General features: G+C 55.1%; 119 protein-coding genes and 1 riboswitch. Of the genes, 73 read left to right on the top strand and 46 right to left on the bottom strand.

Translation table 11 applies throughout. The features are described from left to right. Positions 1-92 precede the first annotated feature (92 nt). Complete coding sequence (gene soxA / locus B2U47_RS07485; protein ID WP_296675927.1) at positions 93-947, top strand: sulfur oxidation c-type cytochrome SoxA; 855 nt, start codon at positions 93-95, stop codon at positions 945-947. Positions 948-1,072: 125 nt separating this feature from the next. Here the strand turns inward: soxA and B2U47_RS07490 are convergent, their stop codons facing one another. Further along, positions 1,073-1,816 carry a c-type cytochrome gene (locus B2U47_RS07490; protein ID WP_296675930.1) on the bottom strand — a complete coding sequence of 248 codons (744 nt, stop codon included), beginning with the start codon at positions 1,814-1,816 and terminating at the stop codon, positions 1,073-1,075. Positions 1,817-2,018: 202 nt separating this feature from the next. Between B2U47_RS07490 and B2U47_RS07495 the strand changes: the two genes are divergently transcribed. The 3 genes from B2U47_RS07495 (at position 2,019) to B2U47_RS07505 (ending at position 6,073) form a co-directional block, all read left to right on the top strand. Next, positions 2,019-2,987 carry an MBL fold metallo-hydrolase gene (locus B2U47_RS07495; RefSeq protein WP_296675932.1) on the top strand — a complete coding sequence of 323 codons (969 nt, stop codon included), beginning with the start codon at positions 2,019-2,021 and terminating at the stop codon, positions 2,985-2,987. Between the two features lie 12 nt (positions 2,988-2,999). Beyond that, a complete protein-coding gene (locus tag B2U47_RS07500; protein ID WP_296675935.1) occupies positions 3,000-3,719 on the top strand; it encodes a DUF4395 domain-containing protein in 720 nt (239 codons plus the stop codon). Between the two features lie 167 nt (positions 3,720-3,886). Continuing rightward, entirely contained in the window at positions 3,887-6,073 is a 2,187-nt protein-coding gene (locus tag B2U47_RS07505; protein WP_296675937.1) for a patatin-like phospholipase family protein, read from the top strand. A gap of 7 nt (positions 6,074-6,080) precedes the next feature. Here B2U47_RS07505 and B2U47_RS07510 read toward each other — a convergent pair whose 3' ends face one another. Next, positions 6,081-7,046, bottom strand: a complete 966-nt coding sequence (locus B2U47_RS07510; protein WP_296675939.1) for a patatin-like phospholipase family protein — start codon at positions 7,044-7,046, stop codon at positions 6,081-6,083. Positions 7,047-7,143: 97 nt separating this feature from the next. Between B2U47_RS07510 and B2U47_RS07515 the strand changes: the two genes are divergently transcribed. Next, a complete protein-coding gene (locus tag B2U47_RS07515; protein WP_296675942.1) occupies positions 7,144-8,652 on the top strand; it encodes a YifB family Mg chelatase-like AAA ATPase in 1,509 nt (502 codons plus the stop codon). A 34-nt stretch (positions 8,653-8,686) separates the two neighbouring features. On the opposite strand, the gene B2U47_RS07520 is transcribed toward B2U47_RS07515, so the two are convergent. After that, positions 8,687-9,568, bottom strand: a complete 882-nt coding sequence (locus B2U47_RS07520; RefSeq protein ID WP_296675943.1) for a fumarylacetoacetate hydrolase family protein — start codon at positions 9,566-9,568, stop codon at positions 8,687-8,689. Positions 9,569-9,663: 95 nt separating this feature from the next. Between B2U47_RS07520 and B2U47_RS07525 the strand changes: the two genes are divergently transcribed. Beyond that, a complete protein-coding gene (locus B2U47_RS07525) occupies positions 9,664-10,971 on the top strand; it encodes a hemolysin family protein (RefSeq protein WP_296675946.1) in 1,308 nt (435 codons plus the stop codon). A 3-nt stretch (positions 10,972-10,974) separates the two neighbouring features. Here B2U47_RS07525 and ilvD read toward each other — a convergent pair whose 3' ends face one another. Next, positions 10,975-12,825, bottom strand: a complete 1,851-nt coding sequence (ilvD, locus tag B2U47_RS07530; RefSeq protein WP_296675948.1) for a dihydroxy-acid dehydratase — start codon at positions 12,823-12,825, stop codon at positions 10,975-10,977. A gap of 123 nt (positions 12,826-12,948) precedes the next feature. Between ilvD and B2U47_RS07535 the strand changes: the two genes are divergently transcribed. From B2U47_RS07535 to B2U47_RS07545, 3 genes are read left to right on the top strand one after another with little or no spacing between them, the layout of a single operon-like run. Further along, positions 12,949-14,739 carry a RyR domain-containing protein gene (locus B2U47_RS07535; RefSeq protein ID WP_296675949.1) on the top strand — a complete coding sequence of 597 codons (1,791 nt, stop codon included), beginning with the start codon at positions 12,949-12,951 and terminating at the stop codon, positions 14,737-14,739. Between the two features lie 9 nt (positions 14,740-14,748). Beyond that, entirely contained in the window at positions 14,749-15,636 is an 888-nt protein-coding gene (locus B2U47_RS07540) for a hypothetical protein (RefSeq protein ID WP_296675952.1), read from the top strand. A gap of 1 nt (position 15,637) precedes the next feature. Then, complete coding sequence (locus B2U47_RS07545; RefSeq protein ID WP_296675954.1) at positions 15,638-17,161, top strand: serine protease; 1,524 nt, start codon at positions 15,638-15,640, stop codon at positions 17,159-17,161. A 10-nt stretch (positions 17,162-17,171) separates the two neighbouring features. Here the strand turns inward: B2U47_RS07545 and B2U47_RS07550 are convergent, their stop codons facing one another. Together B2U47_RS07550 and B2U47_RS07555 are read right to left on the bottom strand one after the other, a co-directional pair. Next, positions 17,172-18,860, bottom strand: coding sequence for a hypothetical protein (locus B2U47_RS07550; protein ID WP_296675956.1), 1,689 nt, complete (start codon positions 18,858-18,860; stop codon positions 17,172-17,174). A 45-nt stretch (positions 18,861-18,905) separates the two neighbouring features. Then, positions 18,906-19,847, bottom strand: a complete 942-nt coding sequence (locus tag B2U47_RS07555; protein ID WP_296675959.1) for a hypothetical protein — start codon at positions 19,845-19,847, stop codon at positions 18,906-18,908. A gap of 159 nt (positions 19,848-20,006) precedes the next feature. Between B2U47_RS07555 and yidD the strand changes: the two genes are divergently transcribed. Further along, positions 20,007-20,261, top strand: a complete 255-nt coding sequence (gene yidD, locus B2U47_RS07560; protein WP_296676125.1) for a membrane protein insertion efficiency factor YidD — start codon at positions 20,007-20,009, stop codon at positions 20,259-20,261. A gap of 107 nt (positions 20,262-20,368) precedes the next feature. Here the strand turns inward: yidD and B2U47_RS07565 are convergent, their stop codons facing one another. The 4 genes from B2U47_RS07565 to B2U47_RS07580 are packed head-to-tail and all read right to left on the bottom strand — an operon-like array spanning position 20,369 to position 24,039. Continuing rightward, positions 20,369-21,040, bottom strand: a complete 672-nt coding sequence (locus tag B2U47_RS07565) for a LutC/YkgG family protein (protein ID WP_296675961.1) — start codon at positions 21,038-21,040, stop codon at positions 20,369-20,371. After that, the gene (locus B2U47_RS07570; protein ID WP_296675963.1) at positions 21,033-22,442 is read right to left on the bottom strand and encodes a LutB/LldF family L-lactate oxidation iron-sulfur protein; all 1,410 of its coding nucleotides are present in this window, start codon (positions 22,440-22,442) and stop codon (positions 21,033-21,035) included. Before B2U47_RS07570 ends, B2U47_RS07565 begins: the two co-directional genes overlap by 8 nt. Next, positions 22,439-23,287 carry a (Fe-S)-binding protein gene (locus tag B2U47_RS07575; RefSeq protein WP_296675966.1) on the bottom strand — a complete coding sequence of 283 codons (849 nt, stop codon included), beginning with the start codon at positions 23,285-23,287 and terminating at the stop codon, positions 22,439-22,441. Before B2U47_RS07575 ends, B2U47_RS07570 begins: the two co-directional genes overlap by 4 nt. After that, a complete protein-coding gene (locus B2U47_RS07580; protein WP_296675968.1) occupies positions 23,284-24,039 on the bottom strand; it encodes an FCD domain-containing protein in 756 nt (251 codons plus the stop codon). Before B2U47_RS07580 ends, B2U47_RS07575 begins: the two co-directional genes overlap by 4 nt. A 232-nt stretch (positions 24,040-24,271) precedes the next feature. On the opposite strand from B2U47_RS07580, the gene B2U47_RS07585 reads away from it, so the two are divergent. The 4 genes from B2U47_RS07585 (at position 24,272) to dld (ending at position 29,240) form a co-directional block, all read left to right on the top strand. After that, a complete protein-coding gene (locus tag B2U47_RS07585) occupies positions 24,272-25,357 on the top strand; it encodes a TRAP transporter substrate-binding protein (RefSeq protein ID WP_296675971.1) in 1,086 nt (361 codons plus the stop codon). Between the two features lie 156 nt (positions 25,358-25,513). After that, positions 25,514-26,131, top strand: a complete 618-nt coding sequence (locus B2U47_RS07590) for a TRAP transporter small permease subunit (protein WP_296675972.1) — start codon at positions 25,514-25,516, stop codon at positions 26,129-26,131. Next, the gene (locus B2U47_RS07595) at positions 26,131-27,522 is read left to right on the top strand and encodes a TRAP transporter large permease (RefSeq protein WP_296675975.1); all 1,392 of its coding nucleotides are present in this window, start codon (positions 26,131-26,133) and stop codon (positions 27,520-27,522) included. Before B2U47_RS07590 ends, B2U47_RS07595 begins: the two co-directional genes overlap by 1 nt. An 11-nt stretch (positions 27,523-27,533) precedes the next feature. Further along, positions 27,534-29,240 carry a D-lactate dehydrogenase gene (gene dld / locus B2U47_RS07600; protein WP_296675981.1) on the top strand — a complete coding sequence of 569 codons (1,707 nt, stop codon included), beginning with the start codon at positions 27,534-27,536 and terminating at the stop codon, positions 29,238-29,240. Positions 29,241-29,298: 58 nt separating this feature from the next. On the opposite strand, the gene B2U47_RS07605 is transcribed toward dld, so the two are convergent. Together B2U47_RS07605 and B2U47_RS07610 are read right to left on the bottom strand one after the other, a co-directional pair. Continuing rightward, on the bottom strand, positions 29,299-30,471 hold the full coding sequence (locus B2U47_RS07605) for a CobW family GTP-binding protein (RefSeq protein ID WP_296675984.1): 1,173 nt from the start codon (positions 30,469-30,471) through the stop codon (positions 29,299-29,301). 35 nt (positions 30,472-30,506) lie between these two features. Then, on the bottom strand, positions 30,507-30,947 hold the full coding sequence (locus tag B2U47_RS07610; RefSeq protein ID WP_296675987.1) for a Fur family transcriptional regulator: 441 nt from the start codon (positions 30,945-30,947) through the stop codon (positions 30,507-30,509). A 108-nt stretch (positions 30,948-31,055) separates the two neighbouring features. On the opposite strand from B2U47_RS07610, the gene B2U47_RS07615 reads away from it, so the two are divergent. The 7 genes from B2U47_RS07615 (at position 31,056) to B2U47_RS07645 (ending at position 38,518) form a co-directional block, all read left to right on the top strand. Further along, entirely contained in the window at positions 31,056-32,309 is a 1,254-nt protein-coding gene (locus B2U47_RS07615; RefSeq protein ID WP_296675991.1) for a hypothetical protein, read from the top strand. A 9-nt stretch (positions 32,310-32,318) separates the two neighbouring features. Continuing rightward, complete coding sequence (locus tag B2U47_RS07620; RefSeq protein ID WP_296675994.1) at positions 32,319-33,215, top strand: metal ABC transporter substrate-binding protein; 897 nt, start codon at positions 32,319-32,321, stop codon at positions 33,213-33,215. A 4-nt stretch (positions 33,216-33,219) separates the two neighbouring features. Further along, on the top strand, positions 33,220-33,978 hold the full coding sequence (locus B2U47_RS07625) for a metal ABC transporter permease (protein WP_296676024.1): 759 nt from the start codon (positions 33,220-33,222) through the stop codon (positions 33,976-33,978). Between the two features lie 327 nt (positions 33,979-34,305). Continuing rightward, entirely contained in the window at positions 34,306-35,235 is a 930-nt protein-coding gene (gene hemC / locus B2U47_RS07630; RefSeq protein ID WP_349675729.1) for a hydroxymethylbilane synthase, read from the top strand. Beyond that, positions 35,228-36,034, top strand: coding sequence for a uroporphyrinogen-III synthase (locus B2U47_RS07635; RefSeq protein WP_296676027.1), 807 nt, complete (start codon positions 35,228-35,230; stop codon positions 36,032-36,034). The genes hemC and B2U47_RS07635 overlap by 8 nt, the downstream gene beginning before the upstream one ends. After that, positions 36,003-37,235: a uroporphyrinogen-III C-methyltransferase gene (locus B2U47_RS07640; protein WP_296676031.1), complete on the top strand. Its 1,233-nt coding sequence runs from the start codon at positions 36,003-36,005 to the stop codon at positions 37,233-37,235. Before B2U47_RS07635 ends, B2U47_RS07640 begins: the two co-directional genes overlap by 32 nt. Beyond that, positions 37,232-38,518 carry a heme biosynthesis HemY N-terminal domain-containing protein gene (locus tag B2U47_RS07645; RefSeq protein WP_296676034.1) on the top strand — a complete coding sequence of 429 codons (1,287 nt, stop codon included), beginning with the start codon at positions 37,232-37,234 and terminating at the stop codon, positions 38,516-38,518. Before B2U47_RS07640 ends, B2U47_RS07645 begins: the two co-directional genes overlap by 4 nt. On the opposite strand, the gene B2U47_RS07650 is transcribed toward B2U47_RS07645, so the two are convergent. From B2U47_RS07650 to B2U47_RS07695, 10 genes are all read right to left on the bottom strand, one after another. Further along, positions 38,513-39,736, bottom strand: a complete 1,224-nt coding sequence (locus tag B2U47_RS07650; protein ID WP_296676037.1) for a malic enzyme-like NAD(P)-binding protein — start codon at positions 39,734-39,736, stop codon at positions 38,513-38,515. The two genes, B2U47_RS07645 and B2U47_RS07650, sit on opposite strands and share 6 nt — an antisense overlap. 62 nt (positions 39,737-39,798) lie before the next feature. Continuing rightward, positions 39,799-40,782, bottom strand: coding sequence for a M48 family metalloprotease (locus B2U47_RS07655; RefSeq protein ID WP_296688307.1), 984 nt, complete (start codon positions 40,780-40,782; stop codon positions 39,799-39,801). 86 nt (positions 40,783-40,868) lie between these two features. Then, positions 40,869-41,117, bottom strand: a complete 249-nt coding sequence (locus tag B2U47_RS07660) for a type B 50S ribosomal protein L31 (protein ID WP_296676042.1) — start codon at positions 41,115-41,117, stop codon at positions 40,869-40,871. A 52-nt stretch (positions 41,118-41,169) separates the two neighbouring features. Further along, a complete protein-coding gene (locus tag B2U47_RS07665; protein WP_296676045.1) occupies positions 41,170-41,862 on the bottom strand; it encodes an SIMPL domain-containing protein in 693 nt (230 codons plus the stop codon). A gap of 86 nt (positions 41,863-41,948) precedes the next feature. After that, complete coding sequence (gene fabA, locus B2U47_RS07670; RefSeq protein ID WP_296676049.1) at positions 41,949-42,464, bottom strand: 3-hydroxyacyl-[acyl-carrier-protein] dehydratase FabA; 516 nt, start codon at positions 42,462-42,464, stop codon at positions 41,949-41,951. A 48-nt stretch (positions 42,465-42,512) separates the two neighbouring features. Beyond that, positions 42,513-43,370, bottom strand: coding sequence for a 4-hydroxybenzoate octaprenyltransferase (gene ubiA, locus B2U47_RS07675; RefSeq protein ID WP_296676052.1), 858 nt, complete (start codon positions 43,368-43,370; stop codon positions 42,513-42,515). Further along, positions 43,370-43,687 carry a (2Fe-2S) ferredoxin domain-containing protein gene (locus tag B2U47_RS07680; protein ID WP_296676054.1) on the bottom strand — a complete coding sequence of 106 codons (318 nt, stop codon included), beginning with the start codon at positions 43,685-43,687 and terminating at the stop codon, positions 43,370-43,372. Before B2U47_RS07680 ends, ubiA begins: the two co-directional genes overlap by 1 nt. 122 nt (positions 43,688-43,809) lie before the next feature. Then, positions 43,810-44,049 carry a hypothetical protein gene (locus B2U47_RS07685; RefSeq protein ID WP_296676057.1) on the bottom strand — a complete coding sequence of 80 codons (240 nt, stop codon included), beginning with the start codon at positions 44,047-44,049 and terminating at the stop codon, positions 43,810-43,812. Between the two features lie 211 nt (positions 44,050-44,260). Further along, positions 44,261-44,611: a bactofilin family protein gene (locus B2U47_RS07690; RefSeq protein WP_296676059.1), complete on the bottom strand. Its 351-nt coding sequence runs from the start codon at positions 44,609-44,611 to the stop codon at positions 44,261-44,263. Positions 44,612-44,679: 68 nt separating this feature from the next. After that, positions 44,680-45,057 carry a hypothetical protein gene (locus B2U47_RS07695; RefSeq protein WP_296676061.1) on the bottom strand — a complete coding sequence of 126 codons (378 nt, stop codon included), beginning with the start codon at positions 45,055-45,057 and terminating at the stop codon, positions 44,680-44,682. A 191-nt stretch (positions 45,058-45,248) separates the two neighbouring features. Here B2U47_RS07695 and B2U47_RS07700 point away from each other — a divergent pair, with 191 nt between their 5' ends. The 10 genes from B2U47_RS07700 to B2U47_RS07745 all read left to right on the top strand — a co-directional run bounded on the left by B2U47_RS07700 (position 45,249) and on the right by B2U47_RS07745 (position 53,147). Continuing rightward, entirely contained in the window at positions 45,249-45,965 is a 717-nt protein-coding gene (locus tag B2U47_RS07700) for a hypothetical protein (protein ID WP_296676064.1), read from the top strand. Between the two features lie 23 nt (positions 45,966-45,988). Continuing rightward, positions 45,989-47,338, top strand: coding sequence for a hypothetical protein (locus B2U47_RS07705; protein ID WP_296676068.1), 1,350 nt, complete (start codon positions 45,989-45,991; stop codon positions 47,336-47,338). Positions 47,339-47,341: 3 nt separating this feature from the next. Next, entirely contained in the window at positions 47,342-47,884 is a 543-nt protein-coding gene (locus B2U47_RS07710) for a GTP-binding protein (protein WP_296676072.1), read from the top strand. After that, a complete protein-coding gene (locus tag B2U47_RS07715) occupies positions 47,884-48,531 on the top strand; it encodes a hypothetical protein (RefSeq protein WP_296676075.1) in 648 nt (215 codons plus the stop codon). The genes B2U47_RS07710 and B2U47_RS07715 overlap by 1 nt, the downstream gene beginning before the upstream one ends. A 32-nt stretch (positions 48,532-48,563) precedes the next feature. Then, complete coding sequence (locus B2U47_RS07720) at positions 48,564-48,926, top strand: roadblock/LC7 domain-containing protein (protein ID WP_296676077.1); 363 nt, start codon at positions 48,564-48,566, stop codon at positions 48,924-48,926. A gap of 98 nt (positions 48,927-49,024) precedes the next feature. Further along, entirely contained in the window at positions 49,025-49,534 is a 510-nt protein-coding gene (locus B2U47_RS07725; protein WP_296676081.1) for a PAS domain-containing protein, read from the top strand. A 3-nt stretch (positions 49,535-49,537) separates the two neighbouring features. Beyond that, complete coding sequence (locus tag B2U47_RS07730; protein ID WP_296676084.1) at positions 49,538-50,284, top strand: phosphate/phosphite/phosphonate ABC transporter substrate-binding protein; 747 nt, start codon at positions 49,538-49,540, stop codon at positions 50,282-50,284. Position 50,285: 1 nt separating this feature from the next. Further along, a complete protein-coding gene (locus tag B2U47_RS07735) occupies positions 50,286-51,512 on the top strand; it encodes a FimV/HubP family polar landmark protein (protein WP_296676087.1) in 1,227 nt (408 codons plus the stop codon). 198 nt (positions 51,513-51,710) lie between these two features. Then, the gene (locus B2U47_RS07740) at positions 51,711-52,448 is read left to right on the top strand and encodes an OmpA family protein (RefSeq protein ID WP_296676089.1); all 738 of its coding nucleotides are present in this window, start codon (positions 51,711-51,713) and stop codon (positions 52,446-52,448) included. 3 nt (positions 52,449-52,451) lie between these two features. After that, the gene (locus tag B2U47_RS07745) at positions 52,452-53,147 is read left to right on the top strand and encodes a hypothetical protein (protein ID WP_296676092.1); all 696 of its coding nucleotides are present in this window, start codon (positions 52,452-52,454) and stop codon (positions 53,145-53,147) included. Positions 53,148-53,150: 3 nt separating this feature from the next. Here B2U47_RS07745 and B2U47_RS07750 read toward each other — a convergent pair whose 3' ends face one another. Beyond that, a complete protein-coding gene (locus B2U47_RS07750; protein WP_296676094.1) occupies positions 53,151-53,645 on the bottom strand; it encodes a hypothetical protein in 495 nt (164 codons plus the stop codon). Further along, positions 53,642-54,403 carry a TatD family hydrolase gene (locus B2U47_RS07755; RefSeq protein ID WP_296676097.1) on the bottom strand — a complete coding sequence of 254 codons (762 nt, stop codon included), beginning with the start codon at positions 54,401-54,403 and terminating at the stop codon, positions 53,642-53,644. Before B2U47_RS07755 ends, B2U47_RS07750 begins: the two co-directional genes overlap by 4 nt. Positions 54,404-54,454: 51 nt before the next feature. Between B2U47_RS07755 and B2U47_RS07760 the strand changes: the two genes are divergently transcribed. The 3 genes from B2U47_RS07760 (at position 54,455) to B2U47_RS07770 (ending at position 57,987) form a co-directional block, all read left to right on the top strand. Further along, positions 54,455-55,249, top strand: coding sequence for a phosphodiesterase (locus tag B2U47_RS07760; protein ID WP_296676100.1), 795 nt, complete (start codon positions 54,455-54,457; stop codon positions 55,247-55,249). Between the two features lie 5 nt (positions 55,250-55,254). Beyond that, positions 55,255-55,393, top strand: a riboswitch (cobalamin riboswitch). Positions 55,394-55,474: 81 nt separating this feature from the next. Beyond that, positions 55,475-57,373 carry a TonB-dependent receptor domain-containing protein gene (locus tag B2U47_RS07765; RefSeq protein WP_296676103.1) on the top strand — a complete coding sequence of 633 codons (1,899 nt, stop codon included), beginning with the start codon at positions 55,475-55,477 and terminating at the stop codon, positions 57,371-57,373. Positions 57,374-57,429: 56 nt separating this feature from the next. Then, a complete protein-coding gene (locus tag B2U47_RS07770) occupies positions 57,430-57,987 on the top strand; it encodes a hypothetical protein (protein ID WP_296676106.1) in 558 nt (185 codons plus the stop codon). A 26-nt stretch (positions 57,988-58,013) separates the two neighbouring features. Here B2U47_RS07770 and B2U47_RS07775 read toward each other — a convergent pair whose 3' ends face one another. Genes B2U47_RS07775 through cobU form a run of 4 tightly spaced genes read right to left on the bottom strand, consistent with a single transcriptional unit; the run spans position 58,014 to position 60,938 of the window. Then, entirely contained in the window at positions 58,014-58,748 is a 735-nt protein-coding gene (locus B2U47_RS07775) for an adenosylcobinamide-GDP ribazoletransferase (RefSeq protein ID WP_296676109.1), read from the bottom strand. Continuing rightward, on the bottom strand, positions 58,745-59,356 hold the full coding sequence (locus tag B2U47_RS07780; protein WP_296676111.1) for a histidine phosphatase family protein: 612 nt from the start codon (positions 59,354-59,356) through the stop codon (positions 58,745-58,747). The genes B2U47_RS07775 and B2U47_RS07780 overlap by 4 nt, the downstream gene beginning before the upstream one ends. A gap of 20 nt (positions 59,357-59,376) precedes the next feature. Further along, complete coding sequence (cobT, locus tag B2U47_RS07785; RefSeq protein WP_296676113.1) at positions 59,377-60,420, bottom strand: nicotinate-nucleotide--dimethylbenzimidazole phosphoribosyltransferase; 1,044 nt, start codon at positions 60,418-60,420, stop codon at positions 59,377-59,379. Then, complete coding sequence (cobU, locus tag B2U47_RS07790; RefSeq protein WP_296676117.1) at positions 60,408-60,938, bottom strand: bifunctional adenosylcobinamide kinase/adenosylcobinamide-phosphate guanylyltransferase; 531 nt, start codon at positions 60,936-60,938, stop codon at positions 60,408-60,410. The genes cobT and cobU overlap by 13 nt, the downstream gene beginning before the upstream one ends. A 41-nt stretch (positions 60,939-60,979) precedes the next feature. On the opposite strand from cobU, the gene B2U47_RS07795 reads away from it, so the two are divergent. The 4 genes from B2U47_RS07795 (at position 60,980) to B2U47_RS07810 (ending at position 64,822) form a co-directional block, all read left to right on the top strand. Next, entirely contained in the window at positions 60,980-61,720 is a 741-nt protein-coding gene (locus tag B2U47_RS07795) for a helix-turn-helix domain-containing protein (protein ID WP_296676118.1), read from the top strand. After that, positions 61,717-62,568, top strand: a complete 852-nt coding sequence (locus B2U47_RS07800) for a class I SAM-dependent methyltransferase (protein ID WP_296676120.1) — start codon at positions 61,717-61,719, stop codon at positions 62,566-62,568. Before B2U47_RS07795 ends, B2U47_RS07800 begins: the two co-directional genes overlap by 4 nt. 373 nt (positions 62,569-62,941) lie before the next feature. Further along, a complete protein-coding gene (gene ppk2, locus B2U47_RS07805; protein ID WP_296683078.1) occupies positions 62,942-63,748 on the top strand; it encodes a polyphosphate kinase 2 in 807 nt (268 codons plus the stop codon). 63 nt (positions 63,749-63,811) lie between these two features. Beyond that, positions 63,812-64,822: a hypothetical protein gene (locus B2U47_RS07810; RefSeq protein WP_296677016.1), complete on the top strand. Its 1,011-nt coding sequence runs from the start codon at positions 63,812-63,814 to the stop codon at positions 64,820-64,822. A 12-nt stretch (positions 64,823-64,834) separates the two neighbouring features. On the opposite strand, the gene moaA is transcribed toward B2U47_RS07810, so the two are convergent. Beyond that, positions 64,835-65,845, bottom strand: a complete 1,011-nt coding sequence (moaA, locus tag B2U47_RS07815; protein ID WP_296677018.1) for a GTP 3',8-cyclase MoaA — start codon at positions 65,843-65,845, stop codon at positions 64,835-64,837. A gap of 41 nt (positions 65,846-65,886) precedes the next feature. On the opposite strand from moaA, the gene mobA reads away from it, so the two are divergent. From mobA to glp, 5 genes are all read left to right on the top strand, one after another. Then, positions 65,887-67,005: a molybdenum cofactor guanylyltransferase MobA gene (gene mobA / locus B2U47_RS07820; RefSeq protein ID WP_296677021.1), complete on the top strand. Its 1,119-nt coding sequence runs from the start codon at positions 65,887-65,889 to the stop codon at positions 67,003-67,005. 63 nt (positions 67,006-67,068) lie between these two features. Next, positions 67,069-67,944 carry a substrate-binding domain-containing protein gene (locus B2U47_RS07825; RefSeq protein WP_296677023.1) on the top strand — a complete coding sequence of 292 codons (876 nt, stop codon included), beginning with the start codon at positions 67,069-67,071 and terminating at the stop codon, positions 67,942-67,944. A 6-nt stretch (positions 67,945-67,950) separates the two neighbouring features. Then, positions 67,951-68,652 carry an ABC transporter permease gene (locus B2U47_RS07830; RefSeq protein WP_296677026.1) on the top strand — a complete coding sequence of 234 codons (702 nt, stop codon included), beginning with the start codon at positions 67,951-67,953 and terminating at the stop codon, positions 68,650-68,652. Continuing rightward, on the top strand, positions 68,649-69,347 hold the full coding sequence (locus B2U47_RS07835; RefSeq protein ID WP_296677030.1) for an ABC transporter ATP-binding protein: 699 nt from the start codon (positions 68,649-68,651) through the stop codon (positions 69,345-69,347). Before B2U47_RS07830 ends, B2U47_RS07835 begins: the two co-directional genes overlap by 4 nt. 21 nt (positions 69,348-69,368) lie before the next feature. Next, a complete protein-coding gene (glp, locus tag B2U47_RS07840) occupies positions 69,369-70,634 on the top strand; it encodes a gephyrin-like molybdotransferase Glp (protein ID WP_296677033.1) in 1,266 nt (421 codons plus the stop codon). Here glp and B2U47_RS07845 read toward each other — a convergent pair whose 3' ends face one another. Then, positions 70,635-71,813 carry a transcriptional regulator gene (locus B2U47_RS07845; RefSeq protein WP_296677037.1) on the bottom strand — a complete coding sequence of 393 codons (1,179 nt, stop codon included), beginning with the start codon at positions 71,811-71,813 and terminating at the stop codon, positions 70,635-70,637. Positions 71,814-71,933: 120 nt separating this feature from the next. Here B2U47_RS07845 and B2U47_RS07850 point away from each other — a divergent pair, with 120 nt between their 5' ends. Genes B2U47_RS07850 through B2U47_RS07870 form a run of 5 tightly spaced genes read left to right on the top strand, consistent with a single transcriptional unit; the run spans position 71,934 to position 76,075 of the window. Beyond that, the gene (locus B2U47_RS07850; RefSeq protein WP_296677039.1) at positions 71,934-72,410 is read left to right on the top strand and encodes a 4Fe-4S dicluster domain-containing protein; all 477 of its coding nucleotides are present in this window, start codon (positions 71,934-71,936) and stop codon (positions 72,408-72,410) included. Positions 72,411-72,423: 13 nt separating this feature from the next. Beyond that, complete coding sequence (locus B2U47_RS07855) at positions 72,424-74,280, top strand: aldehyde ferredoxin oxidoreductase family protein (protein ID WP_296677042.1); 1,857 nt, start codon at positions 72,424-72,426, stop codon at positions 74,278-74,280. A gap of 7 nt (positions 74,281-74,287) precedes the next feature. After that, positions 74,288-75,526 (top strand): NAD(P)/FAD-dependent oxidoreductase, encoded by a 1,239-nt coding sequence (locus tag B2U47_RS07860; RefSeq protein WP_296677046.1) that lies wholly within the window; start codon positions 74,288-74,290, stop codon positions 75,524-75,526. Between the two features lie 5 nt (positions 75,527-75,531). After that, entirely contained in the window at positions 75,532-75,786 is a 255-nt protein-coding gene (locus tag B2U47_RS07865; protein WP_296677049.1) for a MoaD/ThiS family protein, read from the top strand. Beyond that, positions 75,755-76,075, top strand: a complete 321-nt coding sequence (locus tag B2U47_RS07870; RefSeq protein WP_296677053.1) for a hypothetical protein — start codon at positions 75,755-75,757, stop codon at positions 76,073-76,075. Before B2U47_RS07865 ends, B2U47_RS07870 begins: the two co-directional genes overlap by 32 nt. Positions 76,076-76,152: 77 nt before the next feature. Here the strand turns inward: B2U47_RS07870 and darG are convergent, their stop codons facing one another. From darG to B2U47_RS07885, 3 genes are read right to left on the bottom strand one after another with little or no spacing between them, the layout of a single operon-like run. Then, positions 76,153-77,232 (bottom strand): type II toxin-antitoxin system antitoxin DNA ADP-ribosyl glycohydrolase DarG, encoded by a 1,080-nt coding sequence (darG, locus tag B2U47_RS07875; RefSeq protein WP_296677056.1) that lies wholly within the window; start codon positions 77,230-77,232, stop codon positions 76,153-76,155. Next, the gene (gene darT / locus B2U47_RS07880; RefSeq protein WP_296677059.1) at positions 77,229-77,885 is read right to left on the bottom strand and encodes a type II toxin-antitoxin system toxin DNA ADP-ribosyl transferase DarT; all 657 of its coding nucleotides are present in this window, start codon (positions 77,883-77,885) and stop codon (positions 77,229-77,231) included. Before darT ends, darG begins: the two co-directional genes overlap by 4 nt. 7 nt (positions 77,886-77,892) lie before the next feature. After that, positions 77,893-78,654 carry a HesA/MoeB/ThiF family protein gene (locus B2U47_RS07885; protein WP_296677061.1) on the bottom strand — a complete coding sequence of 254 codons (762 nt, stop codon included), beginning with the start codon at positions 78,652-78,654 and terminating at the stop codon, positions 77,893-77,895. A gap of 216 nt (positions 78,655-78,870) precedes the next feature. Here B2U47_RS07885 and B2U47_RS07890 point away from each other — a divergent pair, with 216 nt between their 5' ends. Continuing rightward, a complete protein-coding gene (locus tag B2U47_RS07890) occupies positions 78,871-80,391 on the top strand; it encodes an aldehyde dehydrogenase family protein (protein ID WP_296677064.1) in 1,521 nt (506 codons plus the stop codon). Between the two features lie 66 nt (positions 80,392-80,457). Beyond that, positions 80,458-81,477, top strand: coding sequence for a protein adenylyltransferase SelO family protein (locus tag B2U47_RS07895; RefSeq protein WP_296677065.1), 1,020 nt, complete (start codon positions 80,458-80,460; stop codon positions 81,475-81,477). On the opposite strand, the gene B2U47_RS07900 is transcribed toward B2U47_RS07895, so the two are convergent. Next, positions 81,470-82,639: a helix-turn-helix domain-containing protein gene (locus tag B2U47_RS07900; RefSeq protein ID WP_296677069.1), complete on the bottom strand. Its 1,170-nt coding sequence runs from the start codon at positions 82,637-82,639 to the stop codon at positions 81,470-81,472. The two genes, B2U47_RS07895 and B2U47_RS07900, sit on opposite strands and share 8 nt — an antisense overlap. Positions 82,640-83,104: 465 nt before the next feature. Between B2U47_RS07900 and B2U47_RS07905 the strand changes: the two genes are divergently transcribed. The 6 genes from B2U47_RS07905 to pqqE all read left to right on the top strand — a co-directional run bounded on the left by B2U47_RS07905 (position 83,105) and on the right by pqqE (position 87,737). Then, a complete protein-coding gene (locus B2U47_RS07905) occupies positions 83,105-84,325 on the top strand; it encodes a porin (protein WP_296677072.1) in 1,221 nt (406 codons plus the stop codon). Positions 84,326-84,526: 201 nt separating this feature from the next. Next, a complete protein-coding gene (pqqA, locus tag B2U47_RS17265) occupies positions 84,527-84,613 on the top strand; it encodes a pyrroloquinoline quinone precursor peptide PqqA (protein WP_366859704.1) in 87 nt (28 codons plus the stop codon). A 15-nt stretch (positions 84,614-84,628) separates the two neighbouring features. After that, entirely contained in the window at positions 84,629-85,546 is a 918-nt protein-coding gene (gene pqqB, locus B2U47_RS07910) for a pyrroloquinoline quinone biosynthesis protein PqqB (RefSeq protein WP_296677075.1), read from the top strand. Between the two features lie 83 nt (positions 85,547-85,629). Continuing rightward, positions 85,630-86,373: a pyrroloquinoline-quinone synthase PqqC gene (gene pqqC / locus B2U47_RS07915; RefSeq protein WP_296677076.1), complete on the top strand. Its 744-nt coding sequence runs from the start codon at positions 85,630-85,632 to the stop codon at positions 86,371-86,373. After that, positions 86,366-86,635: a pyrroloquinoline quinone biosynthesis peptide chaperone PqqD gene (gene pqqD / locus B2U47_RS07920; protein WP_296677079.1), complete on the top strand. Its 270-nt coding sequence runs from the start codon at positions 86,366-86,368 to the stop codon at positions 86,633-86,635. Before pqqC ends, pqqD begins: the two co-directional genes overlap by 8 nt. Further along, entirely contained in the window at positions 86,628-87,737 is a 1,110-nt protein-coding gene (gene pqqE, locus B2U47_RS07925) for a pyrroloquinoline quinone biosynthesis protein PqqE (RefSeq protein WP_296677082.1), read from the top strand. The genes pqqD and pqqE overlap by 8 nt, the downstream gene beginning before the upstream one ends. A gap of 43 nt (positions 87,738-87,780) precedes the next feature. Here pqqE and alkB read toward each other — a convergent pair whose 3' ends face one another. From alkB to B2U47_RS07960, 7 genes are all read right to left on the bottom strand, one after another. Then, positions 87,781-88,428, bottom strand: coding sequence for a DNA oxidative demethylase AlkB (alkB, locus tag B2U47_RS07930; protein WP_296677084.1), 648 nt, complete (start codon positions 88,426-88,428; stop codon positions 87,781-87,783). Between the two features lie 15 nt (positions 88,429-88,443). Further along, entirely contained in the window at positions 88,444-89,139 is a 696-nt protein-coding gene (locus B2U47_RS07935; RefSeq protein ID WP_296677087.1) for a Fic family protein, read from the bottom strand. A 14-nt stretch (positions 89,140-89,153) separates the two neighbouring features. Continuing rightward, entirely contained in the window at positions 89,154-89,441 is a 288-nt protein-coding gene (locus tag B2U47_RS07940) for a hypothetical protein (RefSeq protein WP_296677090.1), read from the bottom strand. 19 nt (positions 89,442-89,460) lie between these two features. Next, positions 89,461-89,994 (bottom strand): HNH endonuclease, encoded by a 534-nt coding sequence (locus B2U47_RS07945; protein WP_296677093.1) that lies wholly within the window; start codon positions 89,992-89,994, stop codon positions 89,461-89,463. Between the two features lie 56 nt (positions 89,995-90,050). Next, positions 90,051-90,401: a hypothetical protein gene (locus tag B2U47_RS07950; RefSeq protein WP_296677096.1), complete on the bottom strand. Its 351-nt coding sequence runs from the start codon at positions 90,399-90,401 to the stop codon at positions 90,051-90,053. After that, complete coding sequence (locus B2U47_RS07955; RefSeq protein ID WP_296677099.1) at positions 90,398-90,670, bottom strand: hypothetical protein; 273 nt, start codon at positions 90,668-90,670, stop codon at positions 90,398-90,400. The genes B2U47_RS07950 and B2U47_RS07955 overlap by 4 nt, the downstream gene beginning before the upstream one ends. A gap of 134 nt (positions 90,671-90,804) precedes the next feature. Then, a complete protein-coding gene (locus B2U47_RS07960) occupies positions 90,805-92,043 on the bottom strand; it encodes an ATP-binding protein (protein ID WP_296677102.1) in 1,239 nt (412 codons plus the stop codon). A 240-nt stretch (positions 92,044-92,283) separates the two neighbouring features. On the opposite strand from B2U47_RS07960, the gene B2U47_RS07965 reads away from it, so the two are divergent. The 6 genes from B2U47_RS07965 to B2U47_RS07990 all read left to right on the top strand — a co-directional run bounded on the left by B2U47_RS07965 (position 92,284) and on the right by B2U47_RS07990 (position 97,834). Continuing rightward, positions 92,284-94,041 carry a methanol/ethanol family PQQ-dependent dehydrogenase gene (locus B2U47_RS07965; protein WP_296677104.1) on the top strand — a complete coding sequence of 586 codons (1,758 nt, stop codon included), beginning with the start codon at positions 92,284-92,286 and terminating at the stop codon, positions 94,039-94,041. Positions 94,042-94,126: 85 nt separating this feature from the next. Beyond that, a complete protein-coding gene (gene pedF / locus B2U47_RS07970) occupies positions 94,127-94,639 on the top strand; it encodes a cytochrome c-550 PedF (RefSeq protein ID WP_296677107.1) in 513 nt (170 codons plus the stop codon). Positions 94,640-94,701: 62 nt separating this feature from the next. Next, entirely contained in the window at positions 94,702-95,589 is an 888-nt protein-coding gene (locus B2U47_RS07975) for a substrate-binding periplasmic protein (RefSeq protein ID WP_296677110.1), read from the top strand. Positions 95,590-95,595: 6 nt separating this feature from the next. Continuing rightward, complete coding sequence (locus B2U47_RS07980) at positions 95,596-96,342, top strand: quinoprotein dehydrogenase-associated SoxYZ-like carrier (protein ID WP_296677112.1); 747 nt, start codon at positions 95,596-95,598, stop codon at positions 96,340-96,342. After that, positions 96,339-97,271, top strand: a complete 933-nt coding sequence (locus tag B2U47_RS07985; protein WP_296677114.1) for a quinoprotein relay system zinc metallohydrolase 1 — start codon at positions 96,339-96,341, stop codon at positions 97,269-97,271. The genes B2U47_RS07980 and B2U47_RS07985 overlap by 4 nt, the downstream gene beginning before the upstream one ends. Then, positions 97,268-97,834, top strand: a complete 567-nt coding sequence (locus B2U47_RS07990; protein ID WP_296677117.1) for a PQQ-dependent catabolism-associated CXXCW motif protein — start codon at positions 97,268-97,270, stop codon at positions 97,832-97,834. Before B2U47_RS07985 ends, B2U47_RS07990 begins: the two co-directional genes overlap by 4 nt. Here the strand turns inward: B2U47_RS07990 and B2U47_RS07995 are convergent. The 3 genes from B2U47_RS07995 to B2U47_RS08005 are packed head-to-tail and all read right to left on the bottom strand — an operon-like array spanning position 97,831 to position 100,935. Further along, the gene (locus tag B2U47_RS07995; RefSeq protein ID WP_296677121.1) at positions 97,831-98,595 is read right to left on the bottom strand and encodes a hypothetical protein; all 765 of its coding nucleotides are present in this window, start codon (positions 98,593-98,595) and stop codon (positions 97,831-97,833) included. The two genes, B2U47_RS07990 and B2U47_RS07995, sit on opposite strands and share 4 nt — an antisense overlap. A 14-nt stretch (positions 98,596-98,609) precedes the next feature. Beyond that, positions 98,610-99,755: an ABC transporter substrate-binding protein gene (locus B2U47_RS08000; RefSeq protein WP_296677124.1), complete on the bottom strand. Its 1,146-nt coding sequence runs from the start codon at positions 99,753-99,755 to the stop codon at positions 98,610-98,612. A gap of 10 nt (positions 99,756-99,765) precedes the next feature. Further along, positions 99,766-100,935, bottom strand: a complete 1,170-nt coding sequence (locus tag B2U47_RS08005) for a beta-propeller fold lactonase family protein (protein WP_296677127.1) — start codon at positions 100,933-100,935, stop codon at positions 99,766-99,768. Between the two features lie 154 nt (positions 100,936-101,089). Between B2U47_RS08005 and B2U47_RS08010 the strand changes: the two genes are divergently transcribed. The 11 genes from B2U47_RS08010 (at position 101,090) to B2U47_RS08060 (ending at position 109,958) form a co-directional block, all read left to right on the top strand. Next, positions 101,090-101,896, top strand: a complete 807-nt coding sequence (locus tag B2U47_RS08010; RefSeq protein ID WP_296677132.1) for an ABC transporter permease — start codon at positions 101,090-101,092, stop codon at positions 101,894-101,896. 80 nt (positions 101,897-101,976) lie between these two features. Further along, the gene (locus B2U47_RS08015; RefSeq protein ID WP_296677135.1) at positions 101,977-103,206 is read left to right on the top strand and encodes an ATP-binding protein; all 1,230 of its coding nucleotides are present in this window, start codon (positions 101,977-101,979) and stop codon (positions 103,204-103,206) included. A 75-nt stretch (positions 103,207-103,281) separates the two neighbouring features. After that, positions 103,282-103,554 (top strand): hypothetical protein, encoded by a 273-nt coding sequence (locus B2U47_RS08020; RefSeq protein ID WP_296677137.1) that lies wholly within the window; start codon positions 103,282-103,284, stop codon positions 103,552-103,554. Next, complete coding sequence (locus tag B2U47_RS08025; protein WP_296677140.1) at positions 103,554-104,087, top strand: GNAT family N-acetyltransferase; 534 nt, start codon at positions 103,554-103,556, stop codon at positions 104,085-104,087. Before B2U47_RS08020 ends, B2U47_RS08025 begins: the two co-directional genes overlap by 1 nt. An 89-nt stretch (positions 104,088-104,176) precedes the next feature. Next, positions 104,177-105,178: an ABC transporter substrate-binding protein gene (locus B2U47_RS08030; RefSeq protein WP_296677144.1), complete on the top strand. Its 1,002-nt coding sequence runs from the start codon at positions 104,177-104,179 to the stop codon at positions 105,176-105,178. Continuing rightward, on the top strand, positions 105,175-105,924 hold the full coding sequence (locus B2U47_RS08035) for an ABC transporter permease (protein ID WP_296677146.1): 750 nt from the start codon (positions 105,175-105,177) through the stop codon (positions 105,922-105,924). The genes B2U47_RS08030 and B2U47_RS08035 overlap by 4 nt, the downstream gene beginning before the upstream one ends. After that, positions 105,921-106,700, top strand: a complete 780-nt coding sequence (locus tag B2U47_RS08040; protein ID WP_296677149.1) for an ABC transporter ATP-binding protein — start codon at positions 105,921-105,923, stop codon at positions 106,698-106,700. The genes B2U47_RS08035 and B2U47_RS08040 overlap by 4 nt, the downstream gene beginning before the upstream one ends. A gap of 38 nt (positions 106,701-106,738) precedes the next feature. Continuing rightward, entirely contained in the window at positions 106,739-107,407 is a 669-nt protein-coding gene (locus B2U47_RS08045; RefSeq protein ID WP_296677151.1) for a c-type cytochrome, read from the top strand. A 29-nt stretch (positions 107,408-107,436) separates the two neighbouring features. Then, on the top strand, positions 107,437-108,201 hold the full coding sequence (locus tag B2U47_RS08050; RefSeq protein WP_296677154.1) for an ATP-binding cassette domain-containing protein: 765 nt from the start codon (positions 107,437-107,439) through the stop codon (positions 108,199-108,201). Between the two features lie 115 nt (positions 108,202-108,316). Continuing rightward, positions 108,317-109,261: an alpha/beta fold hydrolase gene (locus B2U47_RS08055; RefSeq protein WP_296677157.1), complete on the top strand. Its 945-nt coding sequence runs from the start codon at positions 108,317-108,319 to the stop codon at positions 109,259-109,261. Between the two features lie 166 nt (positions 109,262-109,427). Next, positions 109,428-109,958, top strand: a complete 531-nt coding sequence (locus B2U47_RS08060) for a methylglyoxal synthase (RefSeq protein WP_296677161.1) — start codon at positions 109,428-109,430, stop codon at positions 109,956-109,958. On the opposite strand, the gene B2U47_RS08065 is transcribed toward B2U47_RS08060, so the two are convergent. Then, the gene (locus B2U47_RS08065) at positions 109,861-111,549 is read right to left on the bottom strand and encodes a response regulator (RefSeq protein ID WP_296677163.1); all 1,689 of its coding nucleotides are present in this window, start codon (positions 111,547-111,549) and stop codon (positions 109,861-109,863) included. The genes B2U47_RS08060 and B2U47_RS08065 overlap by 98 nt on opposite strands. Then, entirely contained in the window at positions 111,546-112,694 is a 1,149-nt protein-coding gene (locus tag B2U47_RS08070; protein WP_296677165.1) for an FIST signal transduction protein, read from the bottom strand. The genes B2U47_RS08065 and B2U47_RS08070 overlap by 4 nt, the downstream gene beginning before the upstream one ends. Positions 112,695-112,794 lie beyond the last annotated feature (100 nt).

Here is a 112,794-nt window from a genome sequence, read left to right on the forward strand (position 1 = left end):
GGCTGGCGACAAGGTCAAACTCGCCTGGACTGACAACAAGGGCGAGAAAGATTCCGCCGAAACTGATGCTGCCTAACGCTAAGGAGGTTTTCATGAAACAGGCATTTGTTACAGGTGCTGTTGCTGTCACCCTCGTGGCAGCATCCTTTGCAGTGCAGGCTGGCCCGGCAGAAGATCTGGCTGCGTTCCAGGCGCATTACAAAAAGCAATTCCCCGACATCAATCAGGCGGATTTCAAAGACGGTGCTTACGCACTTGATCCCACTTTGAAAGCCCAGTGGGAAGAAATGGAATCATCTTTTCCTCCTTACGAGCCAGATATTGATGCTGGCAAGAAGATTTGGGAAACCCCTTTCAAGAACGGCAAAACCTACGCTGACTGCATGGGTGATGTGAAAAGTGTTCGCGGCAAGTACCCGTACTATGACGCAGAAAAGAACACGGTCGTCACGATGGTAGGTGCACTGGATGCGTGCAAAAAAACCAATGATGGCGAAGGTTTTGTCAACAAGGAAGGCAAGCCATTCCTGAACAAGGGCGCGGTAGCACAATTGTCTGCCTATGTCGCAATGGAAGGCCGTGGCGGCAAAATCAATCTTGCCACCCCTGAAGGCAAAGGGCTGGAGTGGTATGAAAAAGGTAAAAACTTCTTCTATGCCAAGCGTGGTCAATTGAACATGTCTTGTGCGGATTGCCACGTTTACAACGCGGGCAAAATGATCCGTGCCGACCTGCTCAGCCCGGCAATGGGGCATGTTACCCATTGGCCAACCTACCGTTCTGCGGATGGTGAAATCACTACCCTGCACAACCGCTTCATGGGATGCAATACCATGGTTCGCGCCAATAACTTCAAGGCGGAAGGCGACGAATACAAGGCACTGGAATACTTCATGACCTATATGTCGAATGGTCAGGAGTGGAACGGCCCTGGTTCACGCAAGTAAACCTTTTCTCGATCTGATCTGACAAGTCAAACCCGGCTCTGCCGGGTTTTTCTTCTTCATTCTGCAAGCCAGACAAGAAAACTCCCGCCAAGGCGGGAGTTTTCAAAACACGATGGCACAAAACCTTATTTGGATTGGGATACCATATAATCCACCGCTGCTTTTACATCAGCATCAGACAAGGACGCATTGCCTCCCTTGGCGGGCATTGCTCCCTTACCATTCAGTGCATTAGCATGAAGGTTGCCCGCAGCAATACGACTCCCCCACGCTGCCTTGTCCCCCAGCTTGGGCGCACCCGCCACACCACTGTCATGGCAGGCAGAACAGGAAGCGCGGTAGACTTTCGAGCCTGAGCCTCCGCCTGCTGCCACCTTGGCTTGCGTGGCTGGTTTCTCAGCGGTTGCGGCTGGCTTTTCGGTGGTTGCGGTCGGCTTTTCCTGTTTGCTACTGGCAACAACAGACTTTTGGGCTTTTCCATCCCCTTTGGCAGCAGCTTGTGCCGCAGGTTTGGCAGCAGGCGCAAAATGTGGCCCTGCGGCTTTGGCTAACTCAGCCTGTTTCTGCCCTTCCATCCCCGACAATTCCACCATCTTTGCCAGCTTGAGAGCCTTGGCATCATCCCCATTGTTGGCAGACTTAATTGCATCCTGCAAGTTATCAGACATCGACTTGCCATTCATGTACCACTCAAATCCAGCTTTCGCTGCCGCAACATTGGCAGTCTCTGCCGAGGCAATCGCAGCCTTGACCTCCGGCTTGGCACTGCTGCTGAGGGTTGCTTTTTCATCACCCCCCCCTGTGGTTGCACAACCGCTCAAAGCCACCCCAATAGCCAGCGTCATAGCACACAAGACTCTTTCTCTCATAAACCCCTCCTCTCTATCTGGTTGATTAAAAAAGCCTTATTTATGATAAATTTAATTTAAGTTCAATGATATAGATTAATGACGAAATTGTTAAAAAATGTTGGACAGCACGCCAACCCACGATACCGAACAACAAAAATGGAATAATCAGCCCACCTGTCACATCGTCGTAAAGACCTGTTTTTTGCTGCCCGGAGGGATCATGCGTTTTATTGCAACACTCATCATGACGATGTGCTGGTTACTGGCATCCAGCGCCCGCGCCGAAGCACAACTGCCCCCCGTGGTCATGGAACTGCTCAAGGTTTCCGAACATGTTTACTATGTGCAAGGTGCTCCGGGGACTGCCACCCAGAATCATGGTTTCATTTCCAATGCTGCCGCGATTGTCACTGAGGAAGGTGTTATCCTGTTCGATACCCTTGGCTCCCCTGCACTGGCGCAACTATTGCTGCAAAAGCTCCAGAAAATCACCGACAAGCCGGTCAAAAAAGTCATCATCAGCCATTACCACGCCGACCATATTTACGGCTTGCAAGTCTTCAAAGATCAAGGTGCAGAAATCATAGCCCCAGCCGGTGCGGAGGAATACATCAATTCCGACAATGCCGAAGCCTTGCTGGCATCGCGCCGTCAGGATCTTGCCCCGTGGGTCAATGCCGAGACCCGTCTGGTCAAACCCGACCGTTACGTGGAAGCCGATGAGGAAATCAAACTCGGCGGCGTTACCCTCAAACTGATTTACAACGGTAAAGCGCATTCTGACGGCGACCAAAGCGTGCTGGTCGAGCCGGATGGGGTGTTGTTGATTGGCGATCTGATTTTTGAAGGGCGCATCCCTTACGTCGGCGATGCCAACACCAAAGTCTGGCTGGAACGCCTGCAAGCAATGGCAGCGGGCAAACTGAACGCAATGGTTCCCGGTCATGGCCCGATGTCGAAAAACCCGCAGGAAGTCATCCAGACCACTGCCAAATACATTGCCTTCCTGCGTGAAAAGATGGGCAAAGCCGTGGAAAACATGACCCCGTTTGAGGAAACGTATGACGCGACCGACTGGGGTGATTTCATTCACCTGCCTGCTTTCGATGAAGCCAACCGCCGCAATGCTTATCAGGTCTATCTGTCGATGGAACAGGAAAGCATGTCATCACCAGCCACCAGCCGTTAGGAGGCTTGTCGTATGCCCACATCCTGGTTTGCCACCTGCAAGAACTTGTGGTTTCGTGACCCCTCAGAAACTGCACCGTACCTCAATGACACGGCTGTGCGCATCCGTGCTGGTTTGCTGTTGTTCATTCCGCTGTTCATGGGCTGGACGCTGTACGATTCCATCTACAGCTCACCGTGGCTGGCAACCGGCGAGCTGATTCAGGATACGCTGGAAACCGATTTCGACGGGCGAATTATTTACCAAGTTGAAGTGGTACGCCGCACCTATGATTACACCTTGCAGACATGGCTCTTGCTCTATGCCTTATTTGAAATGCTGGCGGGCATGTTTGTGCTTACCTCACGGTTTTCACCGACCATCCTGATCTCCAGTTTTTTGGCACGCGGCAAACGCCCTTTGTGGAAACCGCTGCTACCCAAGCGTTTTGCCTGGGCAATCGGCGCGAGTCTAGTCGCAACCTGCCTGATCTTTTTCAACCCGGAAGTATTCGCCGGTTGGGTGAATGTTGTCATGGGTGAAGAATGGCTACCTACCACCGAAAACTACATGCCAAGCTGGATTCCGACTACGCTGGTATGGGTCTGTATTGGCTTTATGTGGCTGGAAACTGTCCTGGGTTTTTGCGTCGGCTGTCAGGTTCATGCCTTGCTGGCGAAAGTGGGCATCTTTGAGGAGGAATGCGAAGCCTGCAACAACCTGGATTGGGACAGCCCGCCACGCAAACCCTAATGGAACCACGGCGGTATTAGCCATGCACCGCCACACCCACCAGAAGTCCCTCTGCACGAGATCAGTTTGCAAGTACCGCTTACAAGCGGCAGGTCTGTCATGGTTTAGCGCCCCAGCCACTATGCTAAACTTGCCCTAACAAATAACGGGCAACCTGTAAAAACATCATGAAAACCTTCATCACCCTCCTGCTGACCCTGTGGTTCTGCACTCACGCCGCTTACGCCCAGGAACGTCCCAAAATCGGTCTGGTACTCGGTGGTGGCGGTGCTGCCGGGGTTGCCCACGTCGGGGTGCTCAAGGTGCTGGAAGAAAACCACATCCCAATCGACGTGATTGCAGGCAACAGCATGGGGGCGATCGTCGGCAGCCTGTATGCTTCTGGCATGAGTGCTAATGAACTCGAAAAAGTGGTCAACGGGCTGGACTGGCCTACCCTGTTCCGGGATGACCCTGCCCACCAGATCAAGTCATTCCAGCAAAAACAGCAAAGTGCGGACTTTTTCAGTGCCTTCAATGTCGGGGTTGCCAGGGAGGGGGTGAAACTGCCGACAGGGCTGATTGATGGGCAACGCCTGATGTTCGAGCTGCGCCGCCTGCTTGCCCCGGTCAGCCAGATCAACGATTTCGACCATTTGCCGATCCCGTTCCGGGCAGTGGCAACCGACATCCGTACCGGGGAAACCGTGGTGCTGAAAAAGGGCAATCTGGCAACGGCGGTACGAGCTAGCATGTCGATTCCGGGGCTGTTTGCACCTGTCACCATCGACAATCGCCTGCTGGTGGATGGGCTGGTTTCCAATAACCTGCCAGTGGACATTGCCCGCCAGATGGGAGCTGACATTGTGATCGTGTCGAGCATTCCGCCCGAAACCAACCGCAAGCTGGATTCCGCGCTCGACATTACCTTGCAGACCATGGATTTGCTGATGCGCAAAAGCAGCCAAGCGCAGCTCGACAGCCTGACCAGCCAGGACATCCTCATCCTGCCGCCGGTTGGCGAGATTGGCAGCCTGCATTTCGAGAAAGTGACAGAGACTATCCCGCTGGGGGAACAGGGGGCGCGGGCGCAATTGCCAGCCCTGCGGCAATTGCTGGCAAACCTGGGTGGGGAGACGGCAACCCGGCAGGTGACAACGGTTCCAGCAGCCGGAGAGCAGCCCATCCGGGTGGCGCAGGTGCAGATCGACAACGGTTCTTCCCTGAGTGACAAGCTGGTGCAGCAGAAACTGGGTATTCAGCCGGGTGAAGTGCTGGATACCCAACGTTTGCAGGCTGGGCTGGATCGGGTTTACAGCCTCGGCTACTTCAGTCTGGTCGATTACAACCTTGCCCAGCGCCCGGATGGTCGTTACGACCTGAAAGTGATTGCCCACAAGGCTGCGGAAGGTGAACAGCGTCTCAGCGGTGGTTTTGCCCTGGGGGACGATTTCAACGGTGATACCCGCTATCAGGCTGGGGTGAAATACGTGCGCCAGGGCTTGACCGGCAAGGGCACAGAATTGCGCTTGCAAGGGGTGATCGGTGAGCGCATCCTCGCCAAGGCCGAGTCGCATCACCCGCTGCGTGACGACAAGAGCACTTTCGTTGCCCCCAAGGTGTGGTATCAGGAACGTGACGCCAGCATCCTCAGCGACTCGCAACAGGTGGCGGAATTGCGAGCCAGAGAGGCCGGGGCGCAAGTGGATGTCGGGCGGGAGCTGGGTACAAGTGGCGAAGTGCGGGCAGGGGTGTTTTACCACCGCATCAAGCCGGAAGTGAAAACCGGCACGCTGGCGTTAACGGATGACGCGATCACCGAAGCCGGGGTCAAGCTGCAATATCAGGCCGATACGCTGGATTCCGTCAATTTCCCCAGCAAGGGCGGGCGCGTCACGGCTGCCTATACCCACGGCATCAAGGGCATGGGCAGCGACACCGGCTTTTCACGCATTGAGCTGGAAGGTGAGCGGGTGTGGAGCAAGGACAAGCACCGCCTGATTGCCAGTGGGCGACTGGAAGCCAATGCCAACAACGAGGATGGCTTACAGTACACCAGTGGCAATGCCCTGAAAACCGGGCGGATGGCGTTTGCCGACAACGACCAGTTGATCGGCAACTACAGCGTGGATGGCTCGCTGACCTACATGCGCCAGCTTGCCGAAGTGCCGCAAATTGCCAAACTGCACGTGGGGGCATCACTGGGGGCAAAGCAGGCATGGCAAGAGCGTGATGCCGTGGCACTGGATGATTTGCGTTCTACAGGTTCGGTGTTCGTCGGGGCAGAAACACCGGTTGGGCCAGCATTTGTCGGGTTGCGCAAAACCGAAGGCTTTGATCAGGAAGCCTATTTCAATTTCGGGCGGGATTTTTAGGCACAGCCTACACCTCCAGCAGGCTGGCGATTTCCACCTTCATACGCTCCACGGTCTGGTAGCCTTCCTGGATAGCTTCTTCGGCGCGGAAAAATTCCAGCAAGCCGATGTGCTCCAGACGCGGGGTCAACAGGATTTCCGGCGGGTCGCCTGCCATGCGGCTGCGGGTAATCTTGTCCTGCATGATGTTGATGGAGGCTGCCAGTGCATCCATCAGGCCGGGGGCGGTTTCCTTGTCCCTGTTATCGGGCAGCAAGGCGGATGAATATTCACGCAGGGAAGCGGTCAGGGTATCGACAATACCTTCCACCTTGCTGCTGTTTTTGTTGGTGCTTGCTGGGGGTTTTTCTGCCGGTTTGTCGGGCTTGCCTCTTTGCGTGTGATGGGCATAACGGCGGGCAACATTGCCATTCAGGTTGACCGCAATCACGATGTCCGCCCCCAGTGCGCGGCACAGTGATACGGGCACGGGGTTGCTCAGGCCGCCATCCACCAACCACTGCTCACGATGCCGGTAAGGTGGAAACAGGCCGGGCAGGGCAATCGACGCCCAGACGGCATCCAGTACCGTGCCTGACGTGAACCAGACTTCGCGCCCGTTTTCCAGATTGGTGGAAACCGTGGCGAAAGCGCGTTGCAACCCGGCGATAGGCAGGTTTTCATCGCAGACATTGGCGTGGAAAAACTGTTGCAGCTTGTCGCGTTTGACGAAACCGTTGAACGCGGCATTCAGCTCGAAAAAGCGCATCAGTTCCAGCTTGTTCAGCGACAACACCCCTTGTTCCAGCGTGTCGAGGTTTCCGGCAGCATAGGCTGCACCAACAATGGAACCGACTGAGCAGCCGCACACGATGTCCGGGTGAATATCCAGCGCCGCCAACGCCCGCAGGATGCCGATGTGCGCCCAGCCGCGTGAAGAGCCGCTGCCGAGGGCGATACCGATACGGGGATGTTTATCTGTTGAAGCATTCATGAGCGGGTTTCCTTTTGTCGCCATTTCCTTGAGCCACACCAAGTGTAAACCGCAGAATGCCTCCTGTCGTCAACCCGAACAACAGAGAACAACAATAATGAGCCTTGCCATTGTCTACAGCCGCACCAACAACGGTCTGGATGCCCCGCTTGTGAGTGTGGAAGTCCATCTTGCCAACGGTTTGCCAGGCCTTTCCCTCGTTGGTTTGCCAGAAACTGCCGTGAAAGAAAGCCGTGACCGGGTGCGGGCAGCCATGAGTAATTCCGGTTTTAACTTCCCGTTGCGGCGCATTACTGTCAATCTCGCCCCGGCTGACATCCCCAAGGATGGCGGGCGCTTTGACCTGCCGGTGGCGATCGGTTTGCTGGCGGCGAGTGAGCAAGTGCCGACTGAAACCCTGTCAGGCTATGAATTCATTGGCGAACTGTCGCTGGGTGGGCAATTGCGCCCGGTGCGTGGGGTATTGCCAACCGCCTTCGCCGCCCTGCAAGCCGGACGCGCCCTGATTGTGCCACAGGAAAATGCCGCCGAAGCCAGCCTGATTCGGGGCTTGAAAGTCTACCCCGCCAAGGATTTGGGCGAAGTGGTGGAACATCTGCACGGTTCCGAGCCGCTGGTGCGCTGGGAACAGGCGATTGAGGCCACAGAAACCACTTACCCGTTTGACCTCAGTGATGTGAAAGGCCAATTCATGGCGCGGCGTGCGCTGGAAATTGCCGCCGCCGGAGGTCATAACCTGTTGATGGTCGGCCCACCCGGTACGGGCAAGACCATGCTCGCCAACCGCCTTGCCACCATTTTGCCGCCGCTGTCGGAAGAAGAAGCGCTGGAATCCGCCGCCATCGCTTCCATCAGTCATCACGGTTTTGATGCCAGCCGCTGGGGGCAACGCCCGGTGCGTGAGCCACATCATACCTCGTCCGGGGTGGCATTAGTCGGCGGTGGTTCACAAGTCAGACCGGGGGAAATTTCCCTGGCTCACCACGGCGTATTGTTCCTGGATGAACTGACCGAATTCGACCGCAGTGTGCTGGATGTGCTGCGCGAACCGCTGGAAACCGGCAGGATCACCCTGTCACGGGCAGCACGCCAGGCCACCTACCCGGCACGTTTCCAGTTGGTGGCGGCGATGAACCCGTGCCCGCAAGGTCGCGCTTGTGACCTGCGCGACAACTGCGAATGTTCGCCGGAACAGCAACGCAAGCACCGCACCCGCATTTCTGCCCCGTTCCTTGACCGTATCGACCTGCAAATCGAAGTGCCACGGGTCAAACACGAAGACTTGCAGTCCCTGAAAGCGGGCGAAAGCAGTACCGATGTACGCCAGCGGGTGTTGGCTGCCCGTGGTCGCCAGCATTCACGTCAGGGCAAGATCAACAATGCCCTCAGCGGGCGTGAAGTCGACCAGCATTGCACCTTGGCGGAAAAAGACCAGAAGTTACTCAACCACGCGATGGAACGCTTCAAACTGTCGGCACGTGCCTATCACCGTATCCTCAAGGTGGCACGAACCGTAGCGGATTTGGCAGAAAGCGAGGAAATCCGCACGGCGCACCTGACGGAAGCCCTCAGTTACCGGGCGCTTGACCGACTGGCAGCACAATAACCTGCTTCAGGCCAGCCACGATTACAATCACGATTCAAGGTTGGGCAATCCGGTTCCTTAACAGGCCAACACCTGCCACTTCGCACTCGACCACATCGCCCGGTTGCAGGTATTCCGGCGGTTCACGCACGAAACCGACCCCGCTGGGTGTGCCAGTGGCGATGACGTCGCCAGCTTCCAGCGTCATGCCCCGTGACAGCCATTCGATAATGCTGGCAATGTCGAAAATCATGTGGCGGGTATTGGAGGCTTGCTTGCCGATTCCATTGACCCGGCAGGCAATATCAAGGGCTTGTGGGTCAGGAATTTCATCGGCAGTCACCAGCCATGGCCCCATCGGACAGCCGCCATCCAGGCTTTTGCCCAGAAAATACTGCTTGTGGTTGAGCTGGATGTCGCGGGCGCTCAGGTCATTGATGACGGTGTAGCCAAAAACATGCGCCAGCGCATTTTCGCGGCTGATTTTCTTGCCGCCTTTGCCGAGTACCACGCCAAGTTCCGCTTCCCAGTCAAGCTGTGAACAGGTATCCGGGTCGAACGGGATGTCAACATTATGCCCGGTAACACTGGTCGGGCATTTGGTAAACACGATCGGGTATTGTGGCGCCTTGCCGGTGCGCCCCACCTGACTGGCGGTTTCCTGCGCATGTTCCAGATAGTTGAGGCCGAGGCACATCACATTCTTGCGTGGGCGGGGGATCGGCGCGAGTAGGGTAATCTCCTTCAACGGTACGCGCATTACCGCACTGGCGGCTTGCAGCGGTGCTTGCAGGTCAGTACCACTGTCAAGCAGGGTCAGCATGTCACGCCACTGCGGCTGGTCGAAAGCGGCATCCAGAGCCGGAATCAGTACGTACTCACCCTCGGCGATACAGACATAGGTTTGGTGGTTATACAGGCAGGTTCCAAGTTTCATGTATTTCTCTGCTGGAATATTGGGGAAAATCATTAAAATAGTAGCAACCGATAGTACAATGCCGCCATGACTTTCAAAAACAGGATTATTGGATTGTGGACATAGCCATTTTGTTCGGCCTGATTTTGCTGAACGGTTTTTTTGCCATGTCAGAAATTGCGCTAGTGGCAGCACGGAAGGCACGCCTGCAAAACCTTGCGCAGCAGGGGGACAAGACTGCGGCAACGGCGTTGCGGTTGGGGGAAGATCCGACTTTTTTCCTGTCTGCCGTACAGATCGGCATTACCTCCATCGGTGTCCTGAACGGTATCGTCGGTGAAGCGGCTCTTAGCCCGCCTTTCAGCGCCTGGTTGCAAACCCTGGGGGTGGAAGAACACATTGCCAACCCGCTGGCAACCGGCTTGGTAGTCGTCAGCATTACCTATTTCTCGATTGTACTGGGAGAACTGGTTCCCAAGCGTCTGGGGCAAATGAGTCCGGAAGGCATTGCCCGCTTTGTGGCTCGCCCGATGCTGTGGCTAGCCATCATTGCCAAACCGTTCGTGATGTTGCTGTCCGGTTCCACCCGTCTGCTGCTGCGCATTCTGGGTGCAAAAGACGACAACAGCAGCAGCGTAACGGAAGAAGACATCCACCTGTTGCTGAGCGAAGGTTCCGATGCCGGGGTTATCGAGGAACAGGAACATCAGATGGTACGCAACGTATTCCGGCTGGATGACCGCCAGATAGCGTCCTTCATGGTTCCACGCAGCGATGTGGTCTGTCTGGATGTGGACAAGTCACTGGAAGAAAACCTCAGTCAGGTGGAAGCCCACCGTTATTCGCGTTTCCCAGTGGTGCGCGGCAACTGGGATGAAGTGCTAGGTATTGTCAGCACCAGCCAGTTGCTCAACCAGATGTTGCGCGGTGAGCAACCCAGCCTGAGCGAACACCTCAAACCGGCTGTCTTCGTCCCCGAATCCCTGACCGGCATGGAATTGCTGGAAAACTTCAAGGATTCCGGCGGGCAAATGGTGTTCATCATCGACGAATACGGCGAAGTGCAAGGCATTGTCACCCTGCATGACATGATGGAAGCGATTACCGGCGAATTCAAACCGCAGCATCAGGATGATGCCTGGGCAGTACAGCGCGAGGATGGCAGTTGGCTGCTGGATGGGTTGATTCCGGTTCCCGAACTCAAAGACCGACTGGGTTTCCGCAGCGTGCCGGAAGAAGACAAAGGCCGCTACCACACCCTCAGCGGCATGTTGATGCTGCTGCTGGGGCGCTTGCCGCAAACCGCCGACCATTGCGACTGGGAAGGCTGGCGGCTGGAAGTGGTGGACATGGACGGCACGCGCATTGACAAGGTACTCGCCAGTGCGCTGCTGCCTGACAGTGAAGGGACTAGCTCAGACTAGCTTTCACTTTTCCAGTTGCGTAACATCGCGCACTGCCCCACGGGAGGCGGATGTGGTCATCGCCGCATACGCCTTCAATGCTGCACTGACGTAACGGTCACGGTTGAGCGGTTTCCACGCTGCGCTGCCGTTGGCTTCCATCGCCGCCCGACGGCTGGCAAGTTCCTCATCGCTGATGCGCACGTTGATACTGCGGTTGGGGATGTCAATGTCGATCATGTCACCCTCTTCCACCAGACCGATGGCGCCGCCTTCCGCCGCTTCAGGGGAAACGTGCCCAATGGAAAGACCGGATGTACCGCCGGAAAAACGCCCATCAGTAATCAACGCACACGCCTTGCCCAAGCCCTTGGACTTGATATAGGAGGTGGGGTAGAGCATTTCCTGCATCCCTGGGCCGCCGCGTGGGCCTTCGTAACGGATCAGCACAATGTCACCCGCCTGAATCTGGTCGCCGAGGATACCGGCAACTGCCGCGTCCTGTGACTCGAAAATACGCGCAGGGCCGGAGAATTTGAGGATGCTTTCATCCACACCAGCGGTTTTCACCACGCAACCATCCAGCGCGATATTGCCGAACAGTACTGCCAACCCGCCTTCAGTACTGTAAGCATGAGCCTGATCGCGGATACAACCATTGGCACGGTCAAGGTCAAGTGAATCCCAGCGTTTGCTTTGGCTAAACGCCACCTGGGTGGGCACATTGCCGGGAGCAGCACGGAAGAAATTCAGGCGTTTTTCATCGGTGGTCAGGCGCACATCCCACAGTGACAGGGCTTCCGCCATGTTGGTGGCGTGGACAGTGCCAACTTCACGGTTGAGCAATCCGGCACGGTCAAGTTCACCGAGAATGCCGAATACCCCACCGGCACGATGCACATCTTCCATATGGTAAAGCTGGGTGGAAGGCGCAACTTTGCACAATTGCGGCACTTTACGGCTCAAGCGGTCAATGTCGTTCATGGTGAAATTGACCCCGGCTTCCTGTGCGGCTGCCAGCAAGTGCAGAATGGTGTTGGTGGAACCACCCATCGCAATGTCCAGACACATGGCGTTTTCAAACGCGGCAAACGTGGCAATGGAACGCGGCAATACGGAAGCATCATCCTGCTCGTAGTAACGTTTGGCAAGGCTGACAATCATGCGCCCGGCTTCGAGGAACAGGCGTTCGCGGTCGGCATGGGTTGCGAGGGTGGAACCGTTACCCGGCAAGCTCAAACCCAGGGCTTCGGTCAGACAGTTCATCGAGTTGGCAGTGAACATGCCGGAACAGGAGCCGCAAGTGGGGCAAGCGGAACGTTCCATCTTTTCCACGTTTTCGTCAGTTTCGGCACTGTTGGCAGCAGAAACCATCGCATCCACCAGATCCAGCTTCACCACTTTGCCACCGATCACGGCTTTACCGGATTCCATTGGCCCACCGGAAACGAAAATGGTGGGGATGTTCAGACGCAGCGCCGCATTCAGCATCCCCGGCGTGATCTTGTCGCAGTTGGAAATGCACACCAGCGCATCGGCGCAATGTGCATTGACCATGTATTCCACCGCATCGGCGATCAGCTCGCGTGACGGCAACGAATACAGCATCCCGCCATGCCCCATCGCAATCCCGTCATCCACCGCGATGGTATTGAATTCTTTGGCTACCCCACCGGCGGCTTCGATTTCGCGTGCCACCAGTTGCCCCAGATCCTTGAGGTGGACATGCCCCGGCACAAACTGGGTGAAGGAATTGGCAATAGCAATGATCGGTTTCTGGAAATCCGCATCGGTCATACCGGTAGCACGCCACAACGCGCGTGCGCCAGCCATGTTGCGACCACCAGTGGAGGTACGGGAACGGTAAACGGGCATGGTAAGCTCCTAAAGCAAATCTGGGCAAAACGGCATTCTAACGCCAGATGGCGGGCGCGTCATATCCTGTCACGTTTTTTGGGTTACACTCTGGGATATTTCCACGCCATTACTGGATTGCCCATGCCAACCAACCACAAAAAAAACCGTAACCGTGAAACGACGCCCTGGTTTTCCCTGCTACTGGGCGTTGCCTTGCTGGCATTCCTCGCGCTGCTGCTGGGTTTCTGGGTACAACTGGAGCAACCGCTGGGTAAATCGCTCTACAGCGCTGCCAACCTATTGTTGAACAGCGAATTCATCAAGCCGGATGAAATGGGGCTACGTACCAGCTTGATCGTGGTTGGTCAGATGCTAGGTTACATTGCGTTCTATGGCATTTTGCTGCGCTTGGCGTGGGTATTACTGGGCGACAACCTGACCGCCTCTTATGTACGCTGGTGTTATCACGACCATATCGTGGTATGCAGCCTCAACATGCAGGGGCAAGCCTTCATCAGCAATTTGCGTAAGAGCAACCCGGAGCAACGGATCGTTGCCCTGCTCGACCACATTGATGATGAGCATGAAAGTTGGTGCCAGCAGCACGCTGTCACTTTGCTGTATGGTGACGCCACACAGGAAACTGACCTGCACGCAGCCGCTGTTGTCAGTGCCAAAGCCGTGATTGCCTGTGGGGAATCGACAGATACCAACCTACAAGTTGCCAGTGCTGTGCAAGCCATCAGCCGTCAACGCCCTGCCAACAATCCGCCACTTGACCTGTATCTGGCCGTCAACGATGCCATGCTCAGCGAAGGTTTAGGCAATGAAAACTACCGGCATTTTTTGCAACCCAACGAACGTCTGAACCCCTACCCTTACAACGCTGACAACCTGCTGGCTCGTTGGTATTTCAACCAGTATCCGCCACATACATGGGCAGACCAGCACGGGCAGCAACAAGTGCATCTGGTATTCGTCGGTTTCAGCCCATTGGTGGAAGCACTGATCTGCCAGTACGCCAAGATTTCACCCTACAAGGATTTTGTCCCACCCGCATTTACCCTGCTGGGCACAGGTGCGGAACAATGGCGCGACATGCTGGTGGCACGTTACCCTGTATTCGCCAATGGCAGAAGCGGCGCGGAACAGGTCATTGCCGGTTTATATGCACAGGAATGCACCCCGACTTTCAAGCTGGATGAAACACAACTGACAGCCATTGCTCAGAATGGAGCGGTAACAGCCGTCCTGTTCTGCGCTACCGAGGATGAAAGCAACTTCCGCCATGCCATGAGCCTGTATCAGCAGGCCCTGCGGTTCAACTGCTGGCAAGTACCGTTTTACGTGCGCTTGCAACAGAGCGATGGCATCCGCACCCTGCTGGCTTCTGCCAACGACCAGAATACCGATGCCAGCCTGACTCCATTTGGCATGGCGGTGCAGGTCTTTGACCTCAAGCGTATGATGCAAGTGGAACGCAACGCCCGCGCCGTACACGAAGCCTACCGGCAAAACATGCTCCAAGCCGCCCCCGGCACTGCCATGTCAACAGACAGCCTGCAACCCTGGGAACAATTGGCGGAAACCTATCGTGCCGCCAGCCGCCGTTCCGGCGACCATTTACCGGTCAAACTGGCAAGCATCGGTATCCACATGCAAGCCGACCAGCCGTTGGTGCTGGCTGATGCCATCCGCCTAGACGAACCGGCGGAACGACGTGAATTGCTGAGTCGGCTGGAACACCGTTCGTGGCGTTACGAACGGCTGGTCAACGGCTGGCGTTACGGGGAACAGCGCAACAACCGGCAACGGCTTCATCCGTCGATTGTGCTGTGGGAAGAGTTGTCGGACAGTGAGCGAAAAAAAGACTTGAATCAAATTGAAAATGTCAGAAAAGTGCTACTATCAGACAATATAATTTCCATATAGGAGAGTGTCATGAACGATCCAGTACATGTCACATTTATTCATGGGCTTGCCAACAAACCTAGCCCGCCTGAACTAAAACGCATCTGGATTGAAGCCTTGTCAATGCCTACCGCCACGGATCAGGGTTTTGATCCGGGAGGATCAGGCGTAACAACCAGTTTTGTGTACTGGGCAGATTTGTTTTACGCAACCCCGTTGGATTCATCGTCTTATGAAAACCTAACCGATGACCCAACTGAAGAACTTGATGCAGGCAAGGCTGAATTGTCTGAAAATGACTGGACAAAGGCACTGCGCAAACGCTTTCCTGAAATCAGTGAATCACCCGATGACACTCCAGATAGCAACAGTCCTTCAGGCTTCGAGCGCATCCCTTTACCTGGATTTGTGAAAAACAAAATCATGGCTGAGTTCATGCGGGAAGCACACGACTATCTTTTCAATGTGCAGGGTATCAGAGACATGATCCGTACACGAGTGATCAATGACTTGAGAAAAATTCCTACCAATTCCAGAAAGATCATGGTTGGTCATAGCCAAGGGTCATTTATTGCTTATGATGTAATGACCGGAGTAAATGAATGCCCCTTGATTGACGGTTTCATGACGATTGGCAGCCCTCTGGGAATTGACGAAATACAAGATAAATTGGTCTGGACACGGGAGAATGGCTTTCCAACCAAATTACGGGGTGAGTGGGTGAATATTTATGATTCACTCGACATGGTAGCTCGTCTTGATCCTTGCCTAGCTAGTGACTTTCGCCAAAATGGGCGGGAAGTCGTCATTGATATTCGTGAATCGAATCATGGTGCATGGCGACACTCTGCAACCAAATATCTTCAAGGGACGCAATTAAGGCAACACCTGCGGCGTCTGTGCCAGCGGGAGATTTGATATGCTAAGCCCTGAAAACTACTTGCAGGAACTGGAACTGGCCTTAAAGGAATACCGCTTTCAGGACATCAGCACACTGGCAGAAAAAATTGACCCCGCCACCTTTTCCCCCACACAAGTCAAAACCACCTTGTCCCTGTTACGACGCAAACGCAGATTCAAGGAACTGGAGCATGTAGCGGGGCAGTTCTGTCTCGCAGGACATAATGACCTGCTGATTCGCCGCCAATGGACACAAGCCATCCTCGATCAAAACAAACTCGAACAAGGCATCCGTGAACTGGAAGGACTGGCTCAAAAACATGATGCAACAGAAAAAGAAAGTTATGAAATCCGTGGCTTGCTGGGGCGTGCCTACAAACAGCTCTATGTCAATGAAGGTGGAGCAGACAACTTGCGTCATGCCATCACCGCTTACAAGCAGGACTGGAAATCAAAATTGGGAGACACCCGCTGGAGAGGTATCAACCTTGTAGCACTGATTAGTCGCGCACGCCGTGATGGAATCCCCCTACGTGACAGGCTTGACCCAGCAAAAATGGCAGGGGATCTGCTCGAAACCATCAAACACAAAAAAGCAGCGGATGCGTGGGATTATGCTACAGCCCTAGAAGCAGCGGTCGCGCTTGATGACGAACAAACCGCGCTGGGGTATACCCAAAAATACCTTGCCCACACTGATGCAGACGCATTTGAGATCAGCAGTACATTGCGTCAGCTTAAAGAAATCTGGCAGATTGAAGGCAAATCCATCGGGAACAGCATTTTACCCGTGCTTGAATATGCGTTACTGCAACGTGATGGCAGCAAGGTTGAGCTGCGCAACATTGGCGATAGCACCCGCAGCAGTACCGGGTTTGAAGCAGTCTGGGGACAAGAAGGCGTCATTTACATGCAATGGCTTGATACCATGTATAGCCGCTGCAATGCCATCGCTCGCATTTCTGACAGCATTACAGGAGCACCTAAAGGGACAGGATTCCTTGTCACTGGCTCAAAACTCAAACCCGCCTGGGGTGACGCTCCTGTTTTCGTCACCAATTCCCATGTCATCAGTCGCCAACCACACGACCAAGCACCGTTGATACCGGAAGAAGCATTGGTTGAATTCACCCGTATCCCGAACCGTCCAAAAGTCGCTCTTGGCGAACTCCTTTACAGCTCACCCCGTTCAGAGCTTGATGTAAGCATTCTGCGTATCGAAGCTCCACAAGGTAGCAGCAGTATTGATCCATTCCCGCACTTGCCTGTCATTAACACGGAGAATTCTGACGAACAACGGATATACGTCATTGGACATCCCTCCGGCAATGAAATGGCCGTTTCTCTCTACGATAACAGCCTTACGGAATACGAGCACCAGTACGTCCGCTATCGCAGCCCTACGGAAGAAGGCAATTCAGGCTCTCCGGTTTTCACCAAGAAACTTCACGCCATAGCGGTTCACCACCGCGCCCTGAAAGACAAAAAACTTAACGAGGGTGTTCTGTTAAATGAAATAAAAGCCAGCTTGCAACAGCCATAACAACAGCCATTTACCCCACGGCTGCCGCCACCCGCAGCAACAACGGCTCCACCGAATGCAACGCCGGTGGCGCCTGAAACAGGCACAAACGCGGTTCCGCCAGCGTCCGGTTGACGCTATCGACGGGCAGTTGTTGCCACAATTCCTCCAGCAAGCGCAGCAAAGCATCACGCTGGGTAGTGGCATCCACCAACAACACCACCCGTGCCAGTGGCACTTCCGCCAGCAGCAAACCCAACTCGAAACTACACCCCTTGTTGTGTTCCCCAAAGCCACGTAAATCCATCAGCACTGCATCACTGCGCACCGCAAGGGCATGAACCGTTGCCTTCCAGGTATTGTCGTAACAGAAAAACTCGTTGATACGGTAACGCCCATCAGGATCTGGTTTGGCATCGAAACTGCCCAGCCGCCGCTGCAAATCTTCCTCACTGGCGACAAACAGGTTACGCAGACGCAAACCCCAGAACTGCAACAACTCGTCCGGTTCCAGATTGGTTGCCGCCAAATCTGGCGCACTGATCAGGCTGATCGGGCCAATAAAACTCCAGCGCTGGCTGAGCTGATCAAGCAACTGGCGGCTGCGCAAGCGATGTCCGAATACCCGCAGCAGTAACAATGATGCCGGTTTGGGTTGCTTTTCGTCAGCCTTGCGCCGCAGCAAATGGCTACTGATCAGCTTGTAAGCCACGAATGTCAATATGAGGCTCACACTCCCACCCTGCGTCGGTTCAAACTGGATAATGATTTCAGACAAGGTAATCACCAACCACCAGCTATCCAGTGTCAGGGTCTGAATACTGGTCTGTTTCAAGCGGTAACGTTGGGTAACGTAACGCAATGTTCCCCACACAGCCAGTAACAAGATGAGCAGCAGCCCCAACCATACGACATACCGGTAATCGCTCCAGAGACGGATGTCACCCAATGTCAGGGCGAGACAGCCTAACCCTTGAGTCGCCAGCAGAACCGCAACCACCAGACTGACCGCCACGAAATAGGCAAACAACCCCACCGAACGCCACGCACGGTTATTGAGTATCCACAGCAGGAGTGACGGAATGCCCATCCAGAATGCCCAGGTCAACAAGATGCGCCCCAACCCTATCCCGTCTGTAAAACCCAGCGTCAAGGACAATGCATCCAGCACCAGCAGCAAGGCGAAATAACCCGTGAGCAAATTCCACTTGCTGCGTGCATCACCCACCCGCACCACAATCAGAGCGGGAATGACCGGCCAAGCATACAACAGCAACAGGCTGCCAAAATGTACCGGCAGAAATGCCAGATCATCCAGCCCCACCGTCAGGCTTGCCCCGATCAAGGCATGAACCAGACCTGCCACAGCATAAGCAAAACTGGCACGCTCCACCCCTTCCGCAGCAACTCCAGCCAGCGCAGGCTTTGGTAATGCAACGGATGTATCAACAACATCAAATTGCAATGCCCTAGCCGGTGGCATTCCACCCGACCGATACAAAGCTCGGGAAATCGCTCCCGTATCAGCAACCTGCCCCATTGCCTGCCTGACGTAATGACGATACAACACAACAGTCAGCCATGTCAGAAACACTGCAATCGGCAGTGCCACCAGAAAAATGAAACCAAACAGCCCGTCGCTACTGATAACACACACAGCAGGTACTTCCAGCACGGGCGCAGTATCCGGGTATGGAACGGGATAAGTATAAGCGGGCATAGGTGTCTTCCCTGTAACACGTATCCCTACAGTGTAGCCAACAACCTACCCCAGCACTGCCGACAACATGCTGATGCCCAGCACCAACCCGACCAATACCAGTAACGTCATGAACCACACATATTCATACAACAGCTTGTAAGTCAGGCTGAAATCCCGGCTACTCAACCCGTTTTGCACCAGAAACGGTTCCAGTGTGGCAAGCAAGGTTGCCTGTTGTGGCAATTCATACGGGTTCCATTGCCGGTCAAAACGCATGAAATGTGCCTGCGGCAACTGCTCGGGAAAAACCTGCGGTAAAATGTCTGAGGCCACCTGCCGGAAGCCCTGATACGCTTTTTCGGTATGCGGCATGATCAACAAGATACGCTCCGGCTTGTTCCAGCCTCGCAGCATTTGCAACTCGATACTGACACCCGCCGAACTGCCGGGGCGCAATACCACCAGCCGTGCCTCCTGCAACCAGTCAGCCACCTGCTGTTGCCACACCGCATCACTCACATAGGTACGTGCTGCCCCAGTATCTGCGATTTCCTCACCGGGGCGACCGATTGCCACATACGGCCCAAGCCCCCGCCACAGACTTGCCAACTGGATCTGAAAGGTTGGCCCCCACGGGCTGATCATCGGCTGGGTTCCGGTTGCTGCCTGCGCCCTGAACGCCGTTTGCAGGGCAGCGAAAAAGCCCCTGACACTGTAATCAGCTTTTTCATCCCCAAAAGAGCGCAGAAAAATGACAGGGGCGCGTTTGTCATGCTGGCGGAGTTGTTCCACCGATACACTCGCCAGACGCAAGCCGCGAATCCAGTTGAACACACCGCCGCCGATGAGAGACAGCGCAAAGACCATCCACAACCACTCATCGGCTTGCTCACTGCCCCAGATAAACAGCAAGGAACCCATGACCAGCATCAAAATGCCGGAATATTTCACCAGCCTGCCCGCCACCGGGCAACGCTGGGGAAGTTTTACAGGTGTTGGTTTCATCGCTGACCTCCTGCCATTGCCGCCACCTTCATCATCCCACCCTTAGGCAGAAGCGGTATTGATATGGCTCATGCACTTGACCTGAACTGTGCTTGCCCGCTCGATGGCAGGTATACTGTTGCGGGTCGCCCTTCCAACTACCGGTATGAACACACCCGCATGAAACGCCTGCTCATCCTCATCATCCGTGGCTATCAACTCTTCATCAGCCCCATGCTGGGCAGCAATTGCCGTTTTTACCCCACCTGTTCGCACTACGCTAGGGAAGCCATTGAAAAGCACGGTGCATTCAAAGGAAGCTGGTTAGCAGTTCGCCGCATCGGGCGCTGCAACCCGTGGCACGAAGGTGGCGTGGATCTGGTGCCGGAACCACGCCAGCAGAAATGTTCAGGCTGCAACTGTGACCATGAGTAGTATGCAGCCTGTCAGAAGAGTGGTGGTCAGCAGGGTAAACAGCATGGGGGTAGAACGGTGCATGGTATTCTCCAGTGGTTGTTTGATGTTCGGAATACTGCTTGTGATCAGGCAGGATGACTGAACACCAGAATCACCACCAACTCCTTCGGCCCATGTACCCCATACGCCAGCGTCTGCTCAATATCCGCCGATTTTGACGGGCCGGACACCAGCAGCGCATTGGTCGGCAAGCCTTTTTCCACCCAGCCCTGTTCCTGTACCGCTGCGGCGAAAGTGGTATGGAGCTTGTCCACTTCCAGCAAGGCAATATGCACTGGCGGAACCAGCGACATCGTGCGCGGCTCTTCTGCATCTGGCCATAGGATCAGCGTACCGGTTTCGGCGATGCCACCCAGCGTGCTGGTAAAAGCAGCGTCGATACCGTAGAACATCTCTTCTTTCCAGCCGTCGATGGGCTGCTCGTAGTGGCGTAGTGTAGGGAAACGTCCGGCTTGTGCGCTGATGGCTTGCCCCCATGTGGTGTTGGGGGAGAGCAGCAGGTTGTTCAGCCCTTTGGCATGACAGATTTCGGTCAACACATCCAGCCAGTCGCGGTGGTCGGCGTGGTGGATTTCGGCGCGTACCGCTTCCATGCGTTCGGTGAAGCGGCGGATACGTTCGGCTCTGTCCCAGTCGAATGAAGAAACATCTTGCTCCTTCCCCTGACAAGGGGAGGGTTGGGGAGGGGTTTCTTTTCTCAAACGTTGCAGGATATTGGTGCGGGCAACATTATTCATCGGCAACTCCCATCTCTTTCATGCGTTCGTGCAAAGTCTTGTCAGCCAGTTGGGGGGCGGAACGTACATTCGTCCAGGCGCTCATTTGCATCGGCAGCACACCGCGCAGACGGGCGGCGGCTTTCGTGCCGAAATTATAGATGGCGGGGTGCGAGGCTGACCACGACCAGCTTTTCCAGGCGGCGGCTTCAGCGGTGGTGCGGCGGCTGCCGGTTCCGGGGGTGGTGCTGGCATCCTTGCGCACGCCTTCGTAGCGCAGGCGGTTGATCAGGGTCGGAATCGGGATGCGTACCGGGCAGACTTCCCCGCACGCCCCGCACAGGGTCGATGCTTGGGTGAGTTCGCCGTGTACGTCCAGCCCGGCTTTTTGCGGCTCCAGAATGATGCCGATCGGGCCAGGGTAGACCGTACCGTAGCTGTGCCCGCCGATGCGGGTGTAGACCGGGCAGTGGTTCATGCACGCGCCGCAGCGGATGCAGCGCAGAGTGGCGAGCAGTTCCGGGTCGCTGTAGATGTTGGAACGCCCGTTGTCGAGCAGCACCAGATGCACTTCCTCCGGGCCATCCTTTTCGCCCGGCTTGCGCGGGCTGCTGATCATGTTGAAGTAAGTGGTGATCGGCTGGCCGGTGGCGGAACGGGTAAGGATGCTGAGCAGCGGCGGGATGTCGCTGAGCTTTTCCACCACTTTTTCGATGCCAGTGACGGCGATGTGTACCCTGGGAACGGTGGTGGACATGCGCCCGTTGCCTTCGTTTTCGACCAGACAGAGCGTGCCGGTTTCAGCGACGGCGAAATTGACGCCGGAAAGGCCGACTTCGGCGCTGTAGAACTTGTCGCGCAGGATGGTGCGAGCGGCTTGCGTCAGTTCGTCGATGTTTTCGGTGTAGGGGATGTCGGGAAACTTGTCGTTGAACAGTTTGGCAACATCCTGACGGCTTTTGTGGATGGCAGGGGCAACGATGTGCGAGGGCGGCTCGTGCGCCAGTTGCAGGATGAATTCGCCGAGGTCGGATTCCAGCGCATCAATGCCGTGTGCTTCCAGAAAATGGTTTAGCCCCATTTCTTCAGAAACCATCGACTTGCCTTTGATCATGGTCTTGGCATTGTGCTTTTGCATGATGGAAAGCACGATCTGGTTGGCTTGCTCGGTGGTTTCGGCCCAGTGGACGTGGATGCCGTTGTCGGTGAGTTTTGCTTCCAGTTGCTCCAACAATTCGGGTAGTTTGCTGAGGGCGTTGGCGCGGATGGCTTGGGCCTGGGTGCGGATGCGTTCCAGTTCCGCCGGGTCGGGGAACTGGTCGAGGCGACGTTGCATCAGGCCATCCATTGCCTTGCGGAAATTGGCGCGGACGTTGGGCTTGGCGAGGTTTTCGATGACGTGTTGGCGGAATTCGGAAATCATGAAGATTCCCCCTCACCCCACCCCCTCTCCCTCAAGGGGAGAGGGGCTTCTTCGGAAGAGCTTCTTGCTCCCCCTCTCCCCTTGAGGGAGAGGGGGCTGGGGGGTGAGGGGTTCTTCACCCGCTCCCAAAGAAACTCCGCAATATGCTGATGCGGAATCGCATCCCCCTGCTTTTCCATCGTACCGCCAATATTCAGCAGGCAACCCGCATCCTGCCCGATCAGCCGTTCAGCACCCGTGGCACGGATGGTGTCGGCCTTTTCCAGCACCATTGAGGCGGAAATTTCCGGCTGCTTGACCGCAAACGTGCCGCCGAAGCCGCAGCATTCGGTCTTGCGGATTTGTTCCAGTTTGGTGACGTTGCCGAGCTGATCGAGCAGAGATTCGATCTTGCTTGCCACGCCCATTTCGCGGCGCGAGGAACAGGAGGTGTGGACGGCGACTTTCACTGGCTCACCCAAATCTTTCAGCTCGATATGCAGTACATCGACCAGGAATTCGGTGAGTTCGTACACACGACTGGCAACGTCCAGCGCTTGCGCTTCATCCGGCTGTCCGGCGAACAGTTCGGGGTAATGCAGTTTCATCATCCCGGCGCAGGAGCCGGAGGGGATGACGATGGGAATGGGTTTGGGAAACAGCGCAAGCTGGGTACGGGCAACGGCGCGGGCTTCGTCGCGGTAGCCGGAGTTCCACGCCGGTTGCCCGCAACAGGTTTGCGCCTGTGGGTAGATGACCTTGATGTCTTCGCGCTGGAGCAATTGCACAGCGGAAATGCCCGCTTGCGGGTAGATCAGGTCGATCAGGCAAGTACCGAAAAAATAGATAGTGTCGGGTTTATTCACAGTCCGGCTCCTACGGTAGTCAGGCGGCGCATCGAGCGCAGTTTGCGTGCTTCTTCCTCATCAATTTTCTTGAGGGATTCTTCTACGAAAGTCAGGTGTTCCTGCGCAGCCTTGCGGGCTTTTTCCGGCTCACTGGCGAGAATGGCGTTCATCAAGGCTTCGTGCTGTTCGCTCAGCGGGTCGAATACGCGGTGGATGGTGTACAGCTTGTCGAGGTTGTGCGAAATGCTGTTTTGCAGCAGCGCAAACAAGCCCTGCATGACGTGCAGCAGCACCAGATTGTGCGAGGCTTCCACAATGGCCAGGTGGAATGCGGCATCGGCGCGGGCTTCATCCATCGGGTCTTTGCTGCCGTGCAGGGCAATCATGGTGTCGAAGGCTTGCTTGATTCGCACTTTATCCTCGGCAGTAGCACGTAAGGCGGCGTAAAAAGCCGCGTTGCCCTCCAGCGCATGGCGGATTTCCAGCACATCAAAACGGTATTCCGGGTTTTCGCGGAACAGGGTCAGCATCGGGTTGCTGAAGTCCGCCGCCATTGTGCTTTTGATGAAAGTGCCACCGCCCGGTTTGGATTGCAGCAGTCCGCGACTGATCAGCATCTGGATGGCTTCGCGCAACGAGGGGCGCGACACGGAGAGTTGTTCCGCCAGTGTGCGTTCGGCAGGCAGGCGATCACCCGGCTGCATATTGCCGTCAACAATCATGGCTTCCAGTTGTTCGGCGATTTGTTCTGCAATTCTTGGTTTCTTCATGGCTCTTCTGGTCTTACCAATTTTCAGGCTAGTGTAGATGTTCCGCTAGGGAATTGCAATTCTTGTACAGGCATTATCTGTATTAAGATTTTCTAATGTATTGAAAACATTATTGACATTGGCAAGGTTTCTGGATAAGAATCAGCGGACTTACCAATTTCAATATTGGTTTGTTAGTTCGATAAATTGGTATTACCAATATTGACCCGATTTCAAGCCGGAGGAGAAAACCATGTTCCGTAAACTGACCCGTGTAGCGACTGCGGTCGCTGTTGCCGCTGCCCTGTTCGTATCCACCAACGCTGCTGCTGAAGATAAAAATGTATTGCTGAAAGTACCGGTCTATTTCGGTACTCACCTGCAAGGTCTGGGCAGCACCCCGGCCTGGCTGGCTGAACAACTCGATGCGATGGATAGCAGCGTCAAGCTGAAAATCTACGAGCCGGACAAGCTGATTCCACCCAAGGAAATCCTGGAAGCGGTCAACAAGGGGCAAGTAAACGCAGGCTGGACAACCCCCGGCTACAACACCGGTGTACTGGGTCAGCAAGGCGCGATTTTCTCTGCCGTACCATTCGGGCCGGATGCGCCGGAATTCCTCGCCTGGATTTACTACGGCGAAGGCCGCAAGCTGTGGCAGGAAATGTACGACAAGAAAAACCTCAACGTACACGCCATTCCTTGCAGCATCATCGCGCCGGAAACCTCCGGCTGGTTCTCCAAGCCGATCGACAAACCGGAAGACCTGAAAGGGCTACGGATGCGCTTCTTCGGTCTGGGTGCGCTGGTGATGGAAAAGCTGGGTGTTTCCACTTCCCTGCTACCTTCCAAGGAAATCTTCCCAGCGCTGGAAAAGGGCGCGATTGACGCGACCGAATTCTCCATGCCTGCCATCGACAAGGGTTTGGGTTTCAGCAAGATCCTGAAATACAACTACTTCCCCGGCTGGCATCAGCCTGCCACCATTTTCGAGTTGATCATCAACGGCGACCAATGGAAGGAAATGAGTCCGGCGCAGCAAAACACGATCGAAATGGCCTGTAAAGCCGCGATGCTGGATGGCCTGGCGATGGGTGAAGCGATCCAGTTCCCGGTTATGAAGGAAAACGCTGCAAACGGCGTCGAAAACCGTTACTGGTCGAAGGAAATGCTGGATACCTTCCGTGCCAAGTGGGAAGAAGTCGTCAAGGAAGAAGGCGACAAGGATGCTGGTTTCAAGTCCACCTGGGAAAACCTGCAAGCCTTCCGTGACAACTACAAGGTCTGGAATGAGTGGGCATTTTTGCCGCGTCCGGGCACTGAGCGGGTAGCGAAGTAACGGGATTACCCCTCACCCCACCCCCTCTCCCTCAAGGGGAGAGGGGCTAAGAGACTACCTTTCTTGTTCCCCCTCGCCCCTTGAGGGACGACGCCGAAGGCGGCTGGGTGCGGGGGTTAGGGGGTGAGGGGTTCTTCAACCAAATGGAGGTGACGCATGGGTATGCAAACAGGTTACGAGCCGGTCTATCGAATACCGGTCGTGGATAAACTCAATGGTTTTGTGCGCGGCATCGCCCATGTACTGGCATGGGTGAATGTCGTGGTGATAGCCACCATCGTGGCACAGGTGGTGCTGCGCTATGGCTTCAGCCATGGGTTGGTGGCACTGGAAGAATTGATCTGGCAACTTTACGCCGTGGGCATCATGTTTGGGCTGGCGTATGCCGTTACCAATGACACCCATATCCGGGTGGATATTGTACGTATTAATTTGTCACCAACCAAAAAACATGTAATTGAAATTCTTGGTGTTTTGTTTTTATTAATGCCTTTTATCATTATCATTTTTCACCACAGCCTCGCATGGGTGTGGCAAGCCTATGAAATCGGTGAAGCCTCCAGTAGCCCAACTGGGTTGGGACAACGCTGGATCGTCAAATCCATTATCCCCTTGAGCTTTGCGCTGCTATTCGTGGCGGCACTGGCAAGATTGCTGCACTCCATCCTGCTGCTTATGCATAAGGGAGAGGAGAATGAGCCGGAATTGTCCGGGCGGGTTTCATTGTTGCGCCATCTATTTTCTGTTCAAAAGCATGAGACGGAGGTCAAGTGATGGACATGAATGAAATTCTCGTCATCGTGATGTTCACGAGCTTTATTGCCTTATTATTCACCGGCTATCCGGTTGCGTGGGTATTGGGTGGCATCGCCATCCTGTTTACGGCAGTAGGTTATTTTTCCGACCAGTATCTGGATACCACTACCGGACTTGATTATTCCACCCTAGGGCTGGCAGTCGGGCGCATTTTCAGCATTATGGACAATTGGGTGTTAGTTGCCTTGCCCATGTTTATTTTCATGGGGCTGATGCTCGACAAGTCGGGTGTGGCGGAACGCATGATGTATTCGATGCAACGCGCCTTCGGCAATGTGCGCGGCGGTTTGGCGATTACGGTCATGTTGATTGGCATTATATTGGCTGCTTCTACCGGTATTATCGGGGCATCGGTAGTCCTGTTGGGGCTGATGTCAATTCCGGTAATGATGCGGCAGAATTACAGCAAGACGCTGGCAGTGGGTACAGTGGCAAGTGCGGGTTGTTTGGGCATCCTGATTCCGCCCAGTATTATGCTGGTGGTAATGGGCGACCAGTTGGCATTATCGGCAGGTGACTTGTTTATGGGGGCAGTATTCCCCGGTTTGCTGCTAGGTTTGCTCTATATTATCTACATTTATTTCTACGGGGTGTTCTTTCCCCAAGCAGCACCGTTGTCGCCAGATCATGAAACAAAAGCGGACTGGAAGGTAATCAAGCAGTTATTTATTGACATACTGCCGCCCATTATCATGATTTTGGTGGTGCTAGGGTCGGTATTTGCTGGGATTGCAACCGTCACGGAAGCCTCTGGTCTTGGTGCGCTGGGTGCAACGGTGATGGCTTGGGCTTACCGCAAACTGGATTGGGCGGTACTCAAAGAGGTCGTTATCAATACCTTTAACACCTCAGCGTATATTTTTGCGATTTTTGTGGGAGCAACGGTATTCGCATTGGTATTACGGGAACTCGGTGGTGATGAGTTTGTGCAAGACGTACTCACAGGGTTGCCGTTTGAAGGTTATGGCTTGATTATCTTCATCCTGTTTATTGTGTTTTTGCTGGGCTTTTTCCTCGACTGGATTGAAATTACCCTGATCATGCTACCGTTATTGGCACCGGTCGTGGGGGCGATGGAACTGGGTGTGGATGGGCATGGCGTGGTGGATAAGCCAGTACTGTTATGGTTTGCGTTGCTGGTGGCAGTCACCTTGCAAACCTCCTTCCTCACCCCTCCGGTAGGTTTCGCCCTGTTCTACCTGAAAGGGGTTTGCCCGCCGGAAATCACCTTGTGGGACATTTATAAAGGGGTTGTACCTTTCATCCTCCTGCAACTGCTGGGGCTGGCATTGGTGTTCATATTCCCGGATCTGGTCACTTGGCTGCCATCCATTGCTTACGGCAAATAAACAGGTGTGTCATGAATCATCCCTTGATCCCTGAGTTAGTCAGGGTTGTCGGTGCGGCGAATATTGCCACCGAAACCAGCCGCACTGAGTATTACCGCAGCGGCTTCCGGTCGGGCTGTGGCGCGGCGTTGGCGGTAGTGTTTCCGCAAACGCTGCTGCATTTGTGGCGCGTGCTGCAAGCCTGTGTCGATGCCAACACCATTATCATTATGCAGGCGGCGAAAACCGGCTTGACGGAAGGCTCGACCCCCAGCGGGGACGATTACGACCGTGAGGTGGTGGTGATCAATACCTTAGCGATGGATGATTTGGTGCTGTTGAACGGTGGCGAACAGGTGTTGAGTTTTCCCGGCGCGACCTTGCACAAGCTGGAAAAATTGCTCAAGCCGTTAAAACGTGCGCCGCATTCGGTAATCGGCTCGTCCTGTTTGGGTGCGTCGATTGTCGGCGGCGTGGCGAATAATTCGGGCGGAGCATTGGTCAAACGCGGCCCGGCTTACACCGAAATGGCGTTGTTTGCGCGAGTGAATGAACACGGCAAGCTGGAAATGGTTAACCATTTGGGCATTGCCTTGGGTGAGTCACCGGAGGAGATGATTACGCGGCTGGAGTCTGGCAATTTTGCGAAAGACGGGGTGGATGACGGTGGTAAGCTGGCATCGGCTCGCGACTATGTGGCGCGGTTGCGCGATGTGGATGCGGCAACACCGGCGCGTTTCAATGCCGATGAAAGCCGTTTGTTTGAAGCCAGCGGGTGCGCGGGGAAATTGGCGGTGTTTGCAGTGCGGCTGGATACGTTTCCGATCGCGCAGCAGGAACAGACGTTTTACATTGGCACGAATGACCCGCAGGTGTTGACGCGCTTGCGTCGGCACATCCTCAGCCAGTTTGACAATGTGCCGGAAGTGGGCGAATACATGCACCGCGATATTTTCAATATTGCGGAAAAGTACGGCAAAGATACGTTTCTGACGATTGAGAAGTTGGGGACGGATTGGATGCCGACGTTGTTTGCCATCAAGGGGCGTACCGATGCGACCTTGAACAAATTGCCGGTATTGCCCAAATATTTGAGTGATCGGGTGATGCAGGGGGCAAGCCGTTTGTTTCCGCAGCATTTACCGGATCGTTTGTTGGAATTCCGTGACCGTTATGAGCATCACTTGATTCTGAAAATGAGTGAGGGCGGAATTGCCGAGGCGCAGGCGTTTTTGCCGGAATTCTTTGCGGATACGGGTAATGAAGGGGCGTATTTTGAGTGTACGCCGCAGGAGGCGAGCAAGGCGTTTTTGCAGCGGTTTGCGGCGGCGGGCGCGGCGATTCGTTACCAGACCTTGCACAGCAATGAGGTCGGCGACGAAATGTTGGCCTTGGATATTGCCTTGCGACGCAATGATGCCGATTGGGTGGAAGTGTTGCCGGAACACATTCGTAGCCAGATTGAACATACCCTGTATTACGGGCATTTTATGTGCCACGTTTTCCATCAGGATTACATTTTGAAAAAGGGTGCAGATGCGAAAGCGGTGAAAAAGGCGATGTTGGCATTGCTGGATGCACGCGGGGCGAAATATCCGGCGGAGCATAATGTCGGGCATTTGTACGAGGCGGAAAGCGGGTTGCGGGCGTTTTACCAAAAGCTCGACCCGACCAATACGTTTAATCCGGGGATTGGGAAGATGGAGAAATATAAGCGGAATTGCAGTTGTTGTGGGTGAAGGGGGATAACGACTTCTAATCCTTGTTCTGAAAACATTTAAAAATCACGGCTAGGGTTCAACGTTTATCACCCGCCATCGCCAACCCCAGCCCATAATTCATGCGCGTTGCATCGGTATTCTGGTGGCGGGCGGCCTGGGTGAATTCTTCCAGCATCCGTGCCACAAATTGTTCATCCAGATCGGCGATGATGAAAACAAAACGGCTACGCTGGTCATCGTCCGGCCAGTGTGGCAATTCCACTGAGGGGTAAAACAGGTTTTGAACCGCGTGCAACACCACCGGGCGACCGGGATATTCCTGTACATTGACGATCGCTTTCATGCGCAACAGGCGATGGCTGCAAAATCCCGCCAGCATTTCCAGTGCCTCCGCAACACCTTGCCAGGGCAATGGCTCATCAAACACCAGTGAAAAACTGCGGATACGCCCATCCACACCGGGGCTGGCTGGGCGCGTGGGGTTGCGGATACCGGGTTTCAGCAACGGGGTAGGGGCAACAATGCGGAATTGTTCCGCTGCCAGCCATTGCTTGGCCTGCACAGGTTCGGTCTGGTGGTATGCCCTCAATTTGAAAACGTGTTCCGGGTCAACCTCGCCGTGCAACACACGCACAATCGGGGCGGAGGGGTTGAGAGTGTGCAAGCGGCTTTCAAGGTTGGCAATCGTGTCGGCATCGGCAAGATCGGTTTTGGTCAGCAACAAGCGGTCAGCCGTCGCCACTTGGCGCACTGCCTCGAAATGTTCATCCAGTTGCCCGGCGGCGAATACCGCATCCACCGTGATAACTACCCCATCCAGATAATGCCGCCGCGCCACCCACTCGGAACGCAGCAGGGTTTCCATCACCGAGGTCGGGTCGGCAATGCCGGTGGTTTCGATAATGATACGTTCGTAAGGTGGTAATTTGCCGTCACGCCGCCCCATCCACAGGTTTTTCAGGGTGGGAACCAGCGAACCCTGAATTTCACAGCAAATGCAGCCACCGTTGAGTAGCGCCATTGGCCCCTGAGAATCACCGACCAGTTGGTGATCCAGCCCGACACTGCCGAATTCATTCATGATGACAGCAGTCAAGGGCGGAACACGGAACAGGCGTTCCCAAAATGACGGTTTCAGCAAATTGTTAAGCACAGTGGTTTTGCCACTGCCAAGAAAACCGCTGAGGATAGTGATCGGAAAACGGGTATCCACCACGTCATCAGGGTGTTGCTGGATGGTTGGGGTCATGTGTTTATTTCCCTGAGATTCCTATTTATTTGCAACTAACCTGCATGTTTTATACTGCACGCGGGGCAATACCCATGCAGGTTCAGTTCCACCTGTTCCAACGCATAACCGGCAGGCAAACTGACCAGCAACGCCGGTTGCAACTGTTCCAGACAAAACACCTGCTCACATTGCCTGCAATGAAAATGGGCGTGTTGATGGGGTGTTTCGGTTTGTGCATTGTAACGCCACGCACGGTCTGCGCTGTTGACCTTGTGGGCAACCCCTTGTTCTACCAGCCAATCCAGAGTTCGGTATAACGTTACACGGTCAAAACTGTAACCTTGCTGCACTGCCAGTTGCTCGATTTCCTGATGGCTTAATGCGGCTTTGGCTCCAAGCAAAATGCTCAGAACCTCCACACGGGTAGGCGTTACACGCCCTTGAGCCTGTTGCAGCAAGGCACGCGCTTCTTGTGCCATCAGTTCTGTAGCCATGATTCAACACTCACCTGTGTCAATATTTTGCAACTATATTGCATTTTCCTTGCTAATGCACATACCATTGCCTGCATTATAAACCTTTCAGATACAACGGAGTGTAACATGCGACACACCCACTTACCCTTGACCATCGCAATTACCGCCATCCTGACTGCCCCGTCTATCTGGGCGGAAACCAGCACTGATGCCCAAGTCAAGAATGCCCTCAAACCCAGCGCCAACTGGCAAGGTAGCCTGATCCTTGAAGGCGCTTACTTTGACCGGAGTACTGACGCGGACTTGCATGTGGAAGGAATGCCCACAGGCGGGCACAACCACGGTTTCAAGGAAGGCTTACATACCGGACATAACGAATTGGTGGTCAGCGGCAAACTGAGCGATAAACTCAAAGCCCGTGCAACAACCGCCATTACCGAAAAACCGGAAGGTGAAGGTAATGGCCTGGAAGCGGAACTCGAAGAAGCTTTTGTCGAAACCCAAGGTCTGGGCAATGGCGTAACCATCAAGGCTGGGCGTTTTCACTCCGATCTCGGCTATCTCAGCGGCAAGCACAACCACGAATGGGATTTTGCCGATACCCCACTGGTCTACCAGGGCATGTTTGGCGAACACACCAACGATGATGGCGTGCAACTCAGCTACATTGCCCCCACCAAGCAATTGCTGCAAGTTGGGACGGAAGTGTTTGCAGGCGAAAAATTCCCATCCGGCAAAACCGACAAAACGATCAGCGCCGCTACCCTGTATGCCAAAACAGGCGGTGACATTGGCACTGACCACAGTTGGCAAGCAGGTATCGGTCACTGGCAAGCAAACGACATCCGCGACCGCAGCAGTGCTGCACACAACCACGCAGGCGCTACAGAAACACCCCGCTTTTCCGGTAACAGTAAAATCAACACCATCAATGCCACCTACAAATGGGCACCGAATGGCAATGCCAAAGAACGCAACCTGAAATTGCAAGCCGAATATTTCCGGCGCAATGAATCCGGCACGGTTGATATGGTCGAAGGAGATGGCACGATAGCTGAAACAACCGGCTACAAAGGCAAACAAAGCGGCTGGTACACCCAGGCCATTTACCAGTTCAAACCGCATTGGCGGGTCGGCGTGCGCCATGACCGTCTGAAAATCAACAACAGTGCTGATGACAAAGATGTACTGGAAGAAGCGGGTCTGCATTCCGCAGGCCATACCCCCAAACGCAACAGCCTGATGCTTGATTACACCCCGCGCGAATACAGCCGCTGGCGTTTGCAGTTCAACGAAGACAAAAGCACGCCCGAAACGGACAAGCAAGTCATCCTGCAATACACTCACAGTTTTGGTTCACATGGCGCACATGGCTTTTAAGGAGCTTGCATGAAACGTATCCTGCTGAGCTTCAGCCTGCTGTGCAGCAACGCACTGGCACACGCCGACCTGAACATTTTCGCCTGCGAACCGGAATGGGGTTCACTGGCGCAAGCCATCGGCAGCAACAAAGTCACGGCCTACAACGCCACCACCGGCCTGCAAGACCCGCACCACATCGAAGCACGCCCGAGCCTGATTGCCCAAGCACGCCAGGCAGACTTGCTGGTCTGCACGGGCGCAGAGCTGGAAATCGGCTGGTTGCCATTACTGCTGGAAAAATCTGGTAATGCCGTCATCCAGCCTGGCAAACCGGGGCATTTCATGGCAGCCGAACAGGTGCAATTGCTGGATATTCCTGCCAAAGTCGACCGTAGCATGGGCGATGTCCACGCTGACGGCAACCCACACATCCAGACCGACCCGCGCCGCATTGTGCAAGTTGCCAAGGCACTGGCAGAACGCATGGCGCAACTCGACACTGCCAACGCCGCGCATTACCAGCAAGGTTACGCCCAGTTCAACAACCGCTGGCAAACCGCCATGCAAGGCTGGCAACAGCAAGCGGCAGGCTTGCGCGGTACGCCTGTCGTGGTTCATCACAAAAGCTGGGTATACCTGCAAGACTGGCTGGGCTTGCAAGCAGTCGCCACGCTGGAACCCAAACCCGGCATTCCGCCAACGACCGCGCACCTGACCAGCGTGTTGCAGCAATTGCAAACCACGCCCGCCAAATTCGTCATCCATTCGGCTTACGAAAACCCCAAATCGGCCCAATGGTTGTCAGGCAAGGCAGAAATTCCAGTGATCATGCTGCCCTCCACCGTCGGTGGTACACCCGCAGCCAATGATTTGTTCAAGCTGTTCGATGACATCATCAACCGCCTGACCAGCAGTCGTACCTGAACACATGGATTGGTCTTTACAACTCAGCATTCTCGCCCCCGCCCTTGCTGCCGGATTATTGGTACTGGCAACCCACATCCCGCTGGGGCGAGAGGTATTGCGCCGAGGTATCATTTTCATCGACCTGGCAATTGCGCAAATTGCCGCGATGGGGGTGATTGCTGCCCATAGTCTGGATTGGGATGTCCACGGCTGGGAAACCCAGGCGGTCGCATTGAGTGCAGCACTCACGGGGGCGGTGTTGCTCGGCTGGGCAGAACGCCATTTACAGCGACAACAGGAAGCCCTGATTGGCATTGTGTTTGTGCTGTCAGCCACTGGTGGCTTGTTGCTGCTGGCGGATAACCCTCACGGCGGCGAACATTTGCGTGACCTGTTAAGCGGACAAATCCTGTGGGTGAATTGGGTAGATTTACTCCCACTGGCACTTCTGGCTACCATCTTTTGGCTAGTGTCATGGCTGTTTCCGGCAAGGCTGGCGGCATGGCTGACAGGCAAAACCTTTTACCTGTTGTTTGCAGTGGTGATTACCGTAGCCGTACAGGTGATCGGGGTGTATCTGGTGTTTGCCAGCCTGGTGATTCCGGCATTAGCGGTAGTGCATGACTCACAACCACTACGCCATGCTTTTTTGCCGGGTGTTTTGGGCTACGGGGCTGGCATCGTGGTATCTGTTTGGCTGGATTTGCCAACCGGGGCAAGTATTGTGTGGTGTCTGGCTTTGGCAGGGCTGGGGTATCGTTTAAGCATCCGACCCACTTGATGCCAAGTGAGGTCGTGCCGGACTCGGGCTTGAAGTCCGGCACAGTGCTTCAGACGGTACATGGGGGTGTCCGCCTGTTTCCCTCTCAGTCAAGGTAAATGGAAGATAGGGGGTAACTTCCGTGTTAGTTTTATCATTCCGTCGACTGAAACCTTAATGTAGCCTGAATACAGAAAAAAGCAAGTGTTTATTCCAATATTCACTGCAACGTAACATGCTTCGCTGATTATTTAAACAAGCAGCCTACAATCATGCACAAGGATGGAACTCTCGACCAGTTTCCCGTAAAGTGCTGGGGTTCTATTGAATCAGGCATCCGCAGGAATTATGGCTGACATCATCCGCATCGCAACCCGTACCAGTCCCCTTGCCATGTGGCAGGCCGAACACGTCGCCCGCCGCTTGCAGGAAACCCACCCCGGCCTCCAGATCGAAATGGTTGGCATGGTCACTCGTGGCGACAAGATTCTCGACAGCCCCCTGTCCAAAATCGGCGGCAAAGGGCTGTTCGTCAAGGAACTGGAGCTGGGGATGCTGGAAGGCAGTGCCGACATTGCGGTGCATTCCATGAAAGACGTACCGATGGAGTTCCCGGAAGGCTTGCACCTGCCCATCATCATGGAACGTGAAGACCCGCGTGATGCCTTCGTTTCCAACCAGTACAGCAGTCTGGACGAATTGCCGGAAGGTGCAGTAGTCGGCACATCCAGCCTGCGCCGCCAAACCCAAATCCGCGCCCGTTACCCGCATTTGCAGATCAAGGATTTGCGCGGCAACGTCAACACTCGCCTCGGCAAGCTGGATAACGGAGAGTACGATGCTATCATTCTGGCGGCAGCCGGGCTGATCCGGCTGGAATTCCAGTCGCGCATCACCGCCTACCTCTCCACCGAACAAAGCCTGCCCGCCATCGGTCAGGGAGCCGTCGGTATCGAGTGTCGCCGTAATGATCCTCGGGTAGAAAACCTGCTGGCTCCCTTGCGACACCCGGAAACGACCATCCGGGTACGTGCCGAGCGTGCCATGAACCACCGCCTGAATGGTGGCTGCCAGATTCCGGTCGCCGGATTTGCCGAACTGGTGGATGGTGCGCTGCGCCTGCGTGGGCTGATTGGTTTCCCGGATGGTTCCGCCATGTATACCTGTGAAAGAAGCGGTTGCCTGGTTGACCCGGAAGATTTGGGGCGCTCCGTAGCTGAAGACTTGCTGGCACAAGGTGGCGACAAGGTACTGGCGTCGCTGGGGATCCATGCCTGAAACACTGTGTGGCCTGCATATTGTTGTTACCCGCCCCGCCCATCAGGCCGCACGCTTCTGCCAGCTTGTCGAGCAGGCTGGGGGAAAGGTCATCCCGTTTCCGGTGATGGACATTGCCCCCCCGCAAAACCCCATAGCCGCCCAAACGCTCCTGACGGGTTTGCAGGATTATGATGTAGTCATCTTCATCAGCGCCAATGCCGTTCGTTTTGGCCTGAGCCTGCTGGATGCAGCCCAACGCCAAACCTTGCAACATCTGACCTTGGGCGCTATCGGCAAACAGACCGCCGAGCAGTTGCAACAACACGGTTACAACACCAGTTTGGTTCCGCTCAGTGGCTTCACCAGCGAAGATTTTCTGGCCTTACCCGCAACCCAACAACTGGCGGGCAAACGCATCCTGATTTTTCGGGGTGAAGGTGGGCGTGAATTGCTGGCAGATAGCTTGCGTCAACGCGGGGCAAGCGTAGATTACGTGGAAGTTTACCGCCGTCTACGCCCGTCAAATGCCGCCACCCCACTGAAACAACACCACGAAAACCGGCAGCTTGATATAATCGCCATCACCAGCAGCGAAGGTCTTTTGAACCTACTCGCATTGCTGGATAATCCTGCATGGATCAAGACGCTTCCCCTGCTGGTCGGTAGCCAGCGCATGGTGGAAACTGCCCGGCAGGCAGGGTTCAGCACAACCCTGGTTATTGCAGACAATCCCGGCGATGAGGCCATGTTTCAAGCCCTCACGCATTGGGCACAGGAATACAACGATGATCGACAAACCAGCCACACACCAAGCTGAGCACACGACGCTGAATACGGTTGACGCCGTTGACAGTTTTGACCGCGAAACCCACAAAGCCAGACAAAAAGCCTCTGGCTCAGCCCGTTTTGCCCTGTTCCTGTCAGCTCTAGCATTATTTTTCACCACCATTGGTATTGCTGCCGGTTACAAACACTGGCAACGCATGGATAGCAAAGCCAAGGAAAACGCGGCTGAAATCGTCAAACTGCGCGAGCAGTTGCAACAGGTTCCCAATAACGACGCAGTGGAAAACCTGCGCAAGGAAGTCACCGACAAAACCGCCCAAGCCCAAACAACCCATGAGCAAGCCATACAGGAAATGGCTCGGCTGCAAAACCAGACCCGCCAGTTTGCTGAAACGGTAGCCTCACAAGTGGAACAGGTCACATTCCTGCAAGCACGGGCGCAACAGTCTGCACAACCAGCAAGTACTAAAGACTGGCAGGTTGCTGAAGTCGAATTCTTGCTACAACTGGCTAACCGCGAATTGCACCTGAACCATAGCCCCAAAACTGCCATTGCCGCCCTGAAAGAAGCAGATGCCCTGCTGACCAAGCTGGGTTCAGTCAACTACCTTCCCGTGCGCCAGCAGATTGCCAAAGACATTTCCACACTCGAAGCGGTAGCTATCCCGGATATTGCTGGGCTGTCGCAACGCATTTCCGCCACCCTGTTGTCACTCAAGCCGCTGCCAGCCGTGGAAACCTCTGCCGAAGCCGACAAGGCAGAACCAGCAAACAAGCCGCAAGACAACATCGAGGGCAATTCCCTGTGGGCAGAATACAAACGTCAGGCACTAGAGACGTTGAATCACGCCGTCGTGGTTCGCCAGTTCGACCAGCCCTTGCAGACAGCACTGGATGCTGACGCCCGCCAGACCCTGTTCCAGTTGCTGAAACTGCGACTGGAAAGCCTGCGATTGCTGGCATTGCAGCGTGACCATACCGGCTTCCAGGCTCAAATTGAGTTGCTAAAAGAAACCGTCGGCACATACTACCCGGAAAAGCAGGCAGAACCCTTGCTGGCGACACTGGCGGAATTTGCCAAGGAAAACCTGCAACTCCAGCTCCCGGATATTTCCGCCAGCCTCAAGCAAATGGAAAGCGCCCGTCAAGCTGAGACCGCTGCCGCCCAGCCCCCCCCATCCCCGGCCACTGAAACAGAAGCCGTACCCAAAAAAGGAGGCAAACGCGAATGATCTTTTACATCATCATTCTGCTGCTACTGATTGCCGCCCTATTCTGGCTGGGGCAACTGGTTCTGTCCAACCCCGGCACAGCAGTCATTACCTGGGGGGTGTGGAGCATTGAAATGAAAACCGCCACGCTGGTCATGGCAGTAGTGGCGGCCTGCATCCTGTTTTACATCACGATTGCATTGTTACGGCATGTGTTCAACCTGCGGAAAAATCTCAGCCGCTTGCGTGAAGCCCACTTGGGCAGCAAGGCCAGCCGCGCCCTTACCCAGGGTCTGATCCAGTTGACCGAAGGCCACTGGGAAAAAGGCAAGAAACTGCTGATTGAACACGCCCCACACAGCGACACCCCCTTGCTGAACTACCTTGCGGCTGCCCGTGCTGCCCACATGCAGGAAGAGTATGCCCAGCGTGATGAACTGCTGAAACTGGCGATTGAAAGCGATGGCAAGGCCAATATCGCAGTAGGTGTTTCGCAGGCAGACATGCAGCTTGCCAGCGACCAGCTTGAACAAGCGCACGCCACCCTCACTCGTTTGCGGGAACTGGCTCCCAAACACCCTTATGTCCTCAAGTTGCTGGCAAAAGTCCTGTACAAACAGGAACAATGGGATGCCCTACTGGAACTGCTGCCGGAACTGATCAAGCAAAACCTGCTGAAAAACGATGACATGCACAAGGTACAAGGCGCGACCTTGCAAGCCATGTTCCATCAGCACGCCAAAGGCAAGCAGGTCGACAAGCTGTATGCCATGTGGAAAAAACTGCCGTCAGCAGTACGTGAAACCAATGAAGCCATTCTGCTGTATGCCAAAGCATTGCATACTGCGGGAGATGATGCGGCCTGTGCCAGCCTGCTCGGCAGCAGCCTGAACAAACATTGGCATGACGGTCTGGCTGACCTGTACGGGCGCATCCAGCATCACAGCCTCGCCAACACCATCCAGCAAGCCGAGAAATGGCAACTGGCACGCCCCGACAACAACCCTGCCCTATTGCTGCTGCTGGCACGCCTGTACAACCAGCAAAAGCTGTGGGGGATGGCAAAACACTATTTTGAGGCCAGCCTTAATCAGGCACCCAATGCGGAAGGCTATCTGGAACTGGCTGAACTGCTGGAAACCATGAATGAAGCAGACAACGCACAGCACTGTTACCGTATGGGCTTGCGTTACAGCATCCGTCAGGAAGGTGAAAAGCTGAATCTGGCCCCAACCCGACGCCCGCAGACAAATCCGCAGGCGTCCAAGGTAGAAGCGCCGGTAACGCCTTACAACGGCTTATAACGGCAGACGGGCAACACCACTGTCAACAGCCGCTTTGGCAACGGCTGTTGGCACACGCTCACGTAGACGCTGGTCGAATGGTTTGGGAATGATGTAATCCTTGCCAAACGACAGGCTTTCCAGATTATAGGCAGCCAATACATCCGCAGGCACAGGTTCGCGAGCCAGCTCCGCCAGTGCGTACACGGCTGCTTTCAGCATGTCGATATTGATGCAACGCGCACGTACATCCAGCGCCCCACGGAACAGGAACGGAAAACCCAGCACGTTGTTGATCTGGTTAGGGTAGTCGCTGCGCCCGGTCGCCATCAGCAAGTCATCACGAGCAGCCAATGCTGTTGCAGGCGCGATTTCCGGGTCAGGGTTGGAAAGGGCAAACACAATCGGGTTGGCTGCCATGCTGTTGAGCATGTCCACACTCAGCACATTCGGGCCAGACAAACCGATGAACACATCAGCACCATTGCAAGCGTCCGCCAGTGTGTGCTTGTCGGTTTCTACCGCGTAGTCACGCTTGAAACTGTTCAGATCAGTACGACCGGTGTGCAAGACACCCTTACTGTCCACCATCAACAGTTTTTGCTTGTCAGCTCCCAGCGCAGACAACAGGTTCATGGAAGCAATACCCGCCGCACCTGCACCCACGCAAACAATGTTCACGTCAGCCAGTTTCTTGCCCTGGATTTCCAGCGCATTCATCAAACCTGCGGAAATAATGACGGCAGTGCCGTGCTGGTCATCGTGGAATACCGGAATGTCGAGCATCTCCTGCAAACGCTTTTCGATCTCGAAACAACGTGGCGCAGAAATGTCTTCCAGATTGATGCCGCCGAATGTTACCGCAATGTTTTTTACGACGGTAATAAATTCTTCAACATCCTGGGTGCTGACTTCAATATCAAACACGTCGATGTCAGCAAAGCGTTTGAACAGGACGCCTTTGCCTTCCATGACGGGTTTGCCTGCCAGTGCGCCCACATTGCCAAGACCCAATACCGCAGAGCCATCAGAAATGACAGCTACCAAGTTGCCCTTGCCAGTATATTGGTAGGCAGTTTCGGCATCCTTGTGGATTTCGCGCACAGGCTCAGCAACCCCTGGTGTATAAGCCAGCGACAAATCACGCTGGGTCAGGGTTGGCTTGGTGATTTCCGTGGCAATTTTGCCTGGGCGCGGTTCTGCGTGATATTTCAACGCATCTTCTTTTAATGTTGACATGGCTCCTCCGCCAGTTTGATTCCGGTTGAAAAATGACTCTCTAACTGTTGTGCGTTGGGTTGTTATTGTATGGTCTTCACTAACTGGCCTGGACGCGGCTCTCCATCTGGGAACATGCCATTCAGGACGCGCAAGTGCATGGCTGCATTGTTGCGCAATCGGCTGGTCAGTGCCAGTGTATTGAAATTATCGCCAGGACGGGTATTCAGCAAACGCACCAGCGCGACCTGCCCATTACCCAAGGGCAAACGCAAGCCATCAAGCTGGCGTAAGTAAGACTCATGCCCCGGATCACGCCGCCCGCCACCGTATTGCCTTGCCTGACCAATCAACTGCTGCAAACGCTGGTCATTGCTCGGGTGAGTGGACAACAAATCACGGTAAGGCTCTGAACCGCCGCCAGTAAACTGATCATAGGCTTGCAGGGTCGCAATCACATTGACCATGTAGGAAGGGTCATAACCGGCACGGGCCAGGTATTCTGCCGCCAAACCATCAGCCTGCAATTCTTGGTCACGCCCGTATTTGCGCAGCCCAATCTCGCCTAGGGCATTGATCAGTTCTTCATTGCCCAGCTTTTCTGCCAGTACACTAGTCAGGACTGACCCGACCGCACCCCATGATGCCTGACTGACATTGTGCCTAGCTGCCACGTGACCAATTTCATGCGCCAGCACACCCGCAAGTTCCGCTTCCGAATTCAGGTAAGCCATCAGCCCGGTAGTGATGTAGATATAGCCACCCGGCAGGGCGAAAGCATTAACTGCGGGGTCATCCTGCACCGTGAAATGATAACGCAGGTTATTACGATGGCTTTGTGCTGCCATCGTCTGCCCGATGCGGCTGACATAAGCCTGTATGGCTGCATCACGGTAAGGAGGACTTTTCGCCAGAATTTCCTGATGAGCCTGCTGCCCGGCAATGACTTCATCCTGCTCCGACATCAAGGCAAACTGCTTTTCACCGGACACGGGGTTAGCGGAACATCCCGCCAGCAAGACTGATGCTGACAAGAGAATACTTGTAAAAATGCCTGTAACGCGCACGTCTACTCTCCATCCTGCAAACAAAAAAGGCGCCCATCGAGAGCGCCTTCCAATAATTGCATGAATCCGTTGCAATCTGCCAGCAATTACTTGCCGCGAGCGTAACGGTTCTTGAATTTTTCAACACGACCAGCCGTAGTGGAAATAGCCTGCTTGCCGGTATAGAACGGGTGGGACTGGCTGGAAATTTCCACCTTGATCAGTGGGTATTCCTTGCCATCTTCCCAGGCAATGCTGTCTTTGGTCGCTGTTGTGGAGCGGGTCAGGAACGCGAAGCCGCTAGTCATGTCTTGAAAGACGACTTCTCTGTAATTAGGGTGAATGCCGGGCTTCATGTTGAAATCCTCAAAATGTATTCGTATGTGCGAAAAGCGCAGCATCTTACAGTTAATTGATTGAAAGTTCAATCTCAGCCTGCACATTCACTTGCAGGTTTTGCTTGCCACCTTCCAGTGACGGTGGAGCAGGCGCACCAGCAGCCTCCATAGCTGCCATGCGGTACATGGGCTGCGGGAAATCATTGCCTACCGATTGCACATCCAGCCGCACGACCCGGTATTCTGCCCGCCCCATCCCCGTCTTGAGCTGTTCGGCACGATCCTTGAAGTTTTTCAATGCCTGGTCGATCAGGGCTTTTTCGGTTTCAGCCTGCATTTCCGGGGAAACACTGTAGTTGATACCTTCGATTCGCAATTTTTCCTGCAACTTGCCCAGTAAGCCACTCAATACCTTGCTGTCCTTGCTTTTGAGCTGGATGCTCTGGCGTACCTGCCAACCACTGATACGCCCATCGGCATACACCGGATTGGTGGTGTAATTAAGGGTACGGCTTTCCACGGCACTTTCCTGTTTGGCAATAGCCATCGCCCAGGTAATAGCCTGATTGACTGCATCAGCCATTGCTACCGTATCCTGCCCTTGCTGCTCGGCATACAACACTGCACTCAGCACATCATTGGGCACTTCTTTGGCTGCATTGACGGAAAAGGCTACACGGTCATACACAGGCTTGCTCTCCTCGGCATGGGCGGCATTCAGGGCAAACATGCCCAACAGCAAGGCGGCGAGTTGTTTTTTCATGATAATTCTCCTGATCAGGACAAAGTTTCTTCCTGCCCGGTTGGACAAACCACAGGCAGGAAGTTCATATCAGGAGTGTAGATGGCTTAGAAATTATCGGTGGAGGTAAACAGACCGACGCGCAGATCCTTGGCCGTATAAATTTCACGCCCGTCCACTTCAAGACTGCCATCCGCAATACCCATCACCAGTTTGCGGGTGATGACCCGACTCAGATCAATCTTGTAAGTCACTTTCTTGGCCTTCGGCAGCACCTGACCGAAGAATTTGACTTCACCAACGCCAAGTGCACGCCCATGACCGGGGCTACCCAACCAAGCCAGATAGAAACCAACCATTTGCCACATGGCATCCAGCCCCAAACAACCAGGCATCACCGGGTCGCCGGGAAAGTGGCAATCGAAAAACCACAAGTCAGGCGTCACATCCAGTTCCGCCAGAATCTGCCCTTTGCCGTATTTACCACCCTCATCGCTGATATGCAGGATACGATCCATCATCAGCATGTTGGGCGTAGGCAACTGGGCATTGCCAGGGCCGAACATTTCGCCATGACCACATTGCAGGAGTTCTTCACGGTTAAAACTGGATTGTCTGGACATAAAGCAAGCTCAAAAATTGTCGTAAAAGCCCGGATTGTAACGGAATATTCATGTTAACGCATAATCTGTTGCCAAACCGATGAAAACCGCCATTCCCAACCAGTGGTTATTCAGGAACGCCTGCAAGCTGGGCAAGGGTTCCCGGTTGCGTATCAGCCACTGTTGGTAAATGGCAAACCCGGCTGCCAACAACAATCCTGCCCAGAACCACAGCCCACGCCCCGCCAGATAGCCCACTAGCCCGAGTAGCAACAAGGTGAATACCTGCAAGACACCGATTACCCAGCGGTCATGTTGACCAAACAGGATGGCGGATGATTTCACCCCGATCTTCAGATCATCCTCCCGGTCACACATGGCATACATGGTGTCATAAGCCGTCGTCCACAACAGCGCCGCCACAAATAGCAACCATGCCAGTAAGGGCGGCATTTCCCCGCTGATTGCAGTAAACGCCATCGGAATTGCCCAAGCAAACGCAGCCCCCAAATGCACCTGGGGCAAATGGTGAAAACGTTTCATGAACGGGTAAGTTGCAGCCAGCAAAACAGCCACCAATGACAATGCGATAGTCAGACCATTCAGCAACAGAGCTAGCAGAAAAGCAACCAGTGACAGCACCAGAAACACACCCAGCGCCTCTTTGGCGGTGATCAGCCCGGCAGCCAGCGGGCGGGTTTTGGTACGGGCAACATGCGGGTCAAAATCACGGTCTGCGTAGTCATTGATGGCGCATCCAGCAGAGCGCATCAACACCACTCCGGCGACAAACACCAGTAGAATGGTAGTGTCCGGTACACCTTGCGCCGCAATCCACAGCGCCCACAAGGTCGGCCACAATAACAGATAAATGCCGATGGGCCGATCCAGTCGCACCAACAGGGCGTAATACCGCAGCTTTTCCATCACACCGGGTCAAGCATCAGGCGTTCAACCGGCTTGCCATTTTGCAAATGGCTTTCAATGATTTCGTCGATGTCTTCCTTGTCCACCCACGTATACCAGATAGCCTCCGGGTAAACGACTACTACCGGGCCTTCAGCACAACGGTTCAGGCAACCGGCGGAATTGATACGGGATTTGCCATCCTTGTGCAAGCCCAGCTCCTTGGTACGCTGCTTGGCATAATCGCGCATGGCCTGCGCATCAAAACTGGCACAACAGGCTTCCCCGTTGGCACGCTGGTTAGTACAGAAAAAGACGTGATGTTGGTAGTAACTCATTGGGTAAACGGCTTGCCATAATGAACATGGCGGAATTATGCCAGAGACAGGATACCCTTCAAACAAAACAGGGCGGAAATCTCCGCCCTGTCGTGCAATCAGTCAGCCAAACGGCTGGAAGATCACTTTGGAGCAGCAGGTGCAGCAGCAGGCGCGGCTGGAGCAGCAGGTGCGGCTGGAGCAGCAGCAGGTGCAGCTTGACCGGCCATGCCAGACATACCGCCCATACCAGACATACCGCTCATGCCTTGTTGTGCTGGAGCAGCAGCGTCTTTCTTAGGAGCTTCAGCAGCTTTTTCACCACAAGCAGTCAGAGCGAATGCAGCCAGCAGGGCAGCGATCAGCACACGATATTGAGTCATTTCAAAAATCTCCACAAAAAAATATTGTATGAATCTAAAAACCAGCGGGACGTGGTCTGAAGCCCCGTCTGTCATGACAACGGCATAACCCGCCATCACTATTTTCGGGAGTCACCTGCCTATCCCTGTCAGGGAACCCCACGTTGATAATGCTAGCACTCTTTCCTGATTTTTGTATAAGTTTTTTAGAAAACCTTAATATAGAGCAAGGTCAGACATCCCTGCTCCGCAGGCAGGTCAACACGCCGTTGACACTAGCCCCTTGCTCCATCAGGACTTCGCTATAATGGACATTACCAACAATCTCGGCCGTAGACTTCAGGGAAATCCGCCGGGACGCAAACACGTCGCCTGCAATCCTGCCTGCGACAACCACGACAGGCGCCCTGATTTCACCGGTGATCTCACTACCTTCCTGCAAATAGAGCGCAGCATCGGAATCAGTCGGCGCGACTATATTACCATTGATACGCCCTTGCACATACAAATCACCGTTAAATGAAACATCACCAACGATGTCAATGTCTTGCTCCAGCAGGGAAGATGTTTTCCTGGTACTCATGAATACTGCCTTATGTTTGATCCTGAAAGGTGGTCACAAGATAGTAGCAGCACTTCACGGACAAGACATCAGGATTTGGCACGCAAAGATTCCAGTTCACGCTCAAGTACCTGGATGGTATCGTCACGTACCTGCAAATCTTCCAGCAATGCCTGCGCCCGAATTTCTGCCGTTTCCAGACGCTCCAGTATCCCGTCATCAATATGATCGGTGCTATCGTAGCGTGACTGAAGTTTTTCGGCTCGTTCCTCCATGTCTTTCAACTCGCGGCGGAGAGTGGCATTGTCACGGTGGCACTGTTCCAGACGGAAACGGGCATCGAACGGGTTATCCGGCAGTTCATTGAAGGGGGATCGTTCCCGGTCTGGGGTTTTACCCCGAACCCACCAGCCTACAGCAACCCCAAGGGCTGCTGCCAATACAAGAAGAAATCCAATTTGTATCATCAAATATATCATCAAGCTACTCCCTGCGCTTCCTTCGCATGAATATTCTAGCAGTATCATACAGGTAGAGTGTGTCACCTTTCATCTGAAAAAGGCAGTCTGCACAACTTTATAGTCTATGATCAAAAAAACTTCTGATATATGCTCAGAAATCAACTATAAAGAGTACGTATTTTTAGCGGTCACATACTATGCTTGGAAAGTTGCTGCGAGGGGAAAGCACTCAAGTCCCACCTGAATTACCATTAGCCTTTAGCTTGGCAGGTGAGCGTCGTTTGCGTATCCAGAAAGATTATCAGCCGGTTGATGCGTGGCGGTTTTTGTCGCACCACATCCGTCGGCATCCCCAGGATTTACGAGCCCACACCCAGCGGATACTGTTGGCACAGCACGAATCACTGCTTGACAGGTTGCCCGGTAGCCTTCAGGACGCCTTTCTCGCATTGGACAATGCCGGTCAATTGTTGCGGCAGCGCCTGCTAGAATTGGTTGGAGAAGACTTGTCACCTGAAGACAAGACATTCTTTACCGAATGGATGAAGCAGGATACGACTCCGGCGGCAGGCTCACAGTGGCGCAAAGGCTCACTACTGACCACCGGTCAGGATCACGTGACAGCCAGATTGTTGCACATTGAGCGCAGCCAGGAAACATCGCAATATACCGATGTCATGGAGGAGGTATTTGCCTGTCTTGAGTATGGACAGATTGATACAGCGAGGGAATTGCTGGAAGCAGAAATGCTGGCTGGCAACACAAATGAAAACATGGAGCAGGAACTTGTGAACATTTACCAGTATACACGCGACAGGGAAAAGCTAAATGCAATGGTGAAACATCTGGAGGAGGCAGGGCATGAAGTTTCCGCTTTGTGGAGAGAAAAACAGCAGGAATCCGAACATTGGTAAAACAACGATAAGCAGGCAGGATTATGCTGAAACATACCAAAACCGGGCCACTCAAAGTAGCACTGTTGAGCATCAGCCCGCATAACAGGGCTATTCTGGAATTCTTTTTTGCAGGAGCAGGCCGCAATCTGTTCAAGGTTGTTACCGAATCTGAAGCAGATGTACTGATCGTTGACTATGACCATCCCGGTGCACGCGATGAATGGGAGAAACGTGCCCACTCCGGCAAGCCAGGCATTGTTCTGTCTGTCCACTCCGTCGATATACCCAACGGCATCTGGATTCCCAAGCCACTGACATCCAAAGCCCTGACTGAAGCCGCCAATCAGGCATCCAACATGCTGGTTGCCCAACCCTCCGTTTCCCGTCAGGTCGATGCCCTCGCCAGCACCAAAGAAACAGAACCGCTGCCATCCGCACAAAGCCTGTTCGGCAGCCTTTCACCACAGCCGTTTGGGGTTAGTTCCACGCCATCAAAAAAACTGCGCTCACTGGTTCTCAACCTGACGGAAGACGAGGAAGAAGACACCACGCCCGCAACGCCTTCCGTCCCCGTCGTGGAAACAGTATTTGACCCGGCAGAAAATGACATCAGCATGGAAGAAATTGCCCGCCCGGTCGAGCCTTCCATTCCTCCTGAAGTGGCTGAACGTCGCTGGCGTGAATTGTGTGGCGAGCATGAGGATGTCCACAACCCATCAGCATGGCATCTGGAAGTGATGCTGTTTACGCCGGAAAACTATCTGCTGACCAATATTCTGGATGCCTTGCGTCTGACCCGGCAAGCCGATGAGGCCGTGCAAATCAATCTGCCCAACGGGCATTTTGCCCTGCTCATGCCTAGCAGGTGTCAGGCATATTGCACACTGGACACCCGGTCAGATGAATTCAGCATGTTATGCAATAATCCTGTGCAAACCGGGCAGGTTACTCTACATATACCTAGCAGTGCCGAACTAAACCAGTTGCAAACCCAAGCCGAGGAAAACCAGTCGGGTTTACAGGACATGGAGGCGTTTGTTTGGGTGATTAGCCTGCTGACCTCAAGGGGACGCATGAGCCGCAGCATTGACATCAACCAGCAAGTCTCCCTGAAACACTGGCCTAACATGACACGCCTTGAACAGTTTCCACACATCATGCGTATTGCAGCACTGTGGAACCAGCGTCCGGGGAATGCGTTTGAGATTGCTCAGGCACTGGATATACCACAACGTTACGTTTTCGCATTTTATACCGCAGCCAGCACACTTAACCTGTTTGAAATGGATCAGACCAAACTCAAAAGTCGTGAAAAAGAAAAGCCCAAGGAAGAAAGCCGTGGCCTGTTCTCACGCCTGCTGAAGCGCTTGCTGGGAGGAGGCCGCAAGTAATTTATGAGCATCATCAACCGTAAAATCATTTTCACCGGACCTGTTGGCGCGGGCAAAACAACCGCGATTGCAGCCATCAGTGACATCAAGCCCATTACCACCGATGAATACGCATCGGACATGACCAAAAGCCGCAAGCCACAGACAACAGTGGCAATGGATTATGGCCTGATCCGGTTAAGTGAAAATGAGCGGGTACACCTGTACGGCACGCCAGGACAGGAGCGTTTCGATTTCATGTGGGATATTTTGACCAAAGGCGGGATCGGCCTCATCCTGCTGTTGGACAATACCCGCAAGGATCCCCAACAGGATTTGCGTTTCTACACCAACGCATTCCGCGATTTCATTGAAAAGAAACAACTGGTTGTTGGCGTTACCCGTATGGACATGCAACGCAAGCCAGGATTGGCTGAATACCGGCAGTGGCTGGAAGGGTTATCCCTGCAATCCCCGGTATTCGAGATTGATGCCCGCAGTCACAAGGATGTCACCATGTTAGTTCAGGCATTGCTGTTCTCACTGGATCCAGGAGTGACACACTAATGAGCGAGTATATACTCACTGAAAACCTCTACCTCGGTATCACGCCTGGCGGCACTTATTACGCCGTACAGGACAAAGCCGCCGAACCGGGGCGGGAATTCCTGCACAGGCTGTTACAGGAAGCGGAAACTCCGCTCTTCAACGTGGACGTAGCCTGTGAGTTAAGTGGCTACAAAAAGAAACGTGCCCTTGAATTTGTCCACTGGATGCAGGAAGCTGGCCTGATTGCCGGGCTGGAACGCAGCGAAAGAGCGCCGCAGGAAACACTGGAAAGGCTGCTGCCACAACTGTTGCGCAGCATGTCTGATGAAGGCAAAGCCATTCTGGCAGAAAGCCGTGGGCTTTATCTCGGCAGTGCTGGATATACGCACGAAGCTGCTGAAGAACTGGCTGCATTGAGTGCCAACCTCACGGCTGTTTATGCACGGCACAAGGAATTGTTGCAAGGCAACCTCGGCTACCGGCAACGTGCCTGGGGGCTAGTGGATGCCAGCGGCAACAGTGAAGTGGGTTTCTGGCCCCTGTACATCGGTCAGAATCGCTTCACCCTGATCATCGGAGGCGTTCCCCAGTTCAACCAGCCGGACTTCAAGCGTCTGGTGTGGGCACTGGAAATGCGTTACGGCAATACTGAAATACCTGTTTGATGTAAATCCATTACAACCAAGGAGAATAATACATGCGTTCTGAAATGCTTAATTCCATTTTGAGTGACCTGAATGGCTCTTCCGCAGACATAGAAGCCTCTGCCGTCCTGTCCACTGATGGCCTGATGATGGCATCCCTGCTGCCTTCCGGCATGGATGAAGACCGCGTGGGTGCGATGAGTGCGGCGATGTTGTCACTCGGCGACCGTACAGCGGAAGAATTGGCACGTGGCGCTCTGGAACAGGTTTTGATCAAGGGAGCTCGCGGTTACATCCTGATGACTCATGCCGGTCATGAAGCAGTCGTCACGGTACTGGCGAAACCCAATGCCCGCCTGGGATTGATTTTCCTTGATGTTAAACGTGCTGCTGAAAGTATCGGCAAAATTATCTGAGGACGGATCAACGCCGGACAGTCACGTGACGTAGCCCAAATAAGAACAGCCGGTTCTGCACACGCGAGTGTCTGATGCAGGATCAAGAGAGATTTGCGATGGACGACATGAAACCTGAAAATGTGCAGGAGCCGTACACCACGCACCTGCTGCATTACTACGATGGTACTTCACGGCATGTTCTTGTCAAAGACGAAGAAGTGCCCTTTCCTGAAGGAAAGCTGATTGTATCCAGAACTGACCTGCAAGGTGTCATAACCCATTGCAATCAGGCATTTGTGGATATGTCAGGCTATACGGAAGAAGAACTGATCGGTCAACCGCACTATATTCTCCGCCACCCTGACATGCCCAAAGCGGCATTCAAGGATGCATGGGACACCGCCGCAAGCGGTCAAAAATGGCATGGCTATGTCAAAAACCTACGCAAAGATGGGCGTTATTACTGGGTTTACGCCACCATCATCCTCAATGTCCGTGACGGACAACCCGTCAGTTGCACCTCGGTGCGGCGCAAGCCTTCACGCAAGCAGGTAGATGCCTGTATTGAACTGTACGCCCGTATGAAGCAGGAAGAAGCTGCACTCATGAAACAGGAGGTGAGATAGGCCATGCGTTATGTGATGACTGTTAGCCCTGATTTTCCGCCTACCAAAATTGCAGGCTGGTACATCTTCAATACCTGGTTGCAACGCCAGTTGGGTGAACACATCCATCTGGAACTGTATCAGGATTTTGCCAGCCAGCGCGATGCCATCCGTGCGGACAACATTGACCTGATCTATGCCAACCCCTTTGACGCTGCCATGCTGGTACGTGAGCGAGGCTTTGTTGCCATCGCCACCCCGATAAACATATCAGACGAAGCCATTATTGCGGTCTCCGCTGACTCCAGCATCCATGAAGTGGAACAGTTGCAACCCGGCACGCGGATTGCCACCACGGACGACCCGGATGTCAATCTGATTTCCATGATCATGCTGGAACCCGCCAACCTGTCAGCCCGGAATGTCGAAACCCAAACGGTTGACACCTATGTGCTGGTTGCCAAACAACTGCTACAAGGTAAGGCTGATGTAGGGTTTTTCCTGCGGGATGCCTTTCAGGGTCTTTCCAGAATGATTAGGGAGCAATTGCGACCACTGGTACGCAGTGAAATACACGTCATCCGCCATGTATTGCTGGCTGGCCCACGCTTGCAGGCACGACACGATGATTTGCGGCAATTACTCCCCGCCATGACCGCTGATACCAAAAGCAACTCGGTACTGGTAAGTCTGGGGCTACAGGGATGGGAATTACAGGGTCAGGAAGATACCGAATTTATGATTGACCTGATGGATACACTGGTTGACTAACATGAACAAAATGCACCCTACACCCCGTTTGCTGGCGACCTCGGTCTCCGCATTGGCATTGTGGTTCTGCCTAGCTGGTTCCGTGCTGGCAGAAGACAAGACATGGGAAGTCAAACCCGGTGACACGCTGGGTGCAATCATCAGCAAGGAATACCCCGGTTACACCACCAACCGGGCAGCCATCATGCAAGCCGTTATCAAGGCCAGCCCGGATGCGTTCATCGACAGCAACCTGAACCGGATGCGTATCGGCAAGACACTGAACCTGCCGAAGGCTGATTCCATTCCTGGCCTGCAACCTCCACCACCGCCCAATACAAGTGCTACTGACCCGGCAATTCAGGCAAGGCTGAAAGCCCTCGAAACCGAACGGGCAGAAATGGCGGAAACCCTCAAACTGCTGGAGGACGAAAATGCCGAATTACAAGGGCTGATCGCAGACTACGAGACCGCCAAAAAAACCAAAGATGCCGAAATCAACAAACTGGAAACCCGCATCAAGGAACTTGAAGCAGCATCTACCGGTAAAACAGCACCTGATAAAGCCCCCTCTGACAAAACCACCACGGAACCTGTATCGGCGGCAACAGGCGAACCAGCAGCCAGCCCGGCAACTGCTGATATTGCTGCACTACAAAAACAGATAGTCGACCTGCAAGGTGAAAACACCGAAATACAGACACAACTGGAAACAGCCAAGATGGATCTGGCTGACAGTCAGGGGCTGGCAGACGAATTCAAAGCCCAATTGGATGAGCTGAAAAGCAAAAACGAAGCGCTCAGCAATGACCTGCAACAGGCACGAGCCGCCACTGCCGTTGCAGAAAGCAATGCAGCCGGTTCCAACCGTCTGCCGTGGATTTTGCTGGGTATCATGGCACTGTTGATGCTGCCGCTGCTGTGGCTGTTGCGACGCAACCAAAATGAACCCAGCATCACGACCATCCCGGCAGCTCCCAAACCGGCAACTGACATCCAGCCGCTCGTTCCTGCTGTTGAAACAGTTACAACGCCCATATCCCGTAGCAAACCGGCACATGAGCAAATCCCGGAACCGGAAAAAATCGAGCCGGATGTACCGGATGTTGACCTCAAGCTGGATATTGCCCGAGCCTACCTTGATTTGCGCAACCCAGAAGCGGCAGCAGACATTCTCAAGGATGTGTTGGGCGAAGGTGGAACCCGCCAGAAACAGGAAGCTCGCGAAATCCTTTCCTTTATTAGTTGATTCGCCAATATCTGCGGTAGCAACCCGAAGGCAGCCCCATGCCGTTTATCATTAAAAATTAGCAGGTTATCCTGCTAATCCCACGATCAACCCATTCCATCCGCTTGGCAATGGCTGAGTCTAACCAAATCCATTAGCCTGTTTCCTGAGCCATTAGACTATATTCTATGGTTTCTGGATTTGTTGATGGAGTTTCCGATGGCTACCCCCACCATTTTGTACGAAAAACCGTTATTCCCGCTGGTTGTGTTTCTGGTGTTGCTGATTGCAGCAACGCTGAGCGTATTTGCCATCCTTTTCAAACAGTCAGACATCGAAACCGACCTGTTGCAGCGCACCCGGCAAGCCCTGAGCGAAGCAGGTTTACCTGCGGATGGTATCCGCTTCCAAGGGCGTGACGGCATCCTGAGCGGCGCTGTGGTTGATGAAAACGTTGCCACCCAACTGGAAAACACTATCCGGCAAGTATACGGGGTGCGGAACGTTGAAAACCGTGTCGAAATTGCGCAAACCGCAGCCATAGATGCAGCCAGTATCCCTCAAACACCGCCTCCTGCGGCCGGTCTGTACATTCCATCCAAGAAACATCCGGTAGAGCAAATCGACCTGAGCGCCATCCAGTTTGACTATGCGCGGGCAGAGCTGGAAGCCGACAGCATGAGTATTCTAGAAAACATCAGTACTGAACTTCAGAAAAGCCCGCAAATGAAAATTGAAGTATCTGCCCACACGGATGACAGCGGCACTGCACTAGGCAAAATGGCAGTAACCCAGGCACGAGCAGAGGCAATCCGCACTTATCTGCTATCCAAGGGCATCCACCCTGAACAGGTCAAAGCCCAGGGTTACGGCTCCGTCCGCCCTGTCGCTGACAATAGCACCGACGAAGGTCGCCAACAGAACCGGCGAATTGAAATTACCGTATTAGAGGAATAATTCATGGAATACCTTGCCCTCCAGATTTCTGCGTTCCTGATAACGGCAGTAACCGTTGGTCTTGGCGTTGGCTGGTGGGCATGTAAATTCATCTACAGCGGGCGAACGACAGATTGCAAGCACGAGCTGACCGGCTTGCGGCGCAATTACGAAGACATCATCAAGGAAAATGCCGCACTACGTCTGCAACTTCGCCAACTGGAGCAGGCATTGCACAAGCTGAATACGCAACCTTCCGATGCTGACTACGGGCAGTTTCTGGAAACCCGCAAAACCCTAGAATCCACCCGCAAGCAATATGAAACCCTGCTCGAAAGGCTGCACCAGCAGGAAAAAACCCTTGGCATCCTGCGCCAGCAACTGCAAAACCAGCAACAGGAACTGGCAGCACACAAACAGGAGCTTGCCAACAAGTCGGAACCTGTTGCGGTATCCCGCCCAGCCATCCTGCCAACCCTTGAACAACGTGCCAATGGACAAAGTGACGACCTGACCCTGATTCAGGGTATCAACCAGAAACTGGCCAGCAAATTACAGGCACTCGGCATTATCACGTATCGCCAGATTGCCGAGTTTACCCATGACGATGCCCGTGTCATCCAGCGCGTAATTGGTAATGACATCAATTTGCCACTGGAAGAATGGGCGCAAACAGCCCGTACCCTGTTTCAGGAAAAGTATAGCCAGCCTCAAACCTGAGCTTCAGAAGCTATGCGTTTTCTGGCGGCGTTTGACGATCAGGAAACCACGCCGCAGGTCGGCGTTATACACCAGCCCCACTGTTTGCCCCTCACCCGTACCTATAAAACAGGTTTGGCGGGTTAATGCGCGGGGCTGCCACCATGCAGCAGGTGGATTATCTGCCATGAAAACCTGCCGCATGGTTTCCTCGCTCAGTTCACGCTGTTCCAGACGGTTACTGCGGATAAACTGCTCCACTGCCTGACGATCTACCGCAAACGCAAACCAGGCCACACTTCCCCCGGCAGACATTTGCTGGACACCCTGCACATCGGCAAATGCCTCTAGCGGCGTACCAAACCAATCAGCCAGTGCCGCCCTGACATCATCCGGTTTCGCTGCCCGTAAACCGTTGGTTTGTGAAGGAAAGAAATAGTCGGCAACGTAGGGGGTCAATGCCAGACCAAGACCGGTCAGAATAACCAGCGCCATCAGGACAGGAAAAAAGTATTTCATAAGCGGAACAGCCGTAATGCATTTTGGGTTGTGACATCTGCGATGTGCGCGATGGTATCACCACGCAAGTCCGCAAGGGTAGCGGCAATGATGGGCAAGCGGGTGGGGTCATTACGTTTGCCGCGCCATTCGCTATCAGGCTGATCAGGCGCATCCGTTTCCAGTAGCAACGACTCCAGCGGCACACGGGACAGGATCGTGCGTAAGCGGCTGGCACGCGGATACGTGCACGTTCCCCCCACGCCCAGACAAAATCCCAGCCGGACTAGGGTATCAGCTTGTTGCTGGCTACCGGCAAAACTGTGAATAACACCACGACTACCGGGAAAACGGCGTAGATGCTTGATGATGTGATCGACCGAACGGCGGGCATGGATAATCAAGGGCAGATCAAATTCCCGTGCCAGTTGCAGATGTGCCGCAAACAGGGTTTCCTGCTGTTGCACATCCAGTTCCGTCAGGAAAAAATCCAACCCGCATTCGCCGACGGCTACTGGCCTTTCCTGTTCTAGCCAGTCACGCAAAGCGAGCAAATGTTCCGGGCGATGCTCTACCAGATAAACCGGATGCAAGCCGTAACTGGCATGAAAACCGGCGAACTCCGCACAGACTGCCCGCAAACGCGCCCAGCTTGCCGCAGTAATTGCCGGTAAAACCAGATCGGTTACGCCAAGCAACTGCATTTGCTGCAAAATTTTTGCCCGGTCGGTAGCAAAATCCGGCTCGTCAAAATGGCAATGTGTGTCAATTAAACGCATTTGCAGTACCATAGCTCCCTTCGGTATTCGCCATGCATGGAGCTTAACATAATGAAAAAATCCGCCCTCCGGCTTTTCCAGATTACGGATTCACACTGTTACTCCGTGGATGATCGCCCGCTCGAATGGCTCAAAGACCAGACCGTTTATCCCAATCAAACCTTGCAGTCCGTACTGGCAGCATTGCGTACCAACCAGCAACCAGAACATGCCGCCGTGATCGTCAGTGGCGATCTGGTGCAGGAAGAAACGGCAGCATCCTACCAGCGTTGCAACCAGATACTGAACACATTCCCACTACCCGTGCATGTCATCCCCGGCAATCATGACGTTCCCGAGCTGATGCAGGCCAACCTCAACGGCAATATCCGTTACTGTGAACCTATACAACTGGAAGGCTGGCAAATCATCCTGCTCGACAGCAGCGAGACCGACAGGGAGGAAGGCCACCTTTCCGGTCAGCAACTGGCTGATTTGCGCCAGCAACTGGGCGTATACCCTGAAAAACATGCACTCATTTTCCTCCACCACCATCCGGTGCTGGTCAACAGCCCGTGGATGGATTCGATGCGCTTGCAGGAAGCTGAAGCCTTCTGGGATGTGGTTGCCGATTTCCCGCAGGTAAAGGCGGTATTCTGCGGGCATCTGCATCAGGAATTTATCGGCAGCGCCTGCGTTGGCGGACAGGTCGTGCCCGTGTACGGTACACCTGCCACCTGCGTACAACTCAAACTGCATACGCCTACCTATATGCTTGACCATATACGCCCGGCCTGGCGGGACATTGTCCTTTACCCAGATGGCACGGTGGAAACCCAGGTACATTATTTGACTCTGCCCGCCTAATCCCGTACCTTGCCGCGCTGTTCAGGTGCTTGTTCATCGCAAGATGGGAACAAGGTCAATGGGAAACGGGTGCAAAACCCGTGCTGCCCTCGCAACGGTAAGCGTTTACGCAAGCCCGATACCAGCCTGACGATGCACGGTGTGTTTACCCCTCACCTCAAGGAAAACACAACCGTTACCCGTAAAAGTGCGCGATGGGCGCACCGTTTTGGAAACCCTAATCTTATGAAAGCATTCCCTTTTGCCGCTGTGTGTGGCACTGCCCTTATTTGCCTGTCCGTTTCCCCGACTGTGTTGGCGGAAGAAACCACCACCCAACTCGACGAAATCGTTGTCACCGCTGACCGCAAGGCGCGGACAGTGGACGAAACCCTCACCCCAGTTACCATCATTACCCGCAAGGATATTGAGAAGTATCAGGCAACGGATGTGGTGGAAGTACTACGTCGTGTACCGGGTTTGAGCATCAGTAACGATGGCGGCATCGGAAAAAGCACATCAATACGCTTACGTGGCACAGAATCCCGCCACGTGCTAGTGCTACTTGATGGGGTAAAACTGGGGTCAGCGACATTAGGTACTGTGTCTTTTCAACACATTCCAGTGGCACAAATAGAGCGTATTGAAGTGGTACGTGGCTCACGCTCCAGCCTCTACGGTTCGGAAGCCATCGGCGGTGTGATCCAACTGTTTACCCGCAAAAGCAAAGCGGGCTTCCAGCCTGAATTGGTATTACAAGCAGGCACCAACGACACCAACAGCGTCAATCTCAATTTTGCCGGGGGTGATGCCAACACCTGGTACAACATGGGCATTGGTGCAGAACAGGCAGGGGGTATCAATGCCCACCGCGAAGACACAACCCTTGAGCGCGACGGTTATGAGCGCAATCATGGTACATTCCGGGTTGGACACCGTTTCGCCAACCATGTCCAAGTGGAAACCAGCCTGACCCAAACCGCAGGTGACAGCGCCTATGACAATGCTTTCACGCCCACAACCAGCAACCCGACAGAAACGGCGGAACAGCAAACCCTTGCAAGCAAACTCACTGCCCCTATCAACGCAACAACCACTGTAACTGCGCAATTAGGTCAACTGGACGATACCCAGGACAATTACGACAACGGCACATTCAGCAACGGTTACAAAACCAGACGCACGATGGGCAGCCTGCAAGTGGACAGCCAAATTCTGCACTTGGGTAACTTGACGCTTGGTATAGACCAGCAGAAAGACAAGATCCAAGCCTCTGATCTTGATGTCTGGAGTCCTGGCGACCAGCAATACAGCAAAAAAACCAACAAGAATAGCGGCATCTTTGCCAATTACCAGCAGGATTTCGGCAAAACTGACATGGAACTATCCATGCGCCGCGATGCCAGCCAGCAATTTGGCAAGCATAACAGCGGGACTATTGCTGTGGGACATGACCTGTCCGATAACCTGCGCTTGAAAGCCAGTTACGGTACAGCATTTAAAGCGCCCTCCATGAATGACCTGTACTACCCAGATACCCCCTTCGGCATTGGCAACCCCGACTTGAAAGCCGAATCCAGCCGTAACCGTGAAATTGGCGTGCAAGGCAAATGGCAACATGGCACATGGGAAGCCAATGCATTCCACAACCGAGTCGACAACCTCATCACATGGCAACCTGTTGATCCCGCCAATACTTGGGGGCAATGGACGCCCACCAATGTGGGCAAAGTTGACATCAAAGGCGTGGAAGCCAGCATCAGCACCCAAATACACGGTTTTGACATCAGTGGCAATGCCACATTGCAACAAGCCAACAACATCAGCGGGGAAAATGCCGGTAAACGCCTGATCAACCGCCCACACCATCTGGCGAGCGTGGACATTGACCGCAAGCTGGGTAAATTCAATGTTGGGGCAACCGTACAAGGTGAGGGCAAGCGTTATTCCGATGCCACCAATGCCGCAACAACCAAACTACCCGGCTACGCCACTGTTGACCTCCGTGCTGATTACCAATTGTCGAAAGACTGGGCAGTCGGGGCAAAAATCCGCAACGTGCTAGACAAGGACTATCAAACCAACTACGGGTATAATCAGGACGGTATCAACGGTTTGGTGACAGTCAAATACGCACCGAAGTAATTACCCCTCACCCCAACCCCTCTCCCTCAAGGGGAGAGGGGCTTTAGGAGACAACAATGTTCACACTTTCAACGAAACACCAATGGCTGGTCGGTAGCATCTTGTTGCTGGTCATGCTGCTGACCCGCAGCCCAATGATTGACCATCTGCAAGATGCGTCATGGGCGGTCTTTTTCCTGCTGGGCTTTTATGTGCGCCCACTGTGGGCAATGCCGCTATTCTGGTTGGCAGGTTTCGCAGTGGATGCCGCTGTCACCAGTACAGGCATTGTTTCCAGCTATTGCTACACACCTGCTTACGGTTTCACTTTCCCGGCGTATGCCGCACTGTGGGGTGCAGGACGCTGGTTCGCACAGCATTACCGTCCTGACTGGCAGGGTCTGGCAACGCTGGCACTCGCCGTTGGTGTAGGAACAGCAGCCTGCTTTGCCATTTCCAACCTCGGCTTTTATCTGTTTGCAGGTTATTTTGAACAAATGGATGCAGCAGCCTACAGCGTATCTGTCCTGAAATACCTGCCCGGTTACTTACAGACGACCATGCTGTATGTTGGCATCGCAGCCCTGATACACATTGCCGTTACGCAAGTGACACCAGCCAAAACCGCGCACTAAGCCGTGTGGCTTGTGTTGGCAGTTGTTCAGACTGCCAACGCAAACCCAAGCAACCACAGCATTTCCCCGCTTTCCACTGCCGCACCCGCCGTATCCCCAGTGCAACCTTGCAAGCGTTGCAACATCATCCGCCGCAACAGCCAAAAGCCGATGAGCGCGGCGAAAAGTCCCTGCATGGAAACCAGCATTGCCACCACCAGCGTTGCCAGCGTGACCCACCATGCTGTTTCACGCGGCAAATGTTCCGTCACTGCACTTGCCAAGCCGCCCGCCCGCACGTAAGGCGTGGTCAGGAACAGCAGCAGCACCAACGCCCGCCCTAATGCCGGGGCAAACAATACCGCCAACCACGCGCCTCTTTCCAGCAACACCACCAGCGCGGCAAATTTCAGCAACAGAAGCCCGACCAACGCGATCACGCCCGCAGCACCGACCAGCGGGTCTTTGAGAATACTGTGGGTCTTTTCCACATCGCCGAAACCGCCAAGCCAAGCATCGGCACTATCCGCTAACCCGTCCAGATGCAGCCCACCGGTGATAGCAGCCCATAGCACGGTAAGAATTGCGGCTAACAGTATTGCCGGTGAATGGGGCAATAACAGAAGGGGAATGCAGAGCAACGCACCAATCAACAGCCCCACCAGCGGGTAAAACAAGGCAGCGCGAGCAAAATCGGAGGCTTCCAGCTTGCCCAGATCAGCCACGGGGATACGGCTAAGAAAAGACAAGGCGAGCAGGAAAGGTAGTAGCCGTTTTTTCATCCCTGAACCAACCCATGCCCTACCACCGAACTCACCCCGTCCGGGTACACCCGTATCCGCGTGATCTGTGCATAACCCACCTCAAATGCCAGGCTTTTCTGGTAAAGAATATCCAACGCCTTCGCCAGCACCACCCGTATCACTCCTGCGTGGGTCAACAGCAACACCCGCTGCCCCGCGTATTGCGTGGTCAGTTCCGCCCATGCTTCATGTACCCGCGCAATAAAAGTTTCCATCGCCTCCCCGTGTGGGGCAATGAAACGACGTGGCTGTTGCCACAATTGCTGCATCAAATCGGGGGACTCTTCCCACAATTCGGTGGATGTTTTACCGACCCAATCACCGAAATCCATTTCCCCGAAACGAACATCTACCCAAAACGGACAGCCCAAACGCTTCGCCAGCATCCGGGCAAAATCGTGGCAACGGCGACTGGGGGAAGTCACTACCACATCCCACTGCCCGTGTTGGGTGGCGCGTGTCAGTTGTTTCCAGCCTTCGTTGCCGAGTGGTTCATGGCTGGGTGCGCAAAACAGGTGGGGAGTAACAACCTGCCCATGGCGCAACAGGTCGATGGTGGTGGGGTTGGGTGTTACAGCGTCATCCATGAGCCAATCTTTCCTCCAAGTTACAATTTTGCGGCGACAGCAGCTTCGGCAAACGTCGCCATGTTGTTATGCAAAGCACAAGCCAAGCGCAATAACGGTACAGCCACTGCCGCCCCGCTGCCCTCGCCCAGCCGCATTCCCAAATCCAGCAGCGGCGGATGTGTAAATGCCGCCAGCGCAAACTTATACCCTTGCTCTGCCGACTGGTGCGACAACAGCAACCATTCCCCGACCGCAGGCTGATAACGCAACGCGACCAATGCTGCTGCCGTACCGATAAAACCATCCACTAGGACCGGCACACCCAATTGCGCTGCTCGCAAATACGCCCCGGTCAGTGCGGCGATTTCAAACCCGCCGATGCAACGCAATGTTTCCATCGGGTCATGGAAATGCTGGCGGTGCTTATTCAAGATGCGGCGAATGACCGTGACTTTGTGCGCCATGCCCGCCGCATCCAGACCCGTTCCTGCACCCGTTGCCTCACGAATAGGCGCATCCAGCAAGGCACAATAAAGGGCGGTAGCTGCGGTAGTGTTAGCAATGCCCATCTCACCACCGATGAAAAGGTCAGCACCCGCAGCATGGGCACGTTCCAGCGCATCCGCCCCGGCTTGCAGGGCAAGGTGTAATTGCGCTTGGCTCATCGCGGCTTCCAGCGCACTGTTTGCCGTGCCGTCGCCTGCGCGTTGGCTGACCAGTTGCGGGTGGAAAAGCGGGGTTTTCACGCCGACATCCACTACCTCCAGTGTTGCGCCTAATTCCCCTGCCAACACGCTAATTGCCGCGCCACCTGCCAGAAAGTTTTGCACCATTTGTGCGGTAACGGCTTGCGGAAAAGCAGAAACACCCTCTTCCGCCACCCCGTGATCGGCGGCAAAAATGCTGATGCAAACCTTGTCCACACACGGCTGTTCGCGCCCTTGCAATCCGGCGAGCATTACCGCAACGGCTTCCAGTGCACCTAACGCGCCCGGTGGCTTGGTAAGTCGCGACTGGCGTTCCAAGGCAACCTCAAGCACACGGGCATCGGGTAACTGACAGGGTGTGTTTAACCATTCCATGTAACTGTTCCTTTCAGTGGGTAGGGCAAACCTGCCACCATGAAAACCACATTATCCACAGATGCCGCCAGTTGCTGGTGCAACCACCCTGCATGATCGACGTAACGGCGTGTCAATTCGCCCAACGGTACAACCCCCAAGCCAACCTCATTGCTGACCAGCAGTACGTCTCCCGGCAAGCTCGGCAAACAGGCAAGTAACCCGGTCGTTTCGGTGTGCAAGCGGGTTTCATCATCCAGGCATAGCAGATTGGTGAGCCACAGGGTCAGACAATCCACCAGCAATACTCGCTGCGGGCGGGCGTGCTGTTGCAGGGCTGCCGCCAATGCCAGCGGCTCCTCCAGCGTTTGCCAGTGGACAGGGCGCATCATTCGGTGATGCTGGATGCGGGCTTGCATTTCCGCATCATGAGCCTGGGCTGTGGCAAGGTAAACCACCTCCCGCCCGGATTGCAGCGCCAGGGTTTCGGCATAGCGGCTCTTGCCTGAACGTGCACCACCAAGGATTAAGGCTTGCATGGGTATGGATAATCCGAAAAGGGACAGTTTACAATAAGCCCATGCCGCAAACGACCGAACTCATTATCACCCTGAAAAAACTGCTCAAGCGCCACAACAAGACTTACGCAGATGTGGCTGCCTGCCTGCAATTATCAGAAGCCAGTGTCAAACGCCTATTTTCCGAACAAAACCTGTCGCTGCAACGCCTGGATGAAATATGTACCCTGCTGGACATGGAAATCACCGATCTCGTCCACGAAATGCAGGCCGAACACCGCAAACCGATCAGTGAACTCAGCCACGCGCAGGAAAAGGAAATTGCCGATGACCTGTTCCTGATGATGGTGACAGTGTGTGTGCTTAACCGCTGGTCATTGCAGGATATTGTCAGCCGTTACAACTTCAGTGAAACCCAAGTCATCCGTTACCTTGCCCACCTTGACCGCTTGCGTATCATCGAATTGCAACCCGGCAACCGCATCAAGCTGCTGGTCGCGCCCAATTTCAAATGGCGGGATGACGGGCCGATCATGCAACTGTTCCGCGCCAAGATTGAAAGCGAGTATTTCCGCACCAGCTTTAGCAAGGATAGCGAGAAACTGCTCGTGTTGAACGGCATGTTGAGCGATGCCAGCAATGCCCTGTTCCAGCGCAAAATGGCGCAGCTTGCCAAGGATTTCGACACCCTCAGCAAGGATGACGCCAGCCTGCCGATCGGGGAACGCAAAGGCTCCACCGTGCTGGTTGCCATGCGTGACTGGGATTATGAGCGCCTGTTCGGGGATCAACGCAAGCCATGAACCCGCGCATCCATACCCAGAGCTGGGAAGATTACGAGCTGATTGACGCAGGTAACGGCAAGAAGCTGGAACGCTGGGGTTCGATAATCACCATCCGCCCTGAAGTGCAGGCTTACTTCAAACCCGCTCAGACCCATGCCGAATGGCAACGGCAAGCCCACTGGGAATTTCACGAAACCGGCAAGCAATCCGGGCAATGGCAAGCCCTGCAAGCTGATGCGCCCGCTAGCTGGCAAATCCGTTACCAGAACTTGCGCTTCCAGCTCGAACTGACCCGTTTCAAGCACCTTGGCCTGTTCCCGGAACAGCGCTGCAACTGGGATTTCATTGCGGAACACCTGCCTGCCGAGGGGCGCTTCCTCAACCTGTTTGCCTACACCGGGGCAGCATCCTGCATGGCACGCCACACCGGGGCGGAAACCCTGCATGTTGATTCCGTCAAGCAACTGATCACCTGGGCAAACACCAACATGGCACTCAGCGGACTGGCTGACATCAAGTGGATCCGCGAAGACGCCCTGACTTTCGCCGCGCGTGAATGCAAACGTGGCAAACAATACCACGGCATCATCATGGATCCCCCCGCCTGGGGGCTAGGCGTCAAAGGCGAACAATGGAAGCTGGAAAACCAACTGACAAACCTGCTGAGCAATGCCAATCAATTGCTGACACCTGGTGGATTCCTGATTCTCAACACCTATTCCCCCAGCATTAGCTTGCCTGACATCGCCCGGTTGGCACAGCAACACTTTCACTCCAGGCACTGCGAATGGCGCGAATTGTGGATGCAAACCAGCACAGGCAAGGAGCTTTATTACGGCAACCTGCTGCGAGCGTTCAAAAAATAGCCTTTTGGCGGCTGCACTGACATTTGTCAGCACATTCTTGCCACCCGTTTATTAATATCGGAAAGTTACTGTTTGCTTAAAAAGTCATGTGGAGTGCTCAATGAATAATGAACAAACCGGCGAAAACCAAAACTTCGATACCGAACTGACGACAGAAACTGCCGTCGAAACCTTTACTGTCCTGCAAGCCCGTTCCGAAGCACAGGATGCACAGATTACTGCTGCCGAAGACATTCTGGATCGTACCGAACCCAAACCATCGGACACGGCGGCGGCTTTCAAAGCGCTGGAAGCCATTCTGGAAGGCGCATCCCCGGATGACGCTGCCGCCCTCAAGGTTGCCCTGCAACGCTGGCAGAAATTTGAAGCCAAAATGCCGGTCAGCCCGGATGATGAACTGGTTGACGACTGGCGTAACGCGGTTTACCCCTACAAAAACCGCCTGTCACGCAAAGCCTATGAAAAACAGAAATACTACCTGCAAGTCGAGTTGCTCAAGTTGCAAGCCTGGGTCAAAGAAACCGGGCAGCGGGTCGTCATCCTGTTTGAAGGGCGTGATGCCGCCGGTAAGGGTGGTACGATCAAGCGTTTCATGGAACACCTCAATCCGCGTGGTGCTCGAGTCGTGGCACTGGAAAAACCCACGGATACCGAGCGTGGGCAATGGTATTTCCAGCGTTATATCCAGCATCTGCCAGCCGCAGGCGAAATCGTGCTGTTTGACCGCTCCTGGTACAACCGTGCCGGTGTCGAGCGCGTCATGGGTTTCTGTAACGAAAACGAATACCTGGCTTTCATGCGCCAGGCTCCAGAGCTGGAACGCCACTTGGTCAACAGTGGCGTCCACATCATCAAGTTCTGGTTCTCGGTCAGCCGCAAAGAACAGCGCCGCCGCTTCAAGGAACGTGAGCTGCATCCGCTCAAGCAGTGGAAACTCAGCCCGATTGACCTTGCTTCCCTCGAAAAATGGGACGATTACAGCAAAGCCAAGGAAGCGATGTTCTTCCACACCGACACCTCCGAGTGCCCGTGGATCATCATCAAATCAGACTGCAAAAAACGCGCCCGCCTCAATGCGATGCGCTACGTGCTGAACAAACTGGAATACAAAGGCAGGGATTCCCGCAACATCAACGGGGTTGACCCACTGATAGTGGGACGTGCCAGCCTGAGCAGTTAATAGCCATGTAAACTGATTGAAACTTTTCTTCTTTACTCCCGGTCATAGTCAGAATTAATATCCATGAATCTTTTCGACTATTTCCGGGAGGAAATCCAAGTGCACACTATTTATTCCAAAAAGTTCCTTACCTTGATCGCATTGTCATCCCTGTTGACATTAACTGCCTGCGGAGGTGGCGGTGGCGGTGGCGGAAACAGTGGCGTCACAACGGTACAGGTCAACGCTAGAGAGGCGGCACAAATTTATATTGCCAGCGTAAATACCCAAAATATGCTTATAACCTTGGCAATGGAGGAGGTACCCTATCTCGTATCGGCAGGTAAAACCTCTGCACGGGATACAGGTGTTAATTCTTGTTCGTTGGGTGGTTCAACAACACTGCGTTTTTCTGATAATGACCGCAACTCTTCCGTATCCACAGGTGATACCTACACCACTACCTACAACAACTGCAACGATGGTAATGGTACAGTCTATGTGTCAGGCAACATTTCCGGCACGATCACCGCAGCCAACGGGACACTGCCGGACTTCCTCTATGCAGGCAACCCATTTGGGGCATCTAACTGGTCTGTCCAACAGAACATGACTTTTACAAACTTTGTCACCAGAAATAGCTCCAGCAGCGAAACCAGTACCATCAATGGCTCTGCTACTGTAAATGTCTCTTATGACGCAAACAGGATAACCTACAATTCCAGCTTGACCACCAACCGCTTGCAAAGTACAGACACTTTTGCTGGTCAGCAGACACAGTTTATCTATAACCCATCCAATTTTGCCTATAGCCAAAATGTCAGTGGTGCTTACAGCATAGATCATGATGTCAGCATGAGCTTTTCCATGGACAACCAGGTTATCAACCTGACCTATACCACCGCACCGCCATTTGGCGGCAATACTGACTCCGAACCAACGACAGGGCAAGTTTTGGTACAGGGTGCAGGCCAGCCAACCATGCGGGTAACGGCTTTGGCAAATGGGCTATTTGCGTTGCTGGAAACAGACAACAATAACGATGGTATTTTTGAATCTTCGGAACAGGCTTACTGGGGTAGTCTGGGTTTCTAGTAACCGCCCGACTCAGCCGCCCGTCACGCTCATGTGGCGAAAAATGACGGGCTGCCCCCCCAGTGCAAATTCATGCCCTTGCGGCTTGATCGCCATCGACGCCAGCAGTGCCTCACGCACCTTCTCATCCTCAGTCGGATTGGCTCGCAATACCCGGCGCAAATCCACCGAATGTTCCTGCCCCAGACACAGCAATAGCCGCCCTTCTGCCGTCACCCGCACCCGGTTGCAGGTGTCGCAGAAATTGTGGCTGTGCGGGGAAATGAAGCCGATCCGGTAAGGGCTGCCTGCCGGTTTGACGTAGCGGGCTGGCCCGCCGGTATTGTCTTCCACCTCATGCAGTTCCATCTGCTGCTGCAAATCGCGCAGGATGTCATCGCTGGAATAATAGGCTTCGGCACGGTCGTGGTCGCCAATCACGCCCAGTGGCATTTCCTCAATGAAGGTGATGTCCATCCCCCGCCCGTGGGCAAATTCCACCAAGTCCATGATTTCATCGTGGTTGTGGTGTTTGAGGATCACCGCATTCAACTTGACGCGCTCGAAACCGGCCTCCAGTGCCGCATCAATCCCCGCCATCACCTTGCTGATGTCGCCGAGGCGGGTCAGGGCATGGAAACGGTCGGGCTTGAGGGTGTCGAGGCTGATATTGATACGGGTCACTCCGGCATCTTTCAGTTCCTGCGCGTAGCGGGCAAGCTGTGTGCCATTGGTGGTCAGGGTCAGGTCGCGTAAGCCTTCCAGTTGACCCAGGTCGCGGAACAGCTTGAGGATATTGCGCCGTACCAAGGGTTCACCCCCGGTGATGCGGATTTTATGCACACCAAGATCGACGAAGGCTTTGCCCAGCCGTGCCATTTCTTCCAGCGTCAGCAACTGTTCGCGTGGCAGGAAGGTCATGTCTTCGCACATGCAGTACACACAGCGCAAGTCGCAGCGGTCGGTGACGGAAAGGCGCACGTAAGTAACCTGCCGCCCGAAGCGGTCAACCAGCAGGTTTTTGTCGGGGTTAGTTGCTATCATAGGTTTGTTTTACCAAGTTCAAGCCGGGAGCCGCAATAAGCATGACGGAGCATGGGGAATGGCGCAAGGGGAGTACCACCGCAGTGGTACTGGCAGGCGGACAAGGTAGCCGCATGGGCGGGCAGGACAAAGGCTTGCTGCTGTTCCACGGGCGTCCGCTGATCGAACACGTGCTGGATGGTTTGCAAGCACAGGTCGGCAAGGTGCTGATCAGCGCCAACCGCCATGCCGATAGCTACCGGCGTTACGGCATGGTCATCGCTGACGTGGTGGAAGGCTTTCAGGGGCCACTGGCGGGTTTCGCTGCGGCCTTGCGGGTCGCCAGCACGCCTTATGTCCTCACCGTGCCGTGTGATGCGCCCAATGTGCCACCACAACTGGCAGAGCGGCTGTTAACCGCCTTGCAAAGCGAAGGGGCGGAACTGGCGGTGGCGCACGACGGTTTCCGCCTGCAACCTGTGTACGCGCTGTTGTCGCAATGCCTGCTGGACGATCTGCAAGCCTACCTGCAACAGGGGGGGCGCAGCCCGCATGACTGGTACAAACGCCACCGCATGGCAGTGGTAGATTTTTCCGACTGCGCAGCCATGTTCCGCAACATGAATACCCCGGCGGACAAGCAGATGCTGGAAGGGCGCGTGCCTTTGCTGGGTTTCTGCGCCTACAGCGGCACGGGCAAGACCACTTTGCTGACCCAGGTGATCCCGCTGTTGAAGGCGGCAGGTTTGCGCATTGCGGTGGTCAAGCATACCCACCATGTCATTGACCTCGACCAGCCGGGCAAGGACAGCTACCGGATGCGCGAAGCCGGGGCGCAACAGGTGGTGCTGGCCTCGCACCAGCGCATCATTTCCCTGCGTGAAGTCGGGCATGAGCGCCAGCGTGAAGCCTCACTGGCCGACGCCATCAGCGGCATCCTGCCGGAAAACACCGACCTGATCCTGGTGGAAGGTTTCAAGCACGAGCCGTATCCCAAGATCGAACTGCACCGCCCGAGTGTCGGCAAACCACTGATGTTTCCGACTGACGGCAATATCATCGCCATAGCCACCGATGACCCTGCGCTGGATGTGCCGCCCCATTTGCCAAAACTGGATCTCAACCAGCCACAAACAGTGGCAGATTACATCCTCCAGCGTCTGCACGGCAAACCAACCTAAAACCAACCTTTGGTTTTTACAGTCAGGTTGGGAATGTTGTAAGCAAGAGAGAGGAGAAGCACCATGAAATCAACCCGCCTGTTCGCTGGCCTGCTGGCTGTTAGCCTGAGCCTGACGGCTTTCGCCATCCATGCCGACGACACCAAGCCACCCGCCAACAAGGTCATCAAGATGGCCACCACCACCAGCACCGAAAATTCCGGTCTGTTGCAGGACATCCTGCCCAAATTTGAAGCCAACAGCGGCTACAGCGTGCAAGTGATCGCCGTCGGTTCCGGCAAGGCGCTGAAAATGGGCGAAGACGGCGATGTGGATGTGGTGCTGTCGCACGCCCCTGCTGCCGAAAAGGAATTCGTGGAAAAAGGCTTCGGCGACAAGCGCTACCCGGTGATGTACAACGATTTCATCATTCTGGGGCCGGAAACTGATCCGGCTGCCATCAAGGGTTCCACAACTGCCCCGGAAGCCCTTGGCAAGATTGCCGCCAAACAGGCTGTCTTCATTTCCCGTGGTGATGATTCCGGCACGCACAAGAAAGAGCTGAAACTGTGGGAAGCTGCCAGCACCCAACCGGCAGGCGAATGGTATCGTGAAGCCGGGGATGGCATGGAAAAGGTCATCCAGATGGCAGGCGAACTGTCAGCCTACACCCTGGCTGACCGGGGAACCTGGCTGTCGGCAATGGACAAATCCCCGCTGAAAATCCTGCACGAAGGTGACAAGGATCTGTTCAACCCTTACGGCATCATCGCCGTGAGCCAGAGCCGTTACGCTGACATCAACCACGCGGGTGCGCAGGCATTGATTGACTGGATGGTGTCCGCCGAAGGCCAGCAGGCCATTGGTAACTTCAAGGTGCATGACAGCGTGCTGTTTACCCCCAATGCTGACAAAGCAGACAGTAAACCTGCCGAGGCTGCCCCCGCCGCAGCCAAATAAACCCGCATGGCAACCTTGCTGGATGCCAGCGCCGATGCCCTGACCCTGCTGTTCAGCGGGGATCAGGCGTTGTGGGAAATCGTCGGCATTTCGTTTGAAGTCTCGGCGCTGGCCTTGCTGATTGCCACGCCCCCCGCCCTGTTGCTGGCATTCGTACTGGCGTATGGGCAATTCCCCGGCAGACGCCTGACCATTGCGCTGTTCAGTACCCTGTTGTCCGTACCCACGGTGGTGATCGGCCTGACCCTGTACCTGCTGCTGTCGCGGCAGGGGCCGCTGGGGGAATGGCGCTTGCTGTTCACCCAGACCGCGATGGTGATGGGGCAGGTGGTGCTGGCGTTTCCGATGCTGGTGTCAATCGGCCACTCGGCCTTGCAGGCGGCTGACCGGCGGGCGTGGGAAACGGCACGTACCTTGGGGGCATCACACCTGCGGGCGCTGCTGACCATTACCTACGAAGTGCGTTTCGGCCTGCTGGCAGCGGTGTTGGCTTCGTTCGGGCGCATCATTTCGGAAGTGGGCGCGTCGATGATGCTGGGTGGCAATATCCTGCACCATACCCGCAATATCCCCACCGCAATTGCGCTGGAAACCAGCAAGGGTGAATTCGCCCAGGGCATTGCGCTGGGCATGGTGCTGCTGGTGCTGGCTTTCACCCTCAACGCCTTGCTGCACCACTTTCAGGGCAAAGGACACATCGGCTCATGAATGAACTGCATTTCCGCCATATCCATCAGCATTTCCAGCAACGCCACATCCTCGACGGGCTGGAACTGAGCCTGTGCCAGACGCATTGCACCCTGCTGACCGGCGACAATGGCGCGGGCAAGACCACCCTGTTGCGCATCCTCGCCGGGTTCGACAAGCCGGAGCAGTTCCAGGTCGATACCGGCTTTGGCCTGCTCAACTGGAAGCAGTACCGCAAGACCCTGCAACCCAGCGTGCTGTACCTGCACCAGCAGCCCTACATGTTTGAAGGCAGCGTGCGCGACAACCTCGATTACGCCCTGCCACGCCAGCTCGACAAAGCCGTGCGGCAGGCACGCATCCAGCAGGCATTGCAATGGGCGGTGCTGGAACGCATTGCCGACACCCCGGCAAAAACCCTGTCAGGTGGCGAATACCAGCGGGTGGCGCTGGCACGGGCATGGCTGCGGCAACCGCGCATCCTGCTGCTGGATGAACCCACCGCCAATATGGACAAGGATGCCCGCTTACGCACCATCCAGTTGTTGCGCCAGTTGCGGGATGACGGCATGGCCTTGCTGGTTGCCAGCCACGACCCAGACTATTTTTCCTCGCTGGTCAACGAACACCTGCATTTGCAGGCAGGTAAGCTGCAAGCGGTTACAGCCAGGGCGCGATTCGCTAACATAACCCCCTTGCACCACTTTGCCTCATGAGCAGACCGGGAGTCACCCTGCATGGATACCAACACCACCCTCCGCACCAGCGCCAGTTGCGCTGACAGCCAAGACCCCACCAGCCTGTCGGTGGCTGCTGCCCGTAGCCGCATTCTGGCCGCCTTGCCCGACATCACCCCCGCCATCAAGCGCCCGTTGCGCGATGCGCTGGGACAGGTGCTGGCAGTGGAGGTGATTTCACCGTTCAACGTCCCCAACCACACCAACTCGGCGATGGATGGCTATGCGCTGCGCGGGGCGGATTTGCCGCAGGATGCCATTGGTGAGTTCCGCCTGATCGGCACAGCCTATGCGGGGCAAGCGTTTGCCGGTGCGTGTGCAGAAGGCGAATGCGTGCGCATCATGACCGGCGCTGCCATCCCGGACGGTACAGATACGGTGGTGATGCAGGAACAGGCCGAAGTCGCCGGGGAAAACCTGATCCGTATCGGCACTGGCCACCGCAGCGGTCAAAACGTGCGTCATGCCGGGGAAGACATTGCGCTGGGCAGTGCCGTCCTGAAAGCAGGTCAGCGCATCAACCCTGCCGACCTCGGCGTATTGGCCTCGCTGGGGATTGGCGAAGTCGCCGTCTACCGCCCATTGCGGGTGGCGTTCTTTTCCACCGGGGATGAGTTGCGCTCAATCGGCGAACCGCTGGCACACGGGCAAGTCTACGACAGCAACCGTTACACCCTGTACGGCATGTTGCAACAACTGGGTGCTGACATCCTCGACATGGGGGTGGTGCGTGATGACCCGGCTTCGCTGGAAGCTGCCCTGCAACAAGCATCCGCCGCTGCTGACGTGGTGATCACCTCCGGCGGCGTGTCGGTGGGGGAGGCCGATTACATCAAGGGCATCCTCGCCCGGCTGGGGCAGATCAGTTTCTGGAAAATTGCCATCAAGCCGGGACGTCCGCTGGCGTTCGGTACGCTGGGCAAGGCGCTGTTCTTTGGCTTGCCGGGCAATCCGGTGGCGGTGATGGTGACATTCCTGCAATTCGTGCAACCGGCATTGCTGAAACTGGCGGGGCAACACGACTACGAACCGCTGCTGCTGGATGTGGTCTGCAACAGCCGCCTGAAAAAGCAGCCGGGACGCACCGAATACCAGCGCGGCATCCTCAGGCGTGACGGTGGCAGGTTGGTGGTGGAAAAGACCGGCTATCAGGGGTCGGGGATGCTGACTTCCATGAGCCAGGCCAATTGCCTGATCATCCTGCCGGAGGCATGTGCAACAGTGGAGGTGGGGGATGTGGTGCAGGTGCAGATGCTGGGGTGGTAGCTATGACGACTCCCCCACCAGTTCCGCCAGCCGTTCCCGTACCCGCTCACTGCCTTGCGCCCCGTTGCACAAACTGCCGATCAGCACCTCCGGGTCACGGCAGGCAGCCACGACCTGTTCCATCACCGCTTCGATGCAGTTGCGCCATTCTTCCAGTTCCGGTGATGCAGAGCTGGGCATGAACACGCCCCGGTACAGGTTGAGCGCCTGGTCGGCTTGTTGATCCTTGAGCAATTGCCAGAGGATGACGAAATCCGCCCAGGTGGAAACCAGCAGGCGGTAGGGGCGTGAACCGATCTGCCCATCCAGCAGGTGACGCAGGTGGGACAGTTCCGCCTTGAGGGAGGCCAGGGTCACAGGGGCATCGCCATACAGGGCAGAATGCAGCCCCGCCAGCGGCAAGCCCTGCGGGTTGAGGATCAGCAGGCAGAGGATTTCCGTCTGCCGCAGTGACAGGTGAATTTCCTGCCCGCGAAAGATCACGCGCGGAAAGCCCAGGGCGTGGATTTGCAGTTCGGCATGGCGTTGGCTGTCGGGCAAATGCCGCCGGATGGTGCGAGCCAGTTCCGTCACCGCCAGTTCCCCGAACGGGGTATGGTTGTCCCACAGGGTGGCAACGCTGAAAATGCCGAGGGTTTCGCCGGATTGCGGGTGCAATATGGGGGTGGCGTAACACACCCAGTCGTGCATGTAGCGCGAATAATGTTCCGCAGCAAACACCACCACGGTGCGGCGATGGCGCAAGGCCAGGGCAATGGCATTGGTTCCGGCGGAACGTTCATCCCAGCAACTGCCTGCCACTAAATGGACTCTGGCAGCCCGCCCGTGCATGTAAGGGTTGGCTGAAGTCCACAGAATCCGCCCTAGGCCATCTGCCATGGCGGCTACCATGGAGCCATCCGCCACGACCTGTTCCAGCGCTGCCTGTACCGGCAGGATGGCCTGCCGCAGGGGGGAAGCTTCCCACAGTTTTTGCGGCAGGGGTTGCACTTCCAGTGGGGCAGCCGTTTTCCACGGATTGAGGTGTTGCAGGCAGCGTCGCCAGGAAGCCGCAATATCGGCGGCGAGTACACTGCCCGTGGTTGGCAAGGCTCCGCCGGTGACAAAGGTTTGCCATACCTGAGCCAAGGCTTGCTGACGTTGTTCCAGAACCTCCCGGCGGCTGGGTTGTTGCAGCATCCGTTCCCCTCCGTTGCTTGTGGATTTCCTGCTGCCTACCTTTTTACAACCTATGCTTGTGTATAGTCGTTTGCAAATACTGACACAGCAACCGGCTGAAATTCCAGAGGAGGAAGCGACATGCTCAAATCGCTGTATATAAATCCCGATAAATGCACAGGCTGCCTGCAATGCGAGATGGCCTGCTCGTATGAAAACGAAGGTATCTTCAACCCGTCCCGTTCGCGCATCAAGGTGTTCACCTTCCACGATGCCGGGCGTTTTGTCCCCTACACCTGTACCCAGTGTGATGATGCCTGGTGCATGAAAGCCTGCCCGGTCGAAGCGATTGTGTTCAATGCGGCGACCGGCTCGAAAGATGTGCTCAATGACCGCTGTGTGGGCTGCAAGGTCTGTACCATTGCCTGCCCGTTCGGTACGGTGAATTACAACTCTGCCAGCGGCAAGGTGATCAAGTGCGACCTGTGTGGCGGCAACCCGCAATGTGCGCAAGCCTGCCCGACCGGCGCAATCACCTACATTGATGCTGATGCCACCGGTCTGGAACGGATGCGTGCCTGGGCCGACAAGATCAACACCCAACACGCAGCCGCTTGAGGAGGATACGAACATGGCATGGACTAAACAGATTCTGCGCATCAACCTGAGCAACGCTACGGTACAGGTTGAACCCCTCAACATGGAATGGGCGCGTGATTACCTCGGTCAGCGCGGTCTGGCGACCCGTTATTTTGTTGAAGAAGTTGACCCCAGGGTCGATGCGCTCGGCCCCGACAACAAGCTGATCATGACCACCGGCCCGCTGACCGGCACGATGGCGTCCACCGGCGGGCGTTATTCCGTCATCACCAAAAGCCCGCTGACTGGCGCAATTGCCTGCTCCAACTCCGGCGGTTTCATTGGGGCAGAAATGAAAAACGCCGGGTGGGACATGATCATTTTTGAAGGCAAAGCGCCGTCCCCGGTCTACCTCTACGTGGAAAACGACCAGGTGGAAATCCTGCCTGCCGACGACCTGTGGGGCAAATCGGTGTGGGAAACCGATGAGCTGATCCACCAGAAACACCAGGATCCACAAATCCGCATTTCCTGCGTGGGGCGCTCGGCGGAAGCCGGTTGCCTGTATTCCGCCATCGTCAATGACCTGCACCGTGCGGCAGGGCGTTCGGGGGTGGGTACGGTGATGGCTTCCAAAAACCTCAAGGCGGTAGCTATCCGTGGGACGAAAGGGGTGGGCAATATCAAAGACCCGATCCGTTTCATGCAGCAGGTGGCGGCACAGAAAAAAGTGCTGGCGGACAATGCCGTAACCGGTGCGGGTTTGCCCAAATACGGTACGCAGGTACTGATGAACGTCATCAACGAAATGGGCGCATTGCCAACCCGCAACATGCGCGAAGTGCAGTTTGAAGGTGCACACAGTGTGTCCGGCGAAGCCATGCACGAGCCACGCAAATCCGACGGCAAACCCAACCTGACCCGCAATGCCGGTTGTTTCGGTTGCACCATTGCTTGCGGGCGCATTTCCACCATCGACCAGGGGCATTTCTCCATCAAGGAAAAGCCCGAATACTGGGGCAATTCCGGCGGTCTGGAATACGAAGCGGCCTGGGCACTGGGGCCGGATACCGGCGTGGATGACCTGAACGCGCTGACTTACGTCAACTTCCTGTGCAATGAAGACGGCATGGATCCGATTTCCTTCGGTGCAACCGTGGCGGCAGCGATGGAGCTGTACGAAATGGGGGTAATCACCCCGGAATATACCGGCGGGATTGAGCTGAAATTCGGCTCGGCGGAAGCGCTGGTGGCGGTGACGGAACTGACGGCCAGAGGCGAAGGTTTCGGCAAAATCCTGGGGCTGGGTTCCAAACGCATGTGCGAATTGTATGGGCATCCTGAACTGTCAATGACGGTCAAGGGGCAGGAATTCCCCGCCTATGACCCGCGCGGCATTCAGGGCATGGGGCTGACTTACGCCACCTCCAACCGGGGTGCTTGCCATTTGCGCAGTTACACCGTGGCCTCCGAAGTGTTGGGCATCCCCATCAAGACCGACCCGCTGGCAACGGATGGCAAACCGGAACTGGTGATTGCCTTTCAGGATGCGACCGCAGCGGTGGATTCCTCCGGCCTGTGCCTGTTCACCACCTTTGCCTGGTCGCTGGAAAACATTGCCCCGCAGATTGATGCGGCCTGCGAAGGCGACTGGTCTGTGGAAAAATGTGCCGAAGTCGGCGCACGCATCTGGAACCTGGAACGCGATTTCAATATGCGGGCTGGTCTGACCGGTGCGGATGACACCCTGCCGAAACGCTTGCTGAAAGACGCAGCCAACGTCGGCCCTGCCAAGGGTTTGGTGGCTGGCCTCGATGTGATGCTGCCCAAATACTACGAACTGCGCGGCTGGACAGCGGACGGGCAACTGACCGACGCAACCCGCCAACGTTACGGCCTGCCGGGATGAGGTGTGCATGAATCATGTGATTATTGGCACAGGCCCGGCAGGCGTGGTAGCGGCGGAAACGCTGCGCAAACGTTCGCCGGATGCTGACATTACCCTGATTGGCGGGGAAGCGGAGCGCCCCTACTCGCGCATGGCGATTCCTTACCACCTGATCGGCAAGGTAGACGAGGGTGGTACGCATCTGCGTACTGCTCCCGACCATTTCGACGCCTTGCGGATTGAGCTGCTGCAACAACGGGTGGATAGCATTGATGCTGATGGCAAGGCGCTGGCGCTGGATAATGGTTCACGGCTGGGTTTTGACAAACTGTTGCTGGCAACCGGTTCACGCCCGACCCGCCCACCGATTCCCGGTATGGATTTGCCGGGGGTGGTCAACTGCTGGACGCTGGCAGATACCCGCCAGATCATTGCCGGGGCGAATGTTGGCGATGAGGTGGTGTTGATGGGCGCTGGCTTCATCGGCTGCATCATTCTGGAGGCACTGGCATTGCGCGGCGTCAAGCTGACCGTGGTGGAAATGGAAAACCGCATGGTTCCGCGCATGATGGACGAAAAGTCCGGCGGCTTGCTGAAACGCTGGTGTGAAAACAAGGGCGTGCGCGTGTTGACTTCCACCCGTGTCAACGGTGTCAGCAGCGATGCAGGCAAGCTGACAGTGGAACTGGAAGGTCAGGAGCCACTCAAGGTCAGTCTGGTGATTTGCGCCACAGGTGTGAAAGCCAACACCGATCTTGCCAGCGGTGTGCTGGAGATTAACCACGGCATTCTGGTGAATGAGCGCTTGCAAACCAGTCACCCGGACATTTATGCAGCGGGTGACGTGGCGGAAGGCAAGGACTTTTCCACCGGCGGTTACAGCGTGCAGGCCATCCAGCCCACAGCGGTGGAGCACTGCGCTCTGGCTGCCATCAACATGGCAGGTGGCAAGGATGCCTTGCACCGTGGCAGCATCAATATGAACGTGCTGGATACGATGGGGCTGATTTCAGCCTCGTTCGGTTTGTGGCAAGGGGTGGACGGGGGCGGCGCTGCCACGCTGGATGCTGCCGACCGTTACCGCTACATCAACCTGCAATTTGCGGAGGATGTGCTAGTGGGGGCGAATACCCTGGGGATGACCCAGCATATCGGCGTGTTGCGCGGCCTGATCCAGAGCCGTACCCGGTTGGGCAGGTGGAAGCACAAGCTGATGGCTGACCCGACCCGTGTGATGGAGGCTTATCTGGCACAGCATATTCCGTAACGGTCATGAACATTACCCTGAAACTGTACGCCAACCTCAGCCCACTGCTCCCCGTGAATGCGCAACGCAACGCGGTAGCGGTGGAGGTGCCGGAAGACGCGACCCTGAACACGGTCATCGACCTGTTCCGTGTGCCGCGTGAACAGGCGCATCTGGTGTTGCTGAATGGCGTATTTGTCTGCCACGCAGACCGCGATCAGGCGGGGCGGCTCAAGGCAGGTGATACGCTTGCCATCTGGCCGCCAGTGGCGGGGGGGTAAGGCGATTTCTCTCCTCCAGCGCGAAATGGGGTTTACGCGGGCAGAGTTTCTGCAACTCTTGCCCGCAGCCCTGCATGGGTATGCCTATACGCAAGACGATAACCACATCCACGTTACGCTGGAGGGCAAATCATTGCGCATTACCTTGGGCGAAGAGCAGGTGCGGCGGATTGCGGCACTGGCCTTGCCGTGGGTTCCGGTGGAATTCGATTATGCGCAACTGGACGAGGTGGCTTTCCAGACTTTCCTCCGGCGCTTTGACTTGTACTACCGCAAAGGTGGTGGTTAACCACCCAACATCCCAAGGAATCCCACATGACACTGGCAACTGACTTGTTGGCACAGTCGGTGTGGTGTTTTTTTGGGTTATGCAGCCAGTTTGACACTTTCCAACCGTTTCAGTGCAATTCCAATCACACGTTGGTCAAACAGGCGAGCCTTGCGTTCCCCGCTGCCACGGCCTGCTGGCCATTCGCGCAAACCTTGCTGAATACTGGCAGTATCCGCAGAAACCTGTTCCCGAACCAGCAGCCAACCCAAGGTTGACAATAATTCCAGCCCGAATGGAGACTCGAAACCGTCAATCACTTTGGCAGTATGTTCCAGGGCAGGCAGATAGGGTTTGACGGCATCGCTTTGCAGATAGGCTTGCAGATGATTTTTGCGGGTATCGTCAAACCAAATGACATCCAGCGGGGAGGCATCACTGATACGCTTGTCACAATGCAAATAGCTGCCATCCAGCCCGTCCAGCAAGTGGCGCAAGCGGTCAGCATACGGGCCATAGATGTCTGGTTTGAAACGCAAATCCAGCGGGTTGTCACCCGGAGTGAAATGTTCGATGGCTTGTTCCAGAAACCAGGCCAGCTTCTGGATTTCCAGCAGGGTGCATTCCATACCCATGATCCAGTAGCGACGTACCAGTTCGGCAATCAATGCACGGGCAGGGGTTAGCTTTTCCACGCCTTTGCGCTTGGCTACGTTCTGGTACTTCTGGATAGGCTCATAAACCTGAATATCCACCTGCGGCAAGTTACCAAGTACATGCTCGATTTTTTCACGTACAGCAGTCCAGTCCAGGCCACCATTACCCGCGCCCAGGGGGGGGATGGCAATGGATTGCACCTGGTTTTCGAGAATGAAATGGCGCAAATCCTGCAAACCTTCAACGATCCACTCCATTCTGGAGGGATGACGCCAGTGCCGTTTGGTTGGGAAGTTGATGATCCAGCGCGGCCCCATCAGCTCACCGGTTTCGGTGACAAACATTTTGCCGGTTTGCACCTGATGGTTCTTGCAGGCTTTCTCGTACTCAATCCGGTTTTTGTCGAACCGCTCCTTGAACATCAGGGCAATACCCTTGCCCATCACACCCATGGTGTTGACAGTATTCACCAACGCCTGCGCAGGCGCATCCAGCAGATTGCCTTGAGTGTAGTGAATCATTGAAAGTACCAACCTGGACGAACGTATACCTTTAAATTCAGACCGCGTGCCGACACCTCACGGTCTATTCTCTCTTTCATCTGCTCATTATAGCAAATGACACCTAAAAGGCTGCTGACTGGGCATGTCTGGTAGACAAGTGCTTCCGCCTGATAACGGTCAAGTTTCCACGGATCATCAGGGTCACGGCGGAAATCACGCCGTTGCAACAGTGGCCAGTCAATTTTATTCAAGTCATTGAGACTATTGTAAAATGTGGTTAATGTCGAATAAGCATGGCTATCGGTAAATAAAAAAGGCAGACCCGCCGAGTGGATCTGGTGCAGGCTCGATACCAGAAAGATGATTTCTTCATTACTGCGTTTCTGGATGCCAGCCCAACCGGAGTGGATATTCTTCAGCATGACCGAGAAGGGGGTGAAGTAAAATGGCACATAATCGTTCAGTGTTCCACCCGGTGCTAATGGTACAGGGTGCATTGCCCGCTTGCTAATCAACTCAGTATTACCGATGTTGACCCAACGGTCTGAGCGTACTTTGCAGTTACCACAATGCAATCCGTTGTCCAGAATCCACCACAGGTTGTCACAATGGACAATTCGCCAGATCAGGGCTTTTTCCGGGTTAAGACTCTGGTAGTCACCTGCTGACATGATTACCTCACAAACAATGTCTGTCGATAGAACCACACACCGGGCAGTGCGGATCACGCGGCAATTTAAACCCCATCCACTCCATCGCCTGCCCATCAAACAGCAGCACCCGCCCGGTCAGGGTTTCACCGTTCCCCACCAGCAGCTTGATCACTTCCAGCGCCTGCATACTGCCGAGGATGCCGAGTAGCGGGCCGACCACGCCGTTTTCGCTACAGGTTTGCGCAATCCCGCCAACCTTGCCGTAGAAGCAGTGGTAACAGGGGTTGTCACCCAGCCATGGCTGGAACACACTGATTTGCCCTTCCCAGCGGATTGCCGCCGCAGACACCAGCGGCTTGCGGGCAGCCACTGCAACCCGGTTGATCAGCAGGCGTGAATCGAGGTTGTCGGTGCAATCCACCACCACATCGGCCTGCTGCATCTGTGCCAGCAGGGCGGCTTCATCCAGTTTGGCGGGGATGGTTGCGACGGTAATTTCCGGGTTGAGGCGGTGCAGGGTTTCGGCAGCGGAAGCCACCTTGGGCTGACCGACCTTGGGGGTGTCATGGACAATCTGGCGTTGCAGGTTGGTCAAGTCCACCACATCCGGGTCGCACAGCACCAGCTTGCCGATACCGCTGCTGGCAAGGTACATGGCAACGGGCGAACCCAGCCCGCCCACACCGAGTATCAGCACCGTGGCGGCACTGAGCCTGGCCTGCCCGTCAATATCAATCTGCGGCAGCATGATCTGGCGGCTGTAGCGCAGGAGTTGGTCATCATTCATGGCAGTTCTCCGCTGGCTTTTACCAAGCATAACGGAAGTGGCGGATGGCCTGCGCCAACTTTTTTCCAACCTTTGCGGCTTACAGTGACGAAAGGCTGCCATGGCGTTTGCGCACCAACCTTTCCCCAACCTTTTTGCCTTATGTTATCCACAAGAGCCAACGAGAGGATTTCGGCTCCAACCTGATTCAACTTTGCTAATGAGAGAGGAGACAACATGCAATACGCAAACCCGAATACTGAAGGCGCAGTCATCAATTTCAAAGAGCGCTACGGCAACTTCATTGGCGGTGAGTGGAAAGAGCCGGTCAAAGGCGAATACTTCGACAATATTTCCCCGGTCAATGGCAAGCCATTCTGCCAAATTCCACGCTCCAGTGCCGAAGACATTGAACTGGCACTGGATGCCGCCCACGCCGCCAAGGATGCCTGGGCTGCCACGTCTGTGACCGCACGTTCCAACATCCTGCTGAAAATCGCTGACCGCATCGAAGCCAATCTGGAAATGCTGGCGGTCGCTGAAACCTGGGACAACGGCAAAGCCGTGCGCGAAACCCTAAATGCTGACGTGCCACTGTCTGCTGACCACTTCCGCTATTTCGCAGGCTGTGTGCGGGCGCAAGAAGGCACTATCGGTGAAATCGATGCCAACACCGTGGCTTACCACTTCCACGAACCGCTGGGTGTGGTTGGTCAGATCATCCCGTGGAACTTCCCGCTGCTGATGGCGGCGTGGAAACTCGCCCCGGCACTGGCGGCAGGCAACTGCATCGTGTTGAAACCGGCGGAACAAACCCCTGTTTCCATTCTGGTGCTGGCTGAACTGATCCAGGATCTGCTGCCACCGGGCGTGCTTAACATCGTCAACGGCTTCGGCGTGGAAGCGGGCAAGGCACTGGCCACCAGCACCCGCATCGCCAAGATCGCCTTCACCGGTTCCACTCCGGTCGGTTCCCTGATCATGAAATACGCTGCTGACAACATCATCCCGTCTACCGTGGAACTGGGCGGCAAATCCCCCAACATCTACTTCGCTGATGTGATGGATCAGGAAGATGCCTTTGTCAGCAAAGCGGTCGAAGGTGCAGTACTGGCGTTCTTCAACCAGGGTGAAGTCTGTACCTGCCCATCCCGCTTGCTGGTACAGGAATCCATCTACGAAAAATTCATCGGCATGGTGATTGAGCGTGCGGCGATGATCAAGCGCGGCAATCCGCTGGATACCGAGGTGATGGTCGGTGCACAGGCTTCCCAGGAGCAATACGACAAAATCCTCAGCTACATCCAGATCGGCAAGGAAGAAGGCGCGGAAGTCATCACCGGCGGTGAATCCGAACAACTGGGGGGCGACTACTGCGATGGCTACTACATCCAGCCGACCCTGCTGAAAGGCACCAACAACATGCGCGTATTCCAGGAAGAAATCTTCGGGCCGGTGGTGTCGGTTGCCACGTTCAAGGACGAAGCGGAAGCGCTGGCGATTGCCAATGACACCGAATTCGGCCTGGGTGCTGGCGTGTGGACGCGCGACATGAACCGTTCCTACCGCATGGGCCGTGGCATTCAGGCAGGCCGGGTGTGGACTAACTGCTACCACCTGTACCCGGCGCACGCAGCCTTCGGTGGCTACAAGAAGTCTGGCGTAGGCCGTGAAACCCACAAGATGATGCTCGACCACTACCAGCAAACCAAAAACCTGCTGGTCAGCTACGACATCAATCCGTTGGGCTTCTTCTAAGTTTCCTCCTCCTAGCGTGGTGCGCGGGTTGGGTCAAGCCTGACCCGTGCTTTTTTAGGTGGCGTCATGCGGCGTTTATCTGAACTCAGATTTCAACAACTGTTCCATACGCTGGGCAGCGAATTTTACACCCCTCACTTGCCGCAAGGCTTGCAGCAGGCTCAATGGGTGCGCACCAATTCCAGTGTTGCCGCCATGCTTGAGCTTGATCCTGCCGAATTTGCTACCGATCCATGCCTGCAAGTTTTCAGTGGCAATCGCTTGTTGCCCGGAATGCAGCCTCTCGCCCAAGCCTACGCAGGGCATCAATTCGGCAAATTCAATCCGTTTCTGGGTGATGGGCGCAGCGTATTGTTAGGGGAAATCACCAGCAATACGGGTACATGGGATATTGTCCTGAAAGGTGTGGGCAGAACCCCCTATGCCCGTCGTGCAGATGGACGTGCCGGGCTGGATGAATGCCTGCATGAATACCACCTCAGCGAACAACTGGCAGCATCAGGCGTACCAACCAGCCGCGTGTTGTGCATCATTTCCGGCAAACCGCTGGTATATCGGCATGGCGGCTTCCAGCCTGCGGCGATCCTCACTCGCGTTGCCCCAAGCCATATCCGCTTTGGCACATTTGAATACCATTATTTTCGCCGTGATCATGCTGCCTTACGCCAACTGGCTGACCATGTAATAGCCCGCCACTACCCGGAATGCGCAGGCACGGATGAAGCACGCCATGCCCGCCTGTTTCAGGCTATCGTCCTGAAAACAGCGCAACTGATTGCCTGCTGGCAAGCCGTGGGGTTTACGCATGGGGTGATGAATACCGACAACCAGTCGATTGCTGGCATTACGCTGGATTTGGGCGAAAGCAGTTTTAACCCGGAACACGACCCGAATTACATCGGCAACCGCGAAGATGAAAAGGGTCTCCATGCTTTCGGGCAACAACCCATAGTCGGGCTATGGAACTGTAACGCACTGGCTCGCGCCCTGTCGCCACTGGTGTCAGCGCAGGATTTGCGGGAAGCCTTGCTGCAATACGAAACGGCGTATTTACAGCACTACGCACAATTGGGCGGTATCACGTAGTCATCAGCTCCGCCAGACGCTCCCTCACCAGTTCACTGCCGGATGTGCTATGACACAGTTTTTCCATCAGCACGTGTGGATCCTGACACGATTCCAGCGCCCTCCCCATCACGGCATCAATGCAATGCCGCCATTCTTCCAGCTCTGGTGATACCGATTGCGGCAGGAAGGAACCACGGTACAGGGAAAATGCCGTAGTCCCCTGCTGCCGACGCAGCGCTTGCCACACCTGAATAAAATCAGCCCACACCGGCATCTGCAAGCGGTAAGGGCGCGAACCGATCTTGCCATCCAGCAGGCGGCGCAGGTGGGAAAGTTCCGCTTTCAGGGTGGTGGTGGAAACCGGCAGGTCGCCGTACAGGGCTGCGTGGAAACCTTCCAGCGTCAGCCCTTGCGGGTTCAACGCCAGCAGGCAGAGAATTTCAACCTGACGCATCGGCAGATTCAGGGGTTTGCCCCGGAACAGGATACGGGGCTGGCCAAGAGCGTGAATTTCCAGTTCCGCACGTGGCAGGTTTTGTGGCAGGCAACGCCCGATGGCACGAGCCAGTTCGGTAACGGCAGCCTGACCCAGCGGCGTATGGCGGTTCCAGGTAGTGGACATGTCCAGAACCCCAACCACTTCGCCAGACTGCGGATGGGTAATCGGGGCTGCATAACACACCCAGTCGTGTACAAACGGCATGTAATGCTCTGAGGAAAACACCGTCACAGAACGGCGCAGCTTGAGTGCCAGCCCGACCGCATTGGTGCCTACCGAAGCTTCATCCCAACGCCCTCCGGCAGTGAAATGCACGGATTCGGCACGGCTACGCATGTGGCGGCTGGAAAAAGTCCACAGCAGACGGCCTTGCGGGTCGGCAATCGCTGCAACCAGTTCACCTTCACTGGCAAGCTGCATCATCTGTTCCTGCTCGCGCTGGGCTGCCAGGCACAACTGGGACTCCTTCCAGCGATGCAGGGTGGAATATTCATCATCCAGTGGCGCATAGACCTGGCGGGGCGGGATATGCTGGGCACTACGCTGCCACGACGACATGATGTCTTCACGGATACTGTTGCTTTTCGCAAACGGGCTACCTGTTACAAACCGGTTCCATTGCGACTCTATGGCGTTGCGGCGTTGCGATAAATTGCCAACTGTCAGATTCACTTGCTCCATACGCCTCCTCCTGCGTTCAGCTCAAGCTCTTGTGGTGTCTGGAAAACGGCCTCCCAACCTTTTCCCAACCTTTAGCGTATTACTATTGCGGGAATGTTACAAACCCAAGGTTCCCCGCTACGTTACAAGACTAGCACGCAAATCCAAACATGAAAAGAGAAATAAAACAAAATTTTCATATAAATTTAAAAATTAATACAACAAGTCACCATGTAAATCTTCGCTTTGCTCGCCTGGATAAATAAACTCATCATTTTGATTTAAATATACATTTACAATAAATCCAAATAAAAATTAATTACAATGAAATTCAAATAAATAAGAATAAAAATCATAAAACCAACGTTTTTCCAACCTTTCAACAACCTTTAACCAACCTGACAAACCCTAGCATGGCTCCTCGCACACCCGCGCAATGGGGTGTGTAACGACCTTGAATCAAGTTTTACGGAGAGGAGAAACGACATGCACAAAAACCAAATCGTGCTGGCAGTCACACTGGCACTAGTAGCAACCGCCATGCCTTACGCCCATGCAGCCACCTGGCAGGCAGGCGATTGGGAATTGGGGCTAGGCGGCAACGTCAACACCTTTTACACCGTGACAAACTGTGATAGCAGCAAGCTGGGAGCAGGTGGCGGCACTTACGCAGGTCTGGCCTGTCTTGACCCTGATACTGGTGCAATCGCCAGCGGTGACACCCATAGTGTTTCCAACGGCTTATTGCCTGCATCCCTAAATTTCAGTGCCAAAACCAAACAAAACGGTTACGACATCAGTGGTAACGTCAATGTTTATTATGGTACTGCCACCCAGGATGCCAACGGCTTGCCGGGTGATGCACTGGACTTTTCCACGGTGGATGCCCGTCAGGTTTACCTGACCTTTGGCAATGAAAAAATGGGGACAGTCAAGGCGGGACGCGACTTCGGCCTGTTCGGTTTTGACCCGATCATCAATGACATGAGCCTCAGTGGTAACGGCGCGACCTTCGCTTCCGCAGGCCCTGGCCATACCACACTGGGCGGGTTGGGTTACGGTTATGTCTATACTGACCGCCTGTCACAAATCAACTGGACTACCCCCAAGAAAAACGGGGTGGAAGCTACCGTCGGCGTTTTCAACCCGGTTGACGGGGTAGAATCAAATGGTTCATCTACCGGCGATGGCGGTCAACCCGGCGTGCACGGGCGCGTCAGCTATGACTGGGACAAAGGCAATGGTGTCAAGGGACGTGTTTCCGTCAGTGCCCTGAACCAGAAGGTCAAGCTGGCGAATGGCAACAAGCCCAGCATCAATGGTGCAGAAATCTTTGGCAAGGTGGATGTCAACAAAGCCAGCTTTGCCGCTTCCTACTATCAGGGTAAAGGCATGGACAGCCTCGGCCTGGGCGGTGTGGTTTTCCCCGGTTTTGACAGTGCCAGCGGGCAGGCTGAAAAAACCAAAGGCGGTATGGTGCAAGCCACTTACAAGGTGGGTAAAACCAAACTGGGGGTCAACCTTGCCCAAAGCAAGCAAACCAATCTGACCAAGGTCAAGAATGACAAGGTAACGGTCGGTGCTTACCACAACCTGACCGACAACCTGACCCTGATTGGGGAAGTTTCCCAACAGAAGAGCAACCTGGATGGTGTTGGTACAGACAAAAGCGGTAGCGTTGCAGTAGGGGCAATGCTGTCGTTCTAAGGTTCTCTCCCTGTACGGTTTGCTGTTCCTGAGTCAGCGGCAAGCCGTTTTCCCTGTCGATCCTGTTTGCCTGTTATGTTTTAGCCGGGTTCTCCTTTCCCGGCTTCTTTTTACCCGCATCCTGCACAACCAACCTTTAGCCAACCTCTGTTGCCGTATTCTGCAATCTCACCTTAAACCCTATCGAGAAGGAGAGATCGTATGAAAAAATCCCTGAAGTGGACCAAACCGGCATTCAAGGAAATGCGTTACGGGTTTGAAATCAACCTGTACATCATGAACCGTTGATAACTGGTCTGACCCATGTACGTTCTGGTACTGGGTTCTGCTGCGGGTGGTGGATTTCCCCAGTGGAACTGTAACTGCCCGATGTGCAGCGGCGTGCGGACGGGTGAGATGCTTGCCCGTCCGCGCACCCAGTCTTCCATCGCGCTCTCCACCGACAAGGTGAACTGGTTGCTGGTGAATGCCTCACCGGACATCCGCACCCAGCTCAATGCCAACCATGAACTGTTGCAACCTGCCCGCCAGTTGCGTGACACCGGCATTGTGGCGGTGATGCTGGCGGATAGCCAGATTGACCACACCACCGGCTTGCTGATCCTGCGCGAAAGCAAACAGCCGCTGGAACTGTATTGCACCGACAGCGTGTACGAAGACCTCACCACCGGTTTCCCGATCCTCAACATGCTGCAACACTATTGCGGAACCAACCGCCATGCCCTGCCGCTGGATGGCACGGCGTTCAGCATTCCCAAACTCGACAACCTGCGCATTACCGCCGTGGGTTTGCACAGCAAAGCACCGCCTTACTCCCCGCACCGTGAACACCCCACCCCCGGCGATAATGCCGGTTTCTGGTTTGAAGATACCGCCACGGGTGGCAAACTGTTCTATGCACCGGGCTTAGGGGAAATCGAGCCGCACCTGCACACCTTTTTCGCCAATGCCGACTGTGTGCTGGTGGATGGCACGTGCTGGACTAATGATGAAATGCTGCGCCGCGCAGTGGGTACGAAATATTCGTTGGAAATGGGGCATCTGCCGCAATCCGGCGAGGGTGGCATGATGGAATGGCTGGGAAATTTCCCCAAAGTGCGCAAAATCCTCATCCATATCAACAACACTAACCCGATTCTGGAAGAGACTTCGCCCGAACACGCCGAACTGACGGCGGCGGGGATTGAGGTTTCGCATGATGGGATGTTGCTGGAACTGTAAGGCGACAGCAGCCTCGTAACCAACCTTTCGCCAACCCAGCGCCCACCATACTGTCAGTCATCTTTGGGAGAGGAGACTGACACATGACCACAGCGTGGACACCCGCCGAATTTGAACAGCAACTGCGCTCGTTAGGGCGTTATTACCATACTTACCACCCATTCCAGCAGATGATGTACGAAGGCAAGCTCAATGCCGAACAACTGCGTGGCTGGGTGGCGAACCGTTTCTATTATCAGGTGATCATTCCGCGCAAGGATGCCGCCCTGTTGTTCAACTGCCCTGACCGCGAAGTGCGGCGGGTGTGGATTCAGCGCATCCTCGACCATGACGGGGGGCCTGCCACCAACCATGTATCCGACGGTGGGATTGAAGCCTGGTTACGGCTAGGGGAAGCCTGCGGTGTGCCGCGAGAGGAATTGCTCGATCACCGCCATGTATTACCGGGGGTGCGTTTTGCGGTCGATGCCTATATCAATTTCGTCCACAGTGCGGACTGGCGCGAAGGGGTGTGTTCCTCGCTGACCGAGCTGTTTGCGCCGACTGCGCACCGCCAGCGCTTGCAAAGCTGGCCTGACCATTACCCGTGGATTGATAACGCGGGCTTGCAATATTTCCGCAACCGCCTGACCGAAGCACACCGCGATGTTGACCACGGCCTTGCCCTGACCTTGCAGCATTTCACTACGCCTGAGCAGCAGCAACGCGCCCTGCACATCCTCAAATTCAAGCTGGATGTATTGTGGACAATGCTGGATGCGATGTATCTGGCCTACATCCAGCACATGCCGCCCTATTTCAATATCGCGGAGGTGGAACATGCCTGACCTGGATGCCAAACCGGCACTTGCCCCTGGCTACCGTTTCCAGTGGGAGCCGGTACAGGGTTGCCATGTGCTGCTCTACCCCGAAGGCATGGTGCAACTGAACGAAACCGCCGCTGCCATCCTGTCGTTCTGCGACGGGCAGCGCAATATCCTGCGTGTGATTGCCGACCTCGAAAACGAATATGCGGCGGAAGGTTTGCGCGAAGACGTGCTCAGCTTCCTCGCCGAAGCGGTTGAGCGCGGGTGGGTGCGCTATGCCTAAACCACCTCCCCCGCTGTGGCTGCTGGCGGAAGTGACCCATTCCTGCCCCCTGCAATGCCCGTATTGCAGCAACCCGCTCGACTTAATCCCCAAAAAAGACGAACTCGATACCGAAAACTGGTTGCGCGTGTTGCACGAAGCCCGCCAGATTGGCGCGGCACAACTCGGTTTTTCCGGCGGCGAACCGCTGGTGCGCAAAGACCTGGAAGTGCTGATCGGGGCTAGCCGCAAGCTGGGTTTTTACAGCAACCTGATCACCTCCGGCATTGGCATGGATGCGGAACGGGTGGAACGTTTCCGCGCACTGGGGCTGGATCACATTCAGGTCAGCTTCCAGGCCGATGATGCGGTATTGAACGACTATCTGGCAGGCACTAACTCGTTCCAGCACAAGCTCGACATGGCGCGGGCGGTGAAAGCGAACGGCTACCCGATGGTGTTGTGTTTCGTGATTCATCGGCAAAATATCGGGCAAGTGCGGCAAATGCTCGATTTGGCTGCCGAATTGCAGGCCGATTACGTGGAATTGGCAACGGCGCAATACGAAGGCTGGGCGTTGCTCAACCGCGATCACCTCTTGCCCACGCAAGCGCAAGTACGCGAAGCCGAACGCATTGCCCACGATTATCAGGCCAAGCTCAAGGGCAAGATGCGCATTTATTACGTCGTGCCGGATTATTACGAAAACCGCCCGAAACCGTGCGTCGGCGGCTGGGGACGGGTGTTTCTGGCGGTTGCACCGGATGGGCTGGCGTTACCGTGCCATTCCGCACGCGGCTTGCCAGGGCTGGAACTGCACAATGTGCGTGAGCGCAGCATTGAGTGGATTTGGAATGAATCGCCCGGTTTCAACCATTTCCGGGGTGAAGGCTGGATGAAAGAGCCGTGCCGCACTTGTGATGAGCGCGAAAAGGATTTCGGCGGTTGCCATTGTCAGGCGTTCAAGCTGACCGGCGACCCGACCAATGCTGACCCGACTTGCGCTAAGTCACCGCACCATCATCTGGTGGAAAAAGCGATTGATACCAGTGAGTTGGGGCTTGTTCCTGCCAAACCGATGGTATTCCGGCAACGCAACAAGCGGCTTGAGGTTAAGGGGTAGCTGCCTGACGTGATGCCAGCCACTCCGCCCGTTCAATACCGTTTTACAACGCTTGCCGAAACGTCAGGTTGAGACGCTCTTCACCCAACAACGGATGTTGCCCCGACTTGAGTGGCGCAATACCGTGGAACACCAACCGCGCTTCCCCACCCCACACCACCACATCGCCGTGCAGCAATGGCACTTTCACCGCCTTGTCACTGCGCTGCAAACCGCCCCACAAAAATGTCGCTGGCAAACCCAACGACACCGACACAATCGGCGCAGTCAGGTCGCGTTCGTCCCGATCCTGATGCAGTGCCATTTTCGCCCCCACCGGATAGCGGTTGATCAGGCAAGCATCCGGTGGGAAACCGGGGAAACCTGCCGCCAGTGCTGCGGCTTGCGCCAAACTACGGAAATCTGCTGGCATCGCAGGCCACGCTTGCCCACTCAGCGGGTCAGTGCTGCTGTAGCGGTAGCCTTTGCAGTCGGTGATCCAACCCGCCGTGCCGCAATTGGTCATCGCCACCGACATCGTATGGCCGCCGGGCGTTTGCATCCGACGAAACGGGGCTTGCGCAGCAATAGCACGGATGCCTGCCAGCAAGCTGTCGGTGTGGGCGATGGCGTATTGGCGCAATACCAGTGCACCGGGGCTTAAAGGTTCAGTCCACGGTTCGGGCGGGGTGTTGAAAAGGTCGAGGTTCATGGCAGAAGTAAATGCCTACGGAATTTCCCGCATGATACGCAACACCCGTTCATCCATGCACGAACGCATGAAGGCATTCATCGCGGTTTCATCGCCGGATGCATAAAACGCCAGCATCAGCATATTGAACTCCAGTTGGCGTTTGGCGGGCAGATTGATCGCGGGGTAGCCGTGCTGGAGCAAATGCCCGTTCATCATGAAACGCCCCATCCGCTTGTTCACGTCATAGAAAAACTGGCAACGCGCCATCGTCAGGAAAATGTGGATGGCTTGGTCGTAAATGTCGTCGATGTGGGCAAGGTCGGCAATCATTGCCTCGAAACGGGCGGGCAATTCGGCGACGGGGGGAGGCAGATAATCTGTCCCAGCAATCAGGACGCCGCCGGAGCGGAAACGTCCCCATTCCAGGGCTTCTTCTTTCCCGGCTGCGGCATGAAGTTTACAAGCGATTTCCGCCGAAACAGTGAATTCGCCGCATTCCAGCCAGCCGAACAACAACCGCCATGCATTGCCTTGGTTGACGGTGACTTGCTGGTCGGAAAGTTTGTGTCCGCCCACGGTGATGCCATCCAGCAGGGTTTGTACTTCCGGCAGGGTCATGTTGATGCCTTCCAGATTGACTGCATCGCAGACGAATTCGCTGAGTTGGCGCTTTGCCAGCATCAGGGCGGTGGCGGGGTTGGGGGGCATTTGCCAGTGGGTGTCGTGCATGATTACCGTACCTGTCAGGGTTTTGCTTCCGCAGCAAACAGTTGGTCAAGATGGCTGTTGCCCGTCACAGCCAACACCTTTTTGCGCACTACGTCATCCCCGATATTGAGCCGGAAATAATGCTCCTTGCCATCGGCTGCCTTTTGTTTACGCACCAGTTGGATGCGGTCAAATTTCACCTTATCCGCGCCACGGTCAGAATGGGTGCACGAATAATCCATGTGCAGACCGTTATCCAGCAAACGCCCTCTTTGCTGGAAATGGCACTCAATGTCGTCGCTGATATAAAAAAGGCAATGCACGAGTAAATTACTCCTGAAATTACTGAATAAAACGATTTCTGTTATGCCAATCTAAAAAATCAGGATTAGGGCGCAAATTCGGAGCTTCAGGAATGGAGGCGAGTTTACAGCCTTGTAAACGATAATACGCTTTTCCATTGAAATAGGACTCTTTAATTCTTGAACTAATTTTTATGGTCAAGTCGGGCTTTACAGTCACTAATCCTGAGTCAAATAGCTTATGGAAATCAGCTCTTAATAGTAGTCCATTTGAAATATCGTGAGTGCCACTTTGAGAGTATGGGACAATATGTGCTGCTTCTAAAACAGGCAATGTGCTTTCTCCTGTGATGGCGCAGCGTCGTTTATAAGCATCAGTTACTAACAGCCTAAATGACCCTTGCCCGATCCTTGGTTTTGTAAGATATGGATTTCCATACTTCAGAACATTGCTTTCTTCGATTCTTGAATTATCAGGCTTATATGCATAATTCTTAAAAACATCATCTTCATTCAGATTTTTTTGGACGTTATTCCATAAAACGAGGCCATCATTCTTTTCGGTATCATACATTTTCCCCCGGACAATGTTTGAGGAAAATGAATCAGGTGTCTCTATCTGTTGATTTTTTAAAAAAAGAATGGACTAGCTAATATGGTGCAGCCAATCAAGTTATCGGTCTTATTCTCCTGTTGGAGTGGTGATAGTAGATTTAACAGACCAGTGAGAGAATTTGCGCCATTTTTTTCTCCAAACAAATCCCATGCAACTGAAATAGGTAATGTGCTGTAAGTCACAAAAAAGCCACCGCCAGCAATATAGTTATTGGGTTTCTTTAGTTTAAATAAGAAAGGCATTCCTGAAGGGGCATTTTTGAATGGTGGTGTAGCACTAGGTTGCCAAAAATTAACCTCATCAGGCTTATTAGCCTGCTGGAAATTAAACCATGAGTTATCTGTAACGCCAACCCAGAACTTCATGCCCTTTCCCCTTGTATCATGTGTTCCACCTGCAACCTCTTGTGTTGGTAGGTGTTCAGCCGCTTATCAAGCTCCAATTGTAAGTTAACGAACAAACCATTACCCGCCTTGCGGACACGCGCCGAATACACTGGGGTCAGTTCCGGCAAATGGTCTTCAAACACCAGTCCGAACTTCTTTTCCTTGGTGATGCGCCCCATTTCCAGCCGCAACCGCTCCCGCAGGGTCTTGTCTTCAATTTGTGCAATCAGGTCGTCGATAGCTGCCACGCGAATCTGTTCCTTTTCATCTAGATGATTGATTTTTCAAGGTAATAAAAACCAATGCAGGGCTTGTCGTGTTGGGAGTCAGTATAGCCTAAAGGTGAGTGGGTAGCATCTGCGCGGCTGCCCCCTATTCTCCCCTAATTCACTATTTCCTCGCCCCCCGCCATCATCCCCAACGGCACTGCCCATAACTTCACCCCGTCACATTCCCCAAACGGCAACACCCGCTCCCCCGCATACAACACAATCCCCTGTACCACCCGCCCCGGATTCTGCCCAATAAAGTAGCTGATATGCCGGAAATCCGCCGGGGTCACGCTATGCGCCGCCTTCACTTCCAGCAACACCAACCCTTTGCCGTTATCCAGCACGAAGTCGATTTCCTTGCCATCGCTAGTGCGGTAAAAGCTCAAATCCACTGGCTGCGCCGCGTAAGTATTCGCCTTCACCAATTCACTCAGCACAAACGTTTCATACACCGCCCCGCGCTGGCTGGATTGTTGTAAATCTTCCGCGCTACTGAGCTTGAGCAAATGGCACAAAATGCCGCTATCGAGCATGAACACCTTGGGCATTTTCACCAGCCGTTTCGCCGCATTGTTAAACCACGGTTTGAGCAGGGCAATCTGGTAGGTGTTTTTGAGGATGCCGAGGTAATTATCCAGCGTTTTATTGTCAAGCTGGCAATCCCGCGCCAGATCAGCCTTGTTGAGCAGATTGGCACTGCGCAACGCCAACGACAGGTACAAACGCATGAAACTATCGAGATTGCGGATATTGCCCATGTCGTGCAAATCACGCTCAATGTAGGTGCGAATATAGGAACTGAACCACAACATGCGCGTTTTAGCGTGTTCAATCGCCTGCACTTCGGGAAACCCACCCTTGAGCAAATGCGGCACAATATCCGCCACCTCTGCTACTGCCGGAAATGCCGTACCGGAAAACACCTGGTCGATGAAATTGAAACGGCTCCCGTACAACTCGCTGAGGTTGAAAGCATACAAATCCACAATCCCAATCCGCCCTGCCAGCGAATCTGAAATATCGCGGAAGCCCTGCAAACTGCTCGAACCCGTCAGCACAAACCGTCCCGGCGTGCGGTCAAGGTCAATCTGTTCCTTGATGGCAACGAACAGCCCCGGCACACGCTGCACCTCATCAATCACCACTGGCTTGGGCAGACTGAGCACAAACCCTTTCGGGTCGGCCTTGGCACTTTGGTAAGTGGCGATGTCATCCAGCGTGACGTAGTGTTCAATCCCCAACTGCAAGGCCAGCGTAGATTTGCCCACTTGCCGAGCGCCTGTGATCAGCAGAGATGGGAAATGCGCGAGATAGGCTTGTACGTCAGCGGCGATATGGCGGTTTAGCATTAGCTATTCCTGTAAATCTAAGGATTATAATCCATGAATTTACAGGAATAGCTGTTTATCATGCAATGCCATTTCACAACTTCAGTCTTCTACTGATATGCCCAACTTCCTACCGCCCCGCCCAACCTTTTTCCAACCTGCTCTTAGTTAAGCTGTTTTCCAGCACCCGCAAAGGCATTGGGAGGCGTTGCGGGTATTCCCCTGATAATTGGCTTGATAGCTGGAGAGGAGATTCCATTCATGAAACAAGAGCATTCATTCCGTCAATTCGTGCTGGCGCTGGCAGTCGGTACTGCCCTGAGTGCCACCACGGCATCCGCTGCCATCACCGACCAGGACATTGCCGATGATGCCAAAACCACGGCTGATGTGGTCAGCTACGGCCTGGGCCTGCAAGGCCAGCGGTTCAGCCCGCTGGACAAACTCAACACCGATACCGTGAAAAACCTCACCCCAGCCTATGTGCTGTCTTACGGGGATGAAAAGCAGCGCGGTCAGGAAGCCCAGCCACTGGTGGCCAACGGCAAGATTTTCACTACCGCATCCTATTCGCGGGTGTTCGCGGTCGATGCCAAGACCGGCGAAGAGTTGTGGCAATACGACCACCGCCTGCCAGAAGGCATCATGCCGTGCTGTGACGTGGTAAACCGGGGCGGGGCGCTGTACGACAACCTGTTCATTTTCGCCACCCTCGACGCGCAACTGGTTGCCCTTGATCAGGAAACCGGCAAAGTGGTGTGGAAAGAAAAAATGGAAGACTTCAAGGCTGGTTATTCCAACACCGCCGCGCCAATCGTGGTCAAAGGCAAGGTCATTACCGGCGTTTCCGGCGGTGAATTCGGTATCGTCGGCAAGGTCGAAGCCCGCGACGCCAAGACCGGCAAACTGGTGTGGTCACGCCCAACGGTGGAAGGTCACATGGGGACGCTGGATGGTAAAGACAACGGCATTACCGGTGAAACCAACAAATCCTGGCCGGGTGACTTGTGGAAAACCGGCGGGGCAGCCACATGGTTAGGCGGTACTTACGACGCGGAAACCGATTCCCTGTTCTTTGGGACAGGCAACCCCTCACCCTGGAACTCACACCTGCGCCCAGGTGACAACTTGTATTCATCTTCCGTACTGGCAATCAACCCCGATGACGGCAAAATTAAGTGGCACTACCAGTGGACACCGCACGACGGCTGGGACTTCGATGGTGTCAACGAATTCATTCCATTTGACCTGAAGAAAGAAGATGGCACAGTCATCAAAGCCGGTGGTCATGCTGACCGTAACGGCTTCTTCTATGTACTGGATCGCACCAATGGCAAGTTGATCAATGCCACGCCTTTCGTCAACCAGATTACCTGGGCAAAAGGCATTGACCTGAAAACCGGTCGCCCGGAATACATTGACGACAACCGCCCCGGCAAACCCGGCGAGGGAGCTGACAAAGGCACCTCGGTATTCTCCGCGCCCTCCTTCTTAGGCGGTAAAAACTGGATGCCAATGGCGTACAACCCGAACACTGAATTGTTCTACGTACCAGCCAACGAATGGGGCATGGACATCTGGAACGAGCCGATCAGCTACAAAAAAGGCGCGGCTTACTTGGGGGCGGGTTTCACCATCAAGCCATTGAACGAAGATTACATCGGCGCATTGCGTGCGGTTGACCCGAAAACCGGCAAGATCGTCTGGGAAGCCAAAAACAAAGCGCCGTTGTGGGGTGGTGTACTCACGACCGCAGGCAACCTGGTGTTCACCGGCACACCGGAAGGCTACCTCAAGGCGTTTGATGCCAAAACCGGGGCAGAACTGTGGAAGTTCCAGACCGGTTCTGGTGTGGTCGGCATCCCAGTGACATGGGAACAAGACGGTGAACAGTTTGTTGCCGTACCGTCCGGCTGGGGCGGTGCAGTGCCGTTGTGGGGTGGTGAAGTGGCGAAGAGTGTCAAGCACCTCAATCAGGGTGGCAGCCTGTGGGTATTCAAACTGCCGAAAACATCCTAATTCCCGCGTTTAGTGTGGTAACGGGGGAACTATCTGCCCCGTTACCCACCGAGTAAGGGGCTATTTTTGATCGAAGGTATGAGATATGCAAATCGTTAAACGTTCTGTATCTGTGGTAGTGGCGGCCTTGGGTTTGGTTGCCTGCGTGAATCTGTTTGCCCACGGTGATGTTACGCCACAAGCCATTGACATCAGTGGTTTGGAGCCGATTAAAGACAGTAAAGTCTGGCTGGATACCAACCCGTATTCCGGCAATGAACGTGCGGTCGAAATTGGTCATGCGGCTTACGCCCAGAACTGTGCGCGTTGCCACGGAATTGATGCGGTTTCCGGCGGGATTGCCCCTGACTTGCGCGAAACCCTGCCATTGGGCGCAGAAGGCGACGAGATTTTTAAAGAACGCATGGTTAACGGCGCGATCCGCAACGGCGTCACCTACATGCCCAAATTTGACGGGATTGTCGCACAGGAAGGGCTGTGGTCGATCCGTGCTTGGCTGGAAACGGTGTCGGTAGACGCACCACCCAAAGATGCTAAAAAAGAAGATGCCAAACCCGAAGAAAAACAGGAAGAAACCAAGCCTGACGCGAAAAAGTGATATTTCTGCCTTGTACCGCTTGGGGAGAAGTGGTGCAGGGTTTTCCACGTAGAGGAGGACGTATGAACGTAACAACCGTATTCGCCGCAGCATTCGCCTGCTGCCTATTGGCAAACCCAGCACACGCTGATCTGGAAAATGTCAAAACCAAAGGCACATTAAGTGCATCACTGTATAAAGATTTCCCACCGTATTCCTTCGTTAAGGATGGCAAGCAACAAGGTATTGACGTAGCGCTTGCCGAAGCCATCGCCCAAAAACTCGGTGTCAAAAGCGAAGTGCGCCTCGTCACCCCCAGCGATGAAAAACTCGAAGATGACTTGCGCAATAATGTCTGGAAAGGGCATTACCTCGGCGGCGGTGTCACCGATATGATGCTGCACATGCCTTATGACAACGCTTATTCCGCCAAGGTAGATCAGGTCAAATTCATTGCCCCCTACCAACTGGAACAAGTGGTGTTTGCGTTTGATACCAATAAAGTCGGCAAGCAACCCACCCTAGCCAATTTCACCAGTGCAGCGATTGGGGCAGAAATCGACACCCTCAGCGATTTTTACCTGCTGGAAGCCATGCAAGGTAAAATCAGCAACAATGTGCGCCACTTCCCCAACCTAACCTTGGCAGTCGAAGCCCTCAAAAAAGGTGACATTGCCGGAATCATGGGGCCACGCGGTGAGCTAGAAGGCATATTGGCAGAACGTCCCGAACATATTCAGATTCAACGCCTCATTACCCCCGGTTTAGCGCGGGATAGCTGGGCAATGGGTGTAGCGGTCAAAGCCGAATACGCCGACCTTGCTACGGCTATCGACAATGCAATGGCAGAACTGGTCAGAGACGGCACAGTGAAACAGATTTTCGAGCAGCACAAACTGACTTACGCACCGCCCGCTGTTCCACCGACGGCGACCACCACAACCCCTGCGGCAACCACGGCGCAGAAGTGAGGCTTTATGTTCCGGCATGGCAGATGGTTATTACTCTGCCTGCTCTGTCAATCGGCAGGCGCAGCAGAACCTGACCCGCTCAATTCCCCGCAATGGGGAGCGATGCATTCGCGCTTCCTTAAGAGTGAGCCGTATGTATTCGATGATAACGTGAAAGTGGATGCTCCGGCAGATGCCGAGGATTCGCTGAATGTGCCGGTTGCGTTCGATGCTAGCGCCTTAAGCGGTATTCAGGAAATCGTGGTGGTATCGGACTTAAACCCACTGCCCCACGTTCTCAATTTCCGCCCCAAAACCGTCCCCGCGAGTCTGGCATTTCGCATGAAACTGCAACAAGGCAGCCCCATCCGCGTCGCGGCAAAAACCGCTGATGGGGTGTGGCATGTGGGGAGCACTTACGTCAATGCGGCGGGTGGCGGCTGTACATTACCCAGCGTTGGCACCTCATCCGGTGACTGGAGCAAAACACTGGGGCAGGTCTCCGCGAATGTGTGGGAACGGGCAGAAAACAACCGTTTGCGCATTCGTGTCATGCACCCGATGGATACCGGCTTGGCAAGCGGCATTCCCGATTTTTATATCGAAAACCTTAACGTCAAAGATGCCCAAGGCAATCTGCTGGCAGAGCTGGATCTGTACGAACCCATCAGCGAAAACCCCATGCTGAGTTTGGATGTCGGCAAAGTCACCACCTTCAAACTGGAAGGGCGCGACAACAACGGCAACAAGATTGCAGCGGAGGTAGCACGATGAAAATCTGGTGGTTGACGCTGTTATTGCTGAATGGCGCGGTATGCGCTAATGACTTTGACTACGCCTTACAACCGCAGCAAATTGCTGCCGACACTTACGTCATCGAAGGCAAAACCGAAGACTTTTCCAAAGCCAATGGCGGTTTCATTGTCAACACCGGCTTTATTGTCACCCGTGAAGGCGTAGTGGTGATTGATACGGGCGTATCCCGACGTTTTGGTGAGCAACAGCGGGCAGCCATTGAAAAGCTGACCGGCAAGAAAATCCTGCGCGTCTACATTACCCACCATCACCCCGATCATTTCCTTGGCAACCAAGTGTATGGCGATGTGCCGATTTACGCCCTGCCCGCCACCCGCGACGGCATCAAAGCGGAAGGGGAAACTTTTAGCGGCAATATGTACCGGCTCATCGGCGACTGGATGCGCGATACCCGCATCACCGCCCCCACCCACGAAGCCAAAGCAGGCAAGGAAACCATCGGTGGGCATGAATTGGAAGTGATTGCCTTGCAAGGGCATACCACTGGCGATTTAGTGCTGTTTGACCATACCACGGGCGTGCTGTTTGCTGGTGATTTGGTTTTCAATAACCGCGCTGCCACCACCCCGCACGCCACACTGAAGGCATGGCTGCAAACCTTAGACAGCCTGCAAGCCTTACCCTTTAAAACCCTCGTGCCGGGGCATGGCAACGTTACCAATGACCCCGTTCCCATTACCCAAACCCGTGCATGGCTGCAATGGCTGGAAACCGCCCTGAAAGACGCGGCTGCCAATGGGCTGGACATGACAGAAGTAATGCAAACGCCCATCCCAGAGGCTTTCAAGGATGTAGCGTTAGCCCAAAATGAACTGCGGCGCTCGGTCAGCCATCTGTACCCGGTGCTGGAACAAGCAAACCTGAAACCGGCGAAACAGGCGGAATGAAGCGGAGCCTCCTCCTCATCTCCCTGCCTCTCTGCTTGGCTGCCTGTCAGCCGGATTTGGGTGTTACGGACTGTGAACGCACCCCGGAGATGCCGCCAGGGTTGAAAATGGAGCATTACCGTAGCCCTACCCCGGCCTGTGTACCGGATGCGATTACCCTGAATACGGCTGAACTGCAACGCCTGCTGGCAGAGCAACAGCCGGTGCTGATTGATGTGTGGGCGATTTTGCGGCGGGTGGATGAAGGGTTTGGCAATACCTGGCTGAACAGCGAACCCCACGCCAGCCTGCCCGGTGCGGTGTGGCTGCCCAATGTTGGCTATGGCACGCTGGAACCGGATATTGAAGCCTGGTTCCAGCGCGAACTGCACCATCTCAGCGCTGGCGATAAAGCCAAACCACTGGTGTTTTTCTGTGTGGCGGATTGCTGGATGTCGTGGAATGCTGCGCAACGCGCCCGCGCTTACGGCTACAACCAGGTGTACTGGTACAAGCTGGGGGTGGATGGCTGGAAGGAGGCCGGGCTGCCGCTGGTCGAGGTCAACCCGGTAACGATAGATTAAAACTCGTAATTCAGGCGAGTCATGACGCGATGTCCATCGGTATCATTGACACCAAAACCGACGCCCAAACCCACATCCAGCCCTTTGCGTGGTTTCCAGAAAACCCCCGGTGTTACCCAGCTTTCTTCTTCACTCCAGTTATATTCACCGACCAGCACGTGTTTGCCCACCGCATGGAATGCCGCCAGATTGGCGAAGGTTTCACTGTTGCCAGCGCTGCGCTCCGTACCCACCTGCAAGGTCGCCTGGGTATTACCGGTTGCGTCCAGGTTGCGGGCAGCAATGAGATAAACTTCGTCACTGTCTTTGGCATCGTCACCGACAATTTCGGCAGCACCATTGGCGAAGGTATGTTCATAACCGATGGCAACACTGTTGGCTGATCCGCCGATGTGCATCCAGATGTTCTTCACCCCCATCGAGATATTGCCGCGTCCATCAACGCTTTCCTCATTATCATCCGCAGGTTTGATGCGCACATGGGGCGTATGCTCAATTTCAACCTGCAAGCTGTCCGTGATGCCATATTCCAACCCGGCGCTGATTGCCGTGGTTTTGGCATCATCATCCTTGCCGAAATCAGCCCCCAGTTTGAGTTGCCATTCACCCTGATTCTGGCTGAACACGGCCTCGGTCTGGAAAAAGTCGTTCAACGGTTGGGCTTTTTCCATGGCCTCGTCATCAGCAGCGGCGAAACTGGTCACAGGGGCAAACAGCAAAGTGCCCATCAAGCTCACCAGCAAGGTACGTTGTAACGGCATTTGAATTCCTCCAGTTAAAATTTGCATAGGCTATCGCGTTCGTCGAAGCCTAGCGTGTCGAGGTTATTGGTTTGATGTAAGAAACCATCCAGCGGCAGGCGCTCCACCACCCAGTTATGCGTACCCAGCAGGATTGGCTGGCGCAACTGGTGATCCCACGGGCGGAAATTGCTGCGTTTGCCCTTAAAACCATCCAGGATAAAGGCATCACTGAGCAGGTAGTCACGCAATTTGGCAAAATCGGTGCTGGCACTGCGCTGCACCGCTTCGGCAATCGCCTTGACCGCCAGCCATGCCGCCCAGTCCACATCGCGCATCGGGCGACCGGCGTATTTCTCGAAGCGCTTTTCCAGTTGCGGTGCGCCGTGACGATCCCACGCCCAGTGCCATGCCGCCGGAGCCAAGCCTTCCGAACCGACCACCAGTTGTGGCCTGATGCTTTGGTAAGGCACATTGCGGGCAAACTCGCCGTGGGTATCCGCCACAAAAATCACGTCGTAATCGGCTTCACTGGTGAGCAAGGCCACATTGTTCTGGCTGCGGTGGCGTGGGTCATTGCTGAGTTCAAACGGGCGCTTTTCGGTGATGTCCACACCGTAACGCTTGGCGGAACGTTCAAACGCGGCAGTCAGTTGCAGGTCTTCGTCAGACGTGCCGTGCAGCAACAGGGCTTCCGGCCATTTGCGCACTTTCAGGTACTGGGTGAGCGCATCGGTCAGCATCGCGTAGTTGGGGATAATGTGCAGCAAATGGGGCTGACACTGCGCCTGCCGCAAGCTGTCTTCGCGGGCAGAAATGTTAAACAGCAACAGGTCTTTGCCCTTGGTAGCCGCTGCCAGTTCCGCTACCGTCACGGCTGGTGCATCCACCACGAAAAACTGCACACCCTGCTTGCCAAGACTATCCACCTGCGCCAGCAACTCGGCAGTATCCTTGCCATTGACCGGTTGCAATTTGAATTCCGCACCGACGGCTGAGCCGTGGAACTTGCTTTCCTTCAACGCCACCTCCGCCCCGGCGTAAGGGCGACCCAGCGGCTGCATCAGGTACTGGGCAAAGCTGCGTTTGCTGCTGTAACGCGGGTCATCCTGCAATTGCAGGTAGCCGATGGTGAAATCGGTTGCCATTGCCGCATTGCCCAGCAGCAGGGCAATAAGCAAGAAAATCCCCCTAATCATCGATCAGTACCGTATGCGGCACCCGCGCAACCGGCACGGATTTGACCACCTTGCGGCTGGCAACATCCACCACCGACAGGTCGTCGCTCAGGCCGTTGGCAACGTACAGCAGGCTGTTGTCACGGTTGAAGGTCACGTTCCACGCCCGTTTGCCCACCAGCACGTAGTCCTGAATTTCATGGCTGGCAACATCCACGAAGGCAATGTGGTTTGCCCCACCCAGACCGACGATCACGGTTTTGCCATCGCTGCTCATGGTGATGCCCACCGGAGTCACGTCTTCCTCGCGGAAACCCTTGGGCTGGAACTTGATGGTTTGGGTCAGTTTATTGGTGGCGGGGTCAATGATGGTGACTTCGCCGCTGATTTCGTTGGTCACCCACAGCTCTTTCTGGTCGGGGGTCATGGCGAAACGGCGCGGGCGGTTGCCGACCACGATGTTGGCTTTCATCTCACCGCTGGCGGTATCCACCACATGCACGGTGTTGGCAACTTCGGAAGTGACGTAAGCGGTTTTGCCATCCGGGCTGAGCAGGATGCCTTCCGGCTCTTCGCCCACTTCCACGGTTTTCAGGCCGGGAATGGCGGCAGCATCGTCGTCTTCACCTGCTTTTTCTTCATCCTCTTTAGCGTCTTCTTTCTCTGCATCTTTCTCTGCGTCGTCATCCGCCTTGTCGTCTTCAGCTTCGCTGGTTTCACCCGGTGGCGCTGGTTCAGCCACACTCAAGTCGGGCTTGTCGCCGCGTTTGGCGAAGTATTCGTCCAGATTGAGGATGCCGAGTGCGCCGTCATCTTCCAGCGAGATGTACAGGGTTTTGCCATCGGCGCTGATGTCGAACAGTTCCGGGTCTTCGATACCGGCAATGCGGTCAACCAGTTCCAGCTTGGCGACATCGATCACGTCAATCGCTGCACCATCACCGCAGGCGGCGTAAATCTTGCTGCGGTCAGGGCTGAATTGCAGGTGGCGTGGGCGGGCAGCCGTGCCAATGCGCTTGACAACTTCAAAGGTTTTGGCATCGAGGACGCTAATATTGTTGTCTTTTTCGCTACTGACAAACAAATAGCCCGTGTCTTTGGCAAACGACGGGCTGGCTACCAACAGGCTTACAGGTAGTAATGACAGAACAAAACAGGCACGAACAGGGTTAAAAACCTTCACGAGGTCCTCCTCATCAATGAATGAATATCCATGCTTTCCAACCTAACCCAATCAGGGTTGGCAGAAGGTTGGTGACTTGCCAGGGTTGGTAAAAGGTTGGTAGCCAGCCCCCCCCGTTTGCTGTATCAACAGGAAAACCACCGGGGAGGCACACATGACACACACACGGCACTGGCCTGCACTGCTGGCAATCAGCCAGCGCGAAACGGTCAAGTTCTGGCATCAGCGCGGACGCCTGCTGTCAGCATTGGTGCGCCCGACCCTGTGGCTGGTGGTGTTCGCTGCCGGGTTCCAGAACATTTTCGGCGTTTCCATCATCCCGCCCTACGAAACCTATATCGAATACCAGGTGTATGTGGTTCCCGGCCTGCTGGGGATGGTGCTGCTGTTCAACGGGATGCAGTCGTCGCTGGCGATGGTGTATGACCGCGAAATGGGGCTGATGCGCCTGCTGCTGATTGCGCCGCAACCGCGCTGGTTTTTGCTGTTCAGCAAGCTGGTCGCCGGAACCGTGCTGTCAGTGCTGCAAGCCTATGCGTTTCTGGCACTGTGTGTCGTGTTCAAGGTCGATATTCCGTGGATGGGCTGGCTGTATGCCTTGCCACCGCTGATTCTTGCCGGGTTGATGCTGGGGGCGTTGGGCTTGCTGTTGTCGGTGTCGATCCGCCAACTGGAAAACTTTGCCGGGACGATGAATTTCGTCATCTTCCCGATGTTTTTTCTCTCCACCGCCCTGTATCCGCTGTGGAAATTGCAGGAATCGGGGGCTGCCATTGTCCACAAGCTGGCGCAGCTCAACCCGTTTACCCATGCGGTGGAAATGATCCGTTTTGCCCTGTACGGCCAGTTCAACATCCTCTCTTCCTTGGTCGTGCTGGGCGCTTTGATGCTGTTTTTCCTGCTGGCGGTGTGGGGCTATGACCCGCAGCGCGGGATGGTGAAAAGGGCGCGGCAGGCTTAACAACAGATACTGAAAATCGTCCATTACCTGGATGATTTTCAGCGCTTGAATAGCTGATATGCGTAGCCTAAAATCAGGGTATGTATACACGTCACATCACCCCCCTGCTTCAGGAAGCACTGGCAGACACGCCCGTGGTGCTGCTCAACGGTGCACGCCAGACCGGCAAAAGCACGCTGGTGCAAACCCTCGCCAGCCATGAAGGCCGCCGTTATTTCACCCTGGATGATTACGCTACCCTGGCGGCAGCCAGCAGTGACCCTGCCGGATTCATTGCAGGCATCAACGGCCCGGTAGCACTGGATGAAGTGCAACGTACCCCCGGCCTGTTCCTGGCCATCAAGGCTGCGGTTGACCGCGAGCGCAAGCCGGGGCGTTTCCTGCTGACCGGCTCGGCCAATGTCATGCTGTTGCCGGATATTGCCGACTCACTGGCAGGGCGCATGGAAGTGTTGTCATTGTACCCACTGTCCAGCGCAGAAATTGCCGGGGATGCCAGCACCAACCTGGCTGACTGGCTGTTTGATGGTCATCTGGACGCCAAGCCGGTTGCACCTTGCGAGCGTTCCCAACTGGTGGAACGGCTGGTGACGGGTGGTTTCCCTGAAGCAGTGGAGCGTAGCAGCGAACGGCGACGGGCAGCGTGGTTCGACAATTACCTGCAAGCGATCCTGTACCGCGACGTGCGCGAACTGGCACGGTTGGAACAACTGACCGAAATCCCCAACCTGTTGCAATTGCTGGCAACCCGCAGTGCCAGCCTGCTGAATTTCGCCGAACTGTCACGCACCAGCAACCTGACGCAAACCACCCTCAAGCGCTATTTCACGTTGCTGGAAACCCTGTTTCTGGTCTACCGCCTACCGGCGTGGGAACGCAATCCCGGCAAGCGTCTGGTCAAAGCCCCCAAGGTGTTCGTGCCTGACACCGGCCTGCTTGCCCATCTCGCCAACTGGACAGTAGCCCGCATGGATGTAGCCAGCGGTTTGCCCGGCGGGCTGGTTGAAACCTTCGTCCTCGGTGAACTGCTCAAGCATCTGGCATTTTCACCACAACGCCTGAGCCTGTGGCACTACCGCACCCAAAACAACATCGAAGTTGATTTCATCCTCGAAAACCGCTCCGGCGGCATCACCGGCATTGAAGTCAAAGCCAGCGCCAGCGTGGACGCCAAAGATTTCAAGGGCTTGAAACATTTGCAGGAAACCGAAGCGGCGATATTCCAGCGCGGGATTGTGCTGTACAGCGGGCGCGAGCTTGTGCCGTTTGGGGAAAAGCTGTTTGCCGTGCCGTTGTCGATGTGGTGGTAAATCCGATTTGTGCATACCTCACTGTTCAGGCTATCATGCCTCATGCTATCTACACATTTGTAGAGGATTGGATTCATGACCACAGCAACCACCCAGATTTCCGCCTACATCTCCGAAGAAACCAAAGGGCAAATCGAGTCCTACGTCAAACGTCGGGGCGTGACCAAGGCATTCATGATCGAGAGTGCCTTGCAACATTTTCTGCAAGCCCTGCGCGAGATACCGGAGGATGTGATCATTCCTGCCCGTTTGGTGATTACCGAAACCAGCCTGTTGAAATTGGTGGAGAGACTGGAAGCTGACGAAGAACCTACCCCCGCCCTGCGTGCCCTGATGGCAGGCTCGTAATGCCTGACTCTCTGCTGATACAGGTTCGCCGTCTGGAAAGCCACGATGACCGTTCCGGTTTTGGCAGCGGCGACATTGAGCTTGACCGTTTTTTCCAGCGTTTTGCCGGGCAGAACCAGTTCAAACATTACGTTGGAACCAGTTACATTGCCGAATGCAGCGGGCAAATTGCCGGGTTCGCCACCGTCAGCAGCGGTGAAATTACGGCTGAATTGCTGACAGGCGTAGTACGCAAACGTCTGCCAGACTACCCCCTTCCCATCCTGCGGCTGGCACGGTTGGCCGTTGACCAGCGTTTCCAGGGGCAAGGCATCGGCAAGCTGCTACTGAAAGCCATGCTGGAACTCGCCTTGCAGTTGCGTGACCAGACTGGCTGCCTTGGTGTGTTAGTGGACGCCAAACCCACCGCCGTCAATTTCTACGCCACGCTGGGTTTCCAGCCACTGGAAAGTGTCAGCGGTGAACTGGGCAACCGCCCGCAACCGTTACCCATGTTCCTGCCCATCCAGATCATTGCCAAAGCGCTTCCCTGACCGCCCCACAGGTTGGTAAAAAGTTGGTAGCGCCCCGCCCCGCTTTGCAGTATCAACAAGCTATTCATGTCATCGGGGAGGAGGACATCATGCAAGGTTCGTTTTGCCACTATTTTGTACGCTGGCTGCTGGTGCTGGGCTTGCTGTTCGGGCTGGCTGCGCCTGCTGTTGCGCTGGAAAAAATCCGCGTCGGTGTGCTGGAATTCGGCACGGTCAGTTGGGAGATGGATACCGTCCAGCACCACAAGCTGGCGGAACAACAGGGCGTGGAACTGGAAGTCGTGCCGCTGGCTTCCGCCGATGCCTCCACCGTGGCCTTGCAGGGCGGGGCGGTGGATGTGATCGTCTCCGATTGGGTGTGGGTCAACCGCCAGCGGGCGGCAGGGCAGGATTACACCCTGTTCCCGTATTCCAACTCACTGGGCAGCCTGATGGTCAAGGCTGACAGCCCGATCAAGACGCTGGCAGACCTGAAAGGCAAAAAACTTGGCATCGCTGGCGGGGCCAACGACAAAAGCTGGCTGCTGTTACGCGCCTACGCCAGGCAGCAGGGGCTGGATTTGCCCAACGATACCCAGCCGCAATACGCCGCCCCACCCTTGCTCAACGAATTGCTGGAACAGGGCGAGCTGGATGCGGTGCTGAATTTCTGGAATTTCGCCGCCCGCTTGCAGGCCAAGGGGATGCGCAGCGTGATCAGTGTGGCGGATGTGGTGCAAGGCCTGGGCATCAAGGGCGAATTGCCGCTGGTGGGCTGGGTATTCAGCAAACAATGGGCGGCAGAACACCAGCAGGCGATGCAGGGTTTCCTTACCGCCTCCTACGCTGCCAAAAAGCTGCTGAAAGACGATGATGCCGAATGGCAACGGCTGCGCCCGCGCATGAAAGCCGACGATGAGGCGGTGTTCACTGCGCTGCGGGACAGTTTCCGCGCCGGGATTCCGGCCTGTTTTGGCGACAAGGAAAAGCAGGCCGCTACCGACACGTTCCGCGTGCTGTCCGGGATCGGTGGCAGTGAACTGGTGGGCGAAGCCAAAGCACTGGACGCCAAGACATTCTGGGCTGGTTTCAGCTTGCCTGCCTGCCCATGAGGCCAGCGCAATGGCGGCAGGTGCGGCTGCTGGTGCTGGTGGGTTTTCTGCTGTTATGGCAACTGGCGGCTTGGTGGCTGGCTAGCCGCAGCCTGCCAACACCGGTGGCGGTGCTGGAGGTGCTGTGGCAACAATTACTCAGCGGCGAATTGCTCAAACATCTGGGCGCAACCCTGGCGCGGATGGCCGCCAGTTTCAGCCTGGCCATGCTGGTGGGGGTTGCCATCGGCATCCTGATGGGCAACCGCCGGGTGTGGAACGAGTTGCTGGATGTGCTGCTGATTCTGGCGCTGAATATTCCCGCGCTTGTCACCATTATCCTGTGCTACCTCTGGCTGGGGCTGGGCGAAACGGCAGCGGTACTGGCAGTCGCCCTCAACAAGATGCCGACGGTGGTTGTGACCCTGCGCGAAGGCGCTCGTGCCGTCGACCGGCAATTACTGGAAGTGGCACAAGTCTACCGCCTGTCACGCTGGCAAACCTTCAGCAAGGTCTATCTGCCGCAGCTTTACCCCTACCTGTTTGCCGCCGCCCGCAACGGGCTGGCGCTGATCTGGAAAATCGTGCTGGTGGTGGAACTGCTGGGGCGCAGCAATGGGGTGGGTTTCCAGCTTGGCAACTATTTCCACTTTTTCGACATCAAGGGGATTCTGGCCTACACGCTGGCGTTTGCGCTGATTGTGCTGGCGCTGGAAACCCTGCTGCTACGCCCGCTGGAGCAGCGGCTGAACCGGTGGCGCAGATGAGTTTCCTCACGGTTTATATAACGGACAAGACTTATACCAATGGGGTGCAGGCCATCCGTGACCTGCACTTTCAGGTGGCGAAGGGTGAATTCGTGGCGCTGGTTGCACCTTCCGGGGCAGGCAAGAGCACCCTGCTCAACCTGCTGGCAGGGCTAGATACCGATTTTCAGGGCAAGCTGGCGTTTCCCGCAGATGCCAGCCTCAGTTTCATGTTTCAGGAACCGCGCCTGTTGCCGTGGCTGACGGTGGAAGACAATATCCGTCTGGTTCTGGATGCGCCTGCCCGCCACACCGACCTGACCCGCTTTGCCCGCATGGACTTGCTGTTGCAGCAACTGGGTTTGCAGGATTTCCGCCAACTTTACCCCAACCAGTTATCTGGCGGGATGAAACGCCGGGCGGCTCTGGTACGAGCTTTTGTTACCCGTCCGGCGGTGTTGCTGATGGACGAGCCGTTCCAGTCGCTGGATGAACCCACCGCGCAAGGCTTGCGCCAGTTGCTGTTGCAATTGTGGGCGGAACATCACCCTACGGTGCTGTTTGTTACCCACAGCCTCAATGAAGCGCTATTGCTGGCTGACCGCATCCTGTTCCTGTCGGCTCGCCCGGCGCAGGTGGTGCTGGATTACACCGTGCCGTTACCACGCCCGCGCCCGCAACAACTGAGCGAGTTGCAGGCATTACAGACGGAATTGCTGCAACGTTTCCCGCAGTTGCTATCCGGCAGTGGCGTCAGCTCCCAACCTTTTGCCAACCCAGCGGCCCCTAAGCTGTAAGGCAATTTTCAGATAACCGGTGTTACGGGAGAATTGTGATGCGCACTGTGAAAATCATGGCTTTGGCAGGTCTGGTCGGGCTTAGCAGCGTTGCCCAGGCTGATACCTCAATGCTGGAAACCGCCACCCAGAAAGGCTGTTTCATCTGCCACTCGGTACAGGCCAAAACCGGCCCGGCGATCCCGCTGGCTCCGGCTTATGCCGACATTGCCGAACGTTTCAAAAACCAGAAAGATGCCGCCAGCTATCTCTCCCAGCGCATCCTCAAAGGCACGGTCGATACCCCACAGGACTGGGAAGGCAAGGTCAATATGCGTTTCATGCCACCCAACGTCAATGTGAGCGCTGAAGAAGCCAGCAAACTGGCAGAGTGGGTACTGAGCATCAAGAAGGATGCGATCAGCGAGGAAGTGATCACCCACGAAGGGATGATGACGCTGGCGGCGCAAAACGGTTGTATTGCCTGCCACGGCATCAGCAAACAGGCCGATAGCCACTATGTCCCGCTCGCGCCACCATTCCATGAAGTTGCCGCCCGCTACAAGGATAACCCGGACGCGAAGAAAACCCTGGTCGAATCCATCATCCAGGGCACGGTCGACAAGGAAAAGAAATGGCCGGATGTGAACATGCGCTTCATGCCTCCCAACCCGTCCCTCAAGCAGGAAGATGTCGATAAACTGGTGGAGTGGATTCTTACCCTGTAACCAGCCAACCCTGCCAACTGGAAAACCCTATGCCTGATGAAACGGTCTTAAGCGTCACTTCGGTCAGTAAACACTACGGCAAACTGTGTGCCGTCAATCAGGTCAGTTTCCAGCTTGGCAGCGGCTTTTATGCCCTGCTGGGGCCGAACGGGGCGGGCAAATCCACCCTGTTCCAGCTTCTCACCGGCCTGTTTGCGCCCGATCAGGGCGATATTCACCTCAATGGCGTCAGTATCCGCCAACATCTGCCGCAAGCACTGGCACAGATGGGGGTGGTGTTCCAGCAACCGGCGTTGGATCTGGATTTGAGCGTACAGGCCAATCTGGATTTTTACGGGCGGCTGCATGGGATGGGCAAAGCTGCCATCCGTACCCGCAGCGCGGCGGTGCTTACCCAACTGGAATTGACGGCGGTTGCCCAGCAAGCCTGCCGTAGCCTCAGCGGGGGCAACCGCCGCAAGGTGGAACTGGCTCGCGCCCTGCTCACCGAACCCCGTTTGCTGCTGATGGATGAGGCCACCGTCGGGCTTGACCCGGCTTCCCGCGCCACCTTGCTGGCTTACGTGCATCGCTTGTGTCAGGAACAGCAGTTGTGCGTGCTGTGGGCGACCCACCTGATTGATGAGGCCGAACAAGCGGCGCAAGTACTGGTGTTGCACAAGGGCAAGCTACTGGCACAGGATACGCCTGCCACGCTGAGGCAGCAGACGGGTACGGCTTCATTGCTGGAGGCATTTTTCCAGTTGTCCGGCGAAGCAGCCGTAGACTCACCACCCACCTCCCCAAGCCTGTAAAAAAATAGACCGGGATATTTCCCGGTCTTAAACAGCTCACGAGAGAGCTTGGAGGATGTACGGTGCATGACTTACATGCTGCCTATTGTAAACACTTGGGGTTGGAGAAAGGTTGGTGTCGAATTACCTGATGACCACACAAGGACACAGCATTTACTTTGCGGAATTGGGCAACCCGGCGGGTATTCCGCTGTTATTCGTCCACGGCGGCCCCGGTTCCGGCTACAACCCTGCCCACGCTGACCTCCTGTATCCACAAGGCTTCCGCATCATCCAGTTTGACCAGCGTGGTTGCGGGCGTTCCACCCCCGGCGGCAGGCTGCTCGGCAACCGCACCTGCGACCTGCTGCGGGACATGGAACACCTGCGCCAACACCTCAGCATCGCGCAATGGGTCATCTATGGCGGTTCGTGGGGGGCAACACTGGCGCTCGAATACGCCAAACACTATCCGCAACAGGTGCTGGGTTTGCTGTTGCGTGGTGCGTTTCTCGCCCGCCAGCAGGACTGGGAATGGTTCAGCCTGCCACAGGGGGTGGCGCAACAGTTTCCCGCTGCTTATCAGGCATTGCTGCACGCCTTGCAGGTACGGCCAGGGGAAAACCCGGTCAACAGCCTGTACCGGCATCTGCTCAACCCGCGTCTGGCAACGGAAACCGCCTACCGTTACGCTTTGGCGTGGGATGGCTGGGAAGCCGCCGTGATGGGCTTGCCAGCCCCCCGTTGCAACCCCGACCCGGCAAGCTGGCAGGCACGCATCAATCGTGCCCGTGTGTACAGCCACTATGCGTGTCGGCAGTTTTTCCTGCCCACAGCAGGGGTACTGCCGGGGCTGGAACGTATCCAGCATCTGCCGCTACTGCTGGTGCATGGACGGCATGACCGGGTTTGCCGTTATGTCGGGGCGCAAATGCTGGCAACGGCCTTGCCCAAGGCGCAACTCATTCCCGTAGCAGCCGGGCATGGCTTGCATGAAGCCGCCTTGCAACAGGCACTGGCAGAAGCCGCCAGCAAACTATTCCAGCATTTGCACAGAACAATAGACAACACCACCCATTAAGCGATTAAAGAAACGTGAATTCAAGCAATACGTGTTTAAAACCATGTTCATGCACGATTCACTTGCGCAAATATTATTCATTGGCATAAGATTGTCTGGCGAGCGCGAGTGATAGCAATAACACAGCATATAAAGACGAACATACAAAAACGGGGGCTTGACGGGGATGCAAAAGCAAAGAATTGCGTTAGTGGCTCATGACAACCTGAAGCCAATATTGTTGAGCTGGGTCAAAGAAAACCGGCAGGTGTTGGCTGGTTGTGAATTGTTTGCAACCGGTACAACCGGCAAGCTGCTACAGGAACATACCGGGTTGGATGTGATTTGCCTGTTGAGCGGCCCTTATGGTGGCGACCAGCAGATTGGCGCAAAAATTTCCGAAGGCACAATTGATATACTGATTTTTTTCTGGGATCCGCTGAGTCCTGTTCCGCATGATGCCGATGTCAAAGCGCTGCTACGTATGGCGACTCTGATGAATATCCCTGTTGCCAACAACCAGAGCACCGCAGATTGTGTGCTGGCAATGCTGCAACTGGACAAACCCTCGCACAGCGGCGTGCTGTATCAACATCCGGCAACCCATTATTCCGCCCGCTTCATGCTGCCCCAACCTGCCAAGACGAAATATGCCCAGACGGAGGGGAAGGTGAAGTACAAATTTTCTCCAGCACGTTCAGTAAATCCTGCGCATTGAAGGGTTTGCTCATGAAACCATCCATGCCCGCTTCCTGACAACGTACCCGGTCGCCGTGCATGGCATTAGCCGTCAGGGCAATGATGGGGGTGCGGGACAATTGCCGGGTGTCTTCATGCTGACGGATGCGGGTGGTGGCTTCCAGCCCATCCATGACAGGCATTTGTACATCCATCAAAATGATGTCGTGAGTGCCGCTTTGCCATTTGTCGACCGCTTCGCTGCCATTTTCAGCTACGGTCACTTTATGCCCAACCTTGTTGAGCAGGCGCACTGCCAACATCCGATTGACGGCATTGTCTTCTGCCAACAAGATATTGAGCGGACGTTCGGTCTGAACCAGTTGCGACGGCTTGCCCTGTACGGGTGTTTTGGCTGTCGCTGCCAGCAGGAATGGGATGCTGAAATGGAAAATGCTGCCATGCCCCAGATCGCTGTCCACCTGCAATTTCCCCCCCATCATGGCAATCAGTTGTGAGGAAATGGTCAAACCCAAGCCCGTCCCCCCATAGCGGCGGGTAATGGAGCTGTCCGCCTGCTGAAAGGGTTGGAAAATGCTGGCCTGCTTTTCCTGCGGAATGCCGATGCCGGTATCGCGTACTGCAAACAGCAGGTTGGCTTGCCCGGCGGGTGCACCACTTTGCGGGGAAATGTTGACAGTGACTTCGCCATGCTCAGTGAACTTGATGGCATTCCCCACCAGATTAATCATGACTTGTCGTAAACGCCCTGCATCGCCTTGCAGTTCGTTAGGTACACCTGCGGCGATTTCCCAATGGAAAGCCAGTGATTTCTCCTGCGCCCGCACTGCCAGTGGTGTGAACGTATCCTGTAACAGGTTTTTCAGGTGGAAAGGTGCAGGGCTGAGTGCCAGCGTACCCGCTTCGATGCGTGAAAAATCGAGGATTTCATTGATGATGTCCAACAATGCCCGTGAGGATGACTTGATCATGCCCAGGTATTCGCGCTGGGTATCGGTTGCTTCGCTATACAACATCAGGTCGGTCAGGCCAATCACCCCATTCATGGGAGTGCGGATTTCATGGCTGATCATCGCCAGAAATTCACTTTTAGCTTTGCTGGCTTTTTCTGCCGCTTCCTTGGCTTGCAGGGCTTCACGACGGGCCTCTTCCAGATCGGCGTGTTGCAAACAGGCCAGACAAGCCGTTTCCAGCCGTTTCAAGACCAGCCCCAAGGCGAGCAAGTGGGATTCAGGCAGAGGTGGATCACGCAACAACACCAGCAAGCCACTCGCACCAATCGGCAGGAAATGGTAACTCATGGTATCGGTGACAATGATTTCACCGGGTTTTTTAGCCTGCCAGCCATTGAGGGCAAGCTGTTGCAAATGTGCCGCCATGACAGGCTGGCAATCTGCCAACGGTACATTCAATGCCGGGTAGCTATAGCAAGGTGCAGGCACTGTTTGGCTGGGCGATTTGCCAAACAGCCATACATAACCGCTACGGCAGTTGAGCAGTTTCAAGGCTGGCGGTAGAAACTTGCGTAACATGATGCGCAAATCCAGATCCTGACCAACCAGCAAAGCCAGTGCATACTGGATGGAAACCAGCTCCAGGGTCGATGTCATGCTGTAGTCCCTGAACCAAGCGTCCCCAGCACGATGGTCTTGTTAAACAGTTCCAGACAGGAATTGTCCGCATCAGCAATTTCGCCCAGTGACATGGCACCAATCAGTGGCGTACCCTGCGGCAGACAAGACTGGATGTTGCCGAGTTCTTCCTCAAAACGTTCCTGTAAAAACAGGGTGCGGCTGATACAGTCAAACAATAATCCCATACAAGGGTCTGGTAGGTGCTGCATGGCCGTTTGGGCACAACGCTGGGAGGCTTCCAGCAAAGTATCGGCGTCACCCTTGAGGATGTAAATGATGTGATTGGCGGGTACTTCACCCACACAAACCAGCGTATTGTCATTGCGGAACAAGGGGTCACGCACCACCACATCGGCTTTCAGCCTGTCCAACCCGAAGGGGTAGGCTTTTGCCAAGTCGAAAAACTCATGCTCACTGAAACGCTTGCCACTATCGGCTTCCACCACCTCGCGGTAAATCTCGAAGGCAGGGCGGTAATCCAGCGTGGTGATGGTGTTGTTATACGCACCTGTCACCACAAAAGGCCCGGCAAATTTGTGCCAGCCGTGATCAATACCAATGCCAACCGGCAGGTTGATGGCGGTAATCTGTGCGCAATCTACCAGCAACCCCTGATTACTGAACAAACAGGGTTTCTGTTCGAAACTGAGTGAGCCAGCGCCACCACCGAGGTACGGGCAACTGCTGCCAAGGACTTCATACAGGCTTTCCAGCACCGCCGAAATGCGCTTGCTCAGGCCATCCACCAGTGTGATCAGGGTCTCGCCGGGAGTAATGCTGCCAGAGAGGCTTTCAGCTTGAGCGAAATAGTCGGCATCCGGGTCAGACAGCCTGTCAATATGCTGGACATTGGCATTAACCGGCAAACCACAAACGATGCTGCCACGTTTGAGGGTATGCCCTTCTGCAATGATTTCAGGAAAAATGCCGCCGAAGACAGGTACAGGCAAGCTACGCAAGCGGGCATCTGCCTGGGCTGGAGTCAGCCCATTCGCATCACAAGCCAGCACAAACAGGCTTTTGGCTCCAGCGATGATAGCGGTATTGATGTTATGGAACAGTTGGTCAGTAGTACCACGATGGTCGACCAGAATCATGGGTGAGGTGCATTTGTTGTTCATGTTGTTGCCTGCCGGGAATGACTGTAGTTATGAAGTGAAGACCCGCTCACATTCTATACATTACATTTGCTTTACAACAGCTTGAGGCGACACACGGCAG

Source organism: Thiothrix sp. UBA5583 (assembly GCA_002425225.1).
Classification (GTDB): domain Bacteria; phylum Pseudomonadota; class Gammaproteobacteria; order Thiotrichales; family Thiotrichaceae; genus Thiothrix; species Thiothrix moscowensis.

Excerpts from the sequence above, each read along its gene's own strand:
- soxA (WP_296675927.1), top strand. The coding sequence starts at position 93 with ATGAAACAGGCATTTGTTACAGGTGCTGTTGCTGTCACCCTCGTGGCA.
- B2U47_RS07490 (WP_296675930.1), bottom strand. The coding sequence starts at position 1,816 with ATGAGAGAAAGAGTCTTGTGTGCTATGACGCTGGCTATTGGGGTGGCT.
- B2U47_RS07495 (WP_296675932.1), top strand. The coding sequence starts at position 2,019 with ATGCGTTTTATTGCAACACTCATCATGACGATGTGCTGGTTACTGGCA.
- B2U47_RS07500 (WP_296675935.1), top strand. The coding sequence starts at position 3,000 with ATGCCCACATCCTGGTTTGCCACCTGCAAGAACTTGTGGTTTCGTGAC.
- B2U47_RS07505 (WP_296675937.1), top strand. The coding sequence starts at position 3,887 with ATGAAAACCTTCATCACCCTCCTGCTGACCCTGTGGTTCTGCACTCAC.
- B2U47_RS07510 (WP_296675939.1), bottom strand. The coding sequence starts at position 7,046 with ATGAATGCTTCAACAGATAAACATCCCCGTATCGGTATCGCCCTCGGC.
- B2U47_RS07515 (WP_296675942.1), top strand. The coding sequence starts at position 7,144 with ATGAGCCTTGCCATTGTCTACAGCCGCACCAACAACGGTCTGGATGCC.
- B2U47_RS07520 (WP_296675943.1), bottom strand. The coding sequence starts at position 9,568 with ATGAAACTTGGAACCTGCCTGTATAACCACCAAACCTATGTCTGTATC.
- ilvD (WP_296675948.1), bottom strand. The coding sequence starts at position 12,825 with ATGCCCGTTTACCGTTCCCGTACCTCCACTGGTGGTCGCAACATGGCT.
- B2U47_RS07535 (WP_296675949.1), top strand. The coding sequence starts at position 12,949 with ATGCCAACCAACCACAAAAAAAACCGTAACCGTGAAACGACGCCCTGG.
- B2U47_RS07540 (WP_296675952.1), top strand. The coding sequence starts at position 14,749 with ATGAACGATCCAGTACATGTCACATTTATTCATGGGCTTGCCAACAAA.
- B2U47_RS07545 (WP_296675954.1), top strand. The coding sequence starts at position 15,638 with ATGCTAAGCCCTGAAAACTACTTGCAGGAACTGGAACTGGCCTTAAAG.
- B2U47_RS07550 (WP_296675956.1), bottom strand. The coding sequence starts at position 18,860 with ATGCCCGCTTATACTTATCCCGTTCCATACCCGGATACTGCGCCCGTG.
- B2U47_RS07555 (WP_296675959.1), bottom strand. The coding sequence starts at position 19,847 with ATGAAACCAACACCTGTAAAACTTCCCCAGCGTTGCCCGGTGGCGGGC.
- yidD (WP_296676125.1), top strand. The coding sequence starts at position 20,007 with ATGAAACGCCTGCTCATCCTCATCATCCGTGGCTATCAACTCTTCATC.
- B2U47_RS07565 (WP_296675961.1), bottom strand. The coding sequence starts at position 21,040 with ATGAATAATGTTGCCCGCACCAATATCCTGCAACGTTTGAGAAAAGAA.
- B2U47_RS07570 (WP_296675963.1), bottom strand. The coding sequence starts at position 22,442 with ATGATTTCCGAATTCCGCCAACACGTCATCGAAAACCTCGCCAAGCCC.
- B2U47_RS07580 (WP_296675968.1), bottom strand. The coding sequence starts at position 24,039 with ATGAAGAAACCAAGAATTGCAGAACAAATCGCCGAACAACTGGAAGCC.
- B2U47_RS07585 (WP_296675971.1), top strand. The coding sequence starts at position 24,272 with ATGTTCCGTAAACTGACCCGTGTAGCGACTGCGGTCGCTGTTGCCGCT.
- B2U47_RS07590 (WP_296675972.1), top strand. The coding sequence starts at position 25,514 with ATGGGTATGCAAACAGGTTACGAGCCGGTCTATCGAATACCGGTCGTG.
- B2U47_RS07595 (WP_296675975.1), top strand. The coding sequence starts at position 26,131 with ATGGACATGAATGAAATTCTCGTCATCGTGATGTTCACGAGCTTTATT.
- dld (WP_296675981.1), top strand. The coding sequence starts at position 27,534 with ATGAATCATCCCTTGATCCCTGAGTTAGTCAGGGTTGTCGGTGCGGCG.
- B2U47_RS07605 (WP_296675984.1), bottom strand. The coding sequence starts at position 30,471 with ATGACCCCAACCATCCAGCAACACCCTGATGACGTGGTGGATACCCGT.
- B2U47_RS07610 (WP_296675987.1), bottom strand. The coding sequence starts at position 30,947 with ATGGCTACAGAACTGATGGCACAAGAAGCGCGTGCCTTGCTGCAACAG.
- B2U47_RS07615 (WP_296675991.1), top strand. The coding sequence starts at position 31,056 with ATGCGACACACCCACTTACCCTTGACCATCGCAATTACCGCCATCCTG.
- B2U47_RS07620 (WP_296675994.1), top strand. The coding sequence starts at position 32,319 with ATGAAACGTATCCTGCTGAGCTTCAGCCTGCTGTGCAGCAACGCACTG.
- B2U47_RS07625 (WP_296676024.1), top strand. The coding sequence starts at position 33,220 with ATGGATTGGTCTTTACAACTCAGCATTCTCGCCCCCGCCCTTGCTGCC.
- hemC (WP_349675729.1), top strand. The coding sequence starts at position 34,306 with ATGGCTGACATCATCCGCATCGCAACCCGTACCAGTCCCCTTGCCATG.
- B2U47_RS07635 (WP_296676027.1), top strand. The coding sequence starts at position 35,228 with ATGCCTGAAACACTGTGTGGCCTGCATATTGTTGTTACCCGCCCCGCC.
- B2U47_RS07640 (WP_296676031.1), top strand. The coding sequence starts at position 36,003 with ATGATCGACAAACCAGCCACACACCAAGCTGAGCACACGACGCTGAAT.
- B2U47_RS07645 (WP_296676034.1), top strand. The coding sequence starts at position 37,232 with ATGATCTTTTACATCATCATTCTGCTGCTACTGATTGCCGCCCTATTC.
- B2U47_RS07650 (WP_296676037.1), bottom strand. The coding sequence starts at position 39,736 with ATGTCAACATTAAAAGAAGATGCGTTGAAATATCACGCAGAACCGCGC.
- B2U47_RS07660 (WP_296676042.1), bottom strand. The coding sequence starts at position 41,117 with ATGAAGCCCGGCATTCACCCTAATTACAGAGAAGTCGTCTTTCAAGAC.
- B2U47_RS07665 (WP_296676045.1), bottom strand. The coding sequence starts at position 41,862 with ATGAAAAAACAACTCGCCGCCTTGCTGTTGGGCATGTTTGCCCTGAAT.
- fabA (WP_296676049.1), bottom strand. The coding sequence starts at position 42,464 with ATGTCCAGACAATCCAGTTTTAACCGTGAAGAACTCCTGCAATGTGGT.
- ubiA (WP_296676052.1), bottom strand. The coding sequence starts at position 43,370 with ATGGAAAAGCTGCGGTATTACGCCCTGTTGGTGCGACTGGATCGGCCC.
- B2U47_RS07680 (WP_296676054.1), bottom strand. The coding sequence starts at position 43,687 with ATGAGTTACTACCAACATCACGTCTTTTTCTGTACTAACCAGCGTGCC.
- B2U47_RS07685 (WP_296676057.1), bottom strand. The coding sequence starts at position 44,049 with ATGACTCAATATCGTGTGCTGATCGCTGCCCTGCTGGCTGCATTCGCT.
- B2U47_RS07690 (WP_296676059.1), bottom strand. The coding sequence starts at position 44,611 with ATGAGTACCAGGAAAACATCTTCCCTGCTGGAGCAAGACATTGACATC.
- B2U47_RS07695 (WP_296676061.1), bottom strand. The coding sequence starts at position 45,057 with ATGATACAAATTGGATTTCTTCTTGTATTGGCAGCAGCCCTTGGGGTT.
- B2U47_RS07700 (WP_296676064.1), top strand. The coding sequence starts at position 45,249 with ATGCTTGGAAAGTTGCTGCGAGGGGAAAGCACTCAAGTCCCACCTGAA.
- B2U47_RS07705 (WP_296676068.1), top strand. The coding sequence starts at position 45,989 with ATGCTGAAACATACCAAAACCGGGCCACTCAAAGTAGCACTGTTGAGC.
- B2U47_RS07710 (WP_296676072.1), top strand. The coding sequence starts at position 47,342 with ATGAGCATCATCAACCGTAAAATCATTTTCACCGGACCTGTTGGCGCG.
- B2U47_RS07715 (WP_296676075.1), top strand. The coding sequence starts at position 47,884 with ATGAGCGAGTATATACTCACTGAAAACCTCTACCTCGGTATCACGCCT.
- B2U47_RS07720 (WP_296676077.1), top strand. The coding sequence starts at position 48,564 with ATGCGTTCTGAAATGCTTAATTCCATTTTGAGTGACCTGAATGGCTCT.
- B2U47_RS07725 (WP_296676081.1), top strand. The coding sequence starts at position 49,025 with ATGGACGACATGAAACCTGAAAATGTGCAGGAGCCGTACACCACGCAC.
- B2U47_RS07730 (WP_296676084.1), top strand. The coding sequence starts at position 49,538 with ATGCGTTATGTGATGACTGTTAGCCCTGATTTTCCGCCTACCAAAATT.
- B2U47_RS07735 (WP_296676087.1), top strand. The coding sequence starts at position 50,286 with ATGAACAAAATGCACCCTACACCCCGTTTGCTGGCGACCTCGGTCTCC.
- B2U47_RS07740 (WP_296676089.1), top strand. The coding sequence starts at position 51,711 with ATGGCTACCCCCACCATTTTGTACGAAAAACCGTTATTCCCGCTGGTT.
- B2U47_RS07745 (WP_296676092.1), top strand. The coding sequence starts at position 52,452 with ATGGAATACCTTGCCCTCCAGATTTCTGCGTTCCTGATAACGGCAGTA.
- B2U47_RS07750 (WP_296676094.1), bottom strand. The coding sequence starts at position 53,645 with ATGAAATACTTTTTTCCTGTCCTGATGGCGCTGGTTATTCTGACCGGT.
- B2U47_RS07755 (WP_296676097.1), bottom strand. The coding sequence starts at position 54,403 with ATGCGTTTAATTGACACACATTGCCATTTTGACGAGCCGGATTTTGCT.
- B2U47_RS07760 (WP_296676100.1), top strand. The coding sequence starts at position 54,455 with ATGAAAAAATCCGCCCTCCGGCTTTTCCAGATTACGGATTCACACTGT.
- B2U47_RS07765 (WP_296676103.1), top strand. The coding sequence starts at position 55,475 with ATGAAAGCATTCCCTTTTGCCGCTGTGTGTGGCACTGCCCTTATTTGC.
- B2U47_RS07770 (WP_296676106.1), top strand. The coding sequence starts at position 57,430 with ATGTTCACACTTTCAACGAAACACCAATGGCTGGTCGGTAGCATCTTG.
- B2U47_RS07775 (WP_296676109.1), bottom strand. The coding sequence starts at position 58,748 with ATGAAAAAACGGCTACTACCTTTCCTGCTCGCCTTGTCTTTTCTTAGC.
- B2U47_RS07780 (WP_296676111.1), bottom strand. The coding sequence starts at position 59,356 with ATGGATGACGCTGTAACACCCAACCCCACCACCATCGACCTGTTGCGC.
- cobT (WP_296676113.1), bottom strand. The coding sequence starts at position 60,420 with ATGGAATGGTTAAACACACCCTGTCAGTTACCCGATGCCCGTGTGCTT.
- cobU (WP_296676117.1), bottom strand. The coding sequence starts at position 60,938 with ATGCAAGCCTTAATCCTTGGTGGTGCACGTTCAGGCAAGAGCCGCTAT.
- B2U47_RS07795 (WP_296676118.1), top strand. The coding sequence starts at position 60,980 with ATGCCGCAAACGACCGAACTCATTATCACCCTGAAAAAACTGCTCAAG.
- B2U47_RS07800 (WP_296676120.1), top strand. The coding sequence starts at position 61,717 with ATGAACCCGCGCATCCATACCCAGAGCTGGGAAGATTACGAGCTGATT.
- ppk2 (WP_296683078.1), top strand. The coding sequence starts at position 62,942 with ATGCCGGTCAGCCCGGATGATGAACTGGTTGACGACTGGCGTAACGCG.
- B2U47_RS07810 (WP_296677016.1), top strand. The coding sequence starts at position 63,812 with ATGAATCTTTTCGACTATTTCCGGGAGGAAATCCAAGTGCACACTATT.
- moaA (WP_296677018.1), bottom strand. The coding sequence starts at position 65,845 with ATGATAGCAACTAACCCCGACAAAAACCTGCTGGTTGACCGCTTCGGG.
- mobA (WP_296677021.1), top strand. The coding sequence starts at position 65,887 with ATGACGGAGCATGGGGAATGGCGCAAGGGGAGTACCACCGCAGTGGTA.
- B2U47_RS07825 (WP_296677023.1), top strand. The coding sequence starts at position 67,069 with ATGAAATCAACCCGCCTGTTCGCTGGCCTGCTGGCTGTTAGCCTGAGC.
- B2U47_RS07830 (WP_296677026.1), top strand. The coding sequence starts at position 67,951 with ATGGCAACCTTGCTGGATGCCAGCGCCGATGCCCTGACCCTGCTGTTC.
- B2U47_RS07835 (WP_296677030.1), top strand. The coding sequence starts at position 68,649 with ATGAATGAACTGCATTTCCGCCATATCCATCAGCATTTCCAGCAACGC.
- glp (WP_296677033.1), top strand. The coding sequence starts at position 69,369 with ATGGATACCAACACCACCCTCCGCACCAGCGCCAGTTGCGCTGACAGC.
- B2U47_RS07845 (WP_296677037.1), bottom strand. The coding sequence starts at position 71,813 with ATGCTGCAACAACCCAGCCGCCGGGAGGTTCTGGAACAACGTCAGCAA.
- B2U47_RS07850 (WP_296677039.1), top strand. The coding sequence starts at position 71,934 with ATGCTCAAATCGCTGTATATAAATCCCGATAAATGCACAGGCTGCCTG.
- B2U47_RS07855 (WP_296677042.1), top strand. The coding sequence starts at position 72,424 with ATGGCATGGACTAAACAGATTCTGCGCATCAACCTGAGCAACGCTACG.
- B2U47_RS07860 (WP_296677046.1), top strand. The coding sequence starts at position 74,288 with ATGAATCATGTGATTATTGGCACAGGCCCGGCAGGCGTGGTAGCGGCG.
- B2U47_RS07865 (WP_296677049.1), top strand. The coding sequence starts at position 75,532 with ATGAACATTACCCTGAAACTGTACGCCAACCTCAGCCCACTGCTCCCC.
- darG (WP_296677056.1), bottom strand. The coding sequence starts at position 77,232 with ATGATTCACTACACTCAAGGCAATCTGCTGGATGCGCCTGCGCAGGCG.
- darT (WP_296677059.1), bottom strand. The coding sequence starts at position 77,885 with ATGTCAGCAGGTGACTACCAGAGTCTTAACCCGGAAAAAGCCCTGATC.
- B2U47_RS07885 (WP_296677061.1), bottom strand. The coding sequence starts at position 78,654 with ATGAATGATGACCAACTCCTGCGCTACAGCCGCCAGATCATGCTGCCG.
- B2U47_RS07890 (WP_296677064.1), top strand. The coding sequence starts at position 78,871 with ATGCAATACGCAAACCCGAATACTGAAGGCGCAGTCATCAATTTCAAA.
- B2U47_RS07895 (WP_296677065.1), top strand. The coding sequence starts at position 80,458 with ATGCGGCGTTTATCTGAACTCAGATTTCAACAACTGTTCCATACGCTG.
- B2U47_RS07900 (WP_296677069.1), bottom strand. The coding sequence starts at position 82,639 with ATGGAGCAAGTGAATCTGACAGTTGGCAATTTATCGCAACGCCGCAAC.
- B2U47_RS07905 (WP_296677072.1), top strand. The coding sequence starts at position 83,105 with ATGCACAAAAACCAAATCGTGCTGGCAGTCACACTGGCACTAGTAGCA.
- pqqA (WP_366859704.1), top strand. The coding sequence starts at position 84,527 with ATGAAAAAATCCCTGAAGTGGACCAAACCGGCATTCAAGGAAATGCGT.
- pqqB (WP_296677075.1), top strand. The coding sequence starts at position 84,629 with ATGTACGTTCTGGTACTGGGTTCTGCTGCGGGTGGTGGATTTCCCCAG.
- pqqC (WP_296677076.1), top strand. The coding sequence starts at position 85,630 with ATGACCACAGCGTGGACACCCGCCGAATTTGAACAGCAACTGCGCTCG.
- pqqD (WP_296677079.1), top strand. The coding sequence starts at position 86,366 with ATGCCTGACCTGGATGCCAAACCGGCACTTGCCCCTGGCTACCGTTTC.
- pqqE (WP_296677082.1), top strand. The coding sequence starts at position 86,628 with ATGCCTAAACCACCTCCCCCGCTGTGGCTGCTGGCGGAAGTGACCCAT.
- alkB (WP_296677084.1), bottom strand. The coding sequence starts at position 88,428 with ATGAACCTCGACCTTTTCAACACCCCGCCCGAACCGTGGACTGAACCT.
- B2U47_RS07935 (WP_296677087.1), bottom strand. The coding sequence starts at position 89,139 with ATGCACGACACCCACTGGCAAATGCCCCCCAACCCCGCCACCGCCCTG.
- B2U47_RS07945 (WP_296677093.1), bottom strand. The coding sequence starts at position 89,994 with ATGTATGATACCGAAAAGAATGATGGCCTCGTTTTATGGAATAACGTC.
- B2U47_RS07950 (WP_296677096.1), bottom strand. The coding sequence starts at position 90,401 with ATGAAGTTCTGGGTTGGCGTTACAGATAACTCATGGTTTAATTTCCAG.
- B2U47_RS07960 (WP_296677102.1), bottom strand. The coding sequence starts at position 92,043 with ATGCTAAACCGCCATATCGCCGCTGACGTACAAGCCTATCTCGCGCAT.
- B2U47_RS07965 (WP_296677104.1), top strand. The coding sequence starts at position 92,284 with ATGAAACAAGAGCATTCATTCCGTCAATTCGTGCTGGCGCTGGCAGTC.
- pedF (WP_296677107.1), top strand. The coding sequence starts at position 94,127 with ATGCAAATCGTTAAACGTTCTGTATCTGTGGTAGTGGCGGCCTTGGGT.
- B2U47_RS07975 (WP_296677110.1), top strand. The coding sequence starts at position 94,702 with ATGAACGTAACAACCGTATTCGCCGCAGCATTCGCCTGCTGCCTATTG.
- B2U47_RS07980 (WP_296677112.1), top strand. The coding sequence starts at position 95,596 with ATGTTCCGGCATGGCAGATGGTTATTACTCTGCCTGCTCTGTCAATCG.
- B2U47_RS07985 (WP_296677114.1), top strand. The coding sequence starts at position 96,339 with ATGAAAATCTGGTGGTTGACGCTGTTATTGCTGAATGGCGCGGTATGC.
- B2U47_RS07990 (WP_296677117.1), top strand. The coding sequence starts at position 97,268 with ATGAAGCGGAGCCTCCTCCTCATCTCCCTGCCTCTCTGCTTGGCTGCC.
- B2U47_RS07995 (WP_296677121.1), bottom strand. The coding sequence starts at position 98,595 with ATGCCGTTACAACGTACCTTGCTGGTGAGCTTGATGGGCACTTTGCTG.
- B2U47_RS08010 (WP_296677132.1), top strand. The coding sequence starts at position 101,090 with ATGACACACACACGGCACTGGCCTGCACTGCTGGCAATCAGCCAGCGC.
- B2U47_RS08015 (WP_296677135.1), top strand. The coding sequence starts at position 101,977 with ATGTATACACGTCACATCACCCCCCTGCTTCAGGAAGCACTGGCAGAC.
- B2U47_RS08020 (WP_296677137.1), top strand. The coding sequence starts at position 103,282 with ATGACCACAGCAACCACCCAGATTTCCGCCTACATCTCCGAAGAAACC.
- B2U47_RS08025 (WP_296677140.1), top strand. The coding sequence starts at position 103,554 with ATGCCTGACTCTCTGCTGATACAGGTTCGCCGTCTGGAAAGCCACGAT.
- B2U47_RS08030 (WP_296677144.1), top strand. The coding sequence starts at position 104,177 with ATGCAAGGTTCGTTTTGCCACTATTTTGTACGCTGGCTGCTGGTGCTG.
- B2U47_RS08035 (WP_296677146.1), top strand. The coding sequence starts at position 105,175 with ATGAGGCCAGCGCAATGGCGGCAGGTGCGGCTGCTGGTGCTGGTGGGT.
- B2U47_RS08040 (WP_296677149.1), top strand. The coding sequence starts at position 105,921 with ATGAGTTTCCTCACGGTTTATATAACGGACAAGACTTATACCAATGGG.
- B2U47_RS08045 (WP_296677151.1), top strand. The coding sequence starts at position 106,739 with ATGCGCACTGTGAAAATCATGGCTTTGGCAGGTCTGGTCGGGCTTAGC.
- B2U47_RS08050 (WP_296677154.1), top strand. The coding sequence starts at position 107,437 with ATGCCTGATGAAACGGTCTTAAGCGTCACTTCGGTCAGTAAACACTAC.
- B2U47_RS08060 (WP_296677161.1), top strand. The coding sequence starts at position 109,428 with ATGCAAAAGCAAAGAATTGCGTTAGTGGCTCATGACAACCTGAAGCCA.
- B2U47_RS08065 (WP_296677163.1), bottom strand. The coding sequence starts at position 111,549 with ATGACATCGACCCTGGAGCTGGTTTCCATCCAGTATGCACTGGCTTTG.
- B2U47_RS08070 (WP_296677165.1), bottom strand. The coding sequence starts at position 112,694 with ATGAACAACAAATGCACCTCACCCATGATTCTGGTCGACCATCGTGGT.